At 46.7% G+C, this 115,343-nt stretch carries 84 protein-coding genes and 1 pseudogene (1 of these 85 running past the window's edge); 17 read left to right on the top strand and 68 right to left on the bottom strand.

The window, feature by feature from the left end; translation table 11 throughout:
• The 9 genes from HQN88_RS28400 to HQN88_RS28360 form a co-directional block, all read right to left on the bottom strand.
• Positions 1 to 1,166, bottom strand: partial view of a hypothetical protein gene (locus HQN88_RS28400; protein WP_173118855.1) — the 5' portion only. The gene continues 877 nt to the left of window position 1, outside the view; 1,166 of the gene's 2,043 nt are visible here — the first part of the coding sequence; its start codon is at positions 1,164 to 1,166; its stop codon lies beyond the left edge, outside the window.
• Between the two features lie 43 nt (positions 1,167 to 1,209).
• Positions 1,210 to 2,172 carry an eCIS core domain-containing protein gene (locus tag HQN88_RS37885; protein WP_173118852.1) on the bottom strand — a complete coding sequence of 321 codons (963 nt, stop codon included), beginning with the start codon at positions 2,170 to 2,172 and terminating at the stop codon, positions 1,210 to 1,212.
• A gap of 134 nt (positions 2,173 to 2,306) precedes the next feature.
• Positions 2,307 to 3,740: a PP2C family protein-serine/threonine phosphatase gene (locus HQN88_RS28390; RefSeq protein ID WP_173118850.1), complete on the bottom strand. Its 1,434-nt coding sequence runs from the start codon at positions 3,738 to 3,740 to the stop codon at positions 2,307 to 2,309.
• A gap of 36 nt (positions 3,741 to 3,776) precedes the next feature.
• Positions 3,777 to 4,112, bottom strand: coding sequence for an STAS domain-containing protein (locus HQN88_RS28385; RefSeq protein ID WP_173118848.1), 336 nt, complete (start codon positions 4,110 to 4,112; stop codon positions 3,777 to 3,779).
• Positions 4,109 to 4,546 (bottom strand): ATP-binding protein, encoded by a 438-nt coding sequence (locus HQN88_RS28380; RefSeq protein WP_216855857.1) that lies wholly within the window; start codon positions 4,544 to 4,546, stop codon positions 4,109 to 4,111. Before HQN88_RS28380 ends, HQN88_RS28385 begins: the two co-directional genes overlap by 4 nt.
• Before the next feature lie 12 nt (positions 4,547 to 4,558).
• The gene (locus HQN88_RS28375; protein WP_173118846.1) at positions 4,559 to 7,621 is read right to left on the bottom strand and encodes an MFS transporter; all 3,063 of its coding nucleotides are present in this window, start codon (positions 7,619 to 7,621) and stop codon (positions 4,559 to 4,561) included.
• Between the two features lie 30 nt (positions 7,622 to 7,651).
• Positions 7,652 to 8,155: a GNAT family N-acetyltransferase gene (locus HQN88_RS28370; protein ID WP_173118844.1), complete on the bottom strand. Its 504-nt coding sequence runs from the start codon at positions 8,153 to 8,155 to the stop codon at positions 7,652 to 7,654.
• 61 nt (positions 8,156 to 8,216) lie between these two features.
• Positions 8,217 to 10,985 (bottom strand): adenylate/guanylate cyclase domain-containing protein, encoded by a 2,769-nt coding sequence (locus HQN88_RS28365; RefSeq protein WP_173118842.1) that lies wholly within the window; start codon positions 10,983 to 10,985, stop codon positions 8,217 to 8,219.
• A 15-nt stretch (positions 10,986 to 11,000) separates the two neighbouring features.
• Entirely contained in the window at positions 11,001 to 14,483 is a 3,483-nt protein-coding gene (locus tag HQN88_RS28360) for a stalk domain-containing protein (RefSeq protein WP_246320512.1), read from the bottom strand.
• Positions 14,484 to 14,708: 225 nt separating this feature from the next.
• On the opposite strand from HQN88_RS28360, the gene HQN88_RS28355 reads away from it, so the two are divergent.
• Together HQN88_RS28355 and HQN88_RS28350 are read left to right on the top strand one after the other, a co-directional pair.
• Positions 14,709 to 15,095, top strand: coding sequence for a DUF4280 domain-containing protein (locus tag HQN88_RS28355; protein WP_173118838.1), 387 nt, complete (start codon positions 14,709 to 14,711; stop codon positions 15,093 to 15,095).
• A gap of 37 nt (positions 15,096 to 15,132) precedes the next feature.
• The gene (locus tag HQN88_RS28350; protein ID WP_173118836.1) at positions 15,133 to 16,800 is read left to right on the top strand and encodes a hypothetical protein; all 1,668 of its coding nucleotides are present in this window, start codon (positions 15,133 to 15,135) and stop codon (positions 16,798 to 16,800) included.
• A 391-nt stretch (positions 16,801 to 17,191) separates the two neighbouring features.
• Here the strand turns inward: HQN88_RS28350 and HQN88_RS28345 are convergent, their stop codons facing one another.
• On the bottom strand, positions 17,192 to 17,836 hold the full coding sequence (locus tag HQN88_RS28345; protein WP_173118834.1) for a response regulator transcription factor: 645 nt from the start codon (positions 17,834 to 17,836) through the stop codon (positions 17,192 to 17,194).
• Between the two features lie 36 nt (positions 17,837 to 17,872).
• Entirely contained in the window at positions 17,873 to 20,032 is a 2,160-nt protein-coding gene (locus HQN88_RS28340) for a GAF domain-containing sensor histidine kinase (protein WP_173118832.1), read from the bottom strand.
• Between the two features lie 234 nt (positions 20,033 to 20,266).
• Between HQN88_RS28340 and HQN88_RS28335 the strand changes: the two genes are divergently transcribed.
• Entirely contained in the window at positions 20,267 to 20,851 is a 585-nt protein-coding gene (locus tag HQN88_RS28335) for a hypothetical protein (RefSeq protein WP_173118830.1), read from the top strand.
• Between the two features lie 343 nt (positions 20,852 to 21,194).
• Here the strand turns inward: HQN88_RS28335 and HQN88_RS28330 are convergent, their stop codons facing one another.
• Entirely contained in the window at positions 21,195 to 22,031 is an 837-nt protein-coding gene (locus HQN88_RS28330; RefSeq protein ID WP_173118828.1) for a tetratricopeptide repeat protein, read from the bottom strand.
• 129 nt (positions 22,032 to 22,160) lie between these two features.
• Positions 22,161 to 23,351: an anhydro-N-acetylmuramic acid kinase gene (locus tag HQN88_RS28325; protein ID WP_420794162.1), complete on the bottom strand. Its 1,191-nt coding sequence runs from the start codon at positions 23,349 to 23,351 to the stop codon at positions 22,161 to 22,163.
• 144 nt (positions 23,352 to 23,495) lie between these two features.
• Here HQN88_RS28325 and HQN88_RS28320 point away from each other — a divergent pair, with 144 nt between their 5' ends.
• A complete protein-coding gene (locus tag HQN88_RS28320) occupies positions 23,496 to 24,719 on the top strand; it encodes a S8 family serine peptidase (RefSeq protein WP_173118824.1) in 1,224 nt (407 codons plus the stop codon).
• A 119-nt stretch (positions 24,720 to 24,838) separates the two neighbouring features.
• On the top strand, positions 24,839 to 27,646 hold the full coding sequence (locus HQN88_RS28315; RefSeq protein WP_173118823.1) for an S-layer homology domain-containing protein: 2,808 nt from the start codon (positions 24,839 to 24,841) through the stop codon (positions 27,644 to 27,646).
• Positions 27,647 to 27,713: 67 nt separating this feature from the next.
• On the opposite strand, the gene HQN88_RS28310 is transcribed toward HQN88_RS28315, so the two are convergent.
• The 12 genes from HQN88_RS28310 to rarD all read right to left on the bottom strand — a co-directional run bounded on the left by HQN88_RS28310 (position 27,714) and on the right by rarD (position 41,568).
• Positions 27,714 to 28,784 carry a serine hydrolase domain-containing protein gene (locus HQN88_RS28310; RefSeq protein ID WP_173118822.1) on the bottom strand — a complete coding sequence of 357 codons (1,071 nt, stop codon included), beginning with the start codon at positions 28,782 to 28,784 and terminating at the stop codon, positions 27,714 to 27,716.
• 415 nt (positions 28,785 to 29,199) lie between these two features.
• Complete coding sequence (gene nagZ, locus HQN88_RS28305; RefSeq protein ID WP_173118821.1) at positions 29,200 to 30,822, bottom strand: beta-N-acetylhexosaminidase; 1,623 nt, start codon at positions 30,820 to 30,822, stop codon at positions 29,200 to 29,202.
• A gap of 26 nt (positions 30,823 to 30,848) precedes the next feature.
• Complete coding sequence (locus tag HQN88_RS28300) at positions 30,849 to 31,763, bottom strand: N-acetylglucosamine kinase (protein WP_173118820.1); 915 nt, start codon at positions 31,761 to 31,763, stop codon at positions 30,849 to 30,851.
• Between the two features lie 25 nt (positions 31,764 to 31,788).
• Positions 31,789 to 32,928: an exo-beta-N-acetylmuramidase NamZ family protein gene (locus tag HQN88_RS28295; protein ID WP_173118819.1), complete on the bottom strand. Its 1,140-nt coding sequence runs from the start codon at positions 32,926 to 32,928 to the stop codon at positions 31,789 to 31,791.
• A gap of 113 nt (positions 32,929 to 33,041) precedes the next feature.
• Positions 33,042 to 33,746 carry a PIG-L deacetylase family protein gene (locus tag HQN88_RS28290; RefSeq protein ID WP_173118818.1) on the bottom strand — a complete coding sequence of 235 codons (705 nt, stop codon included), beginning with the start codon at positions 33,744 to 33,746 and terminating at the stop codon, positions 33,042 to 33,044.
• On the bottom strand, positions 33,746 to 34,714 hold the full coding sequence (locus HQN88_RS28285; RefSeq protein WP_173118817.1) for a GNAT family N-acetyltransferase: 969 nt from the start codon (positions 34,712 to 34,714) through the stop codon (positions 33,746 to 33,748). The genes HQN88_RS28290 and HQN88_RS28285 overlap by 1 nt, the downstream gene beginning before the upstream one ends.
• Positions 34,715 to 34,742: 28 nt before the next feature.
• Positions 34,743 to 35,603 (bottom strand): carbohydrate ABC transporter permease, encoded by an 861-nt coding sequence (locus HQN88_RS28280; RefSeq protein ID WP_173118816.1) that lies wholly within the window; start codon positions 35,601 to 35,603, stop codon positions 34,743 to 34,745.
• Positions 35,604 to 35,619: 16 nt separating this feature from the next.
• Positions 35,620 to 36,522: a carbohydrate ABC transporter permease gene (locus HQN88_RS28275; RefSeq protein ID WP_173118815.1), complete on the bottom strand. Its 903-nt coding sequence runs from the start codon at positions 36,520 to 36,522 to the stop codon at positions 35,620 to 35,622.
• A 90-nt stretch (positions 36,523 to 36,612) separates the two neighbouring features.
• Positions 36,613 to 38,049 (bottom strand): ABC transporter substrate-binding protein, encoded by a 1,437-nt coding sequence (locus HQN88_RS28270; RefSeq protein ID WP_173118814.1) that lies wholly within the window; start codon positions 38,047 to 38,049, stop codon positions 36,613 to 36,615.
• 70 nt (positions 38,050 to 38,119) lie between these two features.
• A complete protein-coding gene (gene murQ / locus HQN88_RS28265; protein WP_173118813.1) occupies positions 38,120 to 39,034 on the bottom strand; it encodes an N-acetylmuramic acid 6-phosphate etherase in 915 nt (304 codons plus the stop codon).
• A 189-nt stretch (positions 39,035 to 39,223) separates the two neighbouring features.
• Positions 39,224 to 40,090 carry a MurR/RpiR family transcriptional regulator gene (locus HQN88_RS28260; protein WP_173118812.1) on the bottom strand — a complete coding sequence of 289 codons (867 nt, stop codon included), beginning with the start codon at positions 40,088 to 40,090 and terminating at the stop codon, positions 39,224 to 39,226.
• 593 nt (positions 40,091 to 40,683) lie between these two features.
• Positions 40,684 to 41,568 (bottom strand): EamA family transporter RarD, encoded by an 885-nt coding sequence (gene rarD, locus HQN88_RS28255; RefSeq protein ID WP_173118811.1) that lies wholly within the window; start codon positions 41,566 to 41,568, stop codon positions 40,684 to 40,686.
• Between the two features lie 217 nt (positions 41,569 to 41,785).
• On the opposite strand from rarD, the gene HQN88_RS28250 reads away from it, so the two are divergent.
• The 5 genes from HQN88_RS28250 to HQN88_RS28230 are packed head-to-tail and all read left to right on the top strand — an operon-like array spanning position 41,786 to position 47,783.
• A complete protein-coding gene (locus HQN88_RS28250; protein ID WP_173118810.1) occupies positions 41,786 to 43,324 on the top strand; it encodes a spore germination protein in 1,539 nt (512 codons plus the stop codon).
• Positions 43,321 to 44,421 carry a GerAB/ArcD/ProY family transporter gene (locus tag HQN88_RS28245; RefSeq protein WP_173118809.1) on the top strand — a complete coding sequence of 367 codons (1,101 nt, stop codon included), beginning with the start codon at positions 43,321 to 43,323 and terminating at the stop codon, positions 44,419 to 44,421. The genes HQN88_RS28250 and HQN88_RS28245 overlap by 4 nt, the downstream gene beginning before the upstream one ends.
• Entirely contained in the window at positions 44,418 to 45,539 is a 1,122-nt protein-coding gene (locus HQN88_RS28240) for a Ger(x)C family spore germination protein (RefSeq protein WP_173118808.1), read from the top strand. The genes HQN88_RS28245 and HQN88_RS28240 overlap by 4 nt, the downstream gene beginning before the upstream one ends.
• Positions 45,540 to 45,561: 22 nt before the next feature.
• The gene (locus HQN88_RS28235; RefSeq protein ID WP_173118806.1) at positions 45,562 to 46,662 is read left to right on the top strand and encodes a GerAB/ArcD/ProY family transporter; all 1,101 of its coding nucleotides are present in this window, start codon (positions 45,562 to 45,564) and stop codon (positions 46,660 to 46,662) included.
• A complete protein-coding gene (locus HQN88_RS28230; RefSeq protein WP_173118804.1) occupies positions 46,659 to 47,783 on the top strand; it encodes a Ger(x)C family spore germination protein in 1,125 nt (374 codons plus the stop codon). The genes HQN88_RS28235 and HQN88_RS28230 overlap by 4 nt, the downstream gene beginning before the upstream one ends.
• Before the next feature lie 103 nt (positions 47,784 to 47,886).
• Here the strand turns inward: HQN88_RS28230 and HQN88_RS28225 are convergent, their stop codons facing one another.
• The 33 genes and pseudogenes from HQN88_RS28225 to HQN88_RS28065 all read right to left on the bottom strand — a co-directional run bounded on the left by HQN88_RS28225 (position 47,887) and on the right by HQN88_RS28065 (position 88,872).
• Positions 47,887 to 48,768, bottom strand: coding sequence for a carbohydrate ABC transporter permease (locus HQN88_RS28225; protein WP_173118802.1), 882 nt, complete (start codon positions 48,766 to 48,768; stop codon positions 47,887 to 47,889).
• Between the two features lie 21 nt (positions 48,769 to 48,789).
• Positions 48,790 to 49,671 carry a carbohydrate ABC transporter permease gene (locus HQN88_RS28220; protein ID WP_173118800.1) on the bottom strand — a complete coding sequence of 294 codons (882 nt, stop codon included), beginning with the start codon at positions 49,669 to 49,671 and terminating at the stop codon, positions 48,790 to 48,792.
• Between the two features lie 87 nt (positions 49,672 to 49,758).
• Positions 49,759 to 51,117, bottom strand: coding sequence for an extracellular solute-binding protein (locus HQN88_RS28215; protein ID WP_173118798.1), 1,359 nt, complete (start codon positions 51,115 to 51,117; stop codon positions 49,759 to 49,761).
• A gap of 93 nt (positions 51,118 to 51,210) precedes the next feature.
• A complete protein-coding gene (locus HQN88_RS28210; protein ID WP_173118796.1) occupies positions 51,211 to 52,020 on the bottom strand; it encodes a response regulator transcription factor in 810 nt (269 codons plus the stop codon).
• A gap of 59 nt (positions 52,021 to 52,079) precedes the next feature.
• The gene (locus HQN88_RS28205) at positions 52,080 to 53,888 is read right to left on the bottom strand and encodes a sensor histidine kinase (RefSeq protein ID WP_246320504.1); all 1,809 of its coding nucleotides are present in this window, start codon (positions 53,886 to 53,888) and stop codon (positions 52,080 to 52,082) included.
• A gap of 586 nt (positions 53,889 to 54,474) precedes the next feature.
• Positions 54,475 to 55,563: a nitric oxide synthase oxygenase gene (locus tag HQN88_RS28200; protein ID WP_173118793.1), complete on the bottom strand. Its 1,089-nt coding sequence runs from the start codon at positions 55,561 to 55,563 to the stop codon at positions 54,475 to 54,477.
• A 14-nt stretch (positions 55,564 to 55,577) separates the two neighbouring features.
• Positions 55,578 to 55,910 carry a hypothetical protein gene (locus HQN88_RS28195; protein WP_173118791.1) on the bottom strand — a complete coding sequence of 111 codons (333 nt, stop codon included), beginning with the start codon at positions 55,908 to 55,910 and terminating at the stop codon, positions 55,578 to 55,580.
• 33 nt (positions 55,911 to 55,943) lie between these two features.
• Positions 55,944 to 56,642, bottom strand: coding sequence for a pirin family protein (locus tag HQN88_RS28190; RefSeq protein WP_173118789.1), 699 nt, complete (start codon positions 56,640 to 56,642; stop codon positions 55,944 to 55,946).
• Positions 56,643 to 56,746: 104 nt separating this feature from the next.
• Entirely contained in the window at positions 56,747 to 57,445 is a 699-nt protein-coding gene (locus HQN88_RS28185) for a hypothetical protein (RefSeq protein WP_173118787.1), read from the bottom strand.
• A 339-nt stretch (positions 57,446 to 57,784) separates the two neighbouring features.
• Positions 57,785 to 59,725 carry a ribosomal protection-like ABC-F family protein gene (gene abc-f, locus HQN88_RS28180; RefSeq protein WP_173118785.1) on the bottom strand — a complete coding sequence of 647 codons (1,941 nt, stop codon included), beginning with the start codon at positions 59,723 to 59,725 and terminating at the stop codon, positions 57,785 to 57,787.
• Positions 59,726 to 59,832: 107 nt separating this feature from the next.
• Complete coding sequence (locus tag HQN88_RS28175) at positions 59,833 to 59,976, bottom strand: hypothetical protein (RefSeq protein WP_173118783.1); 144 nt, start codon at positions 59,974 to 59,976, stop codon at positions 59,833 to 59,835.
• A gap of 112 nt (positions 59,977 to 60,088) precedes the next feature.
• Positions 60,089 to 60,850, bottom strand: coding sequence for a sulfite exporter TauE/SafE family protein (locus HQN88_RS28170; protein WP_173118781.1), 762 nt, complete (start codon positions 60,848 to 60,850; stop codon positions 60,089 to 60,091).
• A gap of 109 nt (positions 60,851 to 60,959) precedes the next feature.
• Entirely contained in the window at positions 60,960 to 61,505 is a 546-nt protein-coding gene (locus HQN88_RS28165) for a nucleoside/nucleotide kinase family protein (protein ID WP_173118779.1), read from the bottom strand.
• Positions 61,506 to 61,633: 128 nt separating this feature from the next.
• A complete protein-coding gene (locus tag HQN88_RS28160; RefSeq protein WP_173118777.1) occupies positions 61,634 to 62,668 on the bottom strand; it encodes a FecCD family ABC transporter permease in 1,035 nt (344 codons plus the stop codon).
• Between the two features lie 3 nt (positions 62,669 to 62,671).
• Positions 62,672 to 62,776 (bottom strand): annotated as a pseudogene (locus HQN88_RS28155) (iron chelate uptake ABC transporter family permease subunit); the annotation flags it as partial.
• Positions 62,775 to 63,707 carry an ABC transporter substrate-binding protein gene (locus HQN88_RS28150; RefSeq protein WP_246320509.1) on the bottom strand — a complete coding sequence of 311 codons (933 nt, stop codon included), beginning with the start codon at positions 63,705 to 63,707 and terminating at the stop codon, positions 62,775 to 62,777. The pseudogene HQN88_RS28155 and the gene HQN88_RS28150, both read right to left, overlap by 2 nt.
• A gap of 185 nt (positions 63,708 to 63,892) precedes the next feature.
• Positions 63,893 to 65,524 (bottom strand): helix-turn-helix domain-containing protein, encoded by a 1,632-nt coding sequence (locus HQN88_RS28145; protein WP_173118772.1) that lies wholly within the window; start codon positions 65,522 to 65,524, stop codon positions 63,893 to 63,895.
• Positions 65,525 to 65,690: 166 nt separating this feature from the next.
• The gene (locus tag HQN88_RS28140; protein WP_173118770.1) at positions 65,691 to 66,236 is read right to left on the bottom strand and encodes an NADPH-dependent FMN reductase; all 546 of its coding nucleotides are present in this window, start codon (positions 66,234 to 66,236) and stop codon (positions 65,691 to 65,693) included.
• Between the two features lie 148 nt (positions 66,237 to 66,384).
• Positions 66,385 to 67,497 (bottom strand): Ger(x)C family spore germination protein, encoded by a 1,113-nt coding sequence (locus HQN88_RS28135; protein WP_173118768.1) that lies wholly within the window; start codon positions 67,495 to 67,497, stop codon positions 66,385 to 66,387.
• On the bottom strand, positions 67,494 to 68,564 hold the full coding sequence (locus tag HQN88_RS28130; protein WP_173118766.1) for a GerAB/ArcD/ProY family transporter: 1,071 nt from the start codon (positions 68,562 to 68,564) through the stop codon (positions 67,494 to 67,496). Before HQN88_RS28130 ends, HQN88_RS28135 begins: the two co-directional genes overlap by 4 nt.
• Entirely contained in the window at positions 68,561 to 69,988 is a 1,428-nt protein-coding gene (locus HQN88_RS28125; protein ID WP_173118764.1) for a spore germination protein, read from the bottom strand. The genes HQN88_RS28130 and HQN88_RS28125 overlap by 4 nt, the downstream gene beginning before the upstream one ends.
• A gap of 119 nt (positions 69,989 to 70,107) precedes the next feature.
• Positions 70,108 to 72,333, bottom strand: a complete 2,226-nt coding sequence (locus HQN88_RS28120) for a sialate O-acetylesterase (RefSeq protein ID WP_173118762.1) — start codon at positions 72,331 to 72,333, stop codon at positions 70,108 to 70,110.
• 21 nt (positions 72,334 to 72,354) lie between these two features.
• The gene (locus tag HQN88_RS28115; protein WP_173118760.1) at positions 72,355 to 74,691 is read right to left on the bottom strand and encodes a cellulase family glycosylhydrolase; all 2,337 of its coding nucleotides are present in this window, start codon (positions 74,689 to 74,691) and stop codon (positions 72,355 to 72,357) included.
• A gap of 783 nt (positions 74,692 to 75,474) precedes the next feature.
• On the bottom strand, positions 75,475 to 76,524 hold the full coding sequence (locus HQN88_RS28110; protein WP_173118920.1) for a glycoside hydrolase family 88 protein: 1,050 nt from the start codon (positions 76,522 to 76,524) through the stop codon (positions 75,475 to 75,477).
• A 284-nt stretch (positions 76,525 to 76,808) separates the two neighbouring features.
• Positions 76,809 to 77,807 (bottom strand): hydroxyacid dehydrogenase, encoded by a 999-nt coding sequence (locus HQN88_RS28105; protein WP_173118758.1) that lies wholly within the window; start codon positions 77,805 to 77,807, stop codon positions 76,809 to 76,811.
• A 6-nt stretch (positions 77,808 to 77,813) separates the two neighbouring features.
• Positions 77,814 to 78,668 carry a sugar phosphate isomerase/epimerase family protein gene (locus tag HQN88_RS28100; RefSeq protein ID WP_173118756.1) on the bottom strand — a complete coding sequence of 285 codons (855 nt, stop codon included), beginning with the start codon at positions 78,666 to 78,668 and terminating at the stop codon, positions 77,814 to 77,816.
• A 6-nt stretch (positions 78,669 to 78,674) separates the two neighbouring features.
• Positions 78,675 to 80,492 carry a hypothetical protein gene (locus tag HQN88_RS28095; RefSeq protein ID WP_173118754.1) on the bottom strand — a complete coding sequence of 606 codons (1,818 nt, stop codon included), beginning with the start codon at positions 80,490 to 80,492 and terminating at the stop codon, positions 78,675 to 78,677.
• 4 nt (positions 80,493 to 80,496) lie between these two features.
• On the bottom strand, positions 80,497 to 81,363 hold the full coding sequence (locus HQN88_RS28090; protein ID WP_246320503.1) for a carbohydrate ABC transporter permease: 867 nt from the start codon (positions 81,361 to 81,363) through the stop codon (positions 80,497 to 80,499).
• Positions 81,363 to 82,310, bottom strand: a complete 948-nt coding sequence (locus tag HQN88_RS28085) for an ABC transporter permease (protein WP_173118752.1) — start codon at positions 82,308 to 82,310, stop codon at positions 81,363 to 81,365. The genes HQN88_RS28090 and HQN88_RS28085 overlap by 1 nt, the downstream gene beginning before the upstream one ends.
• Before the next feature lie 68 nt (positions 82,311 to 82,378).
• On the bottom strand, positions 82,379 to 83,932 hold the full coding sequence (locus HQN88_RS28080; RefSeq protein WP_173118749.1) for a type 2 periplasmic-binding domain-containing protein: 1,554 nt from the start codon (positions 83,930 to 83,932) through the stop codon (positions 82,379 to 82,381).
• 121 nt (positions 83,933 to 84,053) lie between these two features.
• Entirely contained in the window at positions 84,054 to 85,853 is a 1,800-nt protein-coding gene (locus HQN88_RS28075; protein ID WP_173118747.1) for a sensor histidine kinase, read from the bottom strand.
• Positions 85,850 to 86,860 carry a response regulator transcription factor gene (locus tag HQN88_RS28070; protein ID WP_173118745.1) on the bottom strand — a complete coding sequence of 337 codons (1,011 nt, stop codon included), beginning with the start codon at positions 86,858 to 86,860 and terminating at the stop codon, positions 85,850 to 85,852. The genes HQN88_RS28075 and HQN88_RS28070 overlap by 4 nt, the downstream gene beginning before the upstream one ends.
• Before the next feature lie 200 nt (positions 86,861 to 87,060).
• Positions 87,061 to 88,872, bottom strand: a complete 1,812-nt coding sequence (locus HQN88_RS28065) for a glycoside hydrolase family 35 protein (RefSeq protein WP_274319050.1) — start codon at positions 88,870 to 88,872, stop codon at positions 87,061 to 87,063.
• A gap of 205 nt (positions 88,873 to 89,077) precedes the next feature.
• Here HQN88_RS28065 and HQN88_RS28060 point away from each other — a divergent pair, with 205 nt between their 5' ends.
• On the top strand, positions 89,078 to 90,010 hold the full coding sequence (locus HQN88_RS28060; RefSeq protein ID WP_274319049.1) for an AraC family transcriptional regulator: 933 nt from the start codon (positions 89,078 to 89,080) through the stop codon (positions 90,008 to 90,010).
• A gap of 519 nt (positions 90,011 to 90,529) precedes the next feature.
• Here HQN88_RS28060 and HQN88_RS28055 read toward each other — a convergent pair.
• A complete protein-coding gene (locus tag HQN88_RS28055) occupies positions 90,530 to 91,300 on the bottom strand; it encodes a DeoR/GlpR family DNA-binding transcription regulator (RefSeq protein WP_173118741.1) in 771 nt (256 codons plus the stop codon).
• A gap of 232 nt (positions 91,301 to 91,532) precedes the next feature.
• On the opposite strand from HQN88_RS28055, the gene HQN88_RS28050 reads away from it, so the two are divergent.
• Genes HQN88_RS28050 through HQN88_RS28040 form a run of 3 tightly spaced genes read left to right on the top strand, consistent with a single transcriptional unit; the run spans position 91,533 to position 94,200 of the window.
• Positions 91,533 to 92,474 carry a metallophosphoesterase family protein gene (locus HQN88_RS28050; protein ID WP_173118739.1) on the top strand — a complete coding sequence of 314 codons (942 nt, stop codon included), beginning with the start codon at positions 91,533 to 91,535 and terminating at the stop codon, positions 92,472 to 92,474.
• 26 nt (positions 92,475 to 92,500) lie between these two features.
• The gene (locus tag HQN88_RS28045) at positions 92,501 to 93,364 is read left to right on the top strand and encodes an EamA family transporter (RefSeq protein ID WP_246320502.1); all 864 of its coding nucleotides are present in this window, start codon (positions 92,501 to 92,503) and stop codon (positions 93,362 to 93,364) included.
• Positions 93,365 to 93,381: 17 nt separating this feature from the next.
• Positions 93,382 to 94,200 carry an alkaline phosphatase family protein gene (locus HQN88_RS28040; RefSeq protein WP_173118737.1) on the top strand — a complete coding sequence of 273 codons (819 nt, stop codon included), beginning with the start codon at positions 93,382 to 93,384 and terminating at the stop codon, positions 94,198 to 94,200.
• Positions 94,201 to 94,272: 72 nt separating this feature from the next.
• On the opposite strand, the gene HQN88_RS28035 is transcribed toward HQN88_RS28040, so the two are convergent.
• The 8 genes from HQN88_RS28035 to HQN88_RS28000 form a co-directional block, all read right to left on the bottom strand.
• Positions 94,273 to 95,697 (bottom strand): alpha-L-fucosidase, encoded by a 1,425-nt coding sequence (locus HQN88_RS28035; RefSeq protein ID WP_173118735.1) that lies wholly within the window; start codon positions 95,695 to 95,697, stop codon positions 94,273 to 94,275.
• 40 nt (positions 95,698 to 95,737) lie between these two features.
• On the bottom strand, positions 95,738 to 96,919 hold the full coding sequence (locus tag HQN88_RS28030; RefSeq protein WP_173118733.1) for a metallophosphoesterase family protein: 1,182 nt from the start codon (positions 96,917 to 96,919) through the stop codon (positions 95,738 to 95,740).
• A 12-nt stretch (positions 96,920 to 96,931) separates the two neighbouring features.
• Complete coding sequence (locus HQN88_RS28025) at positions 96,932 to 99,256, bottom strand: glycoside hydrolase family 95 protein (protein WP_274319046.1); 2,325 nt, start codon at positions 99,254 to 99,256, stop codon at positions 96,932 to 96,934.
• A 78-nt stretch (positions 99,257 to 99,334) separates the two neighbouring features.
• A complete protein-coding gene (locus HQN88_RS28020) occupies positions 99,335 to 100,882 on the bottom strand; it encodes a type 2 periplasmic-binding domain-containing protein (protein ID WP_173118729.1) in 1,548 nt (515 codons plus the stop codon).
• Between the two features lie 96 nt (positions 100,883 to 100,978).
• Positions 100,979 to 101,857 (bottom strand): carbohydrate ABC transporter permease, encoded by an 879-nt coding sequence (locus HQN88_RS28015; protein WP_173118727.1) that lies wholly within the window; start codon positions 101,855 to 101,857, stop codon positions 100,979 to 100,981.
• Between the two features lies 1 nt (position 101,858).
• The gene (locus HQN88_RS28010) at positions 101,859 to 102,809 is read right to left on the bottom strand and encodes an ABC transporter permease (RefSeq protein ID WP_173118912.1); all 951 of its coding nucleotides are present in this window, start codon (positions 102,807 to 102,809) and stop codon (positions 101,859 to 101,861) included.
• Positions 102,810 to 103,053: 244 nt separating this feature from the next.
• Positions 103,054 to 105,351 (bottom strand): AraC family transcriptional regulator, encoded by a 2,298-nt coding sequence (locus HQN88_RS28005; protein ID WP_173118725.1) that lies wholly within the window; start codon positions 105,349 to 105,351, stop codon positions 103,054 to 103,056.
• Between the two features lie 154 nt (positions 105,352 to 105,505).
• Entirely contained in the window at positions 105,506 to 109,186 is a 3,681-nt protein-coding gene (locus tag HQN88_RS28000; RefSeq protein ID WP_173118723.1) for a polysaccharide lyase family 8 super-sandwich domain-containing protein, read from the bottom strand.
• A gap of 376 nt (positions 109,187 to 109,562) precedes the next feature.
• On the opposite strand from HQN88_RS28000, the gene HQN88_RS27995 reads away from it, so the two are divergent.
• The 3 genes from HQN88_RS27995 (at position 109,563) to HQN88_RS27985 (ending at position 114,862) form a co-directional block, all read left to right on the top strand.
• Entirely contained in the window at positions 109,563 to 110,153 is a 591-nt protein-coding gene (locus HQN88_RS27995; protein WP_173118721.1) for a TetR/AcrR family transcriptional regulator, read from the top strand.
• A 63-nt stretch (positions 110,154 to 110,216) separates the two neighbouring features.
• Complete coding sequence (locus HQN88_RS27990; RefSeq protein WP_173118718.1) at positions 110,217 to 111,617, top strand: MFS transporter; 1,401 nt, start codon at positions 110,217 to 110,219, stop codon at positions 111,615 to 111,617.
• Between the two features lie 107 nt (positions 111,618 to 111,724).
• Positions 111,725 to 114,862: a S8 family peptidase gene (locus tag HQN88_RS27985; RefSeq protein ID WP_173118716.1), complete on the top strand. Its 3,138-nt coding sequence runs from the start codon at positions 111,725 to 111,727 to the stop codon at positions 114,860 to 114,862.
• A 282-nt stretch (positions 114,863 to 115,144) separates the two neighbouring features.
• On the opposite strand, the gene HQN88_RS37400 is transcribed toward HQN88_RS27985, so the two are convergent.
• The coding region (locus HQN88_RS37400) for a hypothetical protein (protein ID WP_216855856.1) at positions 115,145 to 115,343 on the bottom strand (199 nt) is incomplete at its 5' end.

Here is a 115,343-nt window from a genome sequence, read left to right as displayed (position 1 = left end):
ATGATCTCGAGAACGCCCTTTGCTTTTTCACCTTTATCAAGGCCGCCATTTTCGGAGTACTTACTGTACATTTCGTAAATGGCTTTGACAGCCATAATCGTATTTTTTACTGCGGAGATCGCTTCGGCTACGGTACCCGTATAATCACTGGCAGAGGAAGAATTGCCAATTCCTTTGGTATGCCCTGTTGATTTGGCAGCCTTATCCACTAAACCAGTTCCGCCACTGACCATTTTACCGGTTGATTCGACAATTGACGATCCTGTGCCTGCATACTGCCAACGTTTGTTATGCCCCGTTCGGTTCATATCTCCTGAAACAGAAAGCGTCTCTCGAATAGCGCTCATGATTTGGAAAGGCCCGCTCACAAGATCTGCAGTAGATGCTACTGCACCCATCGTAGCTGACTGCTGAGCCGTTCCTTCATCTTTCGTTTTATCGTAGGATTCTTTAAAATCATCGGAACGTTTACCGAAGCTGTCGGAGAAAGTTCCGCCAACGCCTGAAGTCATGTCTGCATTATCCTTGGTATCGTCACCGGTCGGATGCAAAGTAGAAGCAGAAGGCACAATTGGGGTCACCACAGTTGGAGCTGGTGTTTGAGTAGTCCCCGTTGGTGCAACCACCGTTGTTGGCGTTGGTGTCTGAGTAGTTCCCGTTGGCGCAACCACCGTTGTTGGCGTTGGTGTCTGAGTAGTTCCCGTTGGCGCAACCACCGTTGTTGGCGTTGGTGTCTGGCTCGTTCCCGTTGGTGCAACCACCGTTGTTGGCGTTGGTGTCTGGGTCGTTCCCGTTGGCGCAACCACCGTTGTTGGCGTTGATGTCTGGGTCGTTGCCTGCGGTTGCGGTGCTACCGTAGTAGGCGTAGGTGACATAGGCCTTGGCGGGAGGGCTGTACCTGACCTGCGGCGATGGAAGGCCACTGTCGGTGCCACGGTGGGCACTGGCACTGGCACTGGTGCCACCGTATTATTACGCTGAATGAGCTGATTCGCATAAGCCTGTGTTGCACGGTTACCGACCGTACGCTGCATCTGCATAAAGATGTTTGTCCCCATAGGTGACATTTGCGTGGCACTCGTACTTGTCGGAGCCGATAGCGATTGCTGCGTTTGCTGATGCGAGGGGCTCACTGGTTTGGTCTGGCCTTGTTTTCCTTGGGGCATCTCTACTAAGCTCCTTCATGTTATATATTCTTGCTTGATTGCTTTACTTACCGCCTCGCTGTTGAACAACATGGGTTAATTCATGACCAAGCAGTTCTTGCCCCTCGCGTGAATCTGGATTGTATCGGCCTTCCCTGAAGAACACATCATTTCCCGTAGCAAAAGCTTCCGCGCCTAAAGATCTATTAATCTTCGATGACTCTGAATCATTATGTATATTTACGTTGCTGAAATCAGTCTTGAACGCCGACTCCATCTTCGCTTGAATGCTTGAATCCATTTTACTGCCGCTGCCTTGTTTCGCTTTAATCTGCGATTCAATCCCTTCACCGGCTTCAAAGCCCCCTTCGGACGACGACTTCATCTGCAGCTCTTCGTCTTCCGACTCGCCGCCTTCGGACCGCTGAATCAACTCGGAGGATGGCTTCATCTGCAACTCCTCGTCTTCTGACTCGCCGCCTTCTGAACGCTGAATCGACTCGGAGGATGGCTTCATCTGCAGCTCCTCATCTTCTGACTCGCCGCCTTCGGACCGCTGAATCGACTCGGAGGATGGCTTCATCTGCAACTCCTCGTCTTCTGACTCGCCGCCTTCTGAGCGCTGAATCGACTCGGAGGATGGCTTCATCTGCAGCTCTTCGTCTTCCGACTCGCCGCCTTCTGAGCGCTGAATCGACTCGGAGGATGGCTTCATCTGTAGCTCCTCATCTTCCGACTCGCCGCCTTCTGAGCGCTGAACATCTGGTTTTGAAGTGCCGCCGCTCTCCGAAGCAGCAATATGGTCCGCTGCTTGTTTCCCCATCTGATCTGCTTCCTGTTCATACGCATCACCAGCTGGCCCAACGGTCATTTTGGTCTGAATATTCAACATATTGCCCACAGCGCGATTGCCGATTGCGCGTTGAATGTTCATCAGATCGGAGGATACGGGAGAATTGCTTTTATTACTTTTCTGATTCGTATGCAAAGAAGAATCTGGTTGCCGGTTAATATGGGATTTTTGCATGGCATAACCCTCCTAGCGAGCTTTTGATGGATCCATTTATTCAACCCTGATTTGCACTTCTACATGTCCGTTCCGTTAGTAGCAAGAAGTCTGTCAATTAACTATATTATCACAACGCTATAAAGCGGAGTTTACTATGGGATTGCATTGCGATCTATAATGAGCACAGCAATATCATCGGATTGCACGGCACCATCAGCGAACAAATCTACATCTTGCACCATTTGACTAAGCAATTGCTCAGGCTTGCTTGCTTGCTCCTTAACCAATACATCCTTAAGGCGGATAAAGCCATATTGGTTCTGAAGTTGATCTTCAGCCTCCGTAATACCATCCGTAAACACAATAATGCGATCTCCTAGATCTAACATGACCTCATTATCCATATATAGCATGTCGTCCATAACGCCAAGAGGGAGTCCTTTTTTTCCTTTCAGCAGCTCCACTTCACCATTAGCTCTCACGATGTAAGGCGGACAATGACCGCCGTCACTATACAAAAGCTGACCTGTCTCTACGTTTAATACACCGCAAAATATCGTCGCAAACATAGTCGAATCATCCTTATAGAGCTCTTCATTGACAGCCGTCAGCAACTCACCTGGCGTCAACGCCACGGACATCTTTCCTTTGAGCAGCGTCATGGTCACCGCCATGAATAGAGCGGCTGGAATTCCTTTGTCAGAGACATCGCCAAGTACGAAAAACAACCGATTCTCGTCGATACGAAAATAATCATAGAAATCTCCGCCTACCTCGCGTGCGGGTCGAATAGTCGCGTGCGCCTCCGCTTGAATACGAAGAAGCCCCTCATCGCCCACCGTTTCACCCTCAGCATCTGCAGCACGACTCTGCAAACTTAAGCTCTTTCGAGGAAGAAATCCCATTTGAATATCCGTTGCGATACGCAGTTCACTTTCCATGCGTTCCTTAGCTGCTGTCGTGACTTTCAATGCATGTACCGACTTCTCGAGTGCATCGTACAGCATGGCATTTTCTAGCGAAGCCGCTGTTGGCGAAGCGATCGATTCCAGCAACTGCAAATCTCGATCCGTGAACGGTGCATCGCCCCGTTTATTCAACACTTGCAGCACACCAATGATTTTCCCCTTACTGACAAGAGGAACACAGAGCATGTTGCGGGTTGGATAATCGACGCGTTTCGCGACCTTGGACGACCAGCGTTCATCTCGCGCAGCATCGTCAATCTTGACCGACTTCCCTGTCTGAGCGACCCAGCCTGCGATGCCTTCACCGATCTTGAGGCGGATTTCACGTACCTCATCACCTTTGGCCCCAAGCGCAAGATCAAAAAACAATTCGCCCTTTTCCTCATCAACCAAAATAACGGACGAAGCCTCCGCGTTCATGATGCGGGAAGAGGTTTCCATGATTTTGACTAACAAATCCTGTTTGCGAATCGTCGAGTTCACTTCCAAACTCACATCAAAAAGCTGCATTGTCCGCTCAAGCTCCTGCTCTGCTGCTTGACGTTTTCGATTCCCGAGCTGCCACTGGATGACAGCCACAAGACACAGGATAACAAGCACACCTACGACTATTTCCATCCAGCTCAACTCCTTTGTATCTCAAGTAATTAGCCTTTATTTAATGGCATTAACCGCTTCATCTTCCGTGTCATATAGCTTGAAAATGCTGCTAAATCCCGACATATCAAAAACTTCCTTCACTTGCTCATTCATACGAGCTAGCGCAAGCTTACCTTGAATGACCTTGACCATTTTGGCAGCGGATAGCAAGCTTCTTAGTCCTGCACTGCTGACATAATCCAGTCCTTGCAGATTAAATACGAACTTGCCCTTACCTTGCTCCACCAGTTTAGCAAATGCCGATTCCAGGCTTGCTGATGTATTCCCATCCAATCTGCCTTGTAGACTCACTAGCACAATGTCCCCTTGTAACTGCTCGGTAATAATCATGAAACGCCCTCCTCTTGGATCCGATTTTTTTTCATAAGTAGCACATTCTCCCCATTCAAACGCTCATATCGAAGTTCGTCCATAACTTGCCTGACAAAATGGATACCCAGCCCGCCAATCCCGCGCTCTTCGATGCTCTGATCGGTGCGAGGGGTGGCTTTGAGCAGTGGATTGAAAGGAATTCCCTGATCGCTCAGGCACAGCTCCCAACCATCTTGCGTTTGCCCAACATCAAGGCGAATCGTGTGCATCCCATAAGGAGCAGATGGGTAACCGTATAAAATAATGTTGGTTATGAGCTCATCGCAGACTAAATTAATTTGAAACAGAGACTTCTCATCCATGCCGAGGGACCCTGATAAGCCTTGGATAAAGGCTGCTAGACGCTCTAGCTCTTGTAAATCGTTGCGCAATACGATGGACTCAATACCCAAGGACAATCACTCCTACGACATTTTCAACAGCATGTTTTCAAGCAATCGTACTCTTGCACTTGAGGCATGAAGCATCCCGATCCCGATCTCCGGGTATAACCTCACTAAGCGAGACAAGCTCTCTCCCTGCAAGGTAAGGACACGCACCTCATCAAAAATGACCTGTGCGGTAACCGATGACGGGGAGCCATCTAACGCAGTCGTTTCACCAACCGCTTGCTTTGGTCCCAAAACTCCAATTGTCGATGTCTCTCCCACACCTGTCTCATTGCTTAATTCAACATGCCCCTCAATAAGGAGATACATGGCTGCGTTCGATTCTCCCCGCCGTAATAAGTAGGTTAAATCCTCATGCACTTCTTCCGTCGCAATACCCGCAATTAACCCTAACTCATCGACGGACAAATCCGCGAATAAGCTCACTTGCTTCAAGAAAATAACTTTATCCAGCATCGTTAGAAATTTGCGTTCTTCTTTCATATCTGCACGCTCCAATGCGCTTAGTGCGTAGATGGAAATATCCTTAAGCCAGCTATCTGACCATGTTGTAGCCTCTTGAAGCAGCCCCAGCGGCTGTAATTCCTCCATGACAACTGTCACGCCTTGTTGCTTTAACTGGTCTAATAAGGCATAGGCCAATTTACGATCGCCTAGCCCCTCCGCAAGGACCTCTAACCCGTTCTCACGAAGTTCAATGTTCTCGTCTTGAATGGCTTCACGCAGTGTCATAATGATTCGCTCATCGACAAGCTTAGCCATAACAGCCCATGCTCCATCAATAAGTGCCTCATGCAGCTCTCCACATCGTTCCTTCGCCAATTCTGCTAGACCTCTCAAGCCAAGCTTCTCTAGCGCAGCAGGCAATGCACGTTCTTGCGTCGAGGCTTGCAGACGCTGCGCACATAGCTCAACGAGCAGTGAATGCAATCTGCCTTCATCCAATAGCTCAGCAAGTGTGGTTATAACGGCATTCCAAATGAATGGATTCGGATGGTGACTATACTCGAGCAACGTCGGCAGTGCTTTATCACCCATATCCACAAAAGCTTGCAGAATCGCTTTGCGCAACTCTTGATCCGCCATGGACACCATACCCAGCATGATTGGAATACTTTCCACATGCTGAAGCTTGCCGATACAATGTGCAGCTGCTACCTTCACAGCTGGACGCTCCTCATCGAGTAAAGAAACGACCCAAGCTGCGTACGTATGCAGTTTCAAATCAGCGACAGTATGGCAGCCATAAACGGCCCATTCGCCGCCGGTATCTAGCATTTTGATAATAGCTTCGTCGCATGCCGCGTAGCTTTCTTCGCTTTCTAGGGCATACAAGGCTTTGACACCTTCATGCACGACCTTTGGATGCGTATCCAACAGCTTCACACGGATAAAGAAATGAGACTGACTTTTCAGATGAGAAGCCTTTGATATCAACTTCACGCACTCCGCACGAACCTCTGGATCCTCATCTTCCAGGAATGATGCGACCTGCACGAGGTCTTGAATCGTGGCACCTTGCAAGTTCATCGCACGTAATACCGCAATGCGAATCCGCGAGCTCTCTTCCCCAATCATTTGGATCAAATGCGGCAAAAACGCGGAATCTTTGGCTTTTCCAATAATTTCAAGTGCTAGCTCTCGCACGTAATCATTGGGATGCTTCAGATAGGCTAGAATAGCCGATAAGGCTTTGGAACTGCGAATGCCCCCGATAAATGAGCTCGCAATTTCGGATAAATCCCCGTGTAGGGATTGAACGCTTTTGACCAACTCACGAATATATAGATTCCGACCAAACCACGCCACAACGACTAGAATTCCCGCTATCACCACACCTAGCCAGGCCAGAGGCGACAATTGTATGAGACCAAAGGAATACAGCATAGAGAAGAGCGAACCAATCAGAATACCGCCCGAGGCTGCAACCCCTTGCGCGAAATAACGATAGCCATCCCTTTTGGAGATTGGCATCATTTTGAAGAAAAGCTGGTAACAAGGCTCTGCAATGTAGTACAGCAAAATATAAAATACCGCATACGATCCAGAAACCATGACCAATCCAAGCGACTGATTCATGAATAACGCTGTGAGGCCAAAGCCGCCAAAGAAGATGATCGTGATGCCTAATAGCATATTACTGGCGCCTAACCAGTTCATTAAGCGGGTAGATACCGTTTGTAACAATAAGCAGAACGTAAATTGAATTGCTGTGATTAAGCCATAGAACGAGGTCAAATCACCCTCATTAGAGAACTTATATTCCGCAGCCGTGAAATATTGATACTCCATCATAAAATAAACTGCCGGCATTAGTGTCATCAGGGCAACCGCACACAGAAGGAAGGGACTTCGCAGCATCTGTTTCGCATAGTAGCTTGAAGTTGGCTGTTTCTCTTCGTTAACAGTGAGGGATACGGACTGCACTTTATGCAGTCTCTTATCTTCCTTCAAGGTGAGCGGAACTAAATATCGCATGAGCGCTCTCCGGAAGAAGACGAAACCGAATACCATAAGAATTGGGGCGAGTGCATACACGGCTTCCGTGCCAAGCAGTTTGCCTAGCTGATGGGCCAACAAGCCTGCGGTAATGCCACCCGTCGTGGTAGCAGCGATGAAAACGGGCATAAGTCGCTTCGCCTGTTGAGTAGGACACAAGTCAAACGCTGTACTCCACAGGAGCAAGGTTAGCTGCCTTACAACAAAGTTAGAAGAGAGAAAAAGAATTGGATAGTAGTATCGATAGTCGATGCCGCCTAGCTTAAATCCCAGGAGCACAACGCCGTTCAAGAAGAGAAGTCCCATCATAATGAGATAGAGCGTCGTCATCATCTTAGCCTTCGGCAGTCGGTTCGCCAGTTTGGCCAGGAGCCAGCCTTCGAGCGGCATGATAGCAGCTTCAACCATATAAATATAGGGCAAATATTGCACGCCGAAGCGCTGATTAAAAAGTGCCATGAACGCCGTGTAATTTAAGGATTCCGCAATTCCGCTAAAGTAAAAGATCGGCAGCATCATCCAAAGCTTACGACTGTCTTCTGTGCGCAGCCCTATCCACCCTTTTAAGGTTCCTTGCATATCATCAGGTCCAATCTATTAGTCTATCTGTCAAGGGGACAGTGGTTTATAAAACGCGAGCCTAGCTTCACCTTCATAATAATAATTCGGATACGTACCAATTAAATCGAAACCATTAGCTTTGAACATCTTTTGAATGGGGAGATATTCCGGCAAATCACATGTGTACGTTAAAATGTAACGCCCTTCTGCAGAACGGGCAAACGTTTCTAAAGCTTGGAATAACACCTTCGCAAATCCATGTCGTCGATATTCGCGATGAACAGCTAAGTAATCCCAGAGAAACCCACCGGACTGATGCTCATTTTCTTTGCAGCTCGTCACGGCGATAATGTCACCTGTTTCATTCTCTATGTACCAATGCCGGTGATTACGCTGCGTTAAACTAAGCATTGGCGCATGACGGAAATGATCCAACTCACCTGGTGTATGACGTTGATCGTCGAAAGAAACAGGTGATAAGTAGAAATCTGTAATCCGTAACGCATCTTTCTCATTTGTTAATTCATGCACAGTCCAATTACTTACCTGCATCTCACAATCTCCTTAACGTTTTCGAAAGAAAACTAGCTTCGTAAGTTTCGTAAGCATCATCTTAAGAAACAGATAATGTACCATTCCATTCACCAGTCGTGCCTTTTTGGAAATACTCATCACACATATAGAAATACAATTGAGCCGCTTTATCTTGACGATTCTGTTTAATAACCATTAAGAACGCTTCGCGTGCATCATAGAACCGTCCAACCTGATAATACGTAACAGCTTGCTCGAACAAAGCTTTGGTCTTCTCTTTTAAAGCGCGAATCGTTTCTGCATCACCTTGATAAACATCGAACAAGTGAAGAGGCTCTTTGACACCATCCACTTGGATCAAACCAAGATCTCGATAAAGGAAGTCCTTAGGCTTTACCAAGGTATTTATCACAGAATCCGTGATTAGAATGGATGATCCCAGCGGCTCCGTCATCTTCTCCAGCATGGTCGCTAGATTTACTCCATCAGAGATAACATTACCTTCCAAACGCTGTTCCTCTCCAATGATACCCAGGCGAAGCGGTCCTTTATGTAGACCGATTCCGAAATCTAGCGGCGAATAACCTACGCTTAATCTATGCGAGTTGTAGATATCTAGCTCCTTCCGCATCTCCACACAAGCGAACAGCGCTTCATCCGTCTGATTTGGGAATAGAGCCATGAAACCCGCACCCAAGTACTTATTCATAAGCCCTTCATGCTTGCGGACATATGGACCGAATCGTTTGAGGAAAGAATTTACGAAATTAAAGTTTTCCTCTGGCGAAAGCCTTTTGGATAATTGATAGAATCCTCGGATGTTAAAAATGAGAATGGACATGTGCTGTTCCACTTGATCCCCAAGCTCGACATCCAGAATACTCTCTTTGTTCAAGAACCGCAGAAACTGCTGCGGAACGAATCGATAGTAGGATTGACTGAAATTCTCAACCTTGGTGATATAGTCTCGAATACGCGCAGCCATGATGTTCACACTGTCGCCAAGGTCTGACACTTCATCCCGTGTATTAATTTTCACAACGGTATCCCAATTTCCTTTGGCAATTTCACCTACGCTATTGCGCAGCTTTCGAATGGAAGAGAGAAGCACATAGGTCATGAACACAAGCACGAGCAGTAAGCCTACCGAGATAAAAGCAATATTGCGAATGATTGAGTTGAGGACGGATTGACGATGCTTCAGCAAACCATCCAGGTTTTTACTCGTTTCGAAAACACCGACAATTTTACCCGCTGAATTAAAAATAGGTGCAATGGCATAGCGCCATTCTCCAGAGAAATCTTCCCATTGACCTGTTGCTGGCTTGCCTTCTAATACAACCTGTTGATTCTCAGGCGTTTGTTGAAATGGATTAAACATATGCATGCCGTCATCATCTTCCAGAATGCGATAAATAACGCCATTTTCATACTTGTATACAGCCTTGTAAAAGCCTTGATTATCATCTCGTGCATTGTTCTCGAAAACAGATTGAATCTTCTTGCGGAATGATTGATAGGTAGTACCACCATAATCCAAGGGAGACGTGAGGCTTTCCAATTTGTCACCATCTACAAGGTTTTGTCCGTTTCTGGCCAGTAAAATCAGCTCACTGAACGTCTCTTCTTCCATTTTCTTAGAGAAACTGTTGTAAATGACGGTAGAGAGTAGAATCATGGAGAAAGCAATTACAGGAATGAGAATGAAAATTTGCTTCACCATAAGCGGCAAGCGTCTTTTCAGTAGGTTAACAAATACGATTTTGATGGCATATAGAACCAACAAAATGAATACTATGGCAATCGACCATACGAGGATTGCATGGTTTTGAGCAGACCGACTAAATTGCGCTTCAATTAGAGAAGGCGTAATCGTACCATCGGGGAGTAGGCGATTAATTTGAGCGGACTCTACGATAATAAGACTGCCATCGGGACCAATACTGCTCGTAGTCGCGTCAAAAGCAAGCTCCACACCGCTCGCTTTGGCCTTCTCATCGTTAACAATCCCCTCCAATACATAAGGTTGTTTCGGATCTAGTCTTGTAATCATACGCGAGTTAAAATCAATGAAAATCAACCGTCCCTGGTGATCCAAATGCAGGCTCTCTGGGAAATTGCGTTGTGTGCGGTTTACTCCAGCAAGCGGATAAACCAACTCGGAGCGTCCATCGGTCCCAACACGATAAATTTCACCGCTACGCGTGGAATAGTAAATTTCACCCGGTTTAAATCCGTCTGCTTCTGACACGTATTTGTTAGCTGGAAGCGTAATTGAATACGTTAATTTAGGCTCAGTGGTTGTCGAGTTGCCAACTGGTGTTTCGTATAAGGATAACTTCTTCACTTCATCATTGAAAAAATACACCATCCCCTCATGCACTTGCACATTGCGTAAGGAGCCAAGTCGGTATCTCTTCGTCTGAGCATCACCATATTCCTGAGTGAATAGGCTGCGATCAAATTCACCGTTTGGTTTATAGCGCACAATTTGTTCGGATTTGACAGCAATTCCATACGGATCTAATAACGTACGAATCGTATATAAATATCCCTGATCATCTACCGCCATATCGTTAAAACGATAGACTTCGCCATTCTTCCCCGTTTCACTAGTAATGGAGAATTGAAGAATACCTTGGGCATCCAGTTTATGTATCGTTTTCTTGGCGTTATCGATGACGAATAAGTTATTCTGCGAGTCTGAGATGGCCTTCGATAAACCGTCGAAAGGCATGCTCTTTTTCCATGGCCACAGCTGGATACTATCTTGGTGTGTGCCCAGGTAAGTACCTGCGGCACCCAGTAGCAGCAAGACGAGCAGCAATGCCGCAATCGATTTCTTCATCGCTTGTATCTCCTCTTAATTTGTAATCTGAATGATTTGCATGGCTGCGTTCCAGTCGACACCTAGGCCTAATGACTCGGAAATGAATCTTAATGGCACATAAGTCCTACCATCTAGCAGCAGGGATGGTCCATCGATCACGATAGGCTGTCCATCTATGTAAGCAGTCTCTTGATTAATAGAGCTTGTAATGGTTGTATATTCCGTGCTTACCGTGACTGTAAAGCTCTCCGGGTCCCAATCTACCGCCGCTCCAAACGATTCAGAAACGGATCTAATAGGTAAATAGGCTTGCCCATTTATTATAACAGGCGGAGCGGCAAATTTGATAGAAATATTGGAAGAAAGCACGTTTTCTGCCGAAAGAGGTTGAATCGTGACAGGAACCTCAGCAAGATCAGCAGAAGCAGGGATGGAAGTAATGCTCGCCAAACTATCTGCAACCTCTGCAAGTTCTTGCAGCTCCTCTGGCGCATACTTCAACTTCTCCTGAAGCTGCAGTTCGCCCAGCAGCTTTTCGATCTGCTGATTTAATGCTGCTTGAACGGCTACGTTAGCCAGCAGCTCGGAAAGTAGTGCCTGCACGCCGTCCAGCTTCGCGAACAGCGCGGCCTTCTGCGTCGACAGCTTCGCTGCGTCGACGGCCTCGATCGAGCGGGTCAGCGTCGCCACCCGCTCCGTGTCCTGCTGCGCCTGCGCTGCGCTCAGCGCAGTCTGCAGTTTCTGCTTCGCTGCTGCGAGCGAAGCCAGACCCTCGGATGCGCCTGACTCCGCATCCGCGAGCTGCGCCTGCGTCGCGAGAAGCTGCTGCAGCATGGCTGCAGCGGCTTCCGGCTCGCCGGCGGCGAGGGCTTGCTCCAGCTTCTGCTGCTGGAGCGCAGCTTGAGAGGCCAGCTGATCTTCGCTGGCCTGGCCATCAGTGGTGGCGGGGGTACCGTCGCCGCCATTGCCTGTAGAGCCATCGCCCGGCTCAGCCGGCGATGCTTCCTCGGACAGCGCTGCGATCAGCGCGTCCGGGTTGTTCACGAGCGCCATCTTCGCGAGCGCAGCTTTGGTGTCGCCTTTGATCAGCGCCTCTAGCATACCGAGCTGAGCTTGCGCGTCCTTGATCTGCACAGCGAGATCGGCGATCTCGCTCAGCTTCATGGCAGCAACTGCGGTAGTTTTGGCGACTTCTAGTTTCTCGATGTCTTGTTTTAGTGTATCGATCTTTCCTTGAAGCTGCTCAGGCGTCTCCAGAGAAGCAATCGTGCCTGGCGCCTTGATCTCAATGGTCACCTTGATCGCATCCACAGCTTTTTGGGATAGAATGACAGAGCTTGGCGGGTCTGTTAGTACGTTAGGATCTAAGATATCATCCATACCCATCCATGGAGCGCCTGGCTTATCCGATTGATATACCATCCCTTGCCCTGAAGTCGCCATTGTAGCGGTTGCCGCATTAAAAGCCTCAGGCGTCAACGCTTCTAGCTTCACTTTGTACGATCCGATAATGATCGTTCCTAAGCCTTCGTCCTCACCGCCAGAACCTTCACCTTGCCCAGCATTCTCGGCGTTGTCATCTGTTCCGCTCTCATCTCCGTCACCGTTACCAGTGCCTGCATTTCCATTAGCAGAGCCAGAGCCACCGCCATTGGCGCCACCAGTACCAGTACTTCCTTTGCCACCATTATTTTCATTAGCACCAGCATTTCCTTGAGTTCCGCTGTTGCTTGTGTTTCCTGTGTTTCCGTTATTCCCGTTGTTTCCAGTACTGCCATCGCTTCCTGTTTGTCCATCCGTACCAGCACTCCCGCTTGCATCTCCCGAAGCCGCGCCGTTCTCAGTGCTAGCTGCAACTAACTGCCCTGTACTTCCTTTTCCATCGAGCGGCAGCGTCTGAATGACTTTCCCTTTTTTATAGAGCACGACCTTAAGCTGGTCAATTTGACTGAATTTTAGCGTTAGATTCCGCAACGGCTTATTGACTTTGGTTCGCTTTCCAACACGTTTACCATCTGTGGTAAATACGGCGTAGTCCGTTGCACCCAGTTTCTTGCTTACATTTATACTGAAATCGCTAAGCAGCTGTCCAACCGCTGGTTTCAGCTTCCAAGTACCCAATGGAGCTCTCGGTTTCTGCGGTTTCATCGGCGTCAATCCATCATCGAGATCCCGATACGGCAGTATCCCTTCGCGAAGCGTACGATTCACAGCTCCACCCGTTCCTTGATCGAGCTTTCCTAGCGCCATTTTATAGGCAATTTGTGCAGCCACAATTTGTTGATCCGCCTGATCAACCGCATCTTTATAAGCTTGAAGCTCCTCTGATTTCATCAAGCTCAGCTTCACCTTTTGGTTCGCCTTCGCTAAATTGGTTGTCGCATTATCCTTATCACGCAATGCTTGCGCATAAGCTTCTTCCGCTCCCTTGCCTTCCAAGAAAGATTGCCGTACAGCTGCAATGACAGCATTTCGGCTTTCTTTTTCCTGCAGTTGAACCTTGTTCTGCTCCATGGTTGCAAGTGGCAACGCATTCGTCAAGTCATCCAAATAACGCAGTCCATCAAATTCACCTTGCAGCAGCGATTTTGGAATAGGAATGAACCCGAGCAGCATAAAAAATCCCTGCCAATCCTCTTTCACCCGCCCAAGTGTTTCCTCATAGCTTGCTTGAAAAAGATCCATATCAATTTCTTGCTCTTTAAATAATCCATCCATCACCCTCATGCGGGCTGGGCCAAATTTACTGCTATATAAATTACGTGTCGTATTCAGCTTTTCATCCGCTAAACGACGAGCCTCCGTATCTCTTAACAAGCTTACTGTTGTTTTCTGTCCCATCGCTAGAAAGGTAGGAAGCATTTTCTCATTCAAATCCGCGTAATCCGGCTGAAACGAAAGTTCCACTTTATTTTCCATATCGAGCCCCAGTAATTTACCTAGTGCTAACCGACTAGACTTCGCCGTCAACTGCGCTTGTTTGTAGTCCGAAGTTGCCTTCTCCAGCGCTTTGTCCACTTTGTCTTGTTCAGCCCCATCTGCGAGACCGAATTTCCTTTTCTTCAGTACCGTGTCTAAGGATGTTTTTGCTTCCTCAACTTTCTTTCGAGCACGCTCCTCAGCCACTGCATCTTGATACGCAGTTAAATAACTTTTCTCAATTTCATATCGAGCTGAATCCCCTTGCTGACGCAAGGTTTCCTGAGCCAAATACAACTGAGATCTAGCATCTGGCACTTTCATTCGCGTTCCAATATCTTGGCTTAAATTACGAGGCCTGGCGAACAAACCAGCAGCTTTGGCTTCCTCATTGTTAACTGTGTGCTGCGCTTGTTCCAGCTCGATTCTCTTCTTCAAAACATCCGTTCTGGCATCGCGCAGCTGAGTACTCTTCTGAAGCCCTTGTTTAATCGCTTCCCCCATGGTCAATGCTTTCACTCCAGCAGCTTCCACCCGAGCACTTGCCGTCAGGATTGAGGAGGTTGCAAGTATGCCTACAAGCCCTATTTTCACCATATTCAAACCAATCAGAACAAACCCCTCCGCTCACGTACTTCTCTCTCTTTATAGTACAATATCTCTACCACTCACGCATCCATTCTTTGGAGAAAAATAGCGAAATCTAGCGAATATAGGATTAGATTGCCGCATATAACCTTTTCTAGTAGTATAAAAGATAGATGACAGCATATTTTGCCGAATTATTGCACGGGAAATAATTTCAAGGAAGGGGCTTGAATCATGGGGAATATCGTATGCGGCGGCGCGATGCTGCAATGCACGTTCGGTGCTGCACCCAGTTCGCTAATGGTGCTTCCTGCGAATATGGTCATGACCGCAATGCCTATTGCCAATATTATGGATAATAAGCCCATGGTGAATATACTGCCGTTTGGTATGTGTAATTCCCCATCCAATCCGATGGTTGCAGCGGCAACAGCTGCGGCTCTTGGCGTTTTGACACCGATGCCCTGCATCCCCGTCACAGCTGCGCCTTGGGCACCCGGAGCTCCGACTGTCCTTGTCGCGAATATGCCCGCGCTTAACAATAGTTCCAAATGCATGTGTAACTGGGGCGGTGTTATTTCCGTTCAACAACCTGGTCAGATGACGATTCAGGTCCCATAAATTTTTCTTTTTACAGTTGAAATAAGGAGTGAGAGCATTGGAGCCGATTAAAACGATTGAGAAAGTGCTGAAGCCTATCGTAGCACCTTTCATCGGGCATATTATGAAGGCCATCCTAACCGTAGGAAGGCTGCCTAAGCTAGCGATTATTAAGTTTCAACAAATGATGCGAACCATGTTACAAACGCGTGAATCCTCATTGAAAAACTACGTTTTGATCGGCTCCTACTACATCTCCAAAAGACTGCTAATTTTCATCCTATTATTCCTGCTCGTTCTAGCTTTCTTCATCTTCATACGCCCGCCTGCAATCGTAAACAAATGGCTTAACCGTGTCCCCGTACTTCAAGAAAACTCACCTAAACTGGGCAGCTTTTCAGGGAATGGTAAAATCGTTGCCGATCCCAAAAAAGATAAAAAAGAAGCTCGCTATGTTGGTGATTTGGTAGATGGTCTTTATTCGGGTAAAGGTAAGCTTTACCATGACAACGGCGTCCTCGCGTACGAGGGTGATTATGAAAAAGGTCTGAGAAATGGAAACGGCGCGCTCTATGATGAGCAAGGACACCTGATTTATAAAGGCGCCTTCACAGCCGATGTCTATAATGGCGCTGGCGCCATGTACGATGAAAAGCAGAGAGTCATCTATACCGGCGAGTTTCAAAATGGCAAATTCGGCGGGGCTGGCAAGTTGTATGTACCCAGTGGTGACTTGCTCTATGAAGGAGCCTTCAATGGCGGCATGTATAATGGCGCTGGCAAGCTCTTTTCCTCGGGAGGAATCACCCAATATGAAGGAGAATTTTCCGCAAGTTTGTATAATGGGGCTGGCAAGCTTTTTGATTCGAAGGGCATTCTCTTGTATGAAGGCGGCTTCAAAAACGGCAGCTACTCAGGTGAAGGCACGGAGTTCTACCCTAGCGGCATGATGAAGTATAAAGGCCAATTCCTTGTAGGTTTGTATAATGGCGAGGGCACCTCTTTCGATGAAAAAGGTGTACCGCGCCTCAAAGGCGCGTTCCAGAGCGGCGCCCTGACCGGCGTCGGGGAAGCCTATGACGAGTTAGGCAAACTCGTCTACAAAGGGGATTTCAAGGCCAGCGTCTACGACGGCCTTGGTACGTTGTTTGACGCAGACGGTGCGCCGCTGCTGCGGAGTTTCTGGGCAGGCGGCGCCGTCAGCCTGCAGGGCTTTATCGGTTTGTCCAGCAAGAAAGTCGAAGACTTGCTGGGCAAACCGGCGGAAGTGACGCTGCAGGATGACAGCGTCATGCTCGCGGGGCAGGAGGCGGCGGTCGCAGACGCCTCCGGTGTTGCGCCGGCTGCCGACGCGGCAGGCGCGGGGGCTGCCGACGCGGCAGGCGCGGGGGCTGGGGCAGCAGCGGGTGTGAAGCTGCTGCTGAGCTACCCGGCCTACCAGCTGTCGCTGCTGGTAGAGCCGTCGAAGACCAACCCGAAGGAAGCGGTGGTCACATCACTTAGCATTTGGGGCTCGAAGCCTCTAGCGCTGCTGCAGCCAGGCATCGAAACGTTCAAGAAGCTGAACGAGCCGAACGATGCAGGCTACAGCATTATGGAACTGGAAGTTGGCGCAGGTGCTGGCGCGTACAAGAATAGTTACTTTAAGGGTGATTATCTATTCACCTTCACCCATTTCAATAGAACCAAAGAAGCTCACCTGTTGCAGGTGAGCTCGACCAAATAACCGGCTACTTCGTTGCTTTAACTGGAAATAGTACAGCTATTTAAGCCAAGTTTCTTCGAAAACTCGATATAACTGGAAAATATGTAGTTAAAGCTACTTCTTTTGTTCCACTTGGCTAGAATGCATGAAATTAACTGTAGGTTTTCCATCAAATGAGCGCTTGATCGGAAAATCTCGTAAAATAACTGTACAAAATCCATCTATTTGCCTGGAACACACGGCTCGGAGTTACTTTTCGGTGACCAGGGGGCTGAGACGGCAGATTTTAGGTGACTCCACTCAGCAGTTTGTTCATTTTGGGTAATTTGGCTGTTGAGACGAGTATGTTTATTAAGACTAGACAAAATAAAAGCCTCTGGCCATGATTTCCGTGGCCGAGGCTTCTTTCATGCTATGAACCTTCCCGAAATTCTTGCAAGATTCTGCTGGCTTCATTGCGGTCTTCAACCTGCAATTTATTTAAAATCATAGAAACGTAGTTGGCAACGGTTTTGGCACTAATCGTTAGATGTGCCCCGATCTGGGCATTGGTATGGCCTTCAGCCATCCGCTCCAAAATCTCCATTTCACGTTTGGACAGCTCAGATAGTGCTGGATGCTCCGATGGATTGCGTGTTCTTGGTTCGGAGAAGAAATGCATCATCCGTGCCGCAATATCAGAACTGAACACGGCGCCTCCATTGCCAACCATGCGAACAGACTGAAGCAATTCGATTTCATCAGCGTCTTTGAGCACATATCCTTTGGCTCCAACGCGCATGGCGGTAAAGACCGATTGGTCGTCACGGAACATGGTGAGAATTAACACATGGATGTGCGGATATTTCTCTTTGACTAACCGAGTCGCTTCAATCCCATTGAGCCCTGGCATTCGAATGTCCATTAATATCAAATCAGGCTGACATTGTTCCACGAGCCCCATTACTTCGTCTCCAGATGCGGCTTCTCCAACGACGATTAAATCTTCCGTGGTTTGCAGCAAATTTCGGACACCGCTTCGAAATATCGGATGATCATCTGCAATCATTATTCTCATCGTCTGGCATTCTCCTCTACAGCGATCTAAGTAGGTTTAAGTCAAGGGGATGACCACCAACACTCGGGTCCCTCCGCCCATAGGTCGGTCAATTGTAAAGAGCCCACCCAATTCTGCTGCCCTTTCCCGCATGGAGACCAGCCCAATCCCGCTTTTCCCATCAGTAACTGGGTTAGCTAACGGAGGAGCAAAGTCTGCCCCATTATCTCTAATCTCCACCTGAAGCTGGCCGGTTTCGGACATATCCAAGCTTACCGTACAGGTGGTTGCTTTGGTATGTTTCACGACATTCACTAAGGCTTCCGTGACAATTCGATACACCGCTACTTCAACAGCGGCTGGAAGCGAAGGCAGCGGCCTAGGTGCATATAGCCCAATGTCCAGCACTTCAGCGCCTTTCTCCCCTGCAAGCATCGCCGCAGGCTTGGACAGAAGGGCAATCCGTTCCTGAATGGCCCCAACTAGCCCGAGCTCATCCAGTGTTGGAGGCCGCAGGTCATGGACCAGCGTGCGAATCTCATCCACCGTTGACCGAATGACCTTTCGCAAGTCCGCCAACATGTCAATCGCTACTTCAGGCTGTTTCTTGACATAAATTTGAGCAGTCGCCGCATTCAGCGCAAGGGCAGCCAGCCTGGGCGCCAAATCATCATGCAAATTTTTACGAATGTACAAACGTTCTTCTTCCCGCGCTAGCACCAGCTTCTCCCTTGACTCCTGCAGATCTTCTGCCAGTAGCTTCATCCCCTGCGTCATATGCCAGTTCTCCACAATGGGTCCAGCTTGCCTGAGAAGAACATCCAGAAATTTGTTGTCATCCGCTGTAAATCCTTCCCCCGCTGATCGGCTGGCAATGTGCAACGTTCCCAGTTCCTTCCCGCGATGAATAATCGGCAAGACATGTTGCTCATATAGCAAGTTGCCCGCCGAAGCAACTAAGGTGGTCTGACCGCCGATCCCCGTATAGATAGCTGTATAGGGAATTCGCAGCGCCTCCTTCACCGTTCTTACAACAGCATGCAGCATGGCGTCAGGATCCTGTGGTTGAATCAACTGATTGCCTAGTTCAAGCAGCACCGCGTATGGATCGTCGTGGCGGCCCTTCATTAGCCGATTTATTTGTCGCTGTAACCATTCTTTCAGTGGAGCAAAAGCAACTGCCACAATCGCAGTTGCCAGTAATGAAGCGACATAATGATCTCGCGTTTGAAAAACGCGGCTTAAATATATGACGGTCACGGTATATATGAGCACAATGCAAACTGACAAGGATCCATAAACCAGCGTTCTTTTGACCAGTGGATCGATGTTCCACAGTCTTTGCCTCAACACAGCAAACATTAATGTAATGGGAATAGCAGTAAGAGAGGCATTCAAAACAGCGTTTAGATACACATAAGTCAGTGCTGTTCCATCATGAAAATTAGGATCAAACAAAGCACTCATGCCAATGAATCCAACAATGCCAATGGAAGCTCCATAAACGACCCATTTCGTTTGTTGCCGCTCGGCAGCAGTAGCCCTATTTCGGAAGCGATACACTTGGGAATATATCAAAACTAGCGTGGATAACCCATACCAAAGAAACTGGAACAAGGCTGGGATATGAAACCTTTCCCACATCTGCCCTTCATATACGAGCGTCATCACATCAACAATCATGATGATTACAAAAATATAACGCGACCAATTGGGCACAAATTTGCCATTCGGAAATAGTAAGAGAAACAAGGACAAGGACACCCAACTTAACATCGAGACACCTAAGAACCAATCCTGTGTAAACACAGTTCCTTCGGATGCCGTCATGACCAACGACGGGAACGATGATCCGAAAGAAATCATTGCGACAACTGCTACAAGCCCCATCGGTTCTCGGAACCCTTTCCAAAGCACGATCGCTGATGTCATATAAAAAACGAATGTAAACAAAACATCAATAAGTACGAATAACAGTCCAAATTGCTCCAAGCTCCATCCAGTTGCCGGTAAAGGCATCGCAGGAACGAGATTACCGCAGCCTTGTAGGATACATTTTTCAACAAGTATCTTGTAGTACTGTGGAATTAAACTTACATATAGCGCAGCAGTCAGTAGACTAAAGCTAAGTACAAATAGCTGTGCAATCCGCATCGACCACAAAACTTGCCTCTTGTTACCAGCTACCGGACTACCTGCTTTGCTTAAATGTAACAATCCTCATACAACCCCATTCTTTCTACATGAATGTTTGCCTGTCTGTATTATAACTTGCTGGATCAATAGCTGAATATGGATATGGAGCAATTTCCCGACTCAGACCGTCAATTCCCAAATTGTTCCCGAAAATATTCCCGAAAACCAGGAACTCGCTGCTCTGTTCTCCGTGATTTCCCTTCCAGTAATCTAAAAACAGGAGCAACACACTTAACCAATTGGAGGATGGGTAAAATGACGGATCAAAAAGTAATTAAATGGCTGGGCATGATTTGTATTGTAGCAGGAATTGCAAGAATGGGGATGACCCCCGCCTCTCTCATTTGGGGAACGGATAGCACACAAGAATTGACGACAGGCTTAATTGCCTGCATTCTCATGTCTGTCGGATCGATCGCTTTTTACCAGGTACAATCCCGTGAAACAGGGGTCACCGGTTTTATCACGATTCTCGCTATCATTATTGGAAATATACTAACAACAGCGATGTTATGGTCCCAATTTGCTACCGGCGGAGCAGATGCGGCCAAACCGGAAGGGTTGCTGCTAAACGTTTCGCAAATGTTCGGTACGATTGGTTTCCTTGGAGGCACTTTGGTGTTCATGATCCTGACTTACTTGGCAAAAGTTTTTCCACGATGGGTACCCGCACTCATGCTGATCATGATACTCGCGATGTTCCTCCCCATTGCCGATAACAAGTATTTTGCTTTCTTCTGGGGATTGTCGTATGTAGGCATGGGGTACTGTATCTGGACTAAAAAATTGACTAACGCTGCGTCGTCATCAGTATCACAACTCACGTATCAAATGAATTAATTTCTAGGTAAATTGAAACGGGCTGTCGCCTGGTAACGGGCGTTGCATCCCATCGACGCCCGAGCGTCAGATGCCGATTAAGTCACGCTAACGGACCTGACAGCCTTTATAAGCTGTTATTCAGCAAATTTCAATGTCTAACGGACACTAGGAGCGTTATTTAAAGTTATGTACGCTCATTTATCGCTAATACATGCAAATAACAGCTGCACAGTCCGTTAGAATTTGGATCCCTTATTTTGTAGTCAAATAACGGCTCCCTTGTCCGTTAGAATGACCGCCCCAATCAACAAAGCCCGCTCGAGTTTCATCCCTCGAACGGGCTCTTTTTTACACCTACAGCCTACTCCCCTTGCACTTGCTCAGCTTCATCTTTACCTAGTTCACTTGCGAATAACGCAATATCCTCTTTGGTTAAAGGAGTAACGAGAGCAAGTTCCTTCCCCAACGCCGTTTCAATCTGCGCCCGCGCCTCTTGCGTTCGACCGAGTTGATGAAGCGTTCGCGCATAGAAATAATAGGACTCTGCGTGCTTAGGCGTTTTGGCAATCACCTTCGTATACATCTCATCCGCTTCATTCAGACGACCGAGCATATAGTAGTTTTGCGCTAAGTTATCCATAATGGTGATATCGTTGTCATTGTAGGCATAGGCCTCCAGATTGTAGGTAAGTGCCTCTTCCAAGTCTCCCTGCAGGATTTGAAAATAACCATAATTCCCATAAACCAGCGTGTTCTTGACCTCGTTGGCTAGTTCCTGCAACATGCTTAAAGCTTCGTCCCGCTTGTTCTTTAACCAATACACTGTAGCTACATTAAGCTTCGCTTGTATGCGGATATCAGAAGCTTTCGCTGATTGCAGGACCTCTTCGAACATTTGCTCAGCCTTGGTAAGATCACCTGTTTTCATTAACAAATAGCCATATCCAATCTGATGTTTCGGCAGAAAGGCTTTCGAGACATACGCTTTTTCCATCCATATCAACGCTTGCTCACGATCACCCCTCATATAGGCCAGATTGCCTCTCTGAGCGTACATGGCGGAGCGGTTCACATAAACAAAATAGCCCAGAATAACTAAAATGGCTGCTACCCCAATTAACCAGTTAACCCGAAACGCCATAACAATTAAGAGAATAACAACGATAAGCTTAAGAATACTTTTGAGGATAGGCGGCATGCATACTTCTCTCCTTTACAACTCTAGTAAGTTGTTAACATTGTACCAAAAAAGTAGACACTTCTCCTAAACAAAAAATAAGACCGAATGACCACCTGCTTGTTCAGATGGCTTCGGTCTTATACAATGCTATGGCAGCGCTAGTTTCCCCAATATCGTCGGTCTTTCCGCTCCTGTCGCCGCAGGAACATTGTTCGGCTCTCCTTGGATGAAGGCATTGCCGAGCAGTGCAAACAGAATCGCTTCTTTCGCATCTGCTGAAATACCAAGTTCATCTGACGTAAGGATAGTTTGCTCAGGCAGTAAATCTGCCAGCATCCGAAGCAGTGTGCGATTATGCGCACCGCCTCCACTCACGATTACTTCCGCAATGCTACACTGTGGCAAAATGTAGTCCTGATACCCGCGAGCAATCGTATGCGCGGTAAAAGCTGTCGCCGTCGCTACGATATCCTCGTGTGCAAGCCCCTGCTCCAGTGCTGATACCAGCCATGCGGAAGCGTAGGCTTTCCCGAACATTTCGCGTCCCGTCGTCTTCGGAGGCGGTTCTTGAAAATACGGATGTGCGAGCATGTCCCCTAGCAATCCGTTATGTACCTTGCCTTTGGCAGCCCAATCGCCATTAGCATCGTATGAGAACTTCCCTTCGGATAGCTCATATACCACCTGATCCATCACCATATTTCCCGGCCCGGTATCAAATGCAATCATACCGCCATCTGCACTGGCGGCCGGAAGTGCCGTGCAATTGCCGATTCCGCCTATGTTTTGAAGGATTCGGCCTTTATTCGCATCTCTGAACATGAGATCGTCGCCATAAGGAACCAGTGGTGCACCTTGCCCGCCAACAGCTATATCGGCTGTCCTGAAATCACCAACGACAGGTTTGCCTGTTCGCTTGGCAATCACAGACAGATCACCGATTTGCAGCGTTGATTTGGGAAGAAAACGGTCCACATCATCCGCTACTGGGATGTGCCAGATCGTCTGCCCATGCGTCGAAATAAGATCGATTTCGTCCATGCTGATATTTCCTGCTTGAGCTGTTAGGATTACCGCATCTGCGAAACGCTCTGCAATGGCGAAATTCATGCCACACACTTGAGCAACATCAGAATGCTCTATCGTACATAACAGTTTAAGCTTTTCTCGCATCTCTTCTTCGAAAGGCAGACTCTCAAAGTGAAGCAACTTGATGCTTGTTTCTATACCACTGCCCTCGATGTGGACAATAGCAACATCAATACCATCCAAGGAAGTCCCAGACATTAATCCCGCTATAGTGAGGGAAGTTTTATTCAGAAGTGTACGCAACACGATAACTCATCTCCATTCTATTGATCTATCTGATTATCATCATTAATTAACGAATACTTCGGCATCTGTTGGTCACGGCAACCATGCTATAAATCTCTTGCCACATCATTCGACAAAATACTACAATGTTCTACAGGAGGTGATCCCATGGTGCGCAAAAAAACGATCACCATTTATTTAATTATATTCATTACGATAGGATTGCTCTTATTGGTAGCTGGGCAAATGCGACATTCCAATTCCCTTCCCATGAACCGCCCGCAAGTTGCTGATAAAGATCTCTCTAATGTCGTCGATAAAAATGCCATAGACTTACTGAATGACTATTATCGAGTCACAGACTTGCACGCAAGAGGCTTCAAAGGTGCAGGTACAAGTGTCGCAATTATCACGTTCGATACATTTCAACCATCCGATATTCAATTATTCTCTGAGCGATATCATTTGCCGAAGGCTAACATAAATGTCATCCCCCTTTTTGGCGGTGCGGTTCACAAGGGACCTTCGATCAAAGGCGTCACAGAGTCCACCCTTGATATTAACATGGTACATGCAGCGGCTCCGGATGCGGATATTACTGTATATTCTGCTCCGGATGGCTTACCTCTATCTATCATATTAAAGAAAATTTTGGATGAAGGAAAAGATCAGATCATCACGACCTCATGGGGAAAAATGCCAAACCCCGCGGAAGACGCACGTTGCTATCAAATTATTGAAGAGATGAGCAAACGTGGCATGACTGTGCTGGCTGCTACAGGTGATTATGGCCGAACGCTTGAGCTTGCGAATCCATTATCGCCTGCTCTTCTCCCCAATGTAGTGGCCGTCGGCGGAACGATTGTGACGGCTGATCTCGGTTTCAATCGCGTCATTGAAACCATCTGGCCGGATTCCGTCCGAGGTTGGAGTACCGCTTATCCGTTGCCCAAATATCAATCTGCTGCAGCTGCTTCTCCAACACTGACTGCTGAAAGCAAAAAGTACCGCATGCTTCCCGATATAGTTGGACCGTCTGTCGTACAGACAAGCGATGCAATCAGTGCCGAGCATGGCGGGCTCCACTTCTATGTCACGAATCCGACTACAGGCAAAGGCGAATGGGGCCCCGTCATTGGAACAAGTGTTGCCGCTCCTTATTATGCTGGTCTTTTCGCCAATATTGCCGGAGGACTGCACAAAGGCTTAGGCGATATTCACTCGCAGCTGTACAAATTAATAGAATCTCCTGCATATAACAAAGTGGATACTACCGATCAGGAACACGCCGTAAAAGGTGGACAGTCGTTTACAATAATGTCCGGGCTAGGGAGCCTTAACGCCTACGAAATTGCCATCGCCTTCAAGCTGATAGCGAAAGAAAAACAATAAGTCGTATTTTGTATTTTTATGTCGAAATAAATCGAAAATTGTAGGACAAAAGTCCCATTCATCTGTTATACTCTAGCTATCACTTTGAGTAAGACAACAACGTAGAGAGGATGAATGACATGAAACAACGAGTCAGAAAACTTACACTGCAGTTTGCCATGATAGCTATCATGCTGTTCGCGAACTTGCCAATGTATAGTGGGAATGCGGAGGCTGAACCTTCACCAACGGTATCATCGTATGCCATGGAAAACACAGTTTCAACCGCGACGTTAGTAGCCTATATTAACGGAATACAATCGATTGTTGCTTCTGGTATAAAGCTGTCCCTGACTGAAGATCTATTAGATTTTTCAGACATCCCAAACTTGGACGGTACTAACGCCAGTACTACAAGAACAGCACATCTTACGGAGTTGACCCCAGGCACTACATACTATTTTTACGCTTATGCCAATGATGGGGAATCGACATACAAGAGTGAGATCCGTTCCTTCACGACAGCTGCTATTCAAGCAATTGATGTAGCGATTGGGAGCGGTGCTCCACTTACGAAAACACTCGTATCTTCCAGCAGCGACCAAACCGTTTACGCTGTACATGTTCCATACAGTACAGCAAAGGTAAATGTCTCTGAGACTGTATACTTAGGCTCATCGTATGTGTTTTTGCCTTTGGAGTTTGCAAAAGTAGGTAATTACTCTTCAGACTCCGCTAACTGGAATAACACAGCAGATTGGATTAAAACGGCAACTTATGAAGATGTAGAATTAAGCTCGAATGTAACCAAAGTATGTGTCAGCACGCCAATTTTCGGAGGCCCATCTGGCGGAGCATCAACGATCGAAAACTGTAATGGCTATCCTTACGAAGTGCAAATTATCCGTGATGCACCGACCGTGCAAACATTGCCAGTAGTAATGAATACAGACAAAACCGCATATTTAACTGCCGATGCACCTGGCTTTATTCATATTATTCCTGCAGAATCCCCTACAATTGGATTTGAGTTCGATCAGAATGCTGATATGTCAACGAAGCAAGATATTTCTAGTAATTGGATCAACATGTATGACAGCAATTTCTATCAATTTTTGGAAGATGACTTATTAACACCCGGCACTACATACTTTTATCGCGCCTTTGTGCAAGATGGAGAAACGAGATACCTCGGAGGTATCGAATCTTTTACAACTGCGGCCTTTACAGGCATTGACGTGAAACCTGTAGGCGGCGGGAATGCCTTTGCTAAATCGCCATCCGTGTTCAACACTAGTCAAAAATTATACACCGTGCATGTTCCATATAACACAACAAGTGTGACTGTAGCTCAAAATGTCTACCTAGGCACAGCACAGCAACCTGCACCTGCAGAATTTGCTGTCGTAGATCTAGACAGTTATACAAAAACTGAGAATTGGAGCCAACCGCCTGTACTCGGGAATATTACTGCGAATCACCAGGTAGCTGTGACATCGAACTTAACGACAGTATGTCTTAACGCACCGGTATTCCAATCACCTGGGAACATCGAAGGCCCTATCGGTTCATGTAAGCATTATGATTACGAAGTACAAATCATTCGTGACGCTGCCCCACAAGAATCTTCACCTGCGACACCTCCTAAAACCGTGAAAGTCATCGTAACAGAGCAAAGCGGAACTGTTGCCAATGTTCCTGTCACACAACTAGGAGAATCTAAATTGCCGATGTCGGCTCAATTGTTTACAACAGATGGCAAATCACTTAATCTTCCAGACATTGCAATTGCAGCAGATGGCACTTTCTCCTTGCCGAATGTGCCAGCAGGTCAATATCACATGGTCTTGAATGTCGTCGCACCAACAGGTGAGAAACTTGCAGGTAGACCTGCGACGTTGACTGTCGATGCAAGCGGTAATGCCCAAGTCGAATCCGAGCTCATTGACCCTTACGGAATCATTACCGATACGGTAACGGGTAAAGTCATTGAAGGCGCACATGCGACACTTCACTGGGCTGATACTGCTTTGAATCGTTCCAAAGGTAGAACCGTTGACGCATTAGTCATATTGCCGATTTTGCCTGATTTTGCTCCGAATCAGAATAAGGATCCACAAGACAGCAATGCCAAAGGTGAATATGGTTGGATGGTATTCCCAGATGGCGACTACTATATATTAGCTACGAAAGCTGGATATAACGCTTTTGACAGCAGAACAACTGGTGCCAATAAAGATGATGGCGACGATAGTTATATTAAAAACGGGATCATCCACATCGGACAGTCCATTGAAAGCTACGATTTTGCCATGGAGCCAATTGCGAAAGAAACAGGCACACATAACAATTACATCGCTGGTTACCCGGATGGCACATTTGGTCCAGATCGCAATATTACACGTGCGGAAGTTGCGGCTGTTTTTGCCCGAATTACGAATGACTATCAACTTGTACTACATGCAAGTGATTCAAACAACTTCAATGATGTATCGGACAGCCATTGGGCCAAAGAATACATCGAGAACGTACGCGCTAACGGATTGATGCTGGGTTCGACAGAAGGCTCCTTCCTTCCAGAAGCTCCGATCACACGTGGAGAAGTGGCGGCAATCGTAGCCAGATTCAAGAAATTGGCACCTGTAGAAGAGCCACTTTTTAGTGATACTGCAGATAGTTGGGCAAGCAGCGCCATTAATGCCGTGAAAAAAGCGAACATTATCGATGGATACGGAGATGGTACGTTCCTTCCGAATCAGAATATTGTTCGTAAAGAATTCGTCATCATGATCAATCGTATGCTTGGACGTGGAAAGCTCCAAAATGCCACTGAACAGCTATGGAGTGATGTACCTGCAACCAACTTCTACTTCGCCGATATCCAAGAAGCATCTACAACACATCAATACGCGATCTACGCAGATGGTCTTGAGCGATTAAAGAAATAAGAACCCGCCTCATCAGCGGTTCTGAAAGGAGCCTCCCAAACGGGAGGCTCTATTTTTTTCAACACAGCTATTGGGATTGAGAAAGTATGAGATTGTGTAACCTTGGCCGAATCTGCAAAATATGTTCCGTTCGCCCAAAATGAACCCGGTTAGTAAGTAAAATGACCTGTAGATCTTGCTCAGGTTCGAACAACAGGCTCGTGCCTGTAAAGCCTGTGTGCCCGAATGATTGCTCGGATGCATAATCGCCGCTAAACTGGAAGCTGCTCGGATTTTTCAGCAACCAACCTAACCCTCGAAATTCTTGATCATACGGCGTGAAGTTTCGGGATGACAGCTCTATAGCTGCTCTGGAAATAATTCGTCGGCCCTTAAAAACGCCTTTCTGGCGTATCATTTCAGCATAATTCGCTACATCGTGAACCGTCGAGAATAGCCCCGCATGACTGCTTACTCCATGCATGAGTTCCGCTTTTTCATCGTGAACAATGCCTGCCTTGTACGCTTGACGATGTTCCGAAAACTCGGTAGCCGCATAACGCGTTGCCGCAAAGGTAGGACTAAACCCCGTTTCCATCATCTCCATCGGTTCAAATATTTCCCGTTTGAGATAGGTGTCGAATGCTTCACCGGTCACAGATTCAATGATCAGATAAAGCAAAATCATGCCAATGTCGCTATACACAACTTTTGTACCTGGAGGATGAAGCGGCCGTTCGTTTAAGATCAGGTCCACCAGCTCATCTCGAGATAGATGCATCAACCCTCTTATGCCCGAGATATCTGCCTTAAGCCCGGAAGAATGGGTTAGCAGATGTACGATTCTAATGGGCTCTTCCTGATCGCAGCGAAAATGCGGCAAAAAATTCCCAATCGGATCAGCCAACGTAAGTTTCCCTTGATCCATCAATTGAAGTACCACTGGCAACGTTGCCACCACTTTGGTCAGGGAAGCCAAATCAAAGACCGTGTCTACACTCATCGGAGCAGCTTCCGGATAAATAACTCGGCTCCCATAGGCTTGCTTTACTATTTCCTTTCCTCTATGAGCGATATAAAGGACCGCACCAGGGAGATGTCCTGCGGCAATTTCTTGTTCGATGAAGTTGCTTATCTTAGCAATATCCCAATTGGACATACCGGAGTGCTCCTCTCGCTTTTATTGCTTTGGACCAGTGGGTGAGTAAGTCCATAATATCGACTATCTCGCTCTAAAAATCACCCCAGCAGGAGGAAATAGTCGAAATATTCGACTTACAGACTCCAAAAGTCCATCCTGCGCTCCCGCAAGTCGATAATATCGACTTACAAATCTCCACTAGTCGAATAGTCCGAAATTACCGAATTAATCTATTGACGCTCCCCCTTAACTCTCAATTAGTCCTAAATAGCCTAACTAAATCGACAATTACAAGTCTCGCACAAGATAAACAGTTAAGTAGTTCGGCAAAATCGGACTAATGCTCTTACTACAGTCGTAATCCTCAATTTAAGTCGGAGAAATCGGACTAAACGCAGCAGCTTCTCTGCGAAAAATCGACTTTCCCATTCCATTATTTCCCTTCTACCCATCTCCAGCCTGCTGGATACTCAGTGCCTAGCGACACCGGCAAACGCCCTTGCGGTGTCACCAATCCAAGCAGGGCACGCGCGGTACTATGCAGCGCTAGCGGTCGGCTTTCGTAGGACGCGACAAACGTCGCTACGTCCGGGAACTCCAGCAGGTCGTACGGTACGCGCAGCGCGACAACGACCAGCGGCTTACCGAGCGCTTGCAGTTCGCGCACCAGCGCGACCTGCGCAGGATGGAATCGGGCGTTGTACGTCCCGATGACGATCTGCTCCGCAGCCGCCGCTTCCGCAAGCACCGCCGCGCTGCGCTCGTTCACCTCCGCAAGCGGGAGCACGCGGTCGATCACGTCCAAGCCGTGCTCGGCCAGCGCAGCTCCCAAGCTTGCGACGCCCGCGTACGCTTCGTCGACGCCCGACGAAACGGCCGCGGCCACAGTGATCGCCAGCGTCCGTACGCGCGGCAGCGGCAAGAGCTGCTGCTCGTCCTTGACGAGCGTGATGCTTGCTTCGCTGAGGCGCGCAGCAACCGCACAATGCGCCGCGGTCCCTACCTCTTGCGCAGCCGTCGCACGAGGCTGCTCCGCAATAACCCCGCGGCGCGCTTTCAGCGCGAGCAATCGCTGCACCGAAGCGTCGATATGCGCTTCGGTAATTCGCCCTTCGCGCACTGCTTGCGCGATTGCCTCTATAGCGCCGACCTGCAGATCACGACGGTGGCTGATTAACACAAGATCAGCCCCTGCTTCAACCGCCATAACGGCAGCGGCAACCGTACCGTAATGCTCAGAAATGGCATTCATCTCCATGCAATCGGTCATGATGACCCCGTCATAACCAAGCTCCTCACGAAGCAATCCAGTAAGCACCGTTTTCGACAGTGTAACCGGCAGCTTCTTAGATTCTAATGCCGGGAAATAAATATGCGAGGACATAATCGCATCGACTCCACCCTCAATCGCCTCTACAAAAGGTACAAGCTCCACCGCGCGGATCCGCTCTTCATCATGTGTGATCGTCGGCAAATCCAGATGGGAATCGGTATTCGTGTCCCCATGTCCAGGGAAGTGCTTAGCGGTTGCCACAACATTCGCTTCTTGAAAGCCCCGCACAGCCTCTCGGCCATACTGAGCGACTTTCTCGGGTGATTCACCGAATGAGCGCACACCAATAACCGGGTTATCCGGATTGTTGTTCACGTCCAGATCCGGTGCAAAATTCAGATTGATACCAAGCGAACGCAGCTCTTTACCCGAGATAAACGCTGCTTCATACGCGCCTTCTGGACCTGCATCCCCAGCAGCCAACGCCATAGATCCCGGCATAAGGGCAACCCCTTCGGTAATCCGAGCAACCATGCCTCCCTCTTGATCGATGGAAATCCAGAGCGGCAACGTGCCATTACGCTCTGCAATCGCCTGTAAGCTGCCGGATAACTCAGCAATCTGCTTCGTATTCTGTACATTCCGTGCAAAATAGATAACACCGCCGATGCGCTGTTCCGCAATTAGCGTTTCCAGCGATTGGGACGGTTCCGTGCCTTCAAATCCGCAAAGAATCATCTGCCCGATTTTCTCCTGCAGCGACATTTCATTCATTTCTCTCATGTTTACTACCATCCCTCATCACATAATCACTGCAAACGGTTCAGCGCCATCAGCGCAGCACCGCTAGCGGCATCTCTCTTCGGCGTTATACAGGTCATAGCTGGATAACGTTCTTTGAGCCCATTCATAAAAGCTGTTTGAATAAAGCTATTCTTAAGCAGTGCACTCCCAGCCATCGCAAGAACACCTTCCTGCATCGAAAGCTTTTCCGCAACAGGTACAACCAGCTCGAGCAACGAATGAGCACTTTTGTCGGCGATAGCGAGTGCCGCTTCATCCCCAAGCTCACATGCTTTGGATAGAATAGGCGCAAGCGCTGCTATATCCTTCTTATTGGTCTGTTTGTCATAGACAAACAGGATGATTTGCCCAATCGAGGTCATGCCTAATTGTTCAAAGACCATTCCTGTAATAACCGTCGCAGGCACCCGGCCATCATGAGCTCGTACAACGATAGAAAGCAGATCTCGTCCTATACTGTAGCCACTGCCCTCATCGTCAATGAGATAGCCATAACCGCCAGCACGATGGGTGTCACCCTCTTCATTTTTGCCATAACAAATTGAACCCGTCCCTGCGATCAGGATGATCCCAAGTTCCCTGTTATGCGCGCCGCAAAGCGCAGTATCTTGATCGCCTGTTATGAACAAAGGTCCCTCATAGCCACAAGCCCGAACACTAGATTCCAAACGGGTCGTGACCGTTGGATTGCTCACGCCAGCCGCCCCGATGCACACTTGCGCGCAATGATGAAGTCCATCGCATACACGATCGATTGTCCGAAAAATCTCCGCTAGACTAGCCCCAACGCTCGCCTCATCCTGACCATTATAATTAATGGCCCCCGATGTAAACGTGTGAATCTCCTGACCGCTCTCATCGACGATGGTTACTGCGGTCTTGGTACCTCCACCATCGAGTCCCACTGCATATTTCTTCATATATGAACGTCACCTCCTGATGCTTCTAATACAAATGATAGGGTTGTTTTCTCCGAGCAAATTCACGGCTCTCCTCACGGAATTGTTCCAGCATAACCGGAACATCGACCCCTGTTTCTCGGTAGTGGCTGCCGCCGCCAAGCAAATCGATGAATGGCCTTGAGCCCTCTCTAAAAGGGGGTAAAAATGAAAATTGCTCATAATTTTTCTGAATCGTGTACATCAACGTAACGCCGATATCGATGGGGCGAACCGCACGGTTGTCGAGCACGTGAATTTGCACGCCTGCGCAATGTTCTCCCTGGAATTTGGAAAATGACGGCTTGAAATAAACGGGACGGAATACAACGCCTGGCAATTTCTTCGCATTCATTTCATCCGCTAACTGGTATGCATCAATGAACGGAGCACCTATGATCTCAAACGGGGCTGTCGTTCCTCTGCCTTCCGATAGATTCGTTCCTTCAATTATACAAGTGCCGGGATAGAGCACGACCGTCTCAAAACGAGGTATGCCGATCGAAGGCATAATCCATGGACGTCCCGTGTCCGAGAACAGCATATTTCGTTCCCAACCTTCACAGCGCACGACATGCAGCTTGCAGTTCAATTGCCTTTCATCGTTCGCCATCATAGCGACCTCTCCTGGCGTAAGTCCATATCGAACACTAAGCGGGTAGTTGCCCACAAAGGATTCGAAGCCGCTTTTAAGCACATTACCTTCTACAGTTACGCCATCCAGCGGATTGATGCGGTCCAGAACGACAAATTCTTTGCCCGCTTGCGCACAATCTTCTAAAGCATAAAGCATCGTATATATGAATGTATAATAACGAGTTCCTACATCTTGGATATCGTAGACAATGATGTCGACCTCATCCAGCATTTCCTGAGTCAGACGTTTGGAATCTTTCCGGTACAAGCTATAGACGGGAACCCCCGTCAGCGGATCCACATACGTGTCGACCAGCGCACCAGCTGCTAGATCACCACGAACCCCGTGCTCTGGAGAGAACAAGGCCACTAGGTTGAACTTCTCATGAAAGATTTGTATCGTCGATACAAAATCCTTGTTTAATCCCGTAGGTGCTGTAATTAGCCCAACCCGTTTACCTACGAACAAGTGAGCATATTTATCTATACAATCGATACCGTTTAAGATCATTGCTGCCTCCCCAACCTTGCCTTGATTTTAAAATGACTGCAACAAGCTTAAGCCTCGTTACAGTCATTTGGTATTTTTTATGATTTAGTTTTTATGATTTCATTTTAATAGTTTTATAATTCCGATTGACGAATCCGCATTGTTTCTTCAGGAACCATGAACGTCTGCGCATATTCTTTTCTCGCTTCAAGACCGCGTACGCGCATCAGATGCTTGTAGTACTCCAAGTATTGGAACGATTTACTGCCTGTCACGAACCAATGAGTCGAAACCGCCTTCACCCACAGATCAAACGCCTCTTTAGGGAAATCGACATAAACGTAAGGAACGTAGTCAACGGCATCCTCCCAGTTCTCAGCGTAATACAATTTTGCTGCAAAGTGAGCTGGCTTCTCTCTCTCAAACGAGGCTAGCCCAGCGAAAAAGCGCGCATCATTCACAATACGGTGAGTCGTCATATGATCCTTATGCATGCTATTTTTAAAATGCGTAATGATCACGTTCGGCTTCACGTCGCGAATTACATCGCATACCCGATAGCGCATTTCTTCGTTATCTTGCAGTTCACCGTCCGGAATGTCAAAAACGATGGAATCGCCGCCTAACATCTCAGCAAACGTTTTAGCCTCATTCACTTTTTGTGCACGATATTCCTTCATGTCTTGCCCAGCAGGAACGCCACGTTCCCCAGCAGTTAACGCTAAAGTAACAATTCGATCACCTTTCAGAGAATGATGGGCTAATACACCGCCTGCTGTTAATTCAGCATCTCCGACGTGACCTCCGATAGCTAGAATGGTCAATTTTGGCTCGCTCATTATGCAAACTCCCTTCTCATGACAGCAAATAGTTTCACAGTTTGAAAACCTGCTCGTTCATAAATCCGGATCGCTGGATTCGATATGCCTGTAAATAACGACATGTATTCGGTCCCTATTTCTTGAAACGCTTCACATAGCTTGTAAAATAAGAGACTGCCTAAACCATGACCCTCGTGCTCAGGAAGCACACCGATACCGGCAAAATATCCTCGCCCATTCGCTTGACGAATGACGGGTCCTGCGAAGCCAATGGTCTTGCCTTGATAAGCAGCGATGACAACAGGCACGCCATTTTCCGTGGATCCGCTGATCTCCTTTTGCCATAACGGATTCCCAAAGCCCTCCAGCATGTCTGCCACACCAACGTGCTTACCCGGGTCAAACAGTTCGATTGTGTACCCTTGGGCGCTCGCTTTGGTTTCTTTCACGCTGTATTCCTCTGGCATCGTAAACGCTGACAAATGGAGATACATGGCGCATTGCTTCGCACGTTCGACATAGCCTGCACCAAGCAAAAATGTATATAACATACTATCTACCGGTACACCCGGGGCATTATTATGCTCATGCTGAGGAGTATCTGGGATATACCATGGCAATAACATCGGATTGAAAAAGAGAATGTCGGCTTGCTTTTTACCCAAATGTTTAAAACGATCTTCCAAAGCAGTTAATAGCATTAAATAATTGTCCTCAGTGTCATAACCGCTTGCTAACACGATACACGTGATATATCCAGCCACATCGCCAAGCGGAAGATCATCCCCTGTACACCCACAGGCATAACCGACGACCTTATCTTTGGCTAGAAGAAGAAACGTACTGTCCTTATCAAAGTAACGATTTTCCGCAAAGATCCCATCAAAGCTTTGTTCTGTAAGCTCCTTATAGCCATCCTTCACCGCGGCTTCATTCCATAATGCGATGACGGCGTGCCGATAGGAAGCATCCCATGTTACCAACATGCTGCAGTTGCCTCCTTTTGACCCGAGATTAGCCCTTCACCGCACCTACCGTTACGCCTTCCAAGAAGTATTTTTGTAGGCTAAAGAATAGAACAAACATTGGTAAGGCTGAGATTGTTGCCCCTGCCATCATTGGCGCGATATACGTCGTGTTGGCAAAACGGAAGTTTTTGAGACCAACCTGAATCGTCTGCATTTCCATCGTGTTCGTAACGAGAAGCGGCCAGAAAAAGGTGTTCCAGCTATCCATAAAGGTTAGAATCGCCATAACTGCCATAACCGTTTTGGATAGTGGCAAAATGATACGAATATAAATTTGGAACTGGCTGCATCCTTCAATTTTGGCACTTTCCATAATCTCGTTCGGGATACTGCTCATGAATTGTTTCGCCAAGAAAATGTTATATACGGTTACTAGTCCCGGCATAATTAAGGCACTATACGTATCTTGCAAATTAAATACATTCACAACTAGAATGTACAAGGGAACCTGTGTAACTTGGTAAGGAATCATCATGGACATTAGTAACAGGCCGAACAGGAATCCTCTTCCCTTGAAGCGAAGCTTCGAGAAGGCATACCCTGCCATACTGGCGAAAATCACATTCGAAACCGTTACCGTTGCAGCCACGATAAGTGAATTCAATAACCATCGGTAAGAGTACTCACTGTAGTCAAAGAAAAACTTAAACGATGCAAAGGAAACTTTGGTCGGAAAAATCGAATAACTTACCGCGCCCGCTTCTACTGGATCTCCGAGTGCAGAAATGAACATAAAGTAAATCGGGAAAATGGTCGCCAGAGCAAAAAGGAGAAGGGCGATAAAAATAATGGAGTTACGTATTGTTTTCACTTTTGGATTGCCTGCATGATTGCTATATAAAGACATTATTTACCCCCCGATCTTAATACTCGACGTCTTTCCCCGCGTATTTAAATTGAATAACCGATATTACTGCTATGATGACGGCTAGAATCAGAGATTGTGCCGCTGCTTTGCCAAATTCGAAATACGTAAATGCATTGTTGAAGATGAGTAAGCCCACCATCGTCGTTGCATTGTTAGGTCCGCCACCTGTCATGAGATAAGCGTTCTGGAATACCTGGAAGGAACCGATCACACCAGTTACTAGCAGGAATAGGGTTGCTGGTTTAAGGCTAGGTACGACAATGTGCCACAGTTTTTGGAGAAAATTCGCACCATCAATCTCTGCTGCTTCATAATACGTATCATCAATCCCAAGCAAGCCGGCCAAATAAATAATGATGCTGGTACCATGACTGGACATCCACGACATGAATACCAATGAAAACATAGCTGTTTTACTTGAACCCAGCCAGTTCTGATTCTCAAAGCCAAAGAAATGAATAAGTTGATTTAGAATTCCACCCTCTAAAGGATCGAAAATCCATAGCCAAACAACGGATAAAGCAACACCTGAAGCTACAACGGGTAAATAGTAAATACCTTTAAAAAAGGACTGCGTTTTCTTACGAAGCGGCAGAATCAACACTGCAATCGCCATCGAGAGAAACAAGTTAACCGGCACAGTCAAAACCGTGTACACAAGCGTATTCTTCATGGCTTGCCAGAACAGGCCATCCTTCAATGAGCTTGCATAGTTATCAAAACCGACATAGGTGGAGCCTAGTGGTTTGTACTTTTGCAAACTAATGATGAACGCGCTTACGACCGGGTAGGCTGTGAACATGGCAAACACAAGTAAGGACACAGCAATAAAGATATATCCCCAGGTACCATCTCCCTTAATTCCTTTTCGCTTTATCGACTTCGCCATTAATGCCATAACATTCAACCCTCTTTTCACAACTTGCTTAAAATGATTCGGATAGTCGTGCAATGTTCTGCCCGACTATCCGAGGATTATGCCATATTCTTAGTCTTTAACGATTCCGTCAGCACCGAAGGCAGCAATGGCAGCAGTTTTAACAGCCTCATACATTGCTTCAGGTGTAACTTCACCTGCGATTAGTCCTTGGAATTTAGGAACGATCACTTCTGTTTCTAGCTTGATCGCTTTAGCAGACAATTCAGATGGAATGTCAGAGCGAGCTGGTGTTGCATTTTTAAGCATATTGTCTACAGCAGCAACGTTATCTGGGTTTCTCTCAATCTTCATGTTAGCTGCTTCTTTTTTGGAACTTTGCGTAATGTGTGCGGCGAACAAATCATTGTTCGTTGTTGCTGCAACTTTACCGCTAGCTAAGAAGTAAGCGGCTTTCACGACATTTGCTTTGTGCTCTGCAGTCGGCTCCTTCTTACCGCGGAACGTCATGTAACCATCAACAACTGTAGCAGCCGAAGGTTTCGCACCTTGGAACGTTGGCGCTGGCAATACGATATAGTCAACTGGGATACTGTCTTTTACTGCGGAGCCGTCTGCCGCTTTAATCTTGGCATTATTCGTTTTCGCGGAGTTTTCGAATGTCGCAAGACCTTTACCTGTGATCATCGTTTGCCCCGTTAAGAACATGTTCCAACGTTTACCTGCATCTACAGAGCTAAGCTCTTTCGGCATGGAACCATCGTCGATCAAAGCACGAAGATCTTTCAGTAAGCCTAAGTAGTTTTTGCTAGTATACGCATATTTCAAGTCTTTATTAAACGCATGCGGCATGCCTGCATTTTTGGCCATAATCCCTAGGTAATCAACAGCGGCAACGCCTTTTACTGCGAATACGAAGCCATATCTTGTCTTACCATTCTCCGTAACTACACCTTTTTTAATCGCATCACGGAATTCTGTGTAAGTCCAACCATTTGTCTGAACTTTTTTCCAATCGATGCCTGCTTTCTCTAACATCTCTTTATTACCGCCAAGCGCATGAACTTCCATATAAGCTGGGAAGCCGTACAAGCCTTTGCCGTTCTTCATATATTCAAGTGGAGCCTTATCATAATCATTAATCATTTCAGGTGTTGCCGTAGTCGTAATATCCATCAATAAGCCTTGTTCGATATACTTCGGAATACCGTCAGATCCACCAAAAGCGATATCCGGCGGGCTACCTGCATTCACTTGTGTATCTAGCTTTTGTTTCACATCTTCCCAGCTAGCTGGTTCGATTTTCAACGTAAGATTCGGATAAAGCGCCGTGAAATCTTTGGAAATTTGCTCAAAATTCTTCTGATAGTTCGGTGAAACGGGAGGAAGCAAAGCTGTGATCGTGTCTTTCGCAGTGCTGGCAGTAGCTGCAGGAGCTGTTGAACCTGCTGGAGTAGTCGTTTCCTTCGTACCGGAATTACTACCACAAGCTGTTAGAGCCATTGTTAACGCGACGACAGAAGCTAATACGGGCATTTTTCTTTTCATGAAAAACAAACCTCCTAGGTTAGGGATCCTTGAATGTAGCTCAAGTCTCTCCTTTTTTGTTTTAAGATGATTAAACCACTTTTACAAAGGTACGTATGGCTCTCTTCAAACTACCCTCACATTGTTCTAGTGCTTCTTCCGCTTCCTTCACTTCCATGCCGGTTTTAATCATCATAATGGCAAGTTTACAGTTCATGGACGCTTTCTCAAGATGAGCAATCGCTGTGGGTTCATCCACTCCAGTCGCAATCCGAATGATGCGAACCGAACGATCGTACAACTTGATATTACTAGCCTTCATGTCAACCATGAGATTGTTATATGTCTTTCCAAGCTTAACCATTGTTCCAGTTGTCAGCATGTTAAGCACCAGCTTCTGTGCTGTACCCGCCTTCAGACGAGTAGATCCCATAATTACTTCCGGCCCAACCACTGGCGCGATGCATACATCTGTCACAGCTACCAATTTGGAATTCTTGTTATTCACGACACCAATCGTTGCGGCACCAATTTCTTTCGCTTTCTTCAAGCAAGCGATAACGAATTGTGCACTTCCACTGGCCGTGATCCCAATTACCGCATCCTTCGCTGTTACTCCGCATCGTTCAATGAGGGCGACCCCCTCCTCAGCGTTGTCTTCAAAACCTTCCACTGCTGTTCGTAGTGCTCCATCGCCACCGGCGATATGACCTTGCACCAACATTGGATCAATACCAAAGGTTGGAGGACATTCAGATGCATCAAGCACACCGAGTCTGCCAGAGGAACCAGCTCCTACGTAGAGCATCCTGCCACCGTTTCTGAGAACTTGATGCAAGATATCAACCGCTTTCACGATCTGCGGTATCTCGGCTCCGACTGCTGCTGGAACCAATGCATCTTGTTCATTCATCATCCGAAGCATTTGCTCTGTTGAACATTCGTCAATTGTCTGTGTCTTATCATTAATCTCTTCCGTAGTTAAACCCGATAGATACTCATCCATAGCTGCTGTCCTCCTGCCTGCTGTACTCTTTACAAAGTCTTTACTGGTCTTATACTAACGAAAAATTTCAACTTGGTCAATACTTTTTGAAATTTTATTTTATGGTAAAATAAAATATTGATTTTTTATTTCTTAAATTTCGACAAAAAAACGACGCCTGAAAGGACATCGTTAGTGTGGGCGAATCGCTTATTTTCTATGCTTGCTGCTAGCAATAATGTCGTGCGTTTTGGCCAAATACTTCTTCACATGCTTATATTCACTGCTCGCTACTCCGGCAAAAAGAATGTCAATCACGGTCAACATCGCGATCCGCGAGCCCATTGCACCGCTTCGAATCGTGACTTCTGGTGTCGAAATGCTGAGTACGATATTCGCTTTATCCGCTAAGGAGCTTTTATTGTACTTAGTAATGGCAATAATCGTAGCGCCATTCTTCTTGGCGATTTCAAGCGTATCCAAAATCTCGATCGTGCTGCCCGAATTGGAAATAAAGATCGCGACGTCACCTTTCCCAAGCAACGTGGCTGCAGTTAATTGACTATGACCATCCGTGTAGGTGTGGCACATCTTGTTGATACGCGAGAATTTCTGCTCCGCATCCATTCCGACTAGACCAGAGGCACCGATTCCGAAGAAAACAATCCGGTTGCAAGCCACTAACACTTTGACCGCGCGGGCAATTTCATTTCGATCAATGACGCTGAGCGTGTCTTCAATCGATTTGCTATTATTGTGCGAAATGTTAGAGATAATCGTAGAGAGATCATCGCCAGGTTGGATATCCGTGTATTGGTCCTTCTGCTCCTCATCCATCGATCCCAGCGAAGCCGAAATACTTACGATAAAGTTGCGATAGCCCTTATATCCCATCGTTTTGCAGAAGCGCAATACAGAGGCATCACTTGTTTTGGTCGATTGAGCGAGACTCTTAATCGAGAGATGTGGAATCTCGTCCACATTGTCTAATATATACTCAGCTACCAACTTCTCCACTGGAGTTAGGCTGTCTTTCATATCGCGAATTTTAATCAATATATTATCATTTATTGTCATATAAGTTCCCTACTCACCATAGATTATCCAAGCTGAAATCACCTTCATCATACGGATAATTAGGTAAAAACACAAGATCCTTCTGTAAATTTCCTGTAAAATTTAATGTCATTAAGGAAATTTTATTTCAAGTTTTTCTATTTATATGAAATTAAATTTCTTCGATTGCGTCTAGAAATATTGCGGCTCGCGAGATAGAAAAACCCCGTTCGAGAATCGCTCTCGAGCGGGGTTCTTTGTGGTTCAGGATAGATGGAAATTTGACTACTTTACTTCTCCGCCGTCCAAACAAATTAAATGGATTTTATGAAGCTAATTTTGCCAATTCTCCCCATTCGGAAACAATAAATGGATTCACTACAGTTAATTTCCACTAAAATCAGCCAAACCGCCAATCCTGCTCATATTAGCTGTACTTTTTCCATCTATTTACTAAAACTAAGGTGATACGGCAAAATTAGCTGTATATTTTACATCTACCTGAAAGCCAGCTACTCAACTGGGCACACTTCTACTTCTACTTCTACTTCTACTTCTACTTCTACTTCTACTTCTACTTCTACTTCTACTTCTACTTCTACTCAATTTTCATCCTAGTCCGTAACCGCTGCCGTACGCGCTACACGGATCGATGCAAATGCATATACGATAAGTGCACTCCAGATAAAGGCAAAGCTAATCATTAGCATCGGCGAGAACTGCTCTTTGAACACGAATACGCTAAGCAGAAGTGTAATCGACGGGCCGATATACTGAATGAAGCCCAGCATAGACAGCGGCAGCTGTGCCGCGGCTTTGGCGAACCATAGCAAAGGCAGCGCTGTAGCAGCTCCTGCTAGGAAAAGCATAATCAACGTGAGCGGCGGCAGTGACCATGCAGCATCCTGATGCGTAGCGAATAGGTAGATGACGTAAGCAAGGGCGATCGGGAATACGAACGCGGTTTCTCCCGCGAGACCGGTTGCGGCATCGTAGGTAACTCTTTTTTTCACCAGGCTATATAAGCCGAAGGTACCTGCTAAAGTGAGGGACACCCACGGGAATCTGCCATAATCTAAGGTGGCAATCATGACACCGATTCCTGCCAGAGCCACGGCGAGCCATTGTCTGCCAGTTGGCTTTTCACGCAAGAACAGCACCGCTAGCATAATGTTAAAAAGTGGCGTGATGTAATACCCGAGACTCGTCTCGATGACATGCCCATTATTAACGGCCCAAATAAAGATCAGCCAATTGGTGCTGATCAAGAGGCTGCTCGCCCCCACCAGTAATAAGGTCGTGCGATTCGTGATAAGGCTGCGAAATTGCTGCCATTTGCCTTTACCAACAACAATCAGAATCGCCATAAAGACGAATGACCAAATCACGCGATGCGATAGTATTTCTCCAGCCATCAACGACCCAAAAAGCTTCCAATACACAGGCAGCAATCCCCAAGCAATGTAAGCAATAATGGCATAGCCAAGACCTTTTTTCATCTAAATAAACCTCATTTCACTTCCATGTAACACAATTCTCGTAAAATTTGTCCACAGGTTAATTACTACTCTATTGTATTGTAATCTAGTGTTGGGCTTTTGTAAAAAAATAGATTAGCCCCCGTATGAGAATTCTCTAAATGGGTGCGGCCATGAATAAAATCACCATAATTCTGGATAATAAAAGAAAAATATGGGATGAGTGTGGTGAAGATCGGTGCTATTTTCAAACTTGTTCGGCAAGAAGAAGTATCGTTCAGTCCAAGAACACGTTAATCAGCCGCCTAGCAACACCATTAGTACATCTTTGGTACAAAATATAACTTATTTACATAGTCAATTCAGTCAAACCCCCGATCTGGTTGTGCGGCACTTCATCATAAAGAAGTCTGGTGAGCAAGCAGCATTAGTCTACCTCAATGGACTAGTAGATAAAAACGCAATTAATAACAATGTTCTCCGCCCGCTGCAATTTGAAATGGGAACCGGAAATGCGATTGACGATATTACGGTAGATGTAGGCCAAATTCAAAGCTTGTTTACATGGCCGCATATCGAGAATGCCATTTTGCGAGGCAATAGTATTCTCTTTGTTAATGGGCAGACAAAAGCCTCCGCCTTAGGGACGCAAGGCTGGCCGCAGCGGGCGATAGAAGACTCACAGACTGAAGTTTCTTTAAAAGGAGCACATCAAGGCTTTGTTGAAACTGGCAGTCAAAATATTGCCTTAATCCGTCGCTATATTCAAAACCGTGAATTGAAAATTAAAGAAATGGTGGTTGGGCGAAGAGGGAACACGTTAGTTTCTATTTTATATTTAGCTGATGTCGCTCATCCTGAAGTACTGAAAGAATTGGAAGACCGCATTCAGCAAGTTGATGTCGATGTCATTCTTAACACAGGCGAGTTAGCCGAATTTATCGAAGACAATCCGTATTCGCCATTTCCACAATTTATTACAACGGAAAGACCGGATGCTGCAGCTTCACAAATATTGCAAGGCAGATTCGCTGTTGTTGTAGACTGTTCACCTAGCGTATTAATAGCACCGGCAGCATTTATGTCGTTTTTTCAAAACATCGACGACTACAGCACGCGCTGGTCGATCTCTACTTTTATACGACTACTGAGGATGTTCGCATTTTTCGTCGCTATCTTTTTGCCGGCGTTCTACATTGCAGTCATTTCCTATAACTTCGAGATCATCCCCGTTAAATTACTGCTCACAATTGGCGAGTTCAGAGGTCGAGTACCCTTCCCGCCATTTGTGGAAGCGATCATCATGGAGGTAACACTAGAAATGATGCGGGAGGCTGGAGTGCGTCTTCCTGCTCCCGTTGGGCAAACCGTTGGTATAGTCGGGGGCATCGTTATCGGGCAAGCAATCGTTCAAGCAGGACTCATCAGTAATATCATGGTCATTGTTGTTGCCTTTACGGCTATCGCATCATTCATCCTGCCTAATTATGATATGGTCGCTGCTGTCCGGCTTATTCGCTTCGTCATGATGATAGCTGCCTCCATGTTCGGCTTTGTTGGCATCATTATTGCATTGATGACCATGATCGGGCATCTGATTGCGCTCGAATCGCTCGGAACACCGTACGGTACCCCTTTCGCACCGGTACGATTTGCAGATTGGAAAGATTCGTTCGTCCGTTTACCGCTGTGGACAATGGGCAAGCGACCTCTAGGAACAAGAGCGACTCAATCGCAGAGGCAAGGATCAAATCGTCCAAAAGGTGATGGAAAATGAAGAAATATGCATTTAATGAAATCACCACTATGCAATATATTTTTCTGAATAGCGGTATTCAAATCAGTGTTTTCTTTTTGTCGATGCCACGAAAACTAGCCGAAAAGGCAGGTACTGATGGTTGGATCGCACTCATCATCGGTTGGGCTGTTACGGTAGCAGCAAGCTTGATTGTTATTCAGGTGATGAAAAAGTACCCCGATGGCACATTGTTCGATCTATTAACACGATATTTGGGCAAATGGACAGGCAAGGCGGCTGCCATCCTTTTTGCCCTTTATCTCTATTATTACGCTTACACTGGGCTCGTTCAGGCGGTATTGCTCACAAAGGCATGGCTTTTGCCGCAAACTTCGGCACCTATCGTTATGCTGTTATTGCTCATTCCCACTTATGTGGTTGCACGTAACGGCCTTCGCGTCTTGGGCAGATATGCGGAAATTGTTTTTATGATCTCCTGGTGGATACCATTTGTATATTTGCTTCTGCTCAAGGACGTCAACTGGCTCAATATGTTTCCTATAGTCAAGGAAGGATGGATGCCTGTACTCTCAGCGGTACCTACTTCGTTCTTTTCTTATATCGGATTTGCTACTACGTTTATTTTGTATCCGTTTTTGAAGAACAAACACAAAGCTTCTAGCGCTATTATGATCTCCGATACGCTGACGATGTTTGGGTATTTGTTCATTTCGGTTATCTGTTTTGCCTATTACAGCCCGGATGAAATTCAGATGTACAACGAACCCATGATTAGTATCTTAGAATCTATTGAGTTTAAGTTTGTAGAACGGATAGGGGTTCTGTTTATCGCATTTTTTTTACTTATTTTTTCATTAGCATGGATACCGGCTATATACATGGGTGCTTTTTGCACAAGCTGGTTGCTCGGAAAGCAGGATCATCGCAATCATTTGCGGATATTATGGTTATTCATTGCTGTGAGTACGTTTTTCTTCATGCCAACATTTAATCAGAGTGATGTCATGAATGATTTCCTTACTCGGGTTGGTTTTGGAATTGAATACGTTTTTCCCGGTTGCTTACTCATCTATTTATGGATGCATGATCGTTTTCAGTGGAGGAACCGCATATGAACAAACGACTCCTTCCTGTTATCCTCATCGCGATGGTTGTCGTCATCATTTCCAGTTGCAGTGACAGGTTAGATATGGAAGATGCCTCATTTGCCTTATTAGTAGGTTTTGATCTCGATAAAGAAAACGAGTTCATTGTATATAGTACATCTCCTGTTTTCAGTAAAGATGTCGAGAAAAAAACGCGCGAACTTAGGGTGATGCCACAGACCAATCGTCAATCAAGAGAAGAACAGGATAGTTATACACAGGGTGTTTTCCAAGGCAGAAGTATTCAAGTCATACTGGTATCGAAGCGAATCCTGCAGCAAGAAAACTGGTTCCAACTAACGGATGTCTGGTTTCGCGACCCGAAAAATGCGTTAACGCCAAGAATCATTGCTTTCGATGGGCCTCTCGCTGACATTATATACCTAAATCCGAAAGATCAGCCGATGCTGCCCTTGTTGCTGCGTGAAATGATCGATACGAAGGACGCCAGATCGGAAACGGTAAATACGACTTTGCAAGGGCTTCACGAGCAAATAAGTGAGAAGGCTAGCACTCCCATCATTTCTGAAATTCGACTGAAGGATAAAATGATTGCGATGACAGGCACGACACTTCTGGATCATAAAGGGAATTTTGTTGAATCTCTGAACATACAGGAAAGTATTCTGCTGCGAATATTGCAAAACAGTACGAAAAAATCCGTCAGTTTTACAATCCCCATTCCCGGTGAAATGAAGATCGGACCGTTTCATACAGACAAATTAAGTTTAAACGCTGATAACATAAAGGTAAAAATCAAGACCTCCTACCTCAAGGACAACTTTCAGTTCCAAATGCACATTACCATGCACGTTGGATTATCGGAGCTTATGTTTCCTTACGACGTGCGAAGTCATGGAAAAGAATTGGAGAATAAGATAACCGATCAAATGCAAAAGCAGTTGGAAAGCCTCATAAAGAAAATACAAACGGATAAAATCGATCCCATCGGGCTTGGGTTCCACGCGCGAGCGCACGAATATAGCCATTTCAAGAATGTGGAAGATCATTGGGGTGAAACGCTGGCCAAAGCCGACATTCATGTTTCCGTGAGAACAATCCTAGGCGCTATGGGAACAGTGAAATAAATGCTTTAAGGGAGGACAGCAAGTGAAAAAATATGCATTGAATGAAATCACCTTCATGCAGTATATCTTTCTCAACTATGGTATGGTCGTGAGCTTCGGTTTTTTGTCGCTGCCGCGAGTATTAGCTGAACATGCAGGTACATCAGGCTGGATCGCGCTCATCATCGTTTGGTTGATCTCATCTGCAGCGGGTTTGATCGTCATACAGGTGATGAAGAAGTACCCAGATGGCACCTTGTTAGATCTATTGACGGTGTACTTGGGCAAATGGGCAGGCAAAGTGGGAGCTGTCCTATTTGCTCTATATCTTTTTTACTATGGTTACACCGGTCTCATCTATACAATATTGATTACAAAACAATATCTTTTGCCGCAAACTCCGGCATATATCATTATGCTTTTACTGCTCATTCCCACTTATGTCATTGTGCGCAGCGGCCCTCGCATCTTGGGCAGATATGTGGAAGTGATTATCCTCCTTTCCTTATGGATCCCCTTCGTTTATTTGATTCCTCTTAAGGATGCTCATTGGCTCCGTCTGCTTCCTGTGCTACAGGACGGATGGAAGCCTGTATTCTCAGCGTTACCTAGCACTTTCTATTATCATATAGGTTTTTCAACCACATTTATTCTCTATCCATTCCTCAAAAACAAACAGAAGGCCTCAGCCGGAATTGTTATCTCATATGGACTGACAATGCTCATGTATTTGTTCATTACCGTCATCTGTTTCGTGTATTTCAGTTCAGATGAAATTATGACGTACAACGAACCGACGATTAATGTATTGAAAACAATTGAGTTTAAGTTTATAGCGCGGATCGAAGTGTTATTTATTGCGTTTTATTTACTTATGTTTTCATTATCTTGGATACCGACGATATACATGAGCGTTTTTTGCACAACTTGGCTAATCGGAAAGCAAGACCACCGCAATCATTTGCGAATGCTATGGATACTCCTCGCTGTGGGCACGTATTTCTTCATGCCTACTTTTTTTCAGAGCGAACGGATGAATAATTGGCTTGGTCAGATCGGCCTTGTTGTCGAGTACATGGTTCCTGCTTGTTTACTCCTATACGTATGGATACATGATCGTTTGGGGTGGAGGAAGCACTTATGAGCAAGCGGCCACTATACCTTTTTTTGATTATTATGATGATAGCTATCGCACCGGGATGTAGTGACCGATTGGATTTGGAAGAATCCACAAACAACCTCGCTCTAGGACTTGATCTCGACAATGAAAACAACTTGCTTATCTATTTGCACAGCCCTTCGTACGGTAGAGATATCAAGAAGAAAACACTAGAAATCGAAGTGAAGTCGCAAACGATTCGTCAATCGAGAGAAGAACAAGATCAATTTGCACCAGGTGTTATTACTGGCAAAAAGGTTCAGGTCATACTTATCGGGAAACGCATCCTAGCACATGAAGACTGGTTCCCGATACTGGACGTCTTCTTTCGTGATATGAAAAATCCTTTAACACCAAGAGTCATTGCTTTCGATGGATCTATCTCCGACATTATAGACCTACATCCAAAAGATCAGCCGATGTTACCTTTATTGCTGCGCGGGATGGTAGACACGAAAAGTACAAGATCCGAAACGGTAAAAACAACGCTGCAGAAGCTGCATTGGCAAATGTATGAGAAGGGGGTGACACCCTCTATCTCCGAAATCCAGTTGGGCAACGACAAACAGATCCGGCTGGTTGGCATAACGCTGTTAGATCATAAAGGGAAATATACGGCTTCACTGAGCGCAGAGGAAACCATTTTACTTCAAATATTGAATAAGAACGCCAAAAAGCCTGTTAGCTTATCGCTTCCAATTCCTGGCCAAAAGAAGAGCGGTCCATTTCATACAGACCATTTAAGTATATCGGTTCAAGGAACGAAACCGAAAATAAAAACCTCGTACACTGATAATAAGTTTCGGTTCGATATCAACATTAAAATGACAGCCAGTCTTACTGAACGTTTATTCCCCTTTGATGTGCGAAAGAATGGAAAAGAACTAGAGATAATGATTTCTGAACATGTGCAAATGCAATTTGAGAACCTCATCAAGATGCTACAGAAACATCAAATCGATCCGATCGGGCTTGGTCTCTACGCCCGGGCTCATGAATATAGTCAATACAAGAAAGTGGAGGATCATTGGGGAGAAGCGCTGTCAGAGGCAGACATTCATGTTTCCGTTAAGGTTATATTAGGAAGTATGGGGCCCCTCAAATGACTGGTACTAGAGCAGGAGCAATGGTTTGAAGCGGTGCATGCAGCGCGGCTTTCGCGCAAAAAAATCCCCGATTTACGGGGACTCCTGTGCGACTCTGCGATCATTATCCTTTTACCGAACCCGCAGCTATTCCTTCTACGATCCGATTACTGAGCAAGATGAACGCGATCATAATTGGCAAAATACTGATCATCAGGGTCGCGCCAATCGCGCCCCAATCGGTCGTATATTGACCGACGAAATTCTGTATGCCTACGGTCAATGTCTTATACTTTTCCGAAGAGATGAACGTATTCACGAAAATAAACTCATTCCAGTTGTAGATCATGTTGATAATCACAGCCGTAGATAACACCGATGCCGTCATCGGCAGCGTGATGCTGAAGAAGATACGATTCACAGAGCACCCGTCCATCACGGCAGCCTCTTCCACTTCACGCGGCAGCGTGTAATAAAAGCCGAGCATAATCATAATCGTAATTGGTAAGTTAAAAGCAATGTAGGATAAAATGATTGATAACGGATGATTGGTTAGGTTCATTTTCATAAACATACTGAATAAGGGAATGAGCGTCGAGTGCACGGGAATCATCATCCCGACCATAAACAATCCAAGCACAAAGGACTGCAGCTTCCATTTCATCCGGGTCAAAGCGAATGTCACCAAGCTAGCCAATAAGACCGTGACCCCCACCGACACTAACGTCATCCAAACGCTGTTAAAAAAGTAACTATTAATATGGCCCTGCGTCCAGACCTTCTCGTAGTTCTCCCAACGCAGTCTTTCTGGGAACGCCATCGGCGCGAGATTGAAGATTTCCTCATTATTTTTCAAAGAGAATAGCATGAGCCACAAGAGAGGGAAAATCTGAATGACAGCGACAATCGATAACACCATATACAATACGCCATATCCGATTTGTCCAGGTAGCTTGCTTCGTACGGTTAGCGCCTGTGCCTGACGACGGGTGGTTTCAAGTTGCATCGGAATCGGAATCTCCTTTCGTTACGAGTATTGGATATCATCTTTGGAAGCCGTCGCTTTACGGATTAACCACGTCGCCACGAGGCATATCAAGAGCAAGAAGAAGCCAATTGCGCTAGCATAACCGAAATCATAGCCTTTGAACGCTTTGCGGTACATGTAGGAGGCCATTACTTCACTGGATCCGTTAGGTCCGCCCCCCGTCATCACATAAATCAGGTCGAAATATTTCAGTGATCCAACAACGGCTAGAACGACCGTTACTTTCATCACTTCAGCGATTAACGGAACACGAATGGACACCGCAATGCGCCATGGACTTGCACCATCAATGCGCGCTGCTTCGATAAGCGAGGTAGGTACATTTTTTAACGCAGCATAGTAGATTAAAATGTAAAATCCGGCGTACTGCCATAAGATCGGCATGAAAATCGCGTATAAAACAATGGATGGATTGGACAGCCATTCCGGTGTATGCGTGACCCCCAGAGACGTCAGGATAGCATTCAATACCCCGTTCGTTGGGTGGAATATTTTCAACCATAGTTGAGCGATAGCAACAGAAGAAAGCAGCATAGGGATTAAATAAATTTTGCGAAAAAAGTTAGCCCCTCGAATGTTTGCGGAGAGTACTAATGCGACTAACAAGTAGCCAAGCAGAGAGATTGTTGAGAAAATCGCCAGCAAAAACGAGTGCTTCGCGCTTCCCCAGAATAATTTATCCTTAAGCAGTTCGGCATAATTGTGCAAACCGATGAAACTCATTTTGCCTACGCCATCCCATTTCATTAGCCCGTAGTAGCCCGTCATGATGATCGGCATATAGATCAAGGCTAGCAGCAGAAATAACGAGGGAATCACGTAGATCGCAATCATGGATTTGTTAGACATGACTTTATCCATAGCAGGCACTTCCCTTTCAGCGATTATGACAAAGGACATACCACTTGGAGGGATATGTCCTTTCCCAAATCGATCGTTTTCGTTAGGCTACTTCGGTTCCTTCGCCAAGGCATCCTCATGATTCTTCGCAAAAGCTTCCGGGGTCACCGCTTTACCAAACAGTGCTTGAATCATATTCAAGTGAACTTCTGCGGAAGCTGGCTTCATTTGAACATCGGCGAATAGCGTAATATTGCTCGCTTTATTCAACTCATTCAAGAGATCAATGTACATTTGTGGCAGCTTCACTTTGGATGTGTCTACTTTCGTTGCTGGGATAACGCCTGCTTCGGAGATTGCGTGCTCGCCCCACTTCGATACGAAGAAGCTGACGAATTTCTTGGACTCTTCTTTTACTTTGGAATTGTTCGCTACGAACAAGCCTACGCCTGGTCCGCCAACCCAGCTATCCATGTTCCCTTTACCGCCATCTACCGTTGGGAATTTAAAGAATCCGATTTGATCTTTGAAAGCTTGTGGTACATCTTTGTTCGTTGTGTAGTTCGGTAATTCCCATGTTCCCATCATATACATAGCAGCTTTGCTGTTCATGAATTCCGCTTTACCTTCGTCGTTGCCAAGTCCGTTGAAGCCTTTGTTGAAGGCATTCATGTCCACAAGCTGGGAAATTTCCGAAGCTGCGCGAACCAAGCCAGGATCGTTGAAGGAACCTGTGCGGTCAATCGCTTTTTTCAATGTTTCAGGGCCACCGATACGATCAGCAAGGTACATGTACCAAAGCGATCCTGTCCAACGATCCTTGTTCCCGAGTGCGATTGGGGCTACACCGTTTGAGCTAAGCGTTTTGACAATGTTTTTGAACTCATCATACGTCTTAGGCGGTGCAAGGTTATACTTGGCAAAAAGAGCTTTATTGTAATACACCGGCACGATGTTCAATTCAACCGGAAGACCGTAGGTTTTGCCGCCGAATGCGTAAGCATCTGTCGTGCCTTTCACGAATTTATCTTTCAAATCCCCTTGCAGCAAGTCATCCAGCGGAGCGAACATGTCGCCTTTTACGTAAGGATCCATGTAGCCTGCTGCCCACGTGAAGCCCACATCAGGAAGGGCATTTGAAGTGGAAAGCACCTTCATTTTATTCTTGTATTGTTCATTCTCGAGCACTTCCTGCTCAATCGTCACATTCGGATTCGCTGTTTGATACTCTTTGATGATATCGTTTACAATTTTGTTTTGCGTTGCGGAGTTTCCTGTCGGCCAAAGATGCATCATTTTAATCGTTACTTTTTTAGCGGGTTGCGCAGTTGCAGCTTCCGTTGCTTTTGCCGTTTCTTTAGGCGCTGTAGTTGGACTAGCATTTTCTGTAGTACTAGAGCAGCCCGTCAGTGCCATAGATAGGCCGAGCATCGTAGTTAGCGACCATGTAAGCGTTTTTCTTACCATGTTTGTTTCCCCCTAATTATTTGTGTGCTACGTGTTTTATTGTAGCGCTTACATAGCTGCCGCAGGGAGTAACAGCTATCGGGTAATATTCCACTATTTCGAGGTATCTATCCGATCCGCCCCATCCATAATTTGTTTCCGATACTGATTCGGGCTCGTCCCTTCGTACTCTTTGAACAGCTTAATGAAATATTTGGACGTCTGGTAGCCGACTTGCTCTGAGATATCAGCAATGGTTAATCTGGTTTGCAGGAGCAGCTCCTTCGCCTTCTGGATGCGGTTTCTCGTCACATATTCGCTGAAGGTGAAACCCGTCTGCTCTTTGAAAAGAGCGCTGAAATAACTCGGATTCAGATGAATCTGGCTTGCTACCTCGCTCATGCCCAGCGGATCTTGAAGATGTGCCTCCACGTATTGGATGGCCTGTTGCACAGGAGCACTGTAATTTTTGTCAGCAGTCTTCGCCTGCATCAAGCGCGTGTCCACCATTTTCTCCATCGTTTCAACGCGCCCGCGATCTTCTTCAATGCGCAGCGCCTGCTCAACGGCGTCGAGCAGCTTGCTCTTCTGAATCGGTTTGAGCAGATAGTTAACAACACCTAATTCGATCGCCGTTTGTGCATATTGAAAATCCGGATGTCCCGAGATAATGATGACCACAGGCTTGTGGGCGAAGCCACGCGTGCCTTCCACCAGTTGCAAACCGTTCATTTCAGGCATTCGGATGTCTGTAATCAAGAGATGCACGGGTCGCGATTGTAAAAGTTCGAGCGCTTCAGTTCCATTGCAGCAGCTAATTATCGCATACCGCCCGATGGACCAGGCTTCTAACGTTTTGCGTATGCCTTCTCTCGTTAATGGCTCATCGTCAACGATGAGTATGGTTTTCCCCGATTGGTTCATCGTGTTCCTCCTAAAAGATTTTCTTTAGAAAAACTAGCCTCGAAAGCACTCGGCTTGGCTTACATCGGAATATCGAAACTCACGCTGGTACCCTGCCCAGGACTACTTGTGATCGTCAAGCCACGATATGTTTCTGGGAGTGACGGGTAGTAGAGTTGAAGACGCCGCTGCACATTGGAGATGGCCATGCCTTTTCCTTTGGCGGATGGAACACCAGGGGCGGAACCTGGGGCGGTGCTCGATGTGGAAGGGCTCGATTCCGTGCCCGTTGCTGCGCCGCTTCCGCGTTCCATCGAATCCAACACAGCTTGCAGTGTCAGATCATCCATCCCTGGACCATCATCACATACCGTAATGCGCAGCTCCGATGGCTCGAGCGGCGACGGTTCCACGCGAATCGTGATCAGCCCTACTCCGATTTTGCCTTCCAAGCCATGCAAGATAGCGTTCTCCACCAAAGGCTGAATCAGCAGCTTCGGAATATGTACGTGACTGTACATCTCGTCGCTGTCAATTTCCCAAACGAGGCGTGAGCCGAACCTCACACTCATAATGCTTAGATATCGCTTAATGTGCTCCAATTCCTCTGAAAGGCCGACCCACACATCCTTGTTCGGATTGCCGATAACATAGCGAAATAAATCAGACATGGCGACGACCAGATCAGCCAGCTCTTCTTCCTCTTTTTCCTGCAAAGACCAGTACAGTGCCTCTAAGGTGTTATACAAGAAATGCGGATCAATCTGCGCTTGGAGGGCTTGCAGCTCTGTTCGGCTTTGGATCAATTCTTTCTCGTACACGAGTTTAATAAGTCGATTCATGTTATCTACCATCTGATTGTAGGTCATGTTCAAGTCATTCAGTTCCGTGGTGTAAGACTGCGTCAGATTAGGTGTCAGTACCCCTTGCCTTGTATTCCTCATGGCTCGCATCAGCCTAAGAATTGGCCTCGTAATCATCGAAGACAGCAGGAATGACAGGATAATAAACAGCACCAACCCGATAGCCCCAGATACGATAATCGCCCAACGCAGCACGGAAATCCCATCTTTCACATCACTCACCGGATACAAAATCATCAACGTCCAGCCCGTCTGCTCGGAGAGCTGCTTCACCAAAATATATCGCTTCTGCTCTAAGGTAACTTGCTGCGAATCGGTATGCATTAGCCCGCTGATATGAGCAAGTGCTCCGCCTTCAGAAACAATTGGCCTTGCCGAGCTATCGGCTAACAGCATCAATTCGCGATGCCCCGTATCGGGGAGCTGGCTTTGGAAATCGAAATAGCTGCGATTAATTCGCACCATTAAATACCCGCCATTTGAGAACCATCGGTCAATTAAATTGATCCGGCGTATGGCGAGAACCGTGTCGGGATTCTTCGGATCGTTCCCAATCCAAATCAGCCTGCCCTTCTCTTTATCTGCCTGCTCGATCCAATTCGGCTCAATAAGATTCGTTAGCCGCTGCTCATCCAGTGGAAACATACGCGCAAAATCCGTCGTATACAACTCCACATTGCTCACTCCACTATACGCTTGGATGTGATTGGCGATTTTCAAAAGCGACTGCCGCTCGCTGAAGTTTGGTGCCTTCCCTTGAACCGATGATAAAAACAATTGCTGCAAATATACATCATTTACAGCCTGTAACGTCAACGTATCGATTTGTGTAATGATTGCTTCCAGTCGACCGTTTGCCTGGCTGGCAATTTGTTTCATCTGTGTCTCCGCCTTCGTATTGAGGAGGGTGGACACCGAATTGTACGTAATCGCGCCTGCACAGACCAGAACGATAATCATCACGGCAATAAATCCCGCTAACATCTGATTGCGCAATGTATTCCAGTTAGCCAGCTTCTGCCACAAGCGGAGTTCCCCTTTTCGTATATAGTAAGTGCTTTCAATATGCCAAATCATACTACATAGAAGTTAGTTTGGCTATTAAACTATTGGTGGGTGGCGTGGAACATTTTGGAGATACATTAGAGGTTGGGGGAGGAGTTGCTGGGGAGGTAGCGGCAGGTGGTGCACCGAGAGGTAACGATGGGTGCTGCGGGAGAGGTTCCGGCCAGAGCAGCGCCAAGAGGTGCGTTAGTTCGATTTTGCCGAACTAAATTGAGGATTACTTGTTAAAAAGGCCCGATAGTCCGATTTCGCCGAACTATTCAAGCATTTTTCTTGCTGTAGTGGTGTTTGGAGCGATTTAGTTCGGCTATTTCGGACTAACTAGGATTTATTGGCGCTGTCAATGAAATTAAGTCGGCAATTTCGGACTAATGGCTGTAATTAGGTAGACAGGAGCCTAGGGATGCGCAGCAGGAGCTTGCGAGCTGTAAGTCGATTCTGGCGACTTGCAGGGGGAGTGACAAGGGCTTTATCAAAAAAGCCTACTCACCATCACATCAAATGTGAACACGTGAGTAGACTTATCGACTCCAAGTAATAACCGCAGCTAGCGCTTCTTACCGTGGTAAAAGAAATTAGGCAGCTTCACTTCATTCGAGTAATGCTGATGAAAAATATGTGTCGTCGCCGGGGACATCGGCGGAATCAGCCACGTCCAATCACCCGTGACGTCGCGCCCGCTTTTCTCTTCGTTGTCCTCGAAGCGTTTGAACTGCTTCGCCGCCGTGTGGTGATCGACGATGGCGACACCCTGCTGCGCGAACGAATGCAGCACCGCTACATTCAGCTCGACCAATGCTTTGTCTCGCCATAGCGTCGACTCGTGACGCGTGTCGAGTCCCATGATCGACGCTACACGCGGCAGCATGTTGTACCTCGCCTCGTCGGCAAAGTTCCGCGCGCCGATCTCGGTTCCCATGTACCACCCATTAAACGGAGCCGCGGGATAGATCACGCCGCCCACTTCGAGGTACATGTTGGCCACCATCGGTACCGCATACCATTGCAAATTCAGATCAGCGAAGGTTGGCAGCTCCGGATGGGAGATCGCCACCTCCATAATCAACGCTTTCGGAATCTCGAACAACCGCGGTGCTCGCTCTCCCACTTGAAGCATGAGTGGCAGCACATCATAATGCGTGCCCGCGCTCTGCCAACCAAGTGCTTGACATGCCTTGGTGAATTCCACAGAAACTGGATCGCCCACGATGCCATGTTCCGTCTCATAGCCAGCATAGCGAATCAGTTGCTCATTCATGATCTGAACAACAGGCTTCCCTTCCAGCAGAGGTGGGAATATCGTGATGACGGGGCGGATCTTGCCGCCATTCGTAGCTTCCTCGATATGCCGGAACAGCGCGTCCGCCGCTGCTTCTTCCGTCTCAATATGACGAGCGTCGTATACACGAAGCGACTCCCAGAACAATCGCCCAATGCAGCGGTTGCTGTTGCGCCAAGCCATTTTCGCGCCATGGATCAGCTCTTCAATCGTATGCTCATACGCCCCTTTATACTGGATCGCTTGCGTAATCTCAGCAATACGCGTGTCGATTTGCGCCTGACTTTTGCCCAATTCGGTATAGCACTCTTGTATAAAAGGGATCGCTTTCTCTAGTTGCTGGTCCTGAACTTTCATCGGTATAGCTCCAATCACTTCACACTAAATTGGTCGGGAATGTAGCTGATATGGGAAGTTGCGACGATCGTTAGCTCGCTTTTATCGTCATCCGTAAACTGAACACCATCATCACTCACATAGAACCATAATTTCCGCGTAGGCTCATTCTCAAACTCTTGAAAAACAAATACATTCAGTTCATCTTTCCATTTCAAAAGCTCCGCAATCTTCTCGGGCTGATCAATCTGAACGCGGAATAACCACTGTTCGCCTTGCTGCTCCCACGTATAGGGCACAGGCTGCTTACTTGTATCGATAAAAGCACGACCGCCAACCGCATGCTTCACTAAAAAAGTTTCCTTCATCGCTGCAACCTCCTCTATCTCTCCATTATCGTCTTATGGCAGATCAATAAGCATGAAATGTGTATCTTCAAGCGCACGAATCGTCAGGGATGACTCCCCCTGGATACGGGCACTGTCCTTTGATTCGAGCAGCGCATCATTAGCCGAGCATTTCCCACTCACGAGCATGAAGAAAATACGACGATTCTCGCCCTGCTCAAACACTAGCTCTTTCCCTGCGTCCAGCTTGCTTAGGTAGATGCTCATATCTTGATGGATCTTCGCGATGTGAGGGCCGCCTTCGGGTGTCACGACCGGTAAGAGATGATTAACCATCGCCTCTGGCTCGTACGTTACATTTTCAAATGAGGGCTCCATTCCTCGCTTCGCTGGCATAAACCAGAGCTGAAACAGACTCATCGGTTCCGTTTCCGATGCATTGTACTCGGCATGAATAACGCCGCTGCCTGCGGACATTCGCTGTACACCATTGGAAGCCGTTATGGCTACATGGCCAAGGCTGTCTTCATGCTTAATTGCTCCGCTGAGTACGATACTGACGATCTCCATGTCACTATGAGGATGAGGGCCAAAACCCCGTCCTGCTGCGATATCATCGTCATTACACACACGCATGACACCAAAGCTTACATTTTCTTCATCAAAATAGTCGCCGAAAGAAAAGCTTTTGTGGCTCTTGAGCCACCCCAAATCAGTTGAATTACGCGTGTCGGCAGGAAAAACTTGGATCACAGCAATCGCCTCCTTCTATAAGTACCTCTAGCTTATCATACTGGGAAGACGGACTCCATGTCAGATCGGTGGCAGAACGAAGCCAGTTTTGTGACGATGGCAAATTACTTGCGTTCTATGAATTGCATGTGAGGTTGACTTCGCTCGTTGGTGTCGGTGATTGAGTTGATAAATTGTATGTCCCCTCCATCTGGCGTATAAATTTTGTTGAGATCGCCTAGAATCGGAGAGGTTTGATCTAGGTATTGAACAACTTTTCCATCTAGAGTAAAAATAAGAAGATAAAGATTATCATCTGATAATCTTAACGAATTTCGGGTCCATGTGTAGCCTAAACGCTCATTGATCTGAGTGTGTGTCGTATAAGGACCGAACAAAAAGAGCTTATCCCAAGCAAAATTGGTTAGTTCTTTCACACTCATCGCAGTTGTTTCGCCACTGCCTCGAACGGAATCTATCTGTTTATTGAAACTTGCCGCTAGCGCTTGCTGCCCAATCGGATCGACTTTCTTCAGTTGCTGATCTAGTAGTCTGTTCAACGACAAACTTGCAGGAACGGCCAAGATGAGGATGAGCGTAATCAAGCAGAGCGTTTTTACCAATTGGCGCAGAGCTAGCACTTGAACAAAAACATACGTAATTGCAAGGGATATGAACAAAGGTAGTATACTAATCGTTGTGTTAAAGAGGTCAAAACCATTCTCCCTAACATCTAGAACCTGATTCACTATGCCATAAGCAAAATAATATAGAATCGTTAACACGATCCAGATTACTCCGATAAGCAATGTGTTCTTACGCATGTTCCTCACCTCGTTCTTACAGGTATCTTGCATGATCACATGAACAATGGTTTCCTTTGGCGCGATTTGGTCGAGAAGGGAACCAGGATGCACTATTTACCGTTACACACTCAAAAAGACAATGGAGGGGAACGTGGGTGCTCTATTCTTCCTAAAAGTGCTCCCAAGTCCCGAAATACGTGCAGATAGTGCATCTACGTTCCTCTTCTCACCTAAAACAGCTGATTTCCGCAATTTAGTGCACTCAGGTTCCCTTATGACCAACTAGAGTCTCAAAAGAAAGAGGCAGCACTCGCGTAGATACATCTACTTAAGGCTACCTCTTACTGAGATAAATATCTACGCCTCCAACATCCACTGCTCATACAGTGCATCCAACTGCCCCTGCACGACTTCCCGCTTCTCCCAAAGCGCCGCGAGCTCCCCCGGTGCCAGTGCCTCGCTTTCCTGCTGCAACTGTTCATCCAACGCGGCCAACTCCGCTTCTATGCCAGCGATCCGCTTCTCCAAAGCGCCCTTCCCAGACGCCGCCGCTGGTTTCCCCTGCTTAACTGCAGAACCCTCGGGCTGTTTCACTTTCACTTTCTCTTTCACTTTGTCGACAGTGATCCTGCTTCGTTCCTCAGCCAGAAGTGCCTCCCGCGCGCGAAGCTCGCCGCTCTTCTCTTTATAAGCATCAAAATCACCTAAAAACACGGTGATCTTCCCCTGATCCAACTCCCATATTTTACGCGCCAGCCGATTCATAAAATACCGATCATGCGTCACCGCCAGCACCGTGCCGGGGAATTCCTCCAGCGCATCCTCCAGTGCTTCGCGCGACGCGATGTCCATATGATTCGTCGGCTCATCCAGAATGAGCAGGTTCGGCTTTCGCAGCACGAGGAGGGCTAAACGCAATCGTGTCCACTCGCCGCCGGATAAGGAACTCACTGCTTTGAACACATCTGCGCCATAAAATAAATAAGCAGCCAGCCGCCCACGTGCCTCCCCTTCTTCCAGCTTCGCTTCCTCGCAGAAATACGCCAGCACAGATTTCTTATTATCCGCAGGATATGCTTGCTGCGCTAAATAGCCGATGTCGACACGTGCTCCGAGCTCGAGCTCCCCGCCATCCGGCAGTACTTCACCGAGCAGCATCTTCAGCAGTGTTGTTTTTCCTGAGCCGTTATGCCCGACGAGCATCACCTTCTCGCCATATTCAAGTGCGCCGCTCGCGAGCCCCAGCACCGTCTTCTCGCCATATCGCTTCGTGATATTCTCGAAGCGCATCACTTTGCGGCCAGAGCGATCCTCCGGCTTCAAATCGAAATCCGCCGCCTTCGGATCGAGCACAGGACGCTTAAGCTTTTCCATCCGATCCAGCGCTTTCTGCATGGAGAACGCCCTGCGGAAGAACTTCTCATTCCCGCCAATGCGCCCCCATTCGATCAACTGCTTGATCGTCTCTTTCATCTTTTTGATGACCTTCTGCTGCTCTTGATATTCCGCGAACTGCTGAAGCAGTCGTACTTCCTTTTCCTTCACATAGCCTGAATAGGAGGTGTGATACGTCGTTGACTCACCGTCTTCCAATTCAACGATTTTCGTGACGACAAGGTCCAGAAAGTAACGATCATGGGAGACGATGATACAGGCGCCGTCATAATGCTTGAGGTAATCCTCCAGCCACTCCACACCGGCCAAATCCAAATGATTCGTCGGCTCATCCAGCAGTAATAGGTCTGGTTGGCCGATTAACTGGGAAGCCAAAGTAATCTTCGTCTTCTCTCCCCCCGATAGCGAGGCGAAGCTTCGCTCATAAAACCCTTTTGCAATCCGCAGTCCATTCGCCACTTGATCAATTCGTGCATCCAGCTCGTAGCCGCCTTCGCGTTCGAATCGCTCTTGCAACATTGCATATCGCGATAGCAGCTGATCCGTCCGTTTCTCATCGTTCATGACCGCTGGGCTCGACATTTCGCTCTCCAGCTCCCGCATTTTTGCTCGGCACGCAAGCAGTTCCTCGAAGCTCGCAGCCAGCACATCGTACACCGTGAAGCTTTCCCAAGCGCTTGGGATTTGGGCTAAATATCCGATCCCCGTATCCTTTCGCACGGTCAGCTGCCCTTCGTCAGGCTTTTCCATTTTGGCAATGAGGCGCAGCAACGTTGATTTTCCACTGCCATTGCGGCCCACAAGTCCGACACGTTCCCCTTGATGGATCTCAAATGTAACATCCTCGAGCACCAGCTGGGCACCGTGGTATTTTTTTATATTTTGACCATTAATAATTAACATAGTAAAGGATCCTCCTTGGTTTGAAGACAGACCCTGACCTGCACGCAGCTAACACAAAAAGGCCGCAGGAAAATTCCTACGACCTTTCGGATCATTTCCGTAGAGGGTTAAGGTAGGCGTCTTTTCGTGAGTTGGTAAACCGTATGCGTATAAGTGAACAGACCTCTCGCGTCTTTGACTTCTGCATGAACGATGCCAGCCATCGCAATGGGTAACTGGCTCACACGGTTGTTTACAAACTCTCGATTCATCCTACCTTCACCTCCTTCATTAACACTCTGCTAAAATCATATCATAACCACCGGTTAATTCGCAATGGATCTCTCAGAATCTGGGCTGGCACATATGGGTGTAATGCCCCCACTACATCAAGCTCCAAATCTGCTTCCCCACCAACAGCACACATACCGTGATAAAAAGCGGCCGCACATACGCCGATCCCTTACGGATCGCCATACGAGAGCCAAGTAATGCGCCGCACACCATCGCCAGTCCCATCGGGATGCCGATCCAATAATTAATGGAGCCCAGCGCCATGAACGTAATTAAACTAGCGATGTTGCTGCCGAAATTGAGAATTTTGGCATTGCCTGCTGCTTTGACGAAATCGAAGCCGACCATCAGAAATACAAAAATAAGGAATGATCCCGTTCCTGGGCCAAAGAACCCGTCATAGAAACCTAAGACGAACGCCGCGCAGCCCATTAGGAAAGCCGTCCTCGCCGAGTACTGACTGAAGGTCGAGATGTCTCCCCAATTTTTGCGGAAAATCGTGTAAATCGTAATTAGTATCAGCATCACCACAACCAGTGGTTTTAGAAAATCGGAAGGAATTTGCCGCAGCACGAATACTCCGCACACCGCACCAGCCAAGGACAGCACGAACAACCCGCGTACCGCTTTGAGATCAACATTCCCTGTCCGCATAAACGAAATCATGCTTGTCAGCGACGACATCGTCCCCGCTAATTTATTCGTACCTAGCGCTAACGCTGGTGGCATTCCTGTTGCAAGTAAGACTGGCACCGAAATAAGCCCGCCTCCCCCAACAACCGAATCTACATAGGCTGCCAAGAACCCGCCGACGATAACGAAAATCATCATTTCCCAACTCAAATGCAACATGATGTGAATGAACTCCTCTTGTGTTTGAATAAGTATGGTTTGTCCAACACCTATTCTCGCATGATGAACCCATTCAGGCAAGAATTTACCTATGGTAAAAAATAAAAAGTTAAACCGAACGCTTCCGTAATTCATCTATTATTCGATCAACGAGAAGCACTGTAGGCAATTCGCCTTGCAGGACAACATCCGAATTGGCTTTCACCGTCTTTTCCATTTCTAGATAAGCAGCTCTTCCCCTATTCAAATAGTTATGCAAGTCACTTTGTAATTCACTCATCCCTTGTTGTTGTTCGTTCCGTAGAATGCGTCTAGCCATGGCAATATCCAAAGGGGTGTCGATATAAAATGCCACATCAATAAAGTCTCGCACGGCATCATTCAGGTAGGCAAACGGATAATCGAGGACAATATAGTCGAGTGATTCATCTTTTAGCAGAAGCTGAATATCGGTAATGAGTGGAGAAAGCACCCATGCGTTGTAATCAGCCCCCGCCTCGACCCACTCGCAAATATCCGGGCAATTCTCAAACTCGTAATCATCAAAGTAGAGGGCTTGAGCATGATCTAATCTATGGATCAAATGTTTGATTGTCGTTGTCTTCCCTCCACCAGAAACGGCAGAAAAGGATAGTACACGAGGCTTCTTATTCATGAGTATCACACTCCAATAGCAATAATTATCCATACTAACTTAACATACTTCCATGGACATATGGCATAGCAAAAAGCCGCTGATCTTCTCAGCAGCCTTAGCGTTTCTAAAAGCCCCTAGCCGGGTGTTTATCTTTTGTTTCGCATAAGTAAATAAAGAAAGTAAGGCGCCCCTATGACAGCTATAACGATACCCGTAGGGATCTCAGATGGCTGCAGAATCCAGCGGCCAAGCGTATCTGCCGTAATGACTAGGAGCGAGCCGATGAGTGCAGAACCTGGCAAAAGCCACTGATGCTTCGGGCCGACAAGTCTGCGAGCAAGATGGGGGCCAATTAACCCGACAAAGCCGATTCCTCCGCTAACAGCCACGCTAGAAGCTGCTAAACCGACTGCCGCAGCAAGCAACTTGAGCTGCTCCTTCGAAACTTCTGCGCCGAGCCCTTTCGCTGTATGCTCCCCCAGATTAAGCACATTCATCACACCGGCTTTGTAGAACACGTAGGGTAACAACACAACAATCCAGGGCAACAGAGATAACACAAACTTCCAATTCGTCCCCCAAATACTGCCTGCCTGCCAAGTAGCGACGAACTGGAATTTTTCTGGGTCCAGCCTTAAAGTAAGTACAATCATTGCTGCGCTAATGCCCGCTGCAACGGCGATCCCGTTAAGGAGCAAGCGAGTAGGAACAATGCCATCACGTGGACTGTACGACAAGGAACCAATGAGGACCGCTGTTAGCCCTGCACCGACCAGCGCCAATACCGGCAAAAGAAATACAGGGGCTGCCGCAGTTGTCGGATAGAACGAGATGAACAACATCACCATCAGACCAGCACCAGCGTTGATTCCAAGAATACCAGGATCAGCTAAAGCATTGCGAGAAATCCCCTGCATGACGCAGCCAGATACGGCAAGCCCCGCTCCGATTAACAAGGAGATTACAATTCGCGGCAAGCGAAAATCGAATAAAATCAGGCTTTGTTTATCGGTCCCTTGACCCAACAACGTTTGCAGTAAATCAATTGGTCTGAGTCGTATATAGCCAGTATTCATACTGATTACAAAGATAATAAGAATGAATATGCCTAGTACAACAAACGTGCTAATACCTTTGTTTCTTCTGTTTGCTTCTAGTATGGGTACATCTCCAAGTTTCATAGCTTATAATCCCCTCTTTTCTTTGCGCACAAGATAAAGGAAGAAGGGAACTCCAATCAAGGCAATCAACGCACCCATTGGCGTTTCATAAGGCGGATTAACCATTCTAATTCAACAATAGCTTCACAATATCGTCCAGTTGTGCGTCCATACTAATCGGGTCGTTACCGTTCCATTTGTTATCCAGCGTGTAGACATGTTTATTTAGAACAGCAGGCAATGATTTCCACAAGGAGCTGTCCAGCACCTCTTTATAGATCGCGTCGGATAACGTATCGTAAGGCTTAATGACAAACATGCGGTCCGCTGCATAATCAGGCACTACTTCCATCGATACTTTGGCGAAGCCAGTTTTATTATCTGGATTCATTTCCTTTACCTTCGGAGGAACCTTAAAGCCTAGTGTTTGATAAATCGTAATGGAGATATTCTCGAAATAGGCAAATACTTGCTTATTCATAAATTGTAATACGGTAGCTGTCTCCGCTTGTTTACCATTTGCCATGAGCTGACCTTTGATTTTGGCCGCCTTTGCTTGATATTGATCTACCCATTGCTTGGCTTCAGCGGACTTACCGAGAATATCCGCTAATTTATTCAGATGCACGAACATATCACTGCCAGCATATTTAATCGTCACCGTCGGCGCAACCTTGGATAATTTCTCGACTTCTTCCGGTTTCACAAATTCATTAACAATGATGAGATCTGGGACCAGAGATAGGATTTTCTCCACATTATATCCGCCATTGTCGCCAATAGACTCGATGCCGGCCAACTTATCTTTTAAATAACTGGAATCGAGGAAAAATTGACTGGCAACCCCAACCGGCTTAACCCCCAAGCTTAAGAGATGGCCAACATAATAATTAGCTACGACTTTTTGGGGATGCGTAGGAATTTCAATCTCTTTTCCTGTATCATCCTTATATATGCGGGTTAAAGGCTCCTTTGTTGCTGTCTGCTGCGGGGACGACAACGGGGTGGAACCGCTTGAATTCTCCGATTGGCTGCCGCAAGCAGCAAGCACAACGGCCATACACAAAATGACCGACAAAACCAAACTATTCTTTTTTCTTTGCCACATAACGAACTACGCCTCCAAATTTTCATTTACATATATGATAACGATTCTCATTATCACCAATAACAGAAGTATAAAGCATCCCCTGCTCCAACGTAAATGAAAAATTCGGACGAGAAAAAGTATATTTCGGACATCCTCTATGTACGTAATGATCCAAATAGCTGGAGAACTTGCTTCTGGATCAGATCATGATTGAAGGCGGAATATTCATACCAAGGCCCAATCTGGATGAGGGACACACGTTTTTCTCTGTATGCTTTCATATTCTGCCATTCCTCTGAGCTATTCAAGGTTTGTAACGTTGCGTGCGACGCCCCATCCTCCGAAATCAGCATCAGTATGCGATCCGCGTCACATTCAGCGGCTTGTTGGGGATCAATCAATTCGTAACTGGCGTCGAGAGAATCCAGATGACGAGCGGGCGACAGCGGCAGCTGATGAAACATCGCTGTACCTTCATACCCTTTTCCCCAGCGATACATATTTTTTCTATCAATCATAATGACAATCAGCTTTTCGCGTTGAACGAGCCGTCTGACTTGTTCACTGATCAAACCTTGATTGTAGTCATAGTTGGTTAACCATGTTTCGGCTTCCTGTCTTTTCTCAAGAAATGCTCCTACCATAAGCAAATGCTCTCGCCAATCCTTCGTTTTCCACGGAATAAATAATACAGGAGCAATATGCGTGAGCATTTCCTGCTCTCGAACCGGCAAAAAATCATCAATAGCGATAATGCGATCCGGACGGGAAACAAGAAGCGATTTCCGATTAAAATCGTAGTCATGTCGCAAACGCACCTTAACATCGAAACCGAATTTGCTACGATAATAGTCCGTCCAGTAATGATCAATGGGTGCTGCGAATGGAATGACTTGGAGCGGTAGCAACATCCCAATATTAGGCCAACTGTAGGCGGCGATCTTCAACTGATGGTTTTTCAAATAAAGCGCTGGGGAAATACCGATATGACTTTTAAAAGCACGCCTAAAGTGGCTTTCATCATGATACCCGACATTCTGCGCCACTTCCCACAACGGAATATCAGGCTTCCTCATCAGCTCTCGCGCATGATTCATCCGCAATTCCGTCAAGTAGTCTACCGAGCTTTTCCCGTATAAGCTCTTGAACAATCTCCTGAAATGACGGGAACTGATCCCTGCCTCTTGGGCCAATTTTTCAAATGAAATTTGTTCCCGGCAATGCTCATCGATGTAGCTTTTGGCTTTTTCAATCATGGCCGTCAAGCTATTCAACTGTATGGGAACCTGCTTCTGGAGAACACAACACAACAACTCGTGAAAAGCGCCTTGACTCCGCAATCGTTGCAGCTTATTATCCCCAAACCAATGTTGGCAGATCACCTGGCATAATGGAATAACCTCAGAGGCCGAGATAGAAGCCGATCCAATAACAGGAAAATCCGCACTCTGTTCGGTAGAGCTTTCCTTCGACAATCGTGTTGCCAAACCTATATCAAATGTAAACAAATAGAAGCCTTTCTTCTCAAAAGCATACATATTTGCCTCTACCCATTGTCCTGGCCTGCATATCCATACTTCTTCTGATGTCACCAGGCTGCTTGCCGAATCAACGGTCAACTGCCCTTGCCCCTCTACAATCACAATTAGCAAATAGGATTCTAGCATTTGACGCTCAAGCAGCCAGTTGCCATCACTCTCCTGAATATGTTGGATATCGGCAAGCTTAAACCATCGCTCTTCTATATAATCAAGTGTTGCTGGCTCTATACCTTGCGGAAAAGACACTCGCCATCACCTTCCCTGTACGACCTTGTTATGCACATAATAATCTCAATCTGAGGTTATGTACATAGGGACATCAATAGGAACGACAGGACCCTATTTCTCCGAAAAAAAAGGGCAGCCCTAAAGTAGAATGATCTACTTTGGGGACTGCCCTTACTTCCAATATTTATCTCAACGTTTTCAACGCGCCGCTCCAAGCTTTCACTTGGTCAAGCATCGCATTCACATTGTCTTTATGTAGATCAGCTGGCTTGAATACGGAGAAGTTCTCGAAATCTGTAAACAAAGAGAATGTCGGATGCACACGAACGTCTGCTACCAATAGCTCACCAAGAATACCACGCAGATGTTCTGCTGCACGAGCACCACCTGTTGAACCGTAGCTCACGATACCAGCGGCTTTGTTATTCCACGGCTCACGTGCGGAGTCCAATGCATTTTTCAAAGCACCTGTAATACTGTGATTATATTCTTGGACAACGAATACAAATCCGTCCAGGCCTTCAAGTTTCGTATTCCATGCTGCGAGTCCAGGCTCTTCACCAGTGCCTTCTCCGAAGAAAGGCAATTTGTACTCGGCAATATCAACTATTTCGTACTCAGCATCTCCACGCCCGTCAGCAATTGACTTAACCCATTCTCCTACTTGTGGGCTAACACGACCTTGACGCGTGCTGCCAAGAATAATACCAATTTTCAGTTCATTCGACATCTTTGTTACCTCCTAAAATAAAGTGAATTACTTACTTAACGTAACTTCATCAGTATAACGATTAATTTGGACCACTGGAAGTAGGCACTTTAAAGGTACCAAGTATACTTTAGGATACCTACTATGTAGCCTCGCATGTTGCTACTCACTAATTAATAATCCCATGTGAAACAATCTCTACTCTCATCGAAACTTGAAAGTTAACCTTCGGATATTCGGTCTCCCAATCCATCTTTTTCCACTCTTTTGGGTAAAATGCCATCACCTCCCGCGCTATGCCCAATGCATCTGAATTCGCACGTTGCGTTAGTTTACAAATCTCATTGGCTTCTTTCGTCAAAATCTCAGAGAATCGCGTATTCATTTGCTCAAATTTCTGCTTCTCAGACAAATCAAATTTGGCTGTTTCAATTACGGAACCTTTCATTTTCAAATTGATTCTCGCCTGAACCCGGCCATCTGTGTCAACCCACACCTGCTTGTCTTGCTTTAAACTAGAGATGTTTAAAGTTAAATAGTCAGAAGGGTCTTCTGGAATCGATTCCTCCTTTACATTTCGTGTGATTACACAAACGTTGGCTTTATTCCCATTCATCAATAGGATAAGCGTCGATTGCTCCGGCGTTAACGAGTACCCGGTATATTTCCGCTCGTTCAACAAGGCTAAACCATCTACAACTGCTTTATCCGACTCTTTCCTAAGCAGTGGAATAACCGGATCGCGCCCTGCATCGTGCAACGTCGGATAGAGGGAATGTAGCGTAATCGAAGGTATGACCGTTTCATACCTCGCGCTCATGATGATTTTCCGCAAATATTCCCCTGACGTCGCTGACCCGATACGATCTAGGCGAATTAACTCGCCAGCATTGCCGCGAACAATGGCTACTTTGGCCAGCATCGGATCATTGGCATTTCGAAATGTGGAGTCGAGGATATCGCCCAAATCTTGTTTCGCCAACTTTTCACCAATCAACATGACTTGATTTTTGGATGTACCGATCGGACCTGCAATCTGCAAACCGATTTTTTTATACAGCGATTCTTGCAGGGTAGGTCCTGATGCCGACAATACCTCATGCACGGGCGATGTCCTTTCCTTCCCGCCTGGGGATTGAATGGTTACCGTAGTGACGATATCGTTATTGCCATTCACATCTATGGATGTTGCGTAAATCAGTTGCAGGTTTTTGAGTTCATTATGATAGTTGCAGCCGGAAAGCAGCAGAGCCATCAGACAGCCAATTGCGAGACTCCTCATGCCGGTAATTGCCCCCTTTTTCCCATTAGCCAGGCCACAATTAAGAGTACAATTGGAATACCTAAAGTGATAAAGCCTTCCACCTCCGTGACTTTCGATAGAAATTGAACTCTTGCCTCTGATCTCCAAAAGATTCCCGTTAAACAAACTATAGGAACTAGAAAATAAACGACTTTCTTATGCTCTTTGTTTTGGAATAGATAGCCCAAGCCCTTACTGGCACAATAGATGTAACTGATCAGTGTTGCAGTCACTTTCACCAACCATATGGAAAGAAAGAGCAGATCCAATCGTTCCAAAAAAGGCAGTGAAATGCCGTTTAAATAATACGGTACAGGCTGTGGGATGAAGTCAAGCGACTCTGGACTGAAATTCAAAAAGCAAATGAGAACTACGATCATAAAAAACAATGTTGCCAATCCATTTGCCCACAGAATAGGCGTAATCAAGCTCTTTCCTTGCGCTTGGATATCGGAATTCAGCACGAGAAACACTTCAAAACCTAAAAAAGAAAGGACGGAGCTTTTGACTCCCATCATAATCCCATGTAAACTTTCTTGCCCTATCGGTAATAAAAAGCGGTAATCCGTCGTGCGGAAGCTTGTCAGCATAATCGCCAGCATAACAATAATTAAGAGGGTAATCAGCGCATGGTACCGGGCAATAATCCGAATATTCTCCTTGGCAAGGTAAATACAAACCAAACAATTAGCCACGATGATAAGCCACGGATTAGAAAAAGGCAGTATCCAAAGCTCCACGAACGTCATTTCCAGCAATAGAACAAGACAGGTTGTAAAAGTAAAATGCGCGATGAATATGGCGGTAATTGTATTTCCCAACCATTTCCCAACAATAAGCGGTGCGAACTCATAGAGGTTTTTCTGTGGAAACCTTTTGCACAAAAGGACGTAACCGACTAAGATGAGCTGCACACACCCACCAGCCAAGAGAATTGAAATCCATCCATCCGCACCAGCTGCTTTATGTAAATCATAAGGGAACGACAATACGGCGATACCGATCTGTGTTTGTAAAATGAAAGCAAACAACTGAACCCGTGTCATGATGCCCTCCTATCGGACGCTTTTCTGCCGAAGATTCGTCTTGGCAGCTGAACAAGAGCCATCAGAATACGCCTTGGATTAAAAGGCATAAACGGATAAAAGTAAGGAACGCCGAACGTTTCAAGCTTACTTAAATGCATGAATAACAAGCTGAAACTAAAAGAAATGCCTACAAAACCCAATAACGAGGATGCGATCATAATCGGGAATGAGATCAGTCGAATCGCTAGGCGCATTTCATGAGAGGGTATGCTGAACGAAGCAACGGCGGTCAGGGAAATAACGACAATCATCGTCGTGGAAACGAGGTTCGCATTGACCACCTCACTTCCAATAACTAACCCACCTACAATGGACAGCGTCGATGCAATCGATTTGGGCAGTCGGATCGCCGCTTCTCTTAGTAGCTCCAGTACGGTAAGCATAAATAAAGCTTCCATAAGCGGATTAAATGGGATATTTTCCAACGAGGCTTTTAGGGAAAACACTAAATCGATCGGCAGAATATCAAAATGATTAGAGACAATCGATATGTATACCGAAGGCAGCGCAATACCAATCATGACGCTAATTAACCGGAGGAATCGGAAAAAAGTCCCGTTCCACCACCTGACATTGAAATCATCCGCCGCTTGGAAGAACATAAAGAATGTCACCGGCAGTATCGTAGCGAAAGAGCATCCGTCCACCAATAGCGCCACTCGTCCTTCCATTAAATGCGCTACTGTACTATCTGGTCTTTCGGTAAATAACATTTGAGGGAATGGCGATAAATAGCTGGCTTCCAAACGATTTGTGATCTGCCCAGGAGACTTAATAAAGGTAGCTTGGTTTGTGAGCAGATTGGCAATAATTTCATCGACTACGTTCATATCGGCCACATCACACATGTAAATGAGTTTTACGCTCGTTGGGCTTTCTGCCCCCAGTGTGAATTGCCGCTCAACCAAGTTCACATTCTTCAATCGTTGGTGGATTAATTGCGAGTTAACGGAAACGTCATCGACAAAACCTACATGCGATCCGCGAACCGTTTGTTCATTTTGCGGCTCTCCCATACTGTGAGCAACCCTTGCAGTTGCATCTACCATGACGATGTCCATTCGCTGATGAATCAGTATCGCACATCTGCCCTGAAGCATCCCAGCCGCCGCGGAGTTCAAATCGGTAACAAAATCGATATCCATAATGGGAAGAATATCTTCTAGACGGCCTTCCCCAGCTTGAAGCAACGGTCTTAGTATATCGGTTTGCAGCTTGTCTTTATCCGTTACCGTAGTCAGATAGAGTATACTTCCCTTTAATCCATGCAGAGTAAAATCCCTAGATCGCACATCATCAGACGAATGGAAGCACTGGAATAGCTTCTGTATATTCACCTCGATCTCCTCAGAAATCAGAAAAGAATCCTGTTGCATTTCCATACCATCCCCTCCGTCCAACCACATTTCCGTTAGTATTTACCAGTTGTGGTTGATTATCCAGATACAACCATTAAAAAAAACCGCCCAGGCTCGCGGCCAGGACGGTTTACATGTAAACCCTATTGAATACTAATCGCATCACCAGTCGGCTCTAGTGGAAGCTGCAGAGCACTGTTATCCCCTACCATGCCGGTACTGACTGGATTCATGCCGTACTGGTAGGTGACGCTACCGCTCCCCACAATGCTTGCGGCAAGCTGCAGCCGAATCGTTGTCCCATTCAGCCTGCTCGCTGAAGTGATGGCAACAGCCGTTGCCCCGTCCCAGACTTTGAACCCTGTGATACCGGTTGTTGGTGTGAAATCTGTCCCACCGCCAGGCATTAACGTAACGTCCACTTCATTCTTGCTGGCTGTCGTGAAGGCAGCAGATGTCGCTCTCGGTCCCCTATAGGAAGTGCTGTCTCCAAAGTAATACTTGATGGCATTCGCATATCGCGGGCCGATAATCGCCGACGACGCCGTTGAGAAGTGAACGGTGTCCGATAAGGAGAATCCAATCTCCGTCGTTGCGAGCAGGATATTCGTCCCGTTATCCAAGTCGCTCTGCGCGCTGCGAACCGCTGACCACTCCGCATCCGTGCGCAGTGTGCTATTCACTTGCCCTACTTGATTGATGAAAATCGGAATCGTGCTGTACAGATCCTCCCGGTAGTTCGTTATCATCTTCGTGAACGCTGTTCGGTAAGTCGCCCGGAGATCATAGGTCGGGTTCGCGTTATGATCACGTGAATCTTGCTCTCCTTGGTTCCAAATGAGAAGTTCAACCCCGCCTGCAGCGCGCGCTCTCGCAACTGAATTGCCGTAAAGCCCCGCCGTATCTGCATGGTTGGCCGAATTCCGATATGACCAGTTGGAATTAGTGTTTCCGATTAACGAAGTCCCACCAACTGCCGCAGGCACGAAGGCTACGGGGATGTTGTAATAGGCGGTCAACGCGTTGCCTAAAGCTGGTACCATGGAGGAACCAGCGCCTCCACCATCATACGGATCCACCAGATGCGACCACATATTGCTTCTAGTAAAATTCGCTACAAGATCGTTCGCCACAACATAAGGCATCTCTTGTCCGTAGCCGACCATGTTGGATTGCCCAATGGCGAGAATGACGATGCCAACGCCCCATTTGTTCGCGCCATTTTGAGTACCCACAATATCGCCACTACTATCTCTGGCTCGAATTTGAATATTGTACCAGCCACCCTGCGGAACACTTAAGCTGCCCGAGTATGTTCCTCCTGATGGAGAGCTAACGATAGTTGTCCAAGGAACCACCTCTGCCGAAGTCCCGTGCTGAACAACTCTGGCTTGGATATTCGCTGTGTTAGATGTATTATAGCTACCCGTAAGCGTGACGTCAGTGTTATGGTTATTGCCAATTCCCCGTTGAAAGACTCGGTAATTCGGTAAATCGTTCAGGCTTAGCCCGCTACCTACCCCATATTCAAAATAATCTACCCCAATGAACAAACCTCCCGAACTTGCATTTTTCTGCCCAGCCAAGCGCAGGCTAACCGTGTGGGGGCTGTTCGAAAGCCCCTCTTTACTATACGTTTTCACCTTGTATTGATCGCCTGGACTATAAGTATCCACGGTAGCATCGAACACGCCGTCTACGTAGACATCGTACTTGCCTGTAGCAGCAGATGTTTTCGTATAAATGTGGATGTCTGTACCTGTAAACGACAAGTCAGCTCTACTCCCACTCGTACTCGATACGGATTTGGTCCCGCCATAAAAGTTCGCATCACTGCTGTGCGTCCACGTACCTGTATAGGTGATACTTGTGCTGCCATTATCTTTAATGAGATAGGCAGGCTCATAACTCAAATAATCAAACCCAACATAATAGCCTGTGGAGCTCGCATTCTTTTGCCCATTTAGGCGTAATTCGATGGTATGTGTATCTGCAGAAAGTCCTGTTTTACTGTACGTTTTCACCTGTGCCTGGTCGACTGCACTATACGCATCTGGAGTTGCATCGTAAACGCCATCTAGATACACATCGTATTTGCCGCTAGCTGCTGTTTTCTTCGTATACAGGTTAATTTCCGTTCCAATAAAGGTAAAACTCAACTTACTACCTGACGTATTAGATACGGATTTGGTGCTGCTGTAGTAAGAGGAATCTGTGCTTTGGGTCCAAGTCCCGGTATACGTGATCAAACTCGTTTGGCCGTTATCCACAATGATACTTGTGCTGGCTGACGTGATAACTGGTAATGCCCATAAGACGAGTATAAGCATCAGTACGGAAGCGAACAGCGCTTTCAAGCTATTTTTCATATAGGCATCCCCTTTAACGGTCTAATACTTGTAATTCAAATAATCGATACCGATGAAGTAATCCGCTGATAGACTGTTCTTCTGGCCAGCATGCTTTATTTGGATCTCGTGCGTCGAACCGCTGCTTAACCCAGTCACCTCATAAACCTTCACCTGATATTGTGAAACCGCGCTATATGTATCTACCGTTTGAGAAAAGACGCCATCGATATACACGTCAAACTTGCCTCCTGTTGGTAACATACGTGCATAAATACTCGCCTCTGTTCCTGAAAAGTTAAGGGTCGCCGTGCTGTTCGCTGTTGGCGTTACCGATTTGGTCGAATTGTAATAACTCGCATCTGTGGAGTGCGTCCAACTGCCCGCATAGGTGATGAGAGCGTTGGAATTATCCACGATCACCGAAGTCGGTGTCGAAGTATACCGGATTTCAACCCTGCCAATGGCGGGAAGTGTAGCCGTCGTGGTGTCTTCGAATTGAATTTTCAAATAAGTGGTTCCCGCAGGCAGGGAACTCGTTTCGTACTTTTTGCGAGCACTATTGTAACTAGTGACAGTGACGGTTAAAGGCGTATAACTGACCCCATCGCTAGATGTGTAAAAGGTGTAGTTCGTATTGTTACCGTAAGAGTACATTTTGAGATAGTCCATATCACCTGAGGCCTTGTAGACGATGCTCTCTTTGGTCGCTGTAGTCCGCTCCAAGCGGGCCAGATCGTCCTGATTGCCTTCTTCCTCCGCGTAGGTTTTGACGATCGTCGTATTCGCAGAATGACTGTACATTTTGCTGTAATCGAACATTTCATCAACCAGCCAATTTTTGCTCACCGTGACAGGTCCTACAACATTAGAGGCTGCGGAAATTCCCGATGCGTTCTTCGCTTGCACTTTATAATAATAGTTTTGTCCACCTAAAGCGCTTACATCACTAAATAATGAACGTGCCGCAATAGTGTTTTCATAAAAATCTGCAACAATCGTCGTCCAAGGCCCTGTCACACTCGTTGCCCGCTGAATCTGATAGGACTGCGCACCTGTGGAGCCTTGCCATGCAATATGTCCCACATCAGTAATTGGAAGCAGAACTGGCGCTGCTGGAACAGGCAAAGCTGGTCGCGTCAACCCTTGAATCTCATAACCACGATTCGCGAGAACATTAATGAGGTTAATTTCCGTTTGAATATCGCTGTGAATAGCCACCGCTCCTGGAATTCCTGGCCAGTGGAGATCTTGAAACTTCTGGTGATGATAGAAGCCACCGTCCGTATTGTGCCCTCGGAATGCCCACCACATCGCGCTATTCGTACCGCCATTAATGACCTCCCCCAGCATCGTGTTCAGCTCGGAGCTGCTCGTATCCATGCTGATTTCGCCCACATTGAGCACTTTACTTCCGCTTGTATATGTTCGCAGTGCTTGAATTGTTTGTGTATTCGTCTTTCCGGCTAATGGATAGTACGTATGATAAGAGAGAATATCAATATCGGGATTCGCTAGTTGCGTGTATCGGTTATAGAAGCTCTCCGGTTGGTTGCGCCCATCCATTAGGAGATGATTGGTATCAATGGCCGTTGTGTAACTTCCCGTTCCTTTGATGTAAGCAGCCAAGTCAGCTACCCAATTATCTAGCGCGAGATATTGAGCTTCAGTCGTATAACCGTTGGTCAGCTCATTGCCCGTTTCCCAAGCTACAATTGCCTTGTCGTCCTTGTACTTTACACCTGTGTAATAGTTCGTGCGGTTAAGTAATTGCGAGATCATATTCTTGAATTTCACATTTGTCGCGCTGCCAATCGTGAGGAAATTCGCGCCATACTCCGATAACCCACCCCAATGGCCAGCTCCATCGATAAAAGGGATAATGACCCTGATCCCTTTCTCATTGCAAATTTGCAGAAATTTATCCAGAGACCGCAGTGCTGTTTCATTAAATTGAACGGTGCTGGAACCAACATACGCCGTGTACACGCTGCTGTTGTAGGTTGTCAAATTGCCCGTTACCCGCATCGCCCATGTTCGCACAACTTGCTGTCCTGATTGAACCGCCGTCTCCACTTGGTCCCGCTTCTCAAACTCATCCGTGAGACGCCATCTCTGTTCATCGGTCAACTCAAACTGGTGGTTATCCGACGTCACAACAGCCCCCATCATATTGCTGCCAATAAAACGGAATTCGGATTCGTTCGCATCCTTTACCTTGTCACCGTCGAGGTCGTTGTACAAGATGTCTCCCGAACGCTGGATGAAGGAGTTTACGGCTGCATGTGCTGTGTTTAATGGAAGAATACCGAATGCTGCTGTAGTAAACAGGGTGAAGGATGCAGCTATGAGTAGTGCTTTCTTGTAAAAGGATGACATCGCGCATGTTCCTTTCTCTCTTCAAGTTGATGGTACATACAAAAGTAATTTATGCCCAAACCACGGTTGCTATTGAATACTTGTGGAGCGCACATTCCGCACATTCAAGAGCTTTTCTTCATTTCACCCCCTTTCTTGTTAACGTGTGATGCTGACAGCGCGGTTTTTACGACTAAATCCTTGCGGTTTGCCTAGGTTATCGCCGAGTTAGTCGGTTTTTACGACTAACTCCTTGCGGGTCGCCTAGGTTATCGCCGAGTTAGTCGGTTTTTACGACTAACTCCTCGCGGGTCGCCTAGGTTGCCCCGGAGTTAGTCGGGTTTTACGACTAACTCTTTGCGGGTCGCCTAGGTTGCCCCCGAGTTAGTCGGGTTTTACGACTAACTCCTTGCGGGCTGCCTAGGTTATCGCCGAGTTAGTCGGGTTTTACGACTAACTCCTTGCGGTTTGCCTAGGTTATCGCCGAGTTAGTCGGGTTTTACGACTAACTCCTTGCGGATTGCCTAGGTTACCCCGGAGTTAGTCGGTTTTTACTACTAACTCCTTGCGGATCGCCCAGGTTGCCCCGGAGTTAGTCGATTCTTACGACTAACTCCTCTCGGTTCGCCTAGGTTGCCCCGGAGTTAGTCGGGTTTTACGACTAACTCTTTGCGGGTCGCCTAGGTTGCCCCGGAGTTAGTCGGGTTTTACGACTAACTCTTTGCGGGTCGCCTAGGTTGCCCCCGAGTTAGTCGGTTTTTACGACTAACTCCTTGCGGGCCACCTAGGTTGCGCTATGCTTCCCTAGAAAATATCTCGCCGCCAGCCATTCAACTTGGCAACGGCCTCCACGTAGAAATAGTCGCCATAGATCAACGATACATCGATGTTCTGTCCAGCTGGCTTATACCCTGTGCCATGCAAAAGGATGGCTTCATGCCCTTCGCCCGTCATGTAACTCTCCGTTAGCGAGCGAATCATACGCTCCGCTTTCCCATGATACAATCTAGCTTCATTCGCGGAGACATGGCGTGCGACCTCGAGCAGGCCTGATGCCGCGATCGCTCCCGCGGAGCTGTCTTTGGGCTCCCCTTCCGCCAAGTCCGTCCGAAAATCCCATAACGGCACATGATCGTCCGGCAACGAAGCGATGAAATAGTTGGCCGCTCGCTTGGCCCCATCTAGATAGCGCTGTTCGCCTGTATTCCTGTATGCGTTGGCCAATCCGTAAATAGCCCAAGATGCCCCTCGGCTCCACGCCGAGTCAGGTCCAAAGCCTTGACCGCCCAGTGCCTCGATAAACTCGCCCGTCTCAGGATCGAAGCTGACGATGTGATTCACGGAGCCGTCTTCCCGAAGGAAGTGCTTCAATACCGTGTCCGCATGGCGAATGGCGATGTGTTTATACCGTGGGTCACCCGATTCACGGCTAGCCCAAAATAACAACGAAAGATTCATCATGCAGTCAATAATGGCCCAGCCAATCTTATCGAAATTCCAAGCACGGATGAATTGCCCCTCTGCATTAAAACGGCCCGCTAAGAAATTAGCGGCTTGCATGCCTCTGCGATACCCGTCAGCATCGCCAGTAAGCTCATATTTCACGACAGCAGTGGGTAGAAATTGAAAGCCAACATCATGGTGGAGCTCCTGGGATGGTTTAATTAACCACTGCTCAATTCGTTCATCCCACGGCCATGCAGCCTTCTTGTAGTGCTCTTTTCCCGTCAGTTCATGCATGATCCAAAGAATGCCCGGCCAAAATCCAGACGTCCACCAATCCGTCTGTGTGTTATCATACACACCGTCTGCCTTCGCCACATGGGGGCATTTGTCCCCCAACTGCTCAATCATGCTATCGACTTTGGTCTCTAAGCGTGCCTTTAGCTGCTCCCAGTATAATTGATCTATCTGATGTGTAAATTGCCGCTCCACCTTCTGTCCAGTCGCCTGCAATTCCACTCGTTGTTCCACCTGCTGACCCGCTGATTGCGCCTCTCGTTGCGTCACGTAATCTTCCCCTCCTGTGCTAGCTTGATTATATCTATCTCAGAACTTAACTTGGTTGTACATGTCTCAGAACTTACCTCGGTTCCATCTATCTCCTAAACTCAACTCAGTTGTACATATCTCAGAATTCAACTCGGTAACGTTTGTCTCTGAAACTTAACCTGGTTAATTTCCCCATGCAGCTCTTCCCCATTGATCCAGCGAGCCAAATCTTCTACGACCAAGAGTCCCAGCTTACTCTTCCAATAGTGATTAAACCCGCCAATATGCGGGAAACAATAGGCATTGGAAAGTTGAAGCAGCGGGTGCCCCTTAGGCAATGGCTCCATATCGAATACATCTAAAGCCGCAGAAATCCGTTCCGATGTCAGCTCATTCAGTAAAGCCTCCTCCTCAATAATCGGACCTCGGGCCGTGTTCACGAGCAAGGCGCCATCTGGCAGCAAACTTAATTCTTTAGCTCCCAGCATCCCTCTCGTTTTCTCCGTCAACGTGTTATGCAGAGACACAATTGCGCTGCGGGATAAAACTTCTTCAAGTGAGCATAGCTTCACGCCTAACTCCTGTGCTTCTTCCGTAGAACAATTCCCCGAATACAGCAAAATTTCTGCCTCATACGGCTGTAAAAGACGGATGACTTCGCGCGAAATTTCACCGTATCCGATGAGCCCAATCGTTTGGCGATACAACCCTTTTACAGATTCACGGTTGTTCTGCGTCCATCCACCTTGCTTTAAGCGTTGGCTGTAGCCGGATAAATCCCAGCTGCCATGCAGCATTAAAGCAACTGCAAGTTCAGCTGTTGAACGTGCTAATGACGTGTTCGCATTGACCACCGTCATGTCTAGCTCATACACGAGGGGATCGACCATCGGTACAACGGTACCTGCCGCATGCCCGATAAACTTCAGTTTATGAGCCCTTCCCAAAACGCCCGCATCCAACTTCGCTGAACCCCATGATGTGATACAAATATCATAGTCACCAATACGCTCTGCCAGTTGATCGGAATCTACATGCTCATCGGTCCAATCCACTTCGCACAAGGCGTTTAATTGTTGAATGGTTTCTTCTTGAAAAATTAATCCACGTAAAAATGGATCACTCACCGTTACCAACGCTCTCATATATATCTACACCTCATGATTGTTGTTGTTGACCAGATTAGCCATATAACTCACGTACGCTGGCAGCACTTCTTCCGGTTCGCTGCCCGCAACCCGAAGCTCCTGTCGCCATTTCGTTTCCCATTCCAAGGAAAAATAACCCTCATAGCCACTCGCAAGCAGCAAACTAACGATATGCTGATTCGGACTACAGCCCTCACCTAACAGCGTATATGCCCAATCGTGTTGGATAGGATCTTCCCATGGCTTGCCATCCTTCATATGTACGTGCACACAATCCTTGCCCAGCCATCTAAGCGTCTCTTCCGGCTGCTCGCCATCCTCAAGCGGATGCAGCACATCCCAGATGACAGCGCAATTCGTCCGATTCACATCATCTAGCAGCCCACGCAGCACTTTGCCAGTTGCATATTCATTATGGGACTCAATCCAAACGCGGATCGAAGCCTCACTTGCCAGATCGCACATATAACGAATCGTTTCCACGATGCATTCGTGGTTCAATTCCACCATCGGGTCATCGAATCTGCGCATGAAGTTGCCTAAGAAAATGCGAATTGCCGGGGACCCGAAATCCTGAGCGAACGCCAGCAACTGGGGGAATACCATCTCAACCTGCTGACGTTCGGCATCTCCTAAGCCTTTCACACAAAGACCCGAGCCAATATCGGTCACTTGGATTCCCGCAGATGCCATTGCCTCTCCAGCTTGCCTGCGAATGGTCCGATCTGTATCTAATTTCCCCCAAGCATGGATCCCTTCGCGAAGCTCGATGCCCGAATAGCCATAATCGGCGCATGCACCAATGAGCTGCTCAACGCTCCAGTCTTCACATGGAAGTGTACTAAAAGCTAACTTCATTTCCGTTCACTCCCCTGATGTTAGTTTGAGAAGTAGCTGCAAGGGCCGTCCCATTTCCCCTTCAAACCGTGCAAGCGTGTAGATGCCGTTGCGATTCCCAAGCTTGGATTCCACGGTAGTCAGCTTATGTTCGGAAACGACGTCATATCTGTAGTCACCCATTACGACACTTATCCCTTTATCCTCACTTGTAATCATCGTCTCATACTTCCCATTCGTCAGCAGCAACGGCACCTGGTAGTAGGGCACATGTTCTACCTCGCCCAGCTGTTCAACTCCAATAGCTAATCCAGCCTCCGTCAAAGCATACGTTTCCCTTATGCGCATTCCTTCAGGGATTTCACCACCACTATACGTGACGCTCCATTCTACTTCATCCAGCGCTTCATTCACGATCACGACCTTGCATTCGGGCGCCAACTCACCCTCGCACAGCCATTGCACATCCCCAGCCTCAATCATCCATCCCGCACATAGGCTCAGCGCCTTGCCTCGCACGGTTTCCGGCAGCCGATACTTCGGCTCTGCAGCACATGGCATCGACAACGCCAACTCCGATGGGACTCCCCGTTTGTGCAGTCTGCCGAGTCCAGTTGCATCGTAATAGGCATCAGCACGCGTATCGATTTCAATCGAGTAGCCTCCGCAATTCGCGAACACCTTATGGAACGCGTCGGAGGTTTGCCAGGCGTATCCACCAATCTCCGCAGGGCAGGTATACTCCTCAATACTGTCATCAACAGATAGGACAGCGATGTACAGGAAAGTCCCGAAGGTGGCCATGTATTTGGCATAATAACCATAATCCTCTGTCCCGTAACCGGAATCGGTCGGGAAAAAATTCTTAATATGACGAGGCGGACTCTCCTCGATCAGCCACCTATGGAGTGAGTCAATCGCCAGCCGAGCCGCCCTCTTGAACGCCCCAGCTGTCTTCAAGTCTCCCAACTCTTTGTACCTACACGCCTCATATTCCGCATTTGCAGCTAGCAGCGCTTCATTGAACAGATACTGATTGCTACGGCCGCCGTAAGGAAGCTCACCCGCAGCAGACTGCATGAACAGCGTCTGTAAGCCCGCTTTTTTCAACTGCTCATCCAATGCCTCCCGATAGGGGCCTTCATAGCCCGAACCGAGCAGCAACTGAATCTGGCAGCGCGTCGTTAAATCGTAGAGAGTCGGGTTACCCGGATCTTTGTACATCCCATTTTCATCAAATAACGTTAATTGATGGGGCCAATGTGCCGCAAAATAAGCCGTCGCATCGGTCAAACCCGCACGTTCCCTCAAATACTCGCCAACCATGTTGTAAATATTAATGTTGTGAAGCTTTTCTTTATCCGTCACGGTTATATTCGTGTAATAATAGTTCCGATAAGGCTCGATCAGCCCCAGCGCTGTCAACCAAGGCGCAGATAGCGCCGAATCGACCTTATCCTCCATCGCGAAGTAAGCCAGCATGACTTCTTTTACGGCAAAATCAACCATCAAATTGCCTTCGTGTCGATGCAAATCCTCACAGCAAGCTGTCATCATGCTTGCCCATAACTGCCGGTGCTCGGGGATACGGCCATTTGCCAGCAGAATACCTACGATTGAAGTCACACGCGAGTAAGCTTGCACATCAGGAATATGCCCAGTCCCTGCATCAACCGATGCCTGATGAAAGGCCGGCAAATCATACCCATTTAACGCTAGTTCAATCAAATCGAGATACGTTTCTTTCGTACTTCGTTTGTTTCCCTTACTTGGCCCTACATCACCCTCAACCAACTCCACATGCTCATGCAACCATCGAAGTGCTTCATCCTGCGAATTCTTCATGTCATTAACCTTTCACAGAGCCAAGCAGCATGCCCTGATTAAAATACTTCTGCATAAACGGATAGATCATAAGCATCGGTACTGCGCCTACAACAACAGCCGCCATTTTGACTGGTGGACCGAAGGCATAACCGCCTGCCGTCAGCTCCAAACCTGTATCTGAAACGATTAATAATTGACGAAGGAATACTTGCAGCGGCCATTTCCCAGGATCATTCACATAGAGAATCGCTGTGAAATAGGTGTTCCAATTCTGCACCGCATAGAACAATGTGAACGTCGCGATAACCGGCATTGAGAGTGGAATGATGATGGTCCAGAACAGTCGCCATTCCCCGCAGCCATCGATGCGTGCGGATTCTTCCATTTCGCTGGGTACATTTTGGAAAAAACTGCGAATCACGATCATATTGAACGGTGTAATCGCCGTTGTCAGGAAGATCGCCCAGTACGTATTCAGCAAATGCAACTCTTTTACAACCAAGTATTGCGGGATAATTCCACCTGCGAACAACATCGTGAAGACGACGAGGAAGTTGAGCGTTTTGCGACCTCTCAGCCAGCTTTTCGATAAGCCATACGCCATTAAACATGTCGTGACCATATTGATCGCTGTTCCGAGCACCGTGATGTAGACGGCATTTTGAATTGATTTTGTAAATAAATCATTAAAATATAAATATTTATAGGCGTCCAGGCTCCAAACTTTAGGAAGGAGGAAGAAGCCTCTCGTATTCATCTCATGGGTCGTGGCAAACGAGCTAAATAGGACATATAAGAACGGAAAGCTTACAATAACTAAGGCGATCAACAAAACACCGTACAAAACGATGCGGAAGGGAATATCTGCTTTTTGCATCCGGAAATTCATCAGTATACGCCCTCCTCACCTAATTTTTTAGACAAACGGTTTGCTCCAATAACAAGTACTAAGCCGACTAAGGATTTGAACAACCCAACTGCTGTTGTATAGCTAAAAGCACCTTGTAGTACACCATTGCGGTACACATAGGAGTCGAAAACATCCGAAACCCCGATATTAATGGAATTTTGCATGAGATAAATGTGTTCAAACCCGACTTCAAGCACCGAACCTAATCGTAAAATGAACAAAATAATAATCGTCGATTTGAGCGCCGGTACATTAATACTCCACATTTGGCGCCACCGGCCTGCTCCATCTACTCTCGCTGCTTCATATAGAGTTGGATCCACCGCTGCCAGCGCAGCTAAGAAAATAATCGCATTCCAGCCCGCTTCTTTCCAAATATTCTGGAACACATATACCGAACGGAAATAGTCCGGATTCGTTAACAGCTCCACCCGCTCTAACCCCAGCGAAGCTAATAAGTTATTAATTCCCCCGCTTTGCGTAGCAAACAAGAGAACCGTAATGCCTACCACGACAACCCACGAGAAGAAATGGGGCATGTAGACGATCGTTTGCATTGTTTTACGGAACCAGCGAACCTTCACTTCATGAAGCAATAAGGCCAGCACCACAGGGGCTGGGAAAAAGAAGATCAGATTGAATAAACTAACAAGCATCGTATTTCGCAGTAAAATAAAGAAATCTGGTTCTGTGAATAATTTCACAAAGTGATCGAATCCAACCCATGGACTATCCATAAACCCTACAAATGGGTCATATTGTTTAAAAGCGATAATAATACCGCCCATCGGCAAGTACTTAAAAAGAATGAAAAACAATAGGCCTGGCGTGATCATGAGATACAGAGGGAAGCCTCGTTTCACATCTTGCCAGAGCTTGCTAGAAGGGGTTGTTCGTTTGACAACTGCTATCCCTTGGACTTCCATAGGCTGCTCTCCTTGTTTAAAGGACACCTCCCCTTCACAGGAAGGTGCCCGGCATTATGTCATTTCCGTTATTTCGTTGCTTGGTACGCAGCATTAATCTCTTGAATAATCGTGTCGCCGCCTGCCGCTTTCCAGTTCGCTACCGCTTTGTCCACGAATTCAATAGGCTCTTTTCCATAAATCACTTGAACGAGCGCATCCAGCCATTTGCCGTTAATTTCTTTACCTTTTTCCGCTAACGTTGGTGACACAAGGCCAGCACCTTTATTCACCCAAGTATACTTCTCATTGTTGTTGATCCATTGTGTGATCACTTCAACATCTTTCGGATTGTCAAACTTGTACAGTTGGTGCATTGGATCCGGTTTAATCCACAACCAGCGAAGCTTCTTAGGAATATCTGTATCCGTTGCTGGCAGCTTCTCGAATTGATTAGCAGACACTTTCTTATAATGCACATCTGGAACGCCGTGCTTCGCGAAGTCATAACCTTCTTCCGTGGATAACCAATCGTACATTTTCAGCAAACGATCTTGAATCTTCGCATTACTCTTCGCGTTGAATACGATCTTCTGACCGCCAACATTATCAAACGTTACCGTTCCCCGTAGACCCGTTGGTCCCGCTGGAGGCGTCAATTGTACGACCTCGGCTTTCGGATCGGATTTCTTCACGTTAGGGATAACCGTTGTAAACAAATTATTCGTATTCACATACGATACACCGGATTTCCCTGCATAAAATTTGCTCTCTGGATCGTTTTGCTTGTTCACAAAGAAATCTTTATCGAGCACGCCTTCTTTGTACGCTTTATTTAAGAACGTGACGTATGATTTCAATTCATTTGCTTGTGCTTGAACAGGAACTAGCTTGCCGCCTTCTTCTTTCCAACCATTCGCTAGACCGAAGGCTGCCTCCAAATAATCCGGGCCATATACACCGCCAATAATCATTTGCTGCGGATAAAAAGTGAAGCCATACGTATCTTGCTTGCCGTTGCCATCAGGATCTTTGGTCGTGAAGGCTTTTGCCACTTCATAGAACTCGTCGACCGTTTGCGGCTCCTTCAGCCCCAATTTGTCCAACCAATCCTTCCGAATGACCAGGGAATCACGATTGCCTTCACTCCAGAGCGGAATACCAAGGTACTTATCCTTCGGATTCAAAGCGCTCCATAGCTGATCAGGAACTACTTTCGCTAGATTCGGATATTTCGCCAGCTTTGGCTTGAGATCCATGAAGACATTTTTCGTTGACCATTTCGTGAAAAATTCAGGATCAATATAGAACGCATCCGGTAGATCATTCGAAGCTGCTAACACATTCAATTTCTCCACATAATTGTCCGAGGGAATCCACAACATTTTCAGATCAATGTTAAATTTGTCATTCAAATATTTGATGCTTGGATGATTATCCGGCCAACCGCCGCCTGCATAGGAGCGAGACATCATCGTGATCGTCAGCTTCTCTTCTTTTTCCGGCACCGCAGTCGTAGCAGAAGCTGTAGCCCTAGGCTGCTTCGTATCTGTACTTTGGCTGTCATTTTTCGTGGAGGCACAGGCAGTTGCTAAGACGCTTAATGTCATCACTGTGACTAAACCTATCGCTTTCTTTTTCATGAAGAAACCCACCTATTCGTTTGTAATGTCCCTTACATGTATGATGATACCGAATTGGCATGGCAAAGGCTTTATCCTACTCTTTGATTTGTTATCCGATTCTATGCACTTCTGAGAGTCGTTAGCTATTACGAGGAATGAGCACAGATACAACCGTCCCTTTACCGGCAAAAGAGTGAATCCGCAGCCCATAACGCTCCCCATAATGCAGCACTAAACGAGCATGAACGTTAGCTAGGCCCAGCGACTGCTCTTTGACGTATTCATTCTGCACGTTAGCTGTGATCCGACTCAGCGTCTCTTGTAACCGCAACAACCGCTCCTCAGGAATGCCAGGGCCGTTATCCGCAATCTCGATCATCAAATCGTCTTCCACATCATACGCACTCACGAAAATGCCCCCATCTCCGCCTTGCCGCTCAATCGCATACTTCACCGCATTCTCGACAATCGGCTGCAGCGACAACTTTACGATCCGACAATCTAGGAACTTCTCATTCACATACAGCTTACTTTCAAAACTATCCGGGAAACGAATATGGGTGATCTCCAAATATTTGGTCAAATGATTCAGCTCATCCTTGAGGGTGACCTCCACCCCTTGAATGTTCGCTGTATAGCGATAAATTTCACCTAGGTTTAAAGCCATTTTCTCCAGCAGCGGTGCTTCTTCTAGATAAGCAATGCTCTTCATAATATCCAATGTGTTATATAACAAATGGGGATTGATCTGATTTTGCAGGGCTTGAATGAAGGCATCCTTCTGCTGAAGGCGGATATGAGCTTCTTTCAAGCTTAAATCCGTTACAGTTGTAACCAGATCATCCAGCTGCGTGACCATCTTGTTGAAATTCCGGTTCAGCTGCTGAACTTCATCTCGACCTGCCGCTGCCAGCGCTCTAGTTTGGAAGTCCCCTTTGGAAACCTTCTGCATCAGCCTACTTAGTTGCACGATTGGCTCCACAAAATGGTGGGACAGCTTCGGAACTAAGGCAATAATCAGAAGCAAGATGATAATCAAAGCGTAGACCGTTGAATTTCTAGCGGCATTCAGCCCCCCAGCCATCTCCTCAAATGGCACAAATGAAACAATTTGCCAATTGGTAATCGTCGATTGCGAGCTGGAAACGAGCATTTTCTTATTCTGCCAATTCTGTACCGTCACTTCTTCTTTCTGATTCAGGTCAATATTGGATAGGGAGGTTTGCGAACGCGGCAAGCCGAGCCAATCTTGGTTCGGATGATAGACGATCACGTCGTCCGATGATACGATAAAAAACTCCCCGCTCGTCCCAAGCGTCGATTTATTAAACGTTCGGTCGATTTCGCTGAGCTGCAGCTCGACAACAAGCTTGCCGATATTGGCCATGCCATCGATACCGATAATTGGCACAATTAACGAGATGACCGGAATGCCATTGGACATGCCCTGCTGGATGCGATGTGTTTGAACAACCTGCAAGGTGTCTTGATTCGGAAGCGAGTACCAGGGCTGCCCTTTGATAATTTCCTCAGCCCCATTTGCATAGTCGTAGAGAGAAACTACCTGATTATCCTTGGATACGAGAAACATGACTTGAATTTCCGAGTAGTTGAGGGAGAAATACGATTGCAGCTTCTTCTCGATGCCTTGCTTCTCCGAAGGGGAGTATTCACGGTTATCGACTAAGAACTTCTGAATTTCGGCATCCGTGATCAAGGTCGACAGCGATTTGGTCATTTGCTTAAAATAAAATTCCATATGATAATTCAGGCGCGTCGTCGCTTCCTTAGAGATCATCGTGAAATCCTTTTGTACCGCACGGCTGTAGTAGTTATGGGAAAATAACGCCATTACCGTCACGGACAGGATGCATAGCGTAAGAAAGGCGACCGTCATTTTGAGCTGAACCGAGTATTTATAGAGCCACTGATTGCTCATAAGCCCAGCTTCTTTCTGTATTCATTCGGAGACAGACCCGTCGTCTGCTTGAACACCCGATTGAAATACGGGACCGTCATGAAGCCGACCTCTGATGCTACTTGGTAAATTTTCATATCCGAAATAAGCAGCTCCTTCGCCTTCATCACCCTGGTTGCGTTCAAATAGTTCACAAAGGAATCGCCGGCATGCTTTTTGAAAAGCACACTGAAATACGCCACGCTCAGATTCGCTTTCGCCGCCAAATCCGTGATCGTGAGCTCCTCTTTGTAATGCTCTTGAATGTATTTGCACAGCTTATGGATAACCCCTGTGGAGTTGAAATTCATCATTTCGGGGTAGCAATTCAGCCATTGGTGCAGAATGCTCTGCATCCGCTCCGTGATGGCGCTGTCCGAGCTGTCGGTCATGTCTTTGATTTCCCACTTCGGGTAAATATCTTTCAGAATCTGCTCCCATTTCTCAAAAAGCATGGCGCATAACGTCGTGCGGATCCCGTCATGTCTCCCTTTTAGGCGTAAAAGAGAGCTCAATAATTCCTGGCTCCTCTTCACCAACTGATCAGGTTGATATTCGGGAAGCTCGTAAATGAAATCCTCAATATGGACAAAATGCTGGTACACATCCTGGAGCTGCTTCAGGCGGTTAATCGAGCGCAGCAGTGCATCCTTCAAATCGCTTTCGGAAAGCGGTTTCAATAAATACTCGGTTACACCGTAGCGAATCGCTTTTTGCGCATATTGAAAATTGTCAAAACCACTAATAATGATCGTGACAATTGGATAATTTCTAGCTTGTATTTGTTCGATGAGCGCTAGCCCATCTTTCTCAGGCATCATAATATCGGCAATCACAATGGATGGCCACAACGTCTGGATCATGCTCCACGCTTCTTCTCCATTCTCTGCCTCGCCAACAACTTCAAAACCGGAGCCAATATTCTCAATCATTTTTACCGTAGCCTTGCGGATCCACGGCTCATCCTCCACAACTAGAACGCGATACATGGCAATTCTCCTTTCAGATAGCTGGCTATAAGGTCACACTCATCCAATAATGATTGCTATGATGATAACATAGGCATGGCAGATGTGTGAATCACTCCGTATCGGTGCTGCTTTTTTGTAATCCTTTGCATTCGTAGATCGTAAGCAAAAGCACCTCCAGCCGCAATTGCAGCCGAAGGTGCTTGTTCAAATCCCGTGTATTAACCCAAATCAGGCGTATCTGTCAGTTCAATGCTGGTATTCTCTCTGTGGTGCAGCTCCAATACGATGATTTCATTGCGCCCTACTTTTAGTAGAGGAGCTGGCAGATACAACGTGTTTTGCGGGCCTTTTTCCCAGTAGCGGCCGAGGTTGAAGCCATTGATCCATACGACGCCTTTGGACCAACCTGCCAACTTGACGAACGTATCTCCTGCTTCATCTACAAGGAATTCCCCACGATAGAAGGTCGGACGATCTACAAATTCGTGAGCTGTGTCCGTTCCTATACCGTGACTGTCTTCCCCAACCTCTGTCTCAACCGCCGCCCCCTCATGCCCGAACGGAATTACCGCTAGATTGTCTAGTGGGAGTGGATATATCGTCCAGTCAAAAAGGAACTGGTTATTCATTCGCACGCCTTCAGTAATGCCTTTGCAATCACGGAGACGCGGACCATAATTGACGCGTCCCATGTTCTCGACGACGATATCCAATTTCGCGCCTTCAGCAGGAATGTCCATCTGGAGTGGACGTGGATCCCAGCGTTCTACCGTCCCTTGATACACGCCATTCAAGAAGACTTGCGCACGATCGTGTACCTCTTGGATGTGCAATTTTTCACCCACACGTGGTCCGGACACCCGCGTCGAATAGACGATGAAGCCATAATCTTGTCCTAGATGCTCCATCGACACCGGATAGGTACGCTCAACTGGTTTTGTCAGATAAGCCAATGATTCCAGCAAATCAGCCTTTTGCGTCAAAGCAATTTGCCCATAGCTTCTCTTCTGAATAGGGGCAGGCAGCGCTGGAAGATCAGATTCTGTTTTACCCAAATAGTTCGCAATCACCTTCCGCACCGCGCTGAATTTCTCCGTTACATCCCCGCATTCAGACAAGGGTGAATCGTAATCATAGCTCGTAATTGTCGCTTCGTACTTCTCTTGGTAGTTAGCACCGTTATAGAATCCGAAGTTTGTTCCACCGTGGAACATATAGAAATTGACCGAGGCACCCGCTCGGAGCATCCGATCAAACACGTCTGCAACATCACCAGCGTCCCTCGTGTGATGCGGCTTCAGCCAGTGGTCAAACCAACCGTTCCAGTACTCCATGCAAAAAAGCGGTTCATCCTCGCGATATTGACGAAACTTCTCAAAAGCCTCTTCCGGCTGTGAGCCGAAATTAACTGTAGCCAGCGTTCCCGGCACTGTTCCACCTTGCAGCATACCGTCCTCAGGGCCGTCTGAGGTGAACAGCAGCACGTCCACACCACGGCTAATTAAGCCGTCTCGCAAATAAGTTAAATACGCGGTATCATTTCCGTAGCTGCCGTATTCATTCTCGATTTGCACCGCTAGAATCGGCCCGCCATTCGTACTCAAAAGCGGCTTCAAACGAGGAATCAACTCGTCGTAGTATTGATCTACTTTTTGCAAATACATAGCGTCCATACAGCGTAATTTCATTGAGGGGTATTGTAGCAGCCACGCCGGCAACCCACCAAATTCCCACTCCGCACAAATGTATGGGCTAGGCCGCACAATCACATGTAGACCGAGGTTTCCAGCCAACTTTACGAATGCCTCCACATCCGCGAGGCCGCTGAAATTGAATTCGCCTTCCTTCGGTTCATGCAAATTCCAAGGTAAATACGTCTCAACCGTATTAAAACCGCATGCTTTCAACTTCAATAAACGGTCTTCCCAATAGGATGGCACTACGCGAAAATAATGAATAGCTCCTGATATGAGTTGAATGGGCTCCCCATCTAGTAAAAATTGCTTGTTTCCTGCTGTTAAAATAGCCACGATAATCCCTCCGAATGTGCGTATAAGTGGACTTTTCTTCTCTTCTCATCATCGCTGATTCATGCCGTCCTACTCAATTGCCAAATGGCGCATGTTCTATACCAAATGTGCCAATAATGCTATGATAGAAACATCAAAATTCAACAAAACAATCGCTAACTGGGGCACCAGTACCACTAATCAAACGCTACGGGAGGCAATCTGCGTGGAGGATTTGTATAGGGATATTTACCGTTTTCCAAATATGATTCAGACGCTGCAGGTCATCGGTTGTCACTTTGGTCTGCAGCCCCCAGGATGGGCCTATCCGAGACACCATCATCATTTATTTGAGCTGCTGTATTGCTCGGAGGGCGAAGTCTTGCATGAAATCAATCGCCAATCGATTACCATGTTCGCAGGCGACTGGCTGCTTATTAAGTCTGGTGTTCGACATCAATCCGCCAACCCGTCAGCTGTTCATTATGGTTATTTCAACGTCCATTTCGATCTGGACGATGCGGAAATTCGCAGTTTGCTAGCGGCAACCCCCTTCCAGCTGATCCGTCAAAAGGAAGCCTCCACGAGCAAGCTTCGCAGCTATGTAGGAGAATTAGAAGCTGTTGTGCAGCGCAATCAGCTGTTAGAGCAACGTTCAGCCGAGCAGGCTGAGTCGCCGCAGCTGCTCTTCGAGGATAAGCTGTTGCTGCAGTCCTATACGCTGCTCATCATTCATGATGTGCTTGCACTGCTTCGCGCCCAGCAGCATACCGAACTGAGAACTACGCGTGAAAGTACGAGTACAACGAACTGCGATGCGTCGTTGTTCTCAACTGACGTCGCCCACGCGATCGAGGAGAAGCTATCGCTTGGTCTCGGCGAGGAAGCCTCCGTCGCGGGCATCGCCAAAGAGCTCAACATGAGCCGCAGCCAGTGCAGCAAGCTGTTCTCCAAGGTGTACGGCTTATCACCGCGCCAGTATGTCAGCCAGCTGAAACTGAAGCAAGCCAAAGAATTGCTCGTTACGACGCATTTGTCGATGAACCATATTGCCGATAAGCTTGGCTTTCAATCTGCCAGCCACTTCTCGCGGCAATTCCGCCGCTGGACGGGGCAGTCGCCAAGCGAGTTCCGGCCGAAGCACCATACGGTACAGTAGGTTATGCGATTGGGCAGGTGTAAGTCGATTTTTTCGACTTACTGCCGCTTGTTGCCTCCCTTGGCGAGTAGTTAGACGGTAAAACCGACTAACTCGGGCTCTTTTGCCTCCCTTGGCGAGGAGTTAGTCGGTAAAACCGACTAACTCAGGCTCTTTTGCCTCCCTTGGCGAGTAGTTAGTCGGTAAAACCGACTAACTCAGGCTCTTTTGCCTCCCTTGGCGAGTAGTTAGTCGGTAAAACCGACTAACTCGGGCTCTTTTGCCTCCCTTGGCGAGTAGTTAGTCGGTAAAACCGACTAACTCGAATTCGCAGTCCCCTCAGCAGCGATTACGCAGAAAGGCCAATAAGAGAACGGGTTACCGTTCCTCCTATTGGCCTTTCTCTGTCTTACTCTTTACTCTTTACTCTTTACTCTTTACTCTTTACTCTTTACTCTTTACTCTTACTCTTTACTCTTTACTCTTTACCCTTTACTCTTTACCCTTTACCCTACTCCCTACTCACCCACACACCAAACTTCACTCACTTATCCGCACCTCAATACCAAGCCCCTCAATCGTATCCACCCACTCTATCGGGCAGCCGACATCGGTAATCAGCATAGAGATTTCCTCCAACTTCGCAACTCTAGCAAATGTAGACAGGCCGAATTTACTGTGATCTGCAACGAGAATGCACTCTTCCGCTCGTTGCATCATTTTGCGTGAGATTACCGCTTCAGCCAAATGAAAATCAGTTATCCCATCCGTGAGCGAGATGCCGCCAGCCGAAATAAACGCTTTGTTTACTTTAAATTGATCAAGCAGCTGATCGACGAGTGTACCTGTCACAGCCCGACATTCTTGATTGACTTCTCCGCCAGCAAAAATAATACGTCCACGAAACGTTTCCATCGCCAGATTAAGAATCGGGATGGAGTTCGTAATTAACGTCACATTCGTCTTGTCGCTCAAAAAGGGGACGATTTCAATCGTGGTTGTCCCATTATCCAGCATGATCGTTTCCCCATCCTGGACGAGGGACGCTGCTAATTGCCCAATCGCTGCCTTCTCTGGTTTCATCATTTGCACGCGGTTCAGAAAGGGAGGCTCGACCATCTCCATGCGCATTTTGACGGCGCCGCCATACACCTTGCGCAGTTTGCCTTCCTTTTCCAAACGGTCCAAATCCCGACGCACTGTTTCCGTCGAAACGGTAAGCAGCTCAGACAGATGATGCACCTGTACTTTCCCTTCCATTTCCAAATGATGAAGAATCGTCAACCTGCGATCTTCATAGGTTAATGACATAATGGCCTCCTACTATGACCGATATCTAATAGATGTTGTTGTTTTATGTTGTTTTCATTAGTTTAGGTGTTCGCGCTAGGTGTGTCAATCTGGATAACCCGCTCCCCCCTCCTCCACAAAAATTGCTCGTTGACAGGTTTGCCCAACCCGTTTACAATTGGCAACAAACAACAACACTTCACATTGATTCAACAAGATTCCACAATCCCTATTCAAATCGGAGGCTATAATCATGTTCAAGCAGCAACCGCTGACTTTTCGTGAGGATCGCACGTTTACGATCACTCAGTTTACAGACTTACACTGGAAAGATGGACTAAGTAAGGATCAACAAACCCTCCGACTCTTGGAAGAAGTACTCGACGCAGAGCAACCTGATCTCGTCGTTTTTACAGGTGATGTCATCTATACAGGACCTGTTTCCGAAGGTGAACCGCACTGCGAGCAGCCACTTCAAGCGTTCCGCGACGCCGTTCAAGCTGTTGAAACTCGCAAAATCCCATGGGCCGTGGTATTTGGTAATCACGATACTGAAAACTACATCACAAGACAAGAACTCATGGACAGCGTCCTCACCTATCCGTATTCAGTGACTCAACCTGGACCCGAGGAGATTAGCGGCGTTGGCAACTACCGTCTCTCCCTGCATGGCCATGACGGACAGTCTGCAGCGAACTTATACTTTTTTGATTCCGGAAGTCACTCAACTGTCTCCCAGATTCCAGGTTATGACTGGATTCGCCATGATCAAATCGGCTGGTATACCGAACAGTCCCGTAACGAGCAGCGCGAACTGCCTGCACTCGCTTTTTTCCATATCCCGCTTCCCGAGTACGGGCACGTGTGGGAACGTGCGACATGCTATGGGAATAAACACGAAAATGTCTGCTGCGCTCACGTGAATTCAGGATTATTCGCTGCTATGGTTGAAATGGGCAATGTCGTTGGAACCTTCTGTGGACATGACCACATCAACGATTATTGGGGCGAGCTTCATGGAATTCGCCTCTGCTATGGCAGAGCGACGGGCTATAATACCTATGGCAAAGAAGGCTTTCACCGCGGTGCCAGAATGATTCGCCTCCGTGAAGGTGAGCGTTCGTTCGACACCTGGATTCGACTCGCTGACGGCACCGTCATCCGTGATCAACCCGAACACCAACCAACGCTATAACCCCACTTACGTTTGGAGCTGATCACTTGTTAACTGCGTCAATTTTTCTCGTTATTGCATCAGGACTTGCCCATGCCATCTGGAGTTTGTTTACCAAAAGCAGCCTGAACAAAGGCGTCTTCCTATGGTCCATCATCATGGTCACCACCGTTGTCCTGCTTCCTTATTTGATCAAAGAATTATGGTTCACTCCCTTAACTTTATCTGCATATGGACTACTTTTACTTTCCGCCGCTTTACAAGCTGTGTATGCCCTCTTGCTCTCGCGTACCTATAATATGGGGGATCTCTCGCAAATCTATCCGATTATGAGAGGTACCAATACCTTATTTATCCCGATTGTCGGTGTCCTGTTTCTACGCGAATCCTTATCGCTACTCGGATGGACGGGACTGCTGTGCATGGTCATTGGGTTCCTGTTGCTCAGCGGTATCTTCACAAGTTTGCGATCTTCTGGACAGACGTCTGTCAAATCCGTTAAACCCTTCCTAATGGCGCTTAGTGTAGGGCTGTGCACGACTTGCTACGTACTTGTCGATAAGCTGAATCTCGCACATATCTCGCCTATCGCTTTATTAGAAGTAACGAATATTGGATTCGTCGCAGGGCTCACACCGCTTGTCCTTGCATCCAAACAACTGCGCAGAGAGTGGCAAATAAACTTCAAAACGATTGCTCTCGGCGCAATTCTCAATCCAGCATCGTATTTATTATTTCTCTTCGCCATGAAATACGCACCTGTTGCCCATATTTCCCCACTGCGTGAAATTGGGACGGTTTTTGCCACCACTCTAGGCATCGTTATCCTCAAAGAGAAACAAGGCACATTACGCATTCTTTGCTCTATTCTCATTTTATTAGGGATATTAATTATCAGCTTCTGGGGTTAAAAAAGGGAGGAACAGTGATGAGCACCTATCAACGTGTCATTATTATTGGTTGGGATGGCGCCGGCAACTTTGTCCGTGATGCGCATACCCCGAATTTAGATCGTTTATTTGAGGCTGGTGCCTCCACGCTTGAAGCGCAAACCGCATCACCTACGATCAGCGCGGAGTGTTGGGGGACGCTGCTGCACGGAGTTGATCCTGTGAAACATGGGCTTACGAATACCAAAGCAGAGGTAGAAACCTTCCCCGACGACTCGCCCTATCCGTCTATTTTCCGAGTTGCTAGAGAAACATTCCCACTTGCTAAGCTAGCAGCCTACAGCGCCTGGAAGCCCATCAACGATGGGATTATTGAGTCTTCCATCGGTGTTCATACAATTTCAATGCCTGATGATGAGCTCGTCCAAGCCATCGCTGCTTACATACATGAAAACCCGGATTTCAAGCTGCTCTATGTGCAACTCGATCTCCCCGACGCCGCTGGTCATAAGTACGGGTACAATATGCCAGAGCAGCATCGCGTTATTGAAGAGTCGGATCGTCAGACCGGCGTTATTCTAGAAGCACTCCTACAGGCTGATCTTCTAAAAGATAGCCTCATCATCGCCGTCACCGATCACGGCGGTGGCGGTGAAAATGCTTTTAATCATGGCAGTGATCATCCTTTAGACAAAACCATCTTCTGGAGCTGCACAGGTCCTGGCATCGCACCTGGCACCAAGCTCGACAATGTCAACATTGTCGACACAGCAACCGTCGTCGCCCATGCACTCGGACTGGATGCGCCCGCTTCTTGGGAAGGCAAACTACCAGAGAGGTTATTTCCTAACTTGTAATCGCCTCAACTCAACGATAAATAAGCCCGACTTTGTCCGCAATGGGCATGTCGGGCTATCCTTCGTCTTAACTTATTTACTGCAGTACACACCGAAGCTGCCTAATGTGGGATTGATACGCGATTCGGTCACTTTCAGTTGAATGTATCTCGCGCTCACCTGTTGGAAGCTGCAGATCTTTTTATAGCCGACCACTGTGCCTGCATACAAGCTTACCCACTCATCTCCTTGTTTGTAGGCTAACTGGAAGCGTTCAATCCGTTGTCCCAATTGGATATACTCCTTCAATACAATACGGTCAAAGGTCATTTCCTTCCCAAGATCCATAACAAGCTCAGCCTGCTCAATTCCTTCCGGAGGACACCAATACGAATCGGACTGACCATCGGTTAGATTCCCCGCATCAACACTCCTATCCCTTGTTTGGGAAGCCCACACCTTCGCTCCTACAGCTAGATCCTGCCCATAGGTAGCTCGGCGCCATTGCCCAAATTCACGCAGATGCCGTGCATCTGTCTCATGAATAAGCCCACGTTGATCCGGTGGAATGTTCAGTAGAAGCGCGCTGTTACCGCCAACGGTACTCTCGTACAGATCAATCAATTCATCAACCGTCTTCACCTTATCGTCGTCAGCAGGATCGTAGAACCACTGGGGCCTGATCGATACATCCACCTCGGCTGGGTACCAAATCATTCGATTGGCTTCCGCCAAAACAGAACGGCTCCCCAGATCTTCTGTATCCGCATTAATTTTTTGTGAAAAGGCACTATCATCATCTTGTTGTGATTCAGCTTGAATTTCCTCGATATTCCTGCGAGCAGCAGGCACGACACTCCATTCCGATTCACGTGTATGACCAGCTTCATTGCCGCACCAACGCACATCAGGTCCACAAATGTTAATGACTGCGTTCGGCTGCAATTCACGAATAATTCGATAGGAAGCCTCCCAGTCATACACCTGCATCTTCCCATTGCTACCCTCACCGCAAGCACCATCAAACCACACGCAAAAAATCTCACCATAATTCGTAAGAAGCTCGCGCAACTGATTTTGGAAATAGGTGTTATATAAAGGGGAATCCCCATAACTAGGCTCGTGCCGATCCCATGGGGATAGATATACACCAAATTTTAAACCCTGAGCACGGCAAGCTTCGGCTACATCTCTTACAACATCCCCTTGCCCATCCTGCCATGTGGTGGATTTGACCGAATGATCCGTGTAAACACTCGGCCACAGACAAAATCCATCGTGATGCTTACACGTCAGGATGACACCTGTCATTCCTGCTAATCGGCAGGACTCCACCCATTGTGCAGCATCATAAGCCGTTGGATAAAATAACTGAGGATTCTCGTCACCTAATCCCCATTGTCTCCCCGTAAATGTGTTCATACCGAAGTGAATAAACGCATAAAACTCCATCTCTTGCCAAGCCAATTGGCGTGGAGTGGGAACTACCTTCACTGCTTCTTCTATAGAAACTGCCATCTTGCTATTTGCTCCTCACATGTCATCATATCGTCTTTGCTTATTTTGCTTCTGCCACTACATCGAAAGGCAACCGAGTGAGTTCCGTATGCAGCGTTTCACCCAAATAAATCATATCGTAACTGCCAATTGGAAGATCCAGATCACTGAAAATCAACTTGCCATCTGGTTGGCCGAACGTCTTGGTTTGCACGGAGACAATAGGACTAATCGGTTCAGTCTCACTCGGTTTAGCTCCTCTTAGATAAATGCCAAAGGCATCTTCTCTTAGCGAACCGACATAAGCAACCTCAATTTGTTCATAGGGCTGAAAGACCGATTTGTTCATTTTCATGGCAGGATTACGGAGCGTACAATCCGGATCTACCGTCAGATCCACAACCGGAATGGCCACTGGCAGGTGTACCGTATATTGCGCATCAGGCACCCACGATTTCGAAGTGAAATCTCTTCCTTTTACAATGACCCTGTCCTCGTAGACTTCGACGAAAAAACCCTGTGAACCCTCTTTCAACACGTCGTCATCCGTCCATAAATAAGCGACAGAAGCCGCATTAAACAAGGTCGCATACTTCCTGTTGTACATCGTCTCCTTGGCGCCCAGCTCCCAGTGCGTGTGACCGGTGAAGACAATGGATTGCGGGTGTTTGGCTAAAATCATCTTTAATTCCGCGTCCTGCCTAATCCCATTCCAGCCAAACTCACTCTGGGACCCTGCAACCGTATTCAATAATGGCTCATGAACAAAAATAAATGCCGGTTTCTCCGTCACTTCATGTTCGGACAACTTTTGATCCAACCACCTGAGCTGGGTCTCGGATAAGTACGCGCAGTCTTTCAGACCAATTTCTGTGCCAAGGAATATAAAAGGATACCCTTCCAACCATACATCATAATAAGCATGATGAATCCCTGTATGTTCTGTAAATAACGACATCTGCTTATCCAGATCTCTCCAACGAACATCGTGGTTGCCGTAAGTAAAATAGATGGGCGGCAGCCCCTCCATGTTAGCTTTCCAAATCTGTGCCATGATTTCAAATTCCGCTCGCTCCCCATTGTCCGTGATATCACCGACATGCATGATTCCATGACAATCTGGGGAAGTTGCCACAATATCTTTGAGCGCCCGATCTAAATTCTGGGCTTCAGCCCCCTCTAAAGTGGCTGTAATATGAGTATCTGTCAAGACGACGAACGTGAGACTTGGTTTCTTCACCATTTCGTTCTCTCCTCATTTCGATATAGAAGGAATTGCAAAGTCTCTATTTGCGCATCGAACCAAATACCTTGCCCCTGACTCTGCCTTAAAAGAATAAACTGTTCCACCTATAGTGTTCACCACCAGCTCATCTCCTTCCTCCCTAATGATCATAAGGGATGATTTGCTGCGGATCGTACACAAGACATCCTGCGTGGCAACCAGCACCGCTTCTTTCAGCTGACCATCTTGCCACCCAATCTCAACTTCGAAGCCGCCACGCGCACGCAAGCCGCTAACTCGGCCATGACGCCATGCTTTTGGCAAGGCGGGTAGAAGCAAGATTTCATCCCTGTGGGATTGCAGGAGCATCTCAGCGATCGCAGCCGTGCCCCCAAAGTTGGCATCAATTTGAAAAGGTGGATGGTCACCAAGCAGACTCTTATGCACGGAATGACCAAGCAGCTCCATGATATTGGCGTAGGCCTGTTCGCCATCGTGCAACCTTGCCCAGAAGTTGATGATCCACGCTCGACTCCAACCTGTGTGGCCACCGCCGTGTGCAAGTCGTCTCTCCAGCGTTCGACGAGCTGCCTCTGCTAACTCCGGCGTATGATGAACAGTAATCTGCTCGCCTGGGTGTAAAGCAAACAAGTGTGAAATATGGCGATGGCCGGGTTCCACTTCCTCATAATCCATTGCCCACTCCATTAATTGACCATGCTTGCCGATAGCGGGTTCGGGTAATCGCTTCCTTACTTGCTCCAGTTCTTCAAGAAAGTCCTTATCTATGCCTAGAATTGCCCCGGCCTCTATACAAGCTGCCAAAAGGGCATGGATGATTTGCGAATCCATGGATGGCCCAATACTTAGAACGCCTTCATTGCCATTCGGCAATCGATACGTATTCTCCGGCGAAAGAGAAGGAACCGTGACTAGACGACCTTGTTCATCCTCGATGAGAAAATCAAGGAAAAACAGCGCAGCTTCCTTCATAATCGGGTACGCTCTTGCACCTAGAAAATCCCTATCCCTGCCAAAGCGATAGTGCTCCCATAAATGTAAAGACATCCATGCCCCGCCCATCGGCCAGAAAATAGCTGGAACATACGTACCGCAAATATCTGTTTCCGCCCAAAGATTTGTAGCGTGATGTGCCACAAAACCTCTAGCTCCGTAAATCTCCTTGGCAGTTTTACGCCCATTCTCCACAAGTCGATCCATCAGATCAAAGACAGGCTCATGACATTCAGCCAAATTGCCTACTTCTGCTGGCCAATAGTTCATTTGTAAATTGATGTTCAAATGAAAATCACTTTCCCAAGGCGGTGTGTGACTCTCGTTCCATATGCCTTGCAAATTGGCAGGCAGCGAGCCTGGTCGTGAACTCCCCATAAGCAAGTAGCGGCCATATTGAAAAAATAGCGAAATCAACCCGTGATCTACATGGCCTTTCTGGACCCTAGCTAACCTTTCATCGGTCGGCAAAGCCGCTACATCAGCTTCATTGGGATCCTCAATCTCCAATACAACACGTTCAAACAAGGAACGATGATCCTTCACATGATCCTCACGAATGGCCTCAAACCCTTTGACCCTACTAGCGTCGATTCGTGATCGACACACGTCAAGGGGATCTTGATGTCTGAATGTAGTGGCCGCAGCTACATACAACGTAACACTGTCCGCTTCCTCCACAGAGACGAAATCACCAATAACCTGCACCTTACCACCTGTTGCTACAGCCTTCAAAACCGCCGCATAATGCACGCCATCCGGCCCGCATTGCCCTTGCATGACGATGCTTTCTGCATCTTCTTTTCCTGATGTGCCCTCAAAGGGCCGACGACTCAAATTAGCAGAGAAACTAATTCCTCCCAGTCGATCTGCGCTCAACCGAATAACAAGCACCTGATCCCTAGCACTTGCGAAGATCTCCCTGTGATAATTAGTCCCGTCGATGGCATAAGACGTCTTAGCGACGCCTGTCGGCAAATCCAATTCACGTATATAGTCTATGGCTTCACCATGTACTTGTCGAAAATATAGGTTTATATCACCCAGTGTTTGATAGGGGGCAACATATTTGGGGCCTGGTGTCATCGCCATCCGTGCCAAATACTCGGCATCCTGTGGCTTACCTTCGAACATAAGCCTGCGAATTTCTGCAAGATGCTTATAGGCATCGGGTTGCTCCCTCCTCTTGGGGCCGCCATACCAGAGGGAATCCTCATTGATCTGAATCCGTTCTTGCTGTACGTTGCCGAATACCATAGCCCCAAGCTTGCCATTACCTACGGGAAGAGCATCTACCCACTTCTCAGCTGGCCGTCGGTACCATAATTTCAACTCGCTCACCAGAATCACCCTTCTTTTTTAAAAGAAACCCGACCACGCCATCAACAGGCACGATCGGGTCCTTTCATTTCATCACACTTATTTGGCTTTCTCTTTGTAAAAGTCGTTCGTTTCTTTAATGTGCTGTTGGAAACTAGTATCATCTTTAAATTGTTTCACGAGTTTATCCCAATCCTCTAGCGAATTTTTGCCAACAATGACATTGACCATCATATCATTCACCTTTTTATCCCAGTCTGCTCCCTTTTCTTTAAATGGTGCGGACTTCATCAACCCGTAAGTTGGATCTGGAATGGAGGAAATGGTATCGATTACTTTTACATTTGCTTGGTAAATTTCGTTTGGCATACCCGCTGTTTTGGCTCTTGTATACTTATCAAAGTACCCCGTTACCCATTGACCTGTCGTATCGCCGGAATATCCTTTTTTCTTACCTTCTTCAGTTTGTTCTACGCTTCCGTCAGGCTTGACTGTGAAGTCAACATCTTTGATACCGTAAGTAGCCAAATTGTAGCCCTCAACCGTAGCCGTGTAATCATAAACTTCTAGAATTTTCTTCAATTTCGCTTCATCAACGGATTTCTTGTTGACTAGGAATTGTCCATAATAACCACTTGCTTGCTCATAATAGAACTTGCCATCTGGCGCTTTTGGTATTTCAACAGCAATGAGGTTCGCTTGCGGATTTACCTTTTGCAATTCCACATTGTATTTATAGGCATCCACCACGTTCGCGAACGCTACGCCAGCTTTACTCTGGACGAGCATATCTTTAATTTGAGCTGCCTTAAGAACTGGGAAATCCGGCAGAATGCCGCCTGCTTTATAGGATTTATTCCAGAAAGCTAGCGCATCTCTGGTCTGTGGTGTATACCAATACGGAATCAGGCTGCCGTTCTCCTCTTTCCACTTTGTGCCTGTACCAAACATGGATAGAATCGTGCTCGAAGGTCCATTTGCTCCTGGAAGGACAGCGCCATAGGTATCCGCTTTCCCGTTGCCGTCTGGATCTTTCGATGCAAAGGCTTCGAGAACTTTGGCCAACTCATCCATCGTTTTCGGCTGCTGTAAACCTAGTTTATCCAACCAATCCTTGCGGATCAGCATGGACTCGTGACCATCCAACGGTCTTACACGTGGCAGGGAGTACAATTTGCCTTTCAAAGATGCGTTCTTATATACGTTATCTGGATATTTAGCTAGGTTAGGATAACTTTTAATGTATGGACTTAAATCCCAGAAAGCACCTTGATCAACCGCATTAAGGAAAGCAGGCGTATAATTAAAATCTTCTAGGAAAAGCACGTCTGGTAAATCTCGTGAAGCGAGCAGCGCATTTAGTTTCTCTGTAATTTGGGCTGCTGGGATCCAATTTAACTTCAGATTGACATTTAACTTCTCATTCAGCTGTTTCACGGCTTCCAACTCACCTGTAGGTGCTGCAGCGAAAGCTAGCGTTGTAATGGAAATATCGGTTGGTTTTGCAGCGGGTTTAGCCGATGCCGCCGTTGTACTCGCTGCTGAACTTGCTGGCGCAGTCTCATTCGCTTTACCACAAGCCGCTAAAGAAGCGACTAGCCCCGTTGCTGTTAAGAGTACTGCCAATTTTTTGACCATTGGTTTCATGTAAAGACCTCCCGTTTATATGGTTATTATACAATCAGAATGATTAACCTGCATGTCCAGTACTTCCCAGCATCACCCCTCTCAGGTACGTTGCGCTCACCCCTTCACGGAACCAACCATCATACCCTTAACGAAATACTTCTGTAAGAACGGATATACCATGACAATCGGCAAGGAGGAGATCACGACTGCAGCCATTTTAATTACTTGTGGAGGCACAGTTCGTTCACTTTCCAGCATGGCAGCCACCGAAGGATCAGCCATTTGCGATGCGGAAATGAGCAACATTTGAAGGAGTACCTGCAACGGACGCAAGCTATCGCTATTGATATAAAGCACCCCGCTAAAGTACGTGTTCCAGTAAGCTACAGCATAGAATAACCCGAAAGCGGCAAGCGCCGAGACGGAAATCGGCAGCATAATGCGGAAGAACACGCCGATATCGGAACAACCATCCATTTTAGCTGCTTCCTCTAGTTCATCGGGAATTTCTTGATAAAAGTTTTTCATTAAAAATACGTACCAAGCACTGGTCAACGCTGGCAAAATAAGTGCCCAAATCGAATCCATTAAACCTAGGCTATCTACAAGCAAGTAGTTCGGAATCATGCCCGGATTGAACAACATGGTCATTAGGATGGCAACAAGGAAGAATTTCTTCCCTTTCAACCGTTTACGTGAGAGCACATAGGCTAAAGCACTTGTAACAATTAAGCTTAGTAAGGTACCGAACACCGCTAATATGCCGCTTATGCCCATCGCATGAACGAAAGCATTCGTAGAGAAGATATATTCATAAGCTGACAAGCTCCATTTTTCAGGAATCAGAACTAAGGACTTCGTCAGATACTCGGTTGGATCCGTAAATGAAATGATCACAACGTAAATGAAAGGCAGTAAGGTAACAAGTCCGATTATCGTTAATACCGTATAGTTTAGGACATTAAATATCTTGGAACCCATCTGATTATCCATGTTAGTACAGTCCCTCCTCCCCGAACTTCTTGGCTACACGATTTGCCGTAACAACCAGTATAAGACCTACAACTGATTTGAATAATCCAGCAACCGTTGCATAGCTGAACCGGCCTTGTTGAATACCGACACGATATGCATACGTATCAAATACGTCAGCTACCTGCGATACGGGTCCGCTTGCCATGAGGAAAATTTGTTCAAAACCTACATCCATCACTTGGCCTAAACGTAGGATTAGCAAAACAATGATCGTGCTTTTGATACCAGGAATGGTAACATTCCGCATCTGCTGCCATCTTGTCGCGCCATCAATTTGTGCCGCTTCATACAACTCTGAGTTAATCCCGGCCAGTGCAGCAAGAAAGATAATCGTTCCCCATCCTGCTTCTTTCCAGATACTTTGAGCCGTGAGCAGTGCCCAGAAATAATTAGGCTCCGTTAGGAATTCAATCTTGTGCCCGCCGAATTCGACGATTAATTGGTTAATGACTCCGCTGCTTTGGCCGAGAATCAAGAAACATATACCGACGATGATCACCCAAGATAAGAAGTGAGGTAAATAGATCACCGTTTGTACGATTTTCTTAAAAGGTAAACTCTTCACCTCATTCAGCAACAGGGAGACCACAATGGGAATGGGGAAGAAAAATACGATATTGAGAAGTGAGATCGCCATCGTATTTCGAAACAACATCATAAAATCGGGATTCGTGAAAAACTCACGGAAGTACTTCAATCCCACCCATTCACTATCCCAGAAACCTAAATAGGGAGAGTAGTTTTTAAATGCTAACAGCAATCCCCATAACGGTACATACTTGAATATGAGGAAAAATAGTAATCCTGGCGCTGCCAATAAATAGAGATATTTGTCACGCTTCAGCGCGACCTGCCACTCGTGTACCCATGATTTCTTAGATGTCTTTCTTTCTTCTAGTCCACTCGGCATCACGTTCTGAAACTGTTCCACCTGACTATGTGACAATGTCATCACCTCTCATTAGTACGATTGCATCTCGTTGTTTTGCTTGAAACGATCGTACCTGATCGTAAGTCATAGGGACAATGACCAATTCTTATCCACGCTTTGCGGGAAAGGCAAAAAAGGAGAAACCCCGTAACCACGGGGTTTCTCCTTACCTTTTCCTCTTTTTTTGCCTCTATATGAATCGATAAAATAATTTTTGGGCATTCTAATTTTCCTCGTCTGATCCTCGGAATTGACCTGGCGTCACGCCCATATGCTTTTTAAATACGCGGATAAAGTTTTTCATCTGGTACCCCACTCGCTCAGCAACTTCGGATACCGATAAATCCGTCGTACGAAGCAACTCAACGGACTTCTCAATCCTTACCTTGGTCAAATATTCAATAAAGGAAACATCCTTTTTCTTTTTGAACAGCTTGCTTAAATATTGAGGACTCAATCCACAAATTTGCGCACACTGATCCAGCGACAAATCAAAGTGATAGTTCTCCTCCATATACCGAACCACTTTCGCAATCAACTGCTCATGCTCTTGATGCTGCTTGCCATGCACATAAGCAACGATGGGTTCGACCAATTGTTCTTTAAACCAGGCATTCAATTCATAAGTCGTACTGATATTGCGAATATGGAGATACGGATCCTCATTCGATTCTCCAAATAATTGAGCGGTATCCAATCCGAGCATGTAGGCAGTTCGAATCGCAGCTGTAAGCAGGCGATAGTACGACATTTGAATAAGCTCAGGCTTCTGGATCGCAGCGCCCATTGCTTTCGCAAACTCGTCCATCATCCTGACGGCTTCATCACGATCTCCCAGTTGCAATGAATTCTCAAAATGCGTCTCAATCTCCAACGGATATCGATAATGCATGTCCAAATGACTTTTACCCTTTGTATGGGCGATGACTTGATTGCCACCGACAATAATACGAGAGCGGACAGCTAGCAATGCCTCCTCGTATAGTTCAGGCAGCTCGCCAATCTGTTCACTCTTGCCACTTAGCCCAATCGTAACTTGAAGACGTAAATAGTCCGATACAAGGAGCCGCAGCCGCTCAGCAAAATGTTTAATGTCGGATTCTTCATCCTCGGATTGCAGCGGATCCCTATACAACCAAACAGCAACCTGATCATTCAGCAGATTAATGCCGATTCCTTCCATCGCATGGGATTGTAAAAGTTCACTAGCAATATTTTTCACAGCAAAGACGATCAACTCACGATCATTTTCTTGAAAACGCACCGTTCCTTCCGATTGCAAATCGAAGGCGATAACCATGACCATACTTTCCTTATCCGCTGGTACGTTATACCTCCGAAGCATCGCCGTTAGCTGATCCTCGGAATAATAGAGAAATCGTCCCTGTAAAAGCTGCAACGCAAAGATTTCGCGAATCAGCGGCAACTGGTCACTCAGTTGCTGCTGCATGTCATTCGCTGTATTGCTGAGCTCAGCCCATCGCTTATGAACAAAGCCCACTTCATCGGTTTCTACTTCATCCGTTTGTCCGTCTTTCACATAAGCGACAAGATTCTGAATAGGGCGATATACACGACGTGTGCCCCATAGCGTTATAAGTGCTCCGAACACCAAACATATGAGAACAATGATCAGTGTGATTAATTTGATCCCATTCGACTTGGCGTTTAATTGATCGATCGGAACCATGTTGATATATTGCCATTTATTTAAAGAAGATGTAATAGGAGTCACCATATATTCGGTTCCGTTATAGGCGAACTGAAAACGCTGTTCCGAACCTATATGAGCAACCCGATCAAATAACCCCTCCGGAACGTCACTTTCCCCCATCGAGGTTACAAGTACTCCCTTTTCGTCCAAAATGAACATTTGTTCACCTTTATAGCTGATAAACCGTTTCATAATATTCTGGAACAGCTCTTCATTAATACGTATAAACATAAGCCCGATCAGCTGTTTACCCAGCAGGGGCAATTTAGCAATTAACGTAATGCCCTTGTCGTTATAGCCTGGTATGAAAGGGTATGGCCCGCTGACCCACCTAAGCTGATCATTAGAGGCAAGCTCTTTAAGGAGCGTTTCGCGCTCCGCGATGCCTTCAATTCGTCTCCCCCCATATATCGGAGAGATCAAATAACCTTCATCCGGTATGTACACAGCTACATCGCTAGCTTCTTTATTCCCATTCATGAGCGCAGATAATTCCCGTGAAATTCCCGAGTAAAAGCCGGCGTAATTCGTGCTCTTTAATTCCACTAAGTTAGAGCTGAAAAATGTACCTAACAACATTTGAATCGCATTGTTTTGCAAGCGATCTAACGTGGAATCGATGGTGGAAGATACGTTATTTAAGATCCGAACATTTGATTGATTCACTTCACTCTGGACAGCAGATGCTGAATATAAATAACTCCCAATTCCAACAACGAGAACAGGAATAATCGCAGCGAACAAGGAAAGAGTGACCATATTGCGAAAGATCGTTTTGCCTCGGAAAAAACGCTTCCATAAATTCATGAATATTTTGCGCAGGGCAATCACCTCGCTGACTGAATAATGAGCATTTTAATCGGTTCGTCGTGTAAAATCAAGTATCTCGAGAAATAAGGATGACCCGACTTCATCACATAGACGAAGTCGGGCTGCATTTGTTCGAATGAATTTATTTAGATTATGACTTTAAAAAGGCAATCGCGTTTAACAATTTCCCTGCGAATCCTGCGTCGATCTTTTTACCTGATTGTGCACGAATATGATTCTCTAACGCATTGAACGCCTGCTGTACTTGTGTCTGATTTAAATGCTTTTGAAGAACATCAATCATGACTAACAAGCTGTTGTAAATGCCTTGGTTGGTAATCCAACCTTGCTGATACGCATACCTGACCAATTCATCTAAATGGCCTGCATCCATCGCTACATGCAGCGTGTACGCTGATCTTGTTTCGTTCCCCGCTGTATCCGTTGCCGAAACGATTACGGAATGATTGCCAATTGACAGACTTAAAGGACTGAACGTATAGGGTAGACTTACTTCACTGCCGTTCAACGTGAGCGACTTCCCCGCTACTCCGCTTGTAGAATCGGAAATATCGAAATTTAGGCTACCGCCGTCTGTCCAGTAGACATTCATCGAAACGGTTGGAACGATGACGGGTGCTGTCGTATCCTTCTTGAATGTTACGACATGCGTTTTGCCTACGGAACCCGCTACGTTAATCTGGAGCTTTAAAGTCGGCAATGTTTGTACAACCGTAACTGTATCATCACTTTGCACGAGGGATAACGCAGCCTTGTTCAGCTCAAGCGTAATTGTGCTTTGCTTTTGTGTTGGATCGGATACGGCAACAGATAACTCCGATTGGGATTCCTTCACCATGACAGAAGAAGGATTGTGCGCGGTGATGAAATCGACCGTTCCTGGATGCCAGAAATTCGCAGCGGTAATCCCGAGCTTCTTCTCTTTAACCGCGTGTACATCTGTCGTATTACTTAATACATCAACATCTGGCGCATTGCTGTAAAGCTGAGTAGCTGCAGTATCTTTATGCGGCAGCATCACGTACGAATAGGAAGCATTCGAAGGCGTTGCCCCGTGTTCAAAGGCCAAGCTCATGTAATTCCGAGTGATTGGCGTCGCCGATTGACCGCTGTTAATGTCGCTCCATTTGCCTGTTCTCGCTTCGCGCAATCCATAAACGTTGGCCGCTTCTGGGAAATAATAGCCAATATCCGTTCCCGGCATATTCCCGGCTAAATGAGCCCAGTTAACGTTCTCCATCGTTTCCGACCAACCAAGCTGAGTTGGTTTGGCTGCTCCATTCACGGTGAGCACATTATCCCCCGCATTACTCAATTTACGGTTATCAATAATCGTTTCTACTGGCTGTGGTCCAGTTTTACTGCTTGATATGCCTGCGCCTAATGCGACGATTTCATCATCGAACAGAAACCACGACTTTTTGCCTTGCAGGTCGCTTCCGGTCACTTTCGTCAAGGAAAAATCCATCCCAGACACGCCGTAAAGCCCGTCAATTGTCGATCCTCCCACCCACTCTTTCGCATTCATGTACGAGGTCCATTCACCTGGCGTCACGCCTTTGCCTGAGCCATTTGTTGTCGTTCCTGGCAACCGGAATGAATCTACAGTTGGCCAGAAATCATTGCGATATTGGCCCAGATCTTGATCGTAAAGGTACGTCATACCAATTCCCGTATACCAACCTTTTAAATTCTCGTTATTGCCTTTTTCAAACGCTGAGATCCGATCGGAGAACATGCTGATTCCAAAACCGTACCCCTCGCGCAAATGGACAACACGGTCCATCCCAGCAAACACCTGGTTTTTGATCAATTCACCTCTTGACTGAATTGCGGCATCGTTTAGGAGATTTTTCACAAGACTCAATTCGTAGACAGATAATCCATCGAAATAATTACTATATGTCGTATCCGACAAGATCCACTCGCTCGCCATACGCTTAATGGATAACGCTACATCCGCTGGCGCCCCTTCGGCTAAGCGAAGCAACGTTGTAATCGTTCCTCTTGCACTGCCTGAAGCTTGCCTAGACATGCCTCTGCCATTGACCATATCCATATAGAGGCCTTTGTAAATCACCGGCTCAAACGTATCTGACACCCATTTGTATACGTTATTGACGTTAGGATCTGTTACCGGCCACGGGGAAACGTTCAACAAGTACGTCATATCAGCGGCTCGGCTTAGCCAAACTGCTCCGTATCCCGCTGTATAAGCAATATTGGTATGTTGAACAAGTGAACCGTCTTCATAAACGCCATCCCCATGATCTGCATAAACAAATTCCGGACCTATCGCATCCCGCCCTTGAATGATCTTGGCACTGTTATTTCCGATCACACCCCGAACCGTAGCAACCAGTGCTTTATCCAGCAAATTAGCTCCCGTCATTTTGACTCCTTTGACACCAAGAACGGAACCCACCTTCGGATCTGGACAAAACTTATCAATCGGCTTAATAAACTTGGTGATCTGCCCCTGAGTCAATTGCCCGTACATGAGCACGATGAGATCATTCAAGGTTTGCGGGACCCCGATCTCCCAGTCCCACCAATTTCCGTATGGACTTTTGTTTTCGTTATACCGGTTCGTATACATCCATTCCATAGCGCTTACGATATCATCTCGCAGGGAAGTATTCTGATACAAGGGAGTCCCTGGCATGGAATAAGCTGTTGCCATCGTTTTTAAACGACCGTAAGCCGTGCTAATCTGGCTCGAATCGGTTGTACTCGTCAAATCGCTCCATACATGTGTCCGATTACCCGCTTTATTTAACCGATCCCAGAAGCCAGTTTGAGCTGCATTCGATACACTATCTGCCAGTTTAGCGAGATTAGCGGCCATATCCGAATCCGCAGGATTGAACAGAGTACCTCCTGTTAATTTATCGGCCCATTTCTGTCTAAGCGCACTGTATGATGCTGCCATTTCCGCTGATTCAACGTTAATTGTACATTGTGCTGAAATCGTCCCATCAGGTGTTGAAACGGTAATCGTTGCCGTTCCAACACCTACTGCCGTCACTTTTCCATTGCTGTCCACTATGACTGCATCCGGATTGCTGGAAGTCCACATCACCGTTCTATCCACTGCGTTCGTCGGAGTGAGCGCCGCTGCGAGCGTAGTCGTTGTATCTTTCGTCATAGATATCGCGCTTGGGTCTAAAGCAATTCCTGTTACTCCGTTATATTCCTCCAGACTTACTTCATCGAACCATACTTTCCCCATCCCTGTCTCAAGAAATGGTTCGATGACCAATTTAGTTGCATTCGTTGGTATCGTCATAAACACTTGCTGCATCGTCCAATCGTTCGTACCTAACAATTTGGCGGTTGAAGGACCGTCTCCAACTTTGCTTGTGTTATAAAATTGTGTTCTGAAGTATGCTCCTGTACCTGACACATTCTCTGTTTTTAACCACATTTTCAATCGGTAGGATTTACCCGCGGTCACCGTTGTTACCGTCTGATTAATAGAGACTCTGCTTGTTGCAAATGCATCTACCAATACCGACTTGCTACCCTCATGAGCTGTCGCCATATCCAGCGTAACATTCACGGTTTTGTTTGGAGCCTTCCCGCTTCCAGTAGGAATCCATAGCCCCCAACCCGCGGGAGCATTTACACTGCTCCAATTCATATCCGTGGCCGTTGTCGCCTGCTCGAAACTCCCGTTCGTCATCAGATTCACCGCAGCGGCTTCAGCCCTTTTGGTTGCGCTTTCATAAAATGGAACAGATGAGGCAACCACACTAAAAAGCAAATTAGCAGCTATCAGCATACTCACTTTCTTTTTAACCTTCTTCATCAATTCATCCTCCCGATCTCATTCTATCCAGCCTAAAGATTATGGAACAACTTTCTTTTCCTTATGTAGGTTAAGTCTTCTGGTCTTGCACATATCCGATCGTACCTGACCGCTTCTTCCGTGACAATGACCAATTATTGCTGCGCAAATAAGAGATGATCAATAAAAGAGAACCCCGTTGTTACAGGGTTCTCTTTCGATTTAATGCACTTTTTTTAACACATGAGAACCTTTCATACCCATTTATGAGCATTCTAGTTTTCGATGGCAGCACGTTAGCAAGCTTAATCTGAAATCCTCATTGACTATAACGTCTAACCCGTTTAAAATAAATGTCAGTGAGTACTGACATTTTGTTCGGAAGAGGGATAACGCTATGGACACCAGCAAGATGGGAAGCAGCGATAAACTGCTATTAGCAGCACTCCATTTGATCGCGGAAAAAGGCTACAACGGGGTAACGACGCTGGAAATCGCCACCGCGGCTGGTCTCAGCGAGAAGACCTTATTTCGCCATTTTGGCACGAAACAGAAACTTCTCGAAGCGGCTTTCGACCGTTATCATTATGCGGAAGAGATGAAGAAACTATTTGCCGAGAAGCTCGTCTGGGATTTGGAGACGGATCTTCTACTCGTGAGCACGACCTATCATGAAATCATGAATAGGAATCGGAAAATGATTCAAATCTCGCTCAAAGAAGATGAGGGCCAATTACCCGGCTTTCGCACTCGTACCCAGAAGCATCCTCAACAGCTGCTTGAGATATTGACCAATTATTTCATCGACATGTCCGCAAAAGGGAAAATCGTCGCAACGAATCCTGAGCTGCATGCCTTTACCTTTATTATGATGCATTTCGGGGCTTTCATGAATGATTTAGATAGTCAGAAAAGCTATCCTGGCATTACCTTAGCCCCCTTCGTGCAAGAGAGTATCCAGTTATTTGCTAGGGCTTTACGGCCCTAGTTTTTTTCTCGCATTGATGACAGTAAGTACTGACAGTCTTTTCTTGAAAGGAAGTGCCTTTTTATGACAGCCAAAGCACCACTGCAAACCGCTGACAAATTAATGCGTGTGCTCATGTTCACCATGACCTTATCCATGATGAGCGGCGTTATGTTCAACATAGCCCTCCCAAAAATCAGTAAAGAATTTGCGCTGACGATAGCCCAAGTAAGCTGGTTATCTTCTGCCTATATCATGATCTACGCCATTGGCGCCGTTACATATGGGAAGCTCGCTGACCGCTACAGATTAAAAGATTTAGTTACGTTCGGACTCCTTCTATTCGCACTAGGCTCCGTAATCGGACTGACGTCGCAAACATTTGGCATGGCGCTGGTCGGCCGATGCATGCAAGCCGCTGGTGCCGCAGTCATTCCGGCGATTGCTATGATTATCCCATTACGCTACTTCGCTCCGGAGCGAAGAGGGGCAGCACTTGGCATGACAGCTGTCGGCCTAGCTTTTGGTAATGCCCTTGGGCCCGTGATTGCAGCCCTCATTATTAGCACACTACACTGGCGTTGGTTGTTCGCCGTATCTCTCGTTGTGCTGGTCGCACTTCCCTTTTACCGAAAATACCTAGGCAATGAACAGCCCGTAAGTTCAAGCAAATTCGACTGGATTGGCGGCGGTTTGTTAGGTGTCACCATTGCTTTACTCCTGCTCAGCGTGACGAATGGCTTCTGGCTTATACTCGGTGCACTGCTCGTTCTTGGATTATTCATGGTGCGGATTCGCACCGCGGGTGAGCCTTTTATTGCACCGAAACTATTTCAAAATCGAAAATATACGATCGGGCTTACCCTCTCGTTCCTCATAAGCGGAAGCTGCTGCTCACTCTATGTACTTAGTCCCTTGCTGCTAACGGATGTTCAACAGTTGCCTTCCGTATGGATTGGCTTTGCCTTGGTTCCTGCCGCCGCTGCATCTGCGCTATTTGGCCGTAGAGGCGGCAAGCTGGCCGATGCCAAAGGTAACTCGTATGTGGCCTACATGGCTTCCAGCTTATTGCTGGCCTGTTTCGTTCTGCTCACCACATTTACTGGCAGCTCGCCGCTGCTCATTGCCGTTTTCCTAGTTCTTGGCAATGTAGGGCAGTCCTTCATCGTCATTGCTGTGAATAATTCGGTTTCTCGAACACTGCCGGCAGATCAGGTCGGCGTGGGTATGGGTATGATATCGATGGCCAATTTCATTGGGCAAGGTATCGCCATCGGACTGTACAGCAAAGCCGTCGATCTAGGATCGACTTCCATGTCTAGCTGGAATCCACTATTCAGCCACGGATCTGGCATTATTTTTAGCAATATCTATGTCGTGTTGCTCGGTTCTCAGCTTGTTATTCTCGGTCTGTATTATATCTCGTTCGGCAGACAGAACCGTCGCTTGAACGCGACCCAACCCAGTGTTTTATCGAATATTTAGAGAACGTCGACATATTCCGACATAAACCTCCCCTATCAACATGTAAAATATGAAATGAATCTTTTTTTTCGTATTTATATTACATTTACTAGGGGGATGTCATGGTTTTGTATAAAAGAAAGTTACTTCTTGCACTCGTTTCACTCTTTACCGTCTTCAATCTCTCACTTGGAACACTCGGATTTGCTCAAGAACCGAATGATCAAGCCAGCACATCCACGGTGCCTTCCTTCAATGAGAGCGACATCGTTCCGGGGAAGGTTCTCGTGAAATACAAGCAGCAGCCTGCTGCTAACGGCATCCAGTCATTGTCCGCGCGCTCCGCTTCTTCGTGGACAACGGTCAACTTCGGGAATGAGCTTTCTGTCTCGGATAAGCTTGCTGAGCTTCAAAAGGACCCGAATGTGGAGTATGCGGAGCCGGTTTATAAGGTGCATTTAATTGCGACAGAAGTAGCTACGGATATAGTACCCACTGTCTCACAATCGGTCTATACCGGAACTTCGGCATACAAGAAAACTTGGGGGAAACGTGCGGCTCATGTTGATCAAATGGGCACCTACTCTGATCTCACAAAGAATCAGAATGTCACAGTGGCCGTGATGGATACGGGTATTGATATGACACATCCAGCCCTACAAAATTCTATAATCCAAGGTTACGACTTTGTAAACAAAGATAACAATGCGCAAGATGATAATGGTCATGGCACACATGTTTCAGGGATTATTGCAGCGCAACCTTATGGCGGGGCTGATGTAGGTGTCGCTCATGGCGTCCAGATCATGCCACTTAAAGTTCTTGATAGTACTGGTGGAGGAGATACGAGCTATTTGTACCAAGCTTTCCAACACGTACTCGCCCATCCAGTTGATGTGATCAATATGAGTTTGGGCAGTTATGCAGACAGTATTGCCTTGCACGACATTATTAAAAAAGTTCATGATCAAGGTACTGTGATTGTTTCGGCTTCTGGCAACGACAGCAATAATTGGACGAAGGACGAAATTGGGCAATACACTACGCAACCTTGGGATACCACAGATACCCACCGTACTGCCTATTTTACTAGCTACCCAGCAGCTTATGAAGAAGTTATCAGCGTTGGCGCTATTGCCCAACTAACTGATCTAAGTTATGCCATCGCGGATTTCTCTAATATAGGCAAAATAGATCTCGTTGCACCAGGCATTAATATCTATAGTACGATTATTGGTAACAGCTATGATTATAAGTCAGGAACATCCATGGCTACGCCTTTTGTTGCAGGACTTGCTGCTTTATTGAAAGCAGCTAATCCAGATCTGGATGCAGAAGATATACGGCTCATTCTTCAAACGTCAGCACAACCAGAGAATCTACTTTCTTTACAGCCGAATATTTATGAACCATCCAACCATTATCCCTTTAACTATGTTTCACAAAAGATGGCATATGGCGACGGTCTTATTAACGGCATCCGTGCCTTTGAAGTGCCTAGGTTGCAATTGTCACCTGCCGTAGCATTTAATTTCCCTACAAACCCTACTCTCAGTTATAACTTTAAATTAGTGGATATTCATGATGACATCGTGAATGTCACTTATTCGGTATATCTTAATTCCAAAGCCTACAATGAAACTAGCATTATTAGGGAACTAGATGGACCATATGCTTTTGTTGCAACGCCATCTTGGGCACCGCTTCTTAACGGTCAAAAGCAGTTAGCTGCTACGATGAGTAATGTTGATCCTGTTCATAACTTCTATATGTTCGGAACATGGGAAGAACCACTTCCAACAGGCGGTGTAGCGTACCATCGTTCAAACCTGATTTCTTTCTATAGCCCACCTAACACACCTTTAGTTAGCTTACAACCTGGTGCATATAGAGGAACACAAACAGTCACACTCACTTCTCCTTATACAACTGGAACTATTTACTATAAGATCGAGCAGAAGAATAAAGCAGCAATCATATCGACGTTCCCTATATCTGGTGGTGAGCTTAAGTTTAGTGAAGATACTTCCTTAACAGTTGCCACTTATCATAACAATGTTTTCAGCGATAATACTTATTATCTGTATACGATTACTCCTAACGCAGGTGGTGGTGGTGGTGGAGGCGGCGGTGGCAGCTCACAACAACCTCCCTTCCTCAATGCCGATGGGAAAATGACCTATGAGTTCAAACCCGCACACGTTGATTTATTAATCCAATTAAATAAAGCTTTGTCTGACTTAACCTTGGATGCTACAACGAAGGAAAAAGTGGACATCCTCTCCGTCGAGATCGACGCTGATATTGTTCAAAAGGCTTCGCAAATGAACAGACCGATCGTTATCGCGTCTAATGATATCAACATGCAGATTCCGCCAAATGCTTGGCCGATCAAGCTTTCGACTAGCAAAATTCTGTTCACATCGAGCAAGTCTACTACAGCCATCCCGAATTTCACATCAGCATCCGCTATTTATGATTTTTCCGTAACCGAGGATGGGTCGAAAATCAGTACATTTGCTTCACCTGTGAAAGTCACCATTCCTTTTGATACGAAAAAGGTCAAAGATGTTCATAAACTAAGCGTCTATGTTTACGATGAAGCACAAGGTGCTTGGACGCCAATCGGTGGCTCCCTCAATGCGGATGGCACCATGACGGCTTCACTTGCTCATTTCTCCAAATATGCCGTTCTTGAGAAGCAAAACGAGACAATCCTTAAGGACATTAAGGATCATTGGGCACAAAAAGAAATTGAAAACTTGGCTGGCAAAGGAATTATCGATGGCATCGATCAAGACTCCTTCCAACCTGATACCACATTGACAAGAGCACAATTCGTCACCATCATCGCTAAAGCGTTAAAATTACAGCAAAGTGATCATGCCGCCATATTCCAAGATATATCTGCAGATGCTTGGTATCGGAATTCCGTCTATGCGGCCTATTCTGCGGGTATTATCAGCGGCATGAGCGAGCAAACCTTTGTTCCGGATGCGCCTATCACGCGGGAACAAATGGCCCTCACCATGGTTAATGCCTATTTACATGCCGCAGGTAAAAAGCTTGCAGATATCGTCACCACACAAGAGGTCAAATATGCCGATGAAGGCACGATCAGTACATGGGCTAGATCCTACGTCCGAATCGCTTCAGCCTTAGGTCTACTCAGCGGAACAACAGGAGGACAATTCGCTCCTGCGGATAATGCTTCTAGAGCACAGGCCGCGGTTGTGATTTACCGATTGTTGGACAAAGTACAATAAGGGCTGCGCTCTAAGCCCACTACAAAAAACCATGGAAAGCGGCCATTTGGCCGTCTTCCATGGTTTTTTTGCAACGCGCTTTTCCTCACACAAGCTTGCCTCCCTCATCCCCATTGCCTTCCCCGTAACCTAACGGACAAGGGAGACGTTATTCCACACTATATGCGCCTTTTTCTGATCTTACGGACAGCAGCGACGCTATCCCACCATTTTGCTAGTCCAACTTGCTCCTTTTTACCAAATAGCGTCACACCTGTCCGTTATCACCATGACTGCCAGTGTTTATATGAAATAGCGGCATCCATGTCCGTTAAGAGCTTGCCTCTCTGACGACACCGCGACGTCAAAAAGACCGTCCCGAATGAACTGCACCCCAATTGTTAGACACAATCTAACAATTGGAGGTGCAGTTTTTCTATATGTCCAAATTAACACCACAAGAAAAAATACAAGCTGCAAGAAGGTACCTTGAGGGAAAGGA

The sequence above is a fragment of the Paenibacillus qinlingensis genome (genome assembly GCF_013204845.1).
In the GTDB taxonomy this organism is placed as follows: domain Bacteria; phylum Bacillota; class Bacilli; order Paenibacillales; family NBRC-103111; genus Paenibacillus_E; species Paenibacillus_E qinlingensis.
Note: the sequence above shows the minus strand (reverse complement) of the source record. Positions and strands in the feature narration are given on the sequence as shown.

Bases quoted from the DNA above. Each gene is read 5' to 3' on its own strand.
- HQN88_RS28035 (WP_173118735.1), bottom strand. From the start codon at position 95,697: ATGGCAGTTTCTATAGAAGAAGCAGTGAAGGTAGTTCCCACTCCACGC.
- HQN88_RS28345 (WP_173118834.1), bottom strand. From the start codon at position 17,836: ATGAGAATAATGATTGCAGATGATCATCCGATATTTCGAAGCGGTGTC.
- HQN88_RS28030 (WP_173118733.1), bottom strand. From the start codon at position 96,919: ATGGTGAAGAAACCAAGTCTCACGTTCGTCGTCTTGACAGATACTCAT.
- HQN88_RS28320 (WP_173118824.1), top strand. From the start codon at position 23,496: ATGGTGCGCAAAAAAACGATCACCATTTATTTAATTATATTCATTACG.
- HQN88_RS28370 (WP_173118844.1), bottom strand. From the start codon at position 8,155: ATGCAGGTAAGTAATTGGACTGTGCATGAATTAACAAATGAGAAAGAT.
- HQN88_RS28210 (WP_173118796.1), bottom strand. From the start codon at position 52,020: ATGAACCAATCGGGGAAAACCATACTCATCGTTGACGATGAGCCATTA.
- HQN88_RS28330 (WP_173118828.1), bottom strand. From the start codon at position 22,031: ATGCCGCCTATCCTCAAAAGTATTCTTAAGCTTATCGTTGTTATTCTC.
- HQN88_RS28225 (WP_173118802.1), bottom strand. From the start codon at position 48,768: ATGCAACTTGAAACCACCCGTCGTCAGGCACAGGCGCTAACCGTACGA.
- HQN88_RS28040 (WP_173118737.1), top strand. From the start codon at position 93,382: ATGAGCACCTATCAACGTGTCATTATTATTGGTTGGGATGGCGCCGGC.
- HQN88_RS28110 (WP_173118920.1), bottom strand. From the start codon at position 76,524: ATGATTGAGCAGTTGGGGGACAAATGCCCCCATGTGGCGAAGGCAGAC.
- HQN88_RS28160 (WP_173118777.1), bottom strand. From the start codon at position 62,668: ATGAAACTTGGAGATGTACCCATACTAGAAGCAAACAGAAGAAACAAA.
- HQN88_RS28115 (WP_173118760.1), bottom strand. From the start codon at position 74,691: ATGTCATCCTTTTACAAGAAAGCACTACTCATAGCTGCATCCTTCACC.
- rarD (WP_173118811.1), bottom strand. From the start codon at position 41,568: ATGAAAAAAGGTCTTGGCTATGCCATTATTGCTTACATTGCTTGGGGA.
- HQN88_RS28015 (WP_173118727.1), bottom strand. From the start codon at position 101,857: ATGGATAATCAGATGGGTTCCAAGATATTTAATGTCCTAAACTATACG.
- HQN88_RS28055 (WP_173118741.1), bottom strand. From the start codon at position 91,300: ATGTCATTAACCTATGAAGATCGCAGGTTGACGATTCTTCATCATTTG.
- HQN88_RS28360 (WP_246320512.1), bottom strand. From the start codon at position 14,483: ATGGTGAAAATAGGGCTTGTAGGCATACTTGCAACCTCCTCAATCCTG.
- HQN88_RS28080 (WP_173118749.1), bottom strand. From the start codon at position 83,932: ATGAAAAAGAAAGCGATAGGTTTAGTCACAGTGATGACATTAAGCGTC.
- HQN88_RS28120 (WP_173118762.1), bottom strand. From the start codon at position 72,333: ATGAAAAATAGCTTGAAAGCGCTGTTCGCTTCCGTACTGATGCTTATA.
- murQ (WP_173118813.1), bottom strand. From the start codon at position 39,034: ATGGATGAGTATCTATCGGGTTTAACTACGGAAGAGATTAATGATAAG.
- HQN88_RS28245 (WP_173118809.1), top strand. From the start codon at position 43,321: ATGAAGAAATATGCATTTAATGAAATCACCACTATGCAATATATTTTT.
- HQN88_RS28100 (WP_173118756.1), bottom strand. From the start codon at position 78,668: ATGAAGTTAGCTTTTAGTACACTTCCATGTGAAGACTGGAGCGTTGAG.
- HQN88_RS28085 (WP_173118752.1), bottom strand. From the start codon at position 82,310: ATGGAAGTCCAAGGGATAGCAGTTGTCAAACGAACAACCCCTTCTAGC.
- HQN88_RS28140 (WP_173118770.1), bottom strand. From the start codon at position 66,236: ATGTCGAATGAACTGAAAATTGGTATTATTCTTGGCAGCACGCGTCAA.
- HQN88_RS27995 (WP_173118721.1), top strand. From the start codon at position 109,563: ATGGACACCAGCAAGATGGGAAGCAGCGATAAACTGCTATTAGCAGCA.
- HQN88_RS28300 (WP_173118820.1), bottom strand. From the start codon at position 31,763: ATGAAGAAATATGCAGTGGGACTCGATGGTGGAGGTACCAAGACCGCA.
- HQN88_RS28000 (WP_173118723.1), bottom strand. From the start codon at position 109,186: ATGAAGAAGGTTAAAAAGAAAGTGAGTATGCTGATAGCTGCTAATTTG.
- HQN88_RS28195 (WP_173118791.1), bottom strand. From the start codon at position 55,910: ATGAAGGAAACTTTTTTAGTGAAGCATGCGGTTGGCGGTCGTGCTTTT.
- HQN88_RS28050 (WP_173118739.1), top strand. From the start codon at position 91,533: ATGTTCAAGCAGCAACCGCTGACTTTTCGTGAGGATCGCACGTTTACG.
- HQN88_RS28020 (WP_173118729.1), bottom strand. From the start codon at position 100,882: ATGAAACCAATGGTCAAAAAATTGGCAGTACTCTTAACAGCAACGGGG.
- HQN88_RS28240 (WP_173118808.1), top strand. From the start codon at position 44,418: ATGAACAAACGACTCCTTCCTGTTATCCTCATCGCGATGGTTGTCGTC.
- abc-f (WP_173118785.1), bottom strand. From the start codon at position 59,725: ATGTTAATTATTAATGGTCAAAATATAAAAAAATACCACGGTGCCCAG.
- nagZ (WP_173118821.1), bottom strand. From the start codon at position 30,822: ATGAGAGAAATGAATGAAATGTCGCTGCAGGAGAAAATCGGGCAGATG.
- HQN88_RS28310 (WP_173118822.1), bottom strand. From the start codon at position 28,784: ATGTCCAATTGGGATATTGCTAAGATAAGCAACTTCATCGAACAAGAA.
- HQN88_RS28185 (WP_173118787.1), bottom strand. From the start codon at position 57,445: ATGCGTAAGAACACATTGCTTATCGGAGTAATCTGGATCGTGTTAACG.
- HQN88_RS28275 (WP_173118815.1), bottom strand. From the start codon at position 36,522: ATGGCATTAATGGCGAAGTCGATAAAGCGAAAAGGAATTAAGGGAGAT.
- HQN88_RS28375 (WP_173118846.1), bottom strand. From the start codon at position 7,621: ATGCAAGGAACCTTAAAAGGGTGGATAGGGCTGCGCACAGAAGACAGT.
- HQN88_RS28260 (WP_173118812.1), bottom strand. From the start codon at position 40,090: ATGACAATAAATGATAATATATTGATTAAAATTCGCGATATGAAAGAC.
- HQN88_RS28005 (WP_173118725.1), bottom strand. From the start codon at position 105,351: ATGAATTTATGGAAGCGTTTTTTCCGAGGCAAAACGATCTTTCGCAAT.
- HQN88_RS28335 (WP_173118830.1), top strand. From the start codon at position 20,267: ATGACGGATCAAAAAGTAATTAAATGGCTGGGCATGATTTGTATTGTA.
- HQN88_RS28220 (WP_173118800.1), bottom strand. From the start codon at position 49,671: ATGGATAAAGTCATGTCTAACAAATCCATGATTGCGATCTACGTGATT.
- HQN88_RS28090 (WP_246320503.1), bottom strand. From the start codon at position 81,363: ATGAATTTCCGGATGCAAAAAGCAGATATTCCCTTCCGCATCGTTTTG.
- HQN88_RS28315 (WP_173118823.1), top strand. From the start codon at position 24,839: ATGAAACAACGAGTCAGAAAACTTACACTGCAGTTTGCCATGATAGCT.
- HQN88_RS37885 (WP_173118852.1), bottom strand. From the start codon at position 2,172: ATGCAAAAATCCCATATTAACCGGCAACCAGATTCTTCTTTGCATACG.
- HQN88_RS28010 (WP_173118912.1), bottom strand. From the start codon at position 102,809: ATGCCGAGTGGACTAGAAGAAAGAAAGACATCTAAGAAATCATGGGTA.
- HQN88_RS28200 (WP_173118793.1), bottom strand. From the start codon at position 55,563: ATGAAAGTTCAGGACCAGCAACTAGAGAAAGCGATCCCTTTTATACAA.
- HQN88_RS28095 (WP_173118754.1), bottom strand. From the start codon at position 80,492: ATGAAGAATTCGCAGGATGAAGCACTTCGATGGTTGCATGAGCATGTG.
- HQN88_RS28175 (WP_173118783.1), bottom strand. From the start codon at position 59,976: ATGAATCGAGAGTTTGTAAACAACCGTGTGAGCCAGTTACCCATTGCG.
- HQN88_RS28355 (WP_173118838.1), top strand. From the start codon at position 14,709: ATGGGGAATATCGTATGCGGCGGCGCGATGCTGCAATGCACGTTCGGT.
- HQN88_RS28075 (WP_173118747.1), bottom strand. From the start codon at position 85,853: ATGAGCAATCAGTGGCTCTATAAATACTCGGTTCAGCTCAAAATGACG.
- HQN88_RS28130 (WP_173118766.1), bottom strand. From the start codon at position 68,564: ATGACACGGGTTCAGTTGTTTGCTTTCATTTTACAAACACAGATCGGT.
- HQN88_RS28105 (WP_173118758.1), bottom strand. From the start codon at position 77,807: ATGAGAGCGTTGGTAACGGTGAGTGATCCATTTTTACGTGGATTAATT.
- HQN88_RS28365 (WP_173118842.1), bottom strand. From the start codon at position 10,985: ATGAAGAAATCGATTGCGGCATTGCTGCTCGTCTTGCTGCTACTGGGT.
- HQN88_RS28230 (WP_173118804.1), top strand. From the start codon at position 46,659: ATGAGCAAGCGGCCACTATACCTTTTTTTGATTATTATGATGATAGCT.
- HQN88_RS28165 (WP_173118779.1), bottom strand. From the start codon at position 61,505: ATGAATAAGAAGCCTCGTGTACTATCCTTTTCTGCCGTTTCTGGTGGA.
- HQN88_RS28280 (WP_173118816.1), bottom strand. From the start codon at position 35,603: ATGTCTTTATATAGCAATCATGCAGGCAATCCAAAAGTGAAAACAATA.
- HQN88_RS28270 (WP_173118814.1), bottom strand. From the start codon at position 38,049: ATGAAAAGAAAAATGCCCGTATTAGCTTCTGTCGTCGCGTTAACAATG.
- HQN88_RS28385 (WP_173118848.1), bottom strand. From the start codon at position 4,112: ATGATTATTACCGAGCAGTTACAAGGGGACATTGTGCTAGTGAGTCTA.
- HQN88_RS27990 (WP_173118718.1), top strand. From the start codon at position 110,217: ATGACAGCCAAAGCACCACTGCAAACCGCTGACAAATTAATGCGTGTG.
- HQN88_RS28290 (WP_173118818.1), bottom strand. From the start codon at position 33,746: ATGAGCGAGCCAAAATTGACCATTCTAGCTATCGGAGGTCACGTCGGA.
- HQN88_RS28125 (WP_173118764.1), bottom strand. From the start codon at position 69,988: ATGGAAATGCAACAGGATTCTTTTCTGATTTCTGAGGAGATCGAGGTG.
- HQN88_RS28215 (WP_173118798.1), bottom strand. From the start codon at position 51,117: ATGGTAAGAAAAACGCTTACATGGTCGCTAACTACGATGCTCGGCCTA.
- HQN88_RS28170 (WP_173118781.1), bottom strand. From the start codon at position 60,850: ATGTTGCATTTGAGTTGGGAAATGATGATTTTCGTTATCGTCGGCGGG.
- HQN88_RS28070 (WP_173118745.1), bottom strand. From the start codon at position 86,860: ATGTATCGCGTTCTAGTTGTGGAGGATGAGCCGTGGATCCGCAAGGCT.
- HQN88_RS28295 (WP_173118819.1), bottom strand. From the start codon at position 32,928: ATGATCTTAAACGGTATCGATTGTATAGATAAATATGCTCACTTGTTC.
- HQN88_RS28285 (WP_173118817.1), bottom strand. From the start codon at position 34,714: ATGTTGGTAACATGGGATGCTTCCTATCGGCACGCCGTCATCGCATTA.
- HQN88_RS28390 (WP_173118850.1), bottom strand. From the start codon at position 3,740: ATGGAAATAGTCGTAGGTGTGCTTGTTATCCTGTGTCTTGTGGCTGTC.
- HQN88_RS28135 (WP_173118768.1), bottom strand. From the start codon at position 67,497: ATGAGGAGTCTCGCAATTGGCTGTCTGATGGCTCTGCTGCTTTCCGGC.
- HQN88_RS28150 (WP_246320509.1), bottom strand. From the start codon at position 63,707: ATGGCCGTTGTGCTTGCTGCTTGCGGCAGCCAATCGGAGAATTCAAGC.